Annotated in this window: 102 protein-coding genes, 1 tRNA gene and 1 pseudogene (1 of these 104 only partly in view); 79 read left to right on the top strand and 25 right to left on the bottom strand. The window is 45.8% G+C overall.

The window, feature by feature from the left end:
• The 9 genes and pseudogenes from M1K58_RS24900 to M1K58_RS24860 all read left to right on the top strand — a co-directional run.
• Window positions 1-235 (top strand): annotated as a pseudogene (locus tag M1K58_RS24900) (ankyrin repeat domain-containing protein); the annotation flags it as partial.
• Window positions 236-691: 456 nt separating this feature from the next.
• On the top strand, window positions 692-1,045 hold the full coding sequence (locus M1K58_RS24895; protein WP_256761588.1) for a beta/alpha barrel domain-containing protein: 354 nt from the start codon (window positions 692-694) through the stop codon (window positions 1,043-1,045).
• 201 nt (window positions 1,046-1,246) lie between these two features.
• On the top strand, window positions 1,247-1,798 hold the full coding sequence (locus tag M1K58_RS24890) for a hypothetical protein (RefSeq protein WP_256761587.1): 552 nt from the start codon (window positions 1,247-1,249) through the stop codon (window positions 1,796-1,798).
• Window positions 1,799-2,071: 273 nt separating this feature from the next.
• Window positions 2,072-2,683, top strand: a complete 612-nt coding sequence (locus M1K58_RS24885) for a DUF2239 family protein (protein ID WP_256761586.1) — start codon at window positions 2,072-2,074, stop codon at window positions 2,681-2,683.
• Window positions 2,684-2,983: 300 nt separating this feature from the next.
• Window positions 2,984-3,187 carry a DUF1330 domain-containing protein gene (locus tag M1K58_RS29760; protein ID WP_372339202.1) on the top strand — a complete coding sequence of 68 codons (204 nt, stop codon included), beginning with the start codon at window positions 2,984-2,986 and terminating at the stop codon, window positions 3,185-3,187.
• A gap of 18 nt (window positions 3,188-3,205) precedes the next feature.
• A complete protein-coding gene (locus tag M1K58_RS24875; RefSeq protein WP_256761585.1) occupies window positions 3,206-4,096 on the top strand; it encodes an alpha/beta fold hydrolase in 891 nt (296 codons plus the stop codon).
• A gap of 85 nt (window positions 4,097-4,181) precedes the next feature.
• On the top strand, window positions 4,182-4,694 hold the full coding sequence (locus M1K58_RS24870) for a hypothetical protein (protein ID WP_256761584.1): 513 nt from the start codon (window positions 4,182-4,184) through the stop codon (window positions 4,692-4,694).
• Between the two features lie 335 nt (window positions 4,695-5,029).
• Complete coding sequence (locus M1K58_RS24865; RefSeq protein ID WP_256761583.1) at window positions 5,030-5,908, top strand: PhzF family phenazine biosynthesis protein; 879 nt, start codon at window positions 5,030-5,032, stop codon at window positions 5,906-5,908.
• Window positions 5,909-6,107: 199 nt separating this feature from the next.
• Window positions 6,108-6,365, top strand: a complete 258-nt coding sequence (locus M1K58_RS24860) for an ArpU family phage packaging/lysis transcriptional regulator (RefSeq protein WP_256761582.1) — start codon at window positions 6,108-6,110, stop codon at window positions 6,363-6,365.
• Window positions 6,366-6,705: 340 nt separating this feature from the next.
• On the opposite strand, the gene M1K58_RS24855 is transcribed toward M1K58_RS24860, so the two are convergent.
• Both M1K58_RS24855 and M1K58_RS24850 read right to left on the bottom strand, forming a co-directional pair.
• Window positions 6,706-6,781: transfer RNA gene (locus M1K58_RS24855), tRNA-Val, on the bottom strand.
• A 282-nt stretch (window positions 6,782-7,063) separates the two neighbouring features.
• Window positions 7,064-7,819 carry an MBL fold metallo-hydrolase gene (locus M1K58_RS24850; protein WP_256761605.1) on the bottom strand — a complete coding sequence of 252 codons (756 nt, stop codon included), beginning with the start codon at window positions 7,817-7,819 and terminating at the stop codon, window positions 7,064-7,066.
• 186 nt (window positions 7,820-8,005) lie between these two features.
• On the opposite strand from M1K58_RS24850, the gene M1K58_RS24845 reads away from it, so the two are divergent.
• The 3 genes from M1K58_RS24845 (at window position 8,006) to M1K58_RS24835 (ending at window position 9,392) form a co-directional block, all read left to right on the top strand.
• The gene (locus M1K58_RS24845) at window positions 8,006-8,209 is read left to right on the top strand and encodes a hypothetical protein (protein WP_256761581.1); all 204 of its coding nucleotides are present in this window, start codon (window positions 8,006-8,008) and stop codon (window positions 8,207-8,209) included.
• A 193-nt stretch (window positions 8,210-8,402) separates the two neighbouring features.
• Window positions 8,403-8,975, top strand: a complete 573-nt coding sequence (locus M1K58_RS24840) for a copper amine oxidase (protein WP_256761580.1) — start codon at window positions 8,403-8,405, stop codon at window positions 8,973-8,975.
• A gap of 117 nt (window positions 8,976-9,092) precedes the next feature.
• Window positions 9,093-9,392, top strand: a complete 300-nt coding sequence (locus M1K58_RS24835) for a DUF1292 domain-containing protein (protein WP_256761579.1) — start codon at window positions 9,093-9,095, stop codon at window positions 9,390-9,392.
• A 128-nt stretch (window positions 9,393-9,520) separates the two neighbouring features.
• Here M1K58_RS24835 and M1K58_RS24830 read toward each other — a convergent pair whose 3' ends face one another.
• Both M1K58_RS24830 and M1K58_RS24825 read right to left on the bottom strand, forming a co-directional pair.
• On the bottom strand, window positions 9,521-9,940 hold the full coding sequence (locus tag M1K58_RS24830; RefSeq protein WP_256761578.1) for a DUF1885 family protein: 420 nt from the start codon (window positions 9,938-9,940) through the stop codon (window positions 9,521-9,523).
• 119 nt (window positions 9,941-10,059) lie between these two features.
• Window positions 10,060-11,532, bottom strand: a complete 1,473-nt coding sequence (locus tag M1K58_RS24825; protein WP_256761577.1) for an aminotransferase class I/II-fold pyridoxal phosphate-dependent enzyme — start codon at window positions 11,530-11,532, stop codon at window positions 10,060-10,062.
• Between the two features lie 238 nt (window positions 11,533-11,770).
• Between M1K58_RS24825 and M1K58_RS24820 the strand changes: the two genes are divergently transcribed.
• Window positions 11,771-12,943, top strand: coding sequence for an MFS transporter (locus M1K58_RS24820; RefSeq protein WP_256761576.1), 1,173 nt, complete (start codon window positions 11,771-11,773; stop codon window positions 12,941-12,943).
• Between the two features lie 344 nt (window positions 12,944-13,287).
• Entirely contained in the window at window positions 13,288-16,305 is a 3,018-nt protein-coding gene (locus tag M1K58_RS24815; RefSeq protein ID WP_256761575.1) for an efflux RND transporter permease subunit, read from the top strand.
• 186 nt (window positions 16,306-16,491) lie between these two features.
• On the opposite strand, the gene M1K58_RS24810 is transcribed toward M1K58_RS24815, so the two are convergent.
• Genes M1K58_RS24810 through M1K58_RS24800 form a run of 3 tightly spaced genes read right to left on the bottom strand, consistent with a single transcriptional unit; the run spans window position 16,492 to window position 18,992 of the window.
• Entirely contained in the window at window positions 16,492-17,136 is a 645-nt protein-coding gene (locus M1K58_RS24810; RefSeq protein ID WP_256761574.1) for a YktB family protein, read from the bottom strand.
• A 25-nt stretch (window positions 17,137-17,161) separates the two neighbouring features.
• Window positions 17,162-17,839 carry a response regulator gene (locus tag M1K58_RS24805; protein ID WP_256761573.1) on the bottom strand — a complete coding sequence of 226 codons (678 nt, stop codon included), beginning with the start codon at window positions 17,837-17,839 and terminating at the stop codon, window positions 17,162-17,164.
• A gap of 4 nt (window positions 17,840-17,843) precedes the next feature.
• Entirely contained in the window at window positions 17,844-18,992 is a 1,149-nt protein-coding gene (locus M1K58_RS24800) for a sensor histidine kinase (RefSeq protein ID WP_256761572.1), read from the bottom strand.
• A gap of 160 nt (window positions 18,993-19,152) precedes the next feature.
• On the opposite strand from M1K58_RS24800, the gene M1K58_RS24795 reads away from it, so the two are divergent.
• The 4 genes from M1K58_RS24795 (at window position 19,153) to M1K58_RS24780 (ending at window position 23,198) form a co-directional block, all read left to right on the top strand.
• Window positions 19,153-20,100, top strand: coding sequence for an ABC transporter ATP-binding protein (locus M1K58_RS24795; RefSeq protein WP_256761571.1), 948 nt, complete (start codon window positions 19,153-19,155; stop codon window positions 20,098-20,100).
• A 26-nt stretch (window positions 20,101-20,126) separates the two neighbouring features.
• Complete coding sequence (locus tag M1K58_RS24790) at window positions 20,127-21,254, top strand: ABC transporter permease (protein ID WP_256761570.1); 1,128 nt, start codon at window positions 20,127-20,129, stop codon at window positions 21,252-21,254.
• Complete coding sequence (locus tag M1K58_RS24785; protein WP_256761569.1) at window positions 21,251-22,411, top strand: ABC transporter permease; 1,161 nt, start codon at window positions 21,251-21,253, stop codon at window positions 22,409-22,411. The genes M1K58_RS24790 and M1K58_RS24785 overlap by 4 nt, the downstream gene beginning before the upstream one ends.
• Window positions 22,412-22,598: 187 nt before the next feature.
• Window positions 22,599-23,198, top strand: a complete 600-nt coding sequence (locus M1K58_RS24780; protein WP_256761568.1) for a hypothetical protein — start codon at window positions 22,599-22,601, stop codon at window positions 23,196-23,198.
• A gap of 75 nt (window positions 23,199-23,273) precedes the next feature.
• On the opposite strand, the gene M1K58_RS24775 is transcribed toward M1K58_RS24780, so the two are convergent.
• Window positions 23,274-23,804 (bottom strand): YceI family protein, encoded by a 531-nt coding sequence (locus M1K58_RS24775; RefSeq protein WP_256761567.1) that lies wholly within the window; start codon window positions 23,802-23,804, stop codon window positions 23,274-23,276.
• A 169-nt stretch (window positions 23,805-23,973) separates the two neighbouring features.
• Between M1K58_RS24775 and gndA the strand changes: the two genes are divergently transcribed.
• A complete protein-coding gene (gene gndA, locus M1K58_RS24770) occupies window positions 23,974-25,389 on the top strand; it encodes an NADP-dependent phosphogluconate dehydrogenase (RefSeq protein ID WP_256761566.1) in 1,416 nt (471 codons plus the stop codon).
• Here gndA and M1K58_RS24765 read toward each other — a convergent pair.
• A complete protein-coding gene (locus M1K58_RS24765) occupies window positions 25,379-25,675 on the bottom strand; it encodes a hypothetical protein (protein WP_256761565.1) in 297 nt (98 codons plus the stop codon). The genes gndA and M1K58_RS24765 overlap by 11 nt on opposite strands.
• A 126-nt stretch (window positions 25,676-25,801) precedes the next feature.
• Here M1K58_RS24765 and M1K58_RS24760 point away from each other — a divergent pair, with 126 nt between their 5' ends.
• Window positions 25,802-26,338, top strand: coding sequence for a shikimate kinase (locus M1K58_RS24760; RefSeq protein WP_256761564.1), 537 nt, complete (start codon window positions 25,802-25,804; stop codon window positions 26,336-26,338).
• Here M1K58_RS24760 and M1K58_RS24755 read toward each other — a convergent pair.
• On the bottom strand, window positions 26,335-26,640 hold the full coding sequence (locus M1K58_RS24755; RefSeq protein WP_256761563.1) for a rhodanese-like domain-containing protein: 306 nt from the start codon (window positions 26,638-26,640) through the stop codon (window positions 26,335-26,337). The two genes, M1K58_RS24760 and M1K58_RS24755, sit on opposite strands and share 4 nt — an antisense overlap.
• An 80-nt stretch (window positions 26,641-26,720) precedes the next feature.
• Between M1K58_RS24755 and M1K58_RS24750 the strand changes: the two genes are divergently transcribed.
• The 6 genes from M1K58_RS24750 to ptsP all read left to right on the top strand — a co-directional run bounded on the left by M1K58_RS24750 (window position 26,721) and on the right by ptsP (window position 33,160).
• Window positions 26,721-27,101, top strand: a complete 381-nt coding sequence (locus M1K58_RS24750) for a fluoride efflux transporter FluC (protein WP_256761562.1) — start codon at window positions 26,721-26,723, stop codon at window positions 27,099-27,101.
• Entirely contained in the window at window positions 27,098-27,478 is a 381-nt protein-coding gene (locus M1K58_RS24745; protein WP_256761561.1) for a fluoride efflux transporter FluC, read from the top strand. Before M1K58_RS24750 ends, M1K58_RS24745 begins: the two co-directional genes overlap by 4 nt.
• A 22-nt stretch (window positions 27,479-27,500) precedes the next feature.
• The gene (gene aroA / locus M1K58_RS24740) at window positions 27,501-28,793 is read left to right on the top strand and encodes a 3-phosphoshikimate 1-carboxyvinyltransferase (RefSeq protein WP_256761560.1); all 1,293 of its coding nucleotides are present in this window, start codon (window positions 27,501-27,503) and stop codon (window positions 28,791-28,793) included.
• A gap of 34 nt (window positions 28,794-28,827) precedes the next feature.
• Complete coding sequence (locus tag M1K58_RS24735; RefSeq protein WP_256761559.1) at window positions 28,828-29,256, top strand: CoA-binding protein; 429 nt, start codon at window positions 28,828-28,830, stop codon at window positions 29,254-29,256.
• Window positions 29,257-29,558: 302 nt separating this feature from the next.
• Window positions 29,559-31,409 (top strand): glucose PTS transporter subunit IIA, encoded by a 1,851-nt coding sequence (locus M1K58_RS24730; protein WP_372339206.1) that lies wholly within the window; start codon window positions 29,559-29,561, stop codon window positions 31,407-31,409.
• Window positions 31,406-33,160 (top strand): phosphoenolpyruvate--protein phosphotransferase, encoded by a 1,755-nt coding sequence (ptsP, locus tag M1K58_RS24725; protein WP_256761557.1) that lies wholly within the window; start codon window positions 31,406-31,408, stop codon window positions 33,158-33,160. Before M1K58_RS24730 ends, ptsP begins: the two co-directional genes overlap by 4 nt.
• A 66-nt stretch (window positions 33,161-33,226) precedes the next feature.
• Here the strand turns inward: ptsP and M1K58_RS24720 are convergent, their stop codons facing one another.
• Window positions 33,227-33,748: a type 1 glutamine amidotransferase domain-containing protein gene (locus tag M1K58_RS24720; RefSeq protein ID WP_256761556.1), complete on the bottom strand. Its 522-nt coding sequence runs from the start codon at window positions 33,746-33,748 to the stop codon at window positions 33,227-33,229.
• A gap of 108 nt (window positions 33,749-33,856) precedes the next feature.
• Here M1K58_RS24720 and M1K58_RS24715 point away from each other — a divergent pair, with 108 nt between their 5' ends.
• From M1K58_RS24715 to M1K58_RS24695, 5 genes are all read left to right on the top strand, one after another.
• Window positions 33,857-34,267, top strand: coding sequence for a VanZ family protein (locus tag M1K58_RS24715; protein ID WP_256761555.1), 411 nt, complete (start codon window positions 33,857-33,859; stop codon window positions 34,265-34,267).
• 73 nt (window positions 34,268-34,340) lie between these two features.
• The gene (locus M1K58_RS24710; protein WP_256761554.1) at window positions 34,341-34,751 is read left to right on the top strand and encodes a TraR/DksA C4-type zinc finger protein; all 411 of its coding nucleotides are present in this window, start codon (window positions 34,341-34,343) and stop codon (window positions 34,749-34,751) included.
• Window positions 34,752-34,840: 89 nt separating this feature from the next.
• Window positions 34,841-35,200: a bacillithiol system redox-active protein YtxJ gene (ytxJ, locus tag M1K58_RS24705; protein WP_256761553.1), complete on the top strand. Its 360-nt coding sequence runs from the start codon at window positions 34,841-34,843 to the stop codon at window positions 35,198-35,200.
• A 129-nt stretch (window positions 35,201-35,329) separates the two neighbouring features.
• Window positions 35,330-36,343 carry a catabolite control protein A gene (gene ccpA, locus M1K58_RS24700; RefSeq protein ID WP_256761552.1) on the top strand — a complete coding sequence of 338 codons (1,014 nt, stop codon included), beginning with the start codon at window positions 35,330-35,332 and terminating at the stop codon, window positions 36,341-36,343.
• 90 nt (window positions 36,344-36,433) lie between these two features.
• On the top strand, window positions 36,434-37,135 hold the full coding sequence (locus tag M1K58_RS24695; protein ID WP_256761604.1) for a 5'-methylthioadenosine/adenosylhomocysteine nucleosidase: 702 nt from the start codon (window positions 36,434-36,436) through the stop codon (window positions 37,133-37,135).
• 122 nt (window positions 37,136-37,257) lie between these two features.
• On the opposite strand, the gene M1K58_RS24690 is transcribed toward M1K58_RS24695, so the two are convergent.
• Both M1K58_RS24690 and M1K58_RS24685 read right to left on the bottom strand, forming a co-directional pair.
• Window positions 37,258-38,472, bottom strand: coding sequence for an acetoin utilization protein AcuC (locus tag M1K58_RS24690; protein WP_256761551.1), 1,215 nt, complete (start codon window positions 38,470-38,472; stop codon window positions 37,258-37,260).
• Between the two features lie 80 nt (window positions 38,473-38,552).
• Complete coding sequence (locus M1K58_RS24685; RefSeq protein ID WP_256761550.1) at window positions 38,553-39,185, bottom strand: GNAT family N-acetyltransferase; 633 nt, start codon at window positions 39,183-39,185, stop codon at window positions 38,553-38,555.
• A 295-nt stretch (window positions 39,186-39,480) separates the two neighbouring features.
• On the opposite strand from M1K58_RS24685, the gene acsA reads away from it, so the two are divergent.
• Window positions 39,481-41,154 carry an acetate--CoA ligase gene (acsA, locus tag M1K58_RS24680; RefSeq protein WP_372339205.1) on the top strand — a complete coding sequence of 558 codons (1,674 nt, stop codon included), beginning with the start codon at window positions 39,481-39,483 and terminating at the stop codon, window positions 41,152-41,154.
• Window positions 41,155-41,232: 78 nt separating this feature from the next.
• Here acsA and M1K58_RS24675 read toward each other — a convergent pair whose 3' ends face one another.
• Window positions 41,233-44,340 (bottom strand): penicillin-binding protein 1A, encoded by a 3,108-nt coding sequence (locus tag M1K58_RS24675; RefSeq protein ID WP_256761548.1) that lies wholly within the window; start codon window positions 44,338-44,340, stop codon window positions 41,233-41,235.
• Between the two features lie 324 nt (window positions 44,341-44,664).
• On the opposite strand from M1K58_RS24675, the gene M1K58_RS24670 reads away from it, so the two are divergent.
• The 4 genes from M1K58_RS24670 to M1K58_RS24655 all read left to right on the top strand — a co-directional run bounded on the left by M1K58_RS24670 (window position 44,665) and on the right by M1K58_RS24655 (window position 48,990).
• Window positions 44,665-46,095 carry an ABC transporter substrate-binding protein gene (locus tag M1K58_RS24670; RefSeq protein ID WP_256761547.1) on the top strand — a complete coding sequence of 477 codons (1,431 nt, stop codon included), beginning with the start codon at window positions 44,665-44,667 and terminating at the stop codon, window positions 46,093-46,095.
• Between the two features lie 129 nt (window positions 46,096-46,224).
• A complete protein-coding gene (locus M1K58_RS24665; RefSeq protein WP_256761546.1) occupies window positions 46,225-47,067 on the top strand; it encodes a carbohydrate ABC transporter permease in 843 nt (280 codons plus the stop codon).
• Window positions 47,067-47,906 carry a carbohydrate ABC transporter permease gene (locus tag M1K58_RS24660; RefSeq protein ID WP_256761545.1) on the top strand — a complete coding sequence of 280 codons (840 nt, stop codon included), beginning with the start codon at window positions 47,067-47,069 and terminating at the stop codon, window positions 47,904-47,906. Before M1K58_RS24665 ends, M1K58_RS24660 begins: the two co-directional genes overlap by 1 nt.
• Window positions 47,907-47,925: 19 nt before the next feature.
• Window positions 47,926-48,990 (top strand): LacI family DNA-binding transcriptional regulator, encoded by a 1,065-nt coding sequence (locus M1K58_RS24655; RefSeq protein WP_256761544.1) that lies wholly within the window; start codon window positions 47,926-47,928, stop codon window positions 48,988-48,990.
• 84 nt (window positions 48,991-49,074) lie between these two features.
• On the opposite strand, the gene M1K58_RS24650 is transcribed toward M1K58_RS24655, so the two are convergent.
• From M1K58_RS24650 to rpsD, 3 genes are all read right to left on the bottom strand, one after another.
• Window positions 49,075-49,581: a ferritin gene (locus M1K58_RS24650; protein WP_256761543.1), complete on the bottom strand. Its 507-nt coding sequence runs from the start codon at window positions 49,579-49,581 to the stop codon at window positions 49,075-49,077.
• Between the two features lie 62 nt (window positions 49,582-49,643).
• Entirely contained in the window at window positions 49,644-49,868 is a 225-nt protein-coding gene (locus M1K58_RS24645; protein ID WP_256761542.1) for a DUF1450 domain-containing protein, read from the bottom strand.
• A 135-nt stretch (window positions 49,869-50,003) separates the two neighbouring features.
• Window positions 50,004-50,603, bottom strand: coding sequence for a 30S ribosomal protein S4 (rpsD, locus tag M1K58_RS24640; RefSeq protein ID WP_256761541.1), 600 nt, complete (start codon window positions 50,601-50,603; stop codon window positions 50,004-50,006).
• Window positions 50,604-50,947: 344 nt separating this feature from the next.
• Between rpsD and M1K58_RS24635 the strand changes: the two genes are divergently transcribed.
• The 5 genes from M1K58_RS24635 to M1K58_RS24615 all read left to right on the top strand — a co-directional run bounded on the left by M1K58_RS24635 (window position 50,948) and on the right by M1K58_RS24615 (window position 55,757).
• Window positions 50,948-52,930 carry a diguanylate cyclase domain-containing protein gene (locus M1K58_RS24635; protein WP_256761540.1) on the top strand — a complete coding sequence of 661 codons (1,983 nt, stop codon included), beginning with the start codon at window positions 50,948-50,950 and terminating at the stop codon, window positions 52,928-52,930.
• 113 nt (window positions 52,931-53,043) lie between these two features.
• A complete protein-coding gene (locus tag M1K58_RS24630; RefSeq protein WP_256761539.1) occupies window positions 53,044-53,799 on the top strand; it encodes a hypothetical protein in 756 nt (251 codons plus the stop codon).
• Window positions 53,800-53,820: 21 nt separating this feature from the next.
• Window positions 53,821-54,936, top strand: coding sequence for an aminopeptidase (locus M1K58_RS24625; RefSeq protein WP_256761538.1), 1,116 nt, complete (start codon window positions 53,821-53,823; stop codon window positions 54,934-54,936).
• An 83-nt stretch (window positions 54,937-55,019) separates the two neighbouring features.
• The gene (locus M1K58_RS24620) at window positions 55,020-55,259 is read left to right on the top strand and encodes an HPr family phosphocarrier protein (RefSeq protein WP_256761537.1); all 240 of its coding nucleotides are present in this window, start codon (window positions 55,020-55,022) and stop codon (window positions 55,257-55,259) included.
• Window positions 55,260-55,466: 207 nt separating this feature from the next.
• Window positions 55,467-55,757, top strand: a complete 291-nt coding sequence (locus tag M1K58_RS24615; RefSeq protein WP_256761536.1) for an Fpa/YlaN family protein — start codon at window positions 55,467-55,469, stop codon at window positions 55,755-55,757.
• Window positions 55,758-55,799: 42 nt separating this feature from the next.
• Here the strand turns inward: M1K58_RS24615 and cax are convergent, their stop codons facing one another.
• A complete protein-coding gene (cax, locus tag M1K58_RS24610; RefSeq protein ID WP_256761535.1) occupies window positions 55,800-56,858 on the bottom strand; it encodes a calcium/proton exchanger in 1,059 nt (352 codons plus the stop codon).
• 190 nt (window positions 56,859-57,048) lie between these two features.
• On the opposite strand from cax, the gene M1K58_RS24605 reads away from it, so the two are divergent.
• Entirely contained in the window at window positions 57,049-57,426 is a 378-nt protein-coding gene (locus tag M1K58_RS24605; RefSeq protein ID WP_256761534.1) for an Asp23/Gls24 family envelope stress response protein, read from the top strand.
• Between the two features lie 82 nt (window positions 57,427-57,508).
• Here M1K58_RS24605 and ftsW read toward each other — a convergent pair whose 3' ends face one another.
• On the bottom strand, window positions 57,509-58,699 hold the full coding sequence (gene ftsW / locus M1K58_RS24600; protein ID WP_256761533.1) for a putative lipid II flippase FtsW: 1,191 nt from the start codon (window positions 58,697-58,699) through the stop codon (window positions 57,509-57,511).
• A gap of 19 nt (window positions 58,700-58,718) precedes the next feature.
• Window positions 58,719-59,063: a YugN family protein gene (locus M1K58_RS24595; protein WP_256761532.1), complete on the bottom strand. Its 345-nt coding sequence runs from the start codon at window positions 59,061-59,063 to the stop codon at window positions 58,719-58,721.
• Window positions 59,064-59,330: 267 nt separating this feature from the next.
• Here M1K58_RS24595 and M1K58_RS24590 point away from each other — a divergent pair, with 267 nt between their 5' ends.
• From M1K58_RS24590 to M1K58_RS24540, 11 genes are all read left to right on the top strand, one after another.
• Window positions 59,331-60,461, top strand: a complete 1,131-nt coding sequence (locus M1K58_RS24590; RefSeq protein WP_256761603.1) for a M20 metallopeptidase family protein — start codon at window positions 59,331-59,333, stop codon at window positions 60,459-60,461.
• A gap of 159 nt (window positions 60,462-60,620) precedes the next feature.
• Entirely contained in the window at window positions 60,621-62,294 is a 1,674-nt protein-coding gene (locus tag M1K58_RS24585; protein ID WP_256761531.1) for a DNA repair helicase XPB, read from the top strand.
• Window positions 62,295-62,323: 29 nt separating this feature from the next.
• A complete protein-coding gene (locus M1K58_RS24580) occupies window positions 62,324-64,315 on the top strand; it encodes a helicase-associated domain-containing protein (RefSeq protein ID WP_256761530.1) in 1,992 nt (663 codons plus the stop codon).
• 74 nt (window positions 64,316-64,389) lie between these two features.
• Complete coding sequence (locus M1K58_RS24575; RefSeq protein WP_256761602.1) at window positions 64,390-64,872, top strand: YlbF/YmcA family competence regulator; 483 nt, start codon at window positions 64,390-64,392, stop codon at window positions 64,870-64,872.
• A gap of 32 nt (window positions 64,873-64,904) precedes the next feature.
• Complete coding sequence (locus M1K58_RS24570; RefSeq protein ID WP_256761529.1) at window positions 64,905-65,168, top strand: YlbG family protein; 264 nt, start codon at window positions 64,905-64,907, stop codon at window positions 65,166-65,168.
• Between the two features lie 220 nt (window positions 65,169-65,388).
• Window positions 65,389-66,471, top strand: a complete 1,083-nt coding sequence (locus tag M1K58_RS24565) for an ABC transporter substrate-binding protein (protein ID WP_256761528.1) — start codon at window positions 65,389-65,391, stop codon at window positions 66,469-66,471.
• Window positions 66,472-66,532: 61 nt separating this feature from the next.
• Window positions 66,533-67,459, top strand: coding sequence for an ABC transporter permease (locus M1K58_RS24560; RefSeq protein WP_256761527.1), 927 nt, complete (start codon window positions 66,533-66,535; stop codon window positions 67,457-67,459).
• Complete coding sequence (locus M1K58_RS24555; protein WP_256761526.1) at window positions 67,459-68,253, top strand: ABC transporter ATP-binding protein; 795 nt, start codon at window positions 67,459-67,461, stop codon at window positions 68,251-68,253. Before M1K58_RS24560 ends, M1K58_RS24555 begins: the two co-directional genes overlap by 1 nt.
• Before the next feature lie 130 nt (window positions 68,254-68,383).
• Complete coding sequence (locus M1K58_RS24550) at window positions 68,384-68,821, top strand: hypothetical protein (protein ID WP_256761525.1); 438 nt, start codon at window positions 68,384-68,386, stop codon at window positions 68,819-68,821.
• A 134-nt stretch (window positions 68,822-68,955) separates the two neighbouring features.
• Complete coding sequence (locus tag M1K58_RS24545; protein ID WP_256761524.1) at window positions 68,956-69,861, top strand: LysR family transcriptional regulator; 906 nt, start codon at window positions 68,956-68,958, stop codon at window positions 69,859-69,861.
• The gene (locus M1K58_RS24540; protein ID WP_256761523.1) at window positions 69,851-70,690 is read left to right on the top strand and encodes a PHP domain-containing protein; all 840 of its coding nucleotides are present in this window, start codon (window positions 69,851-69,853) and stop codon (window positions 70,688-70,690) included. Before M1K58_RS24545 ends, M1K58_RS24540 begins: the two co-directional genes overlap by 11 nt.
• Before the next feature lie 49 nt (window positions 70,691-70,739).
• Here the strand turns inward: M1K58_RS24540 and M1K58_RS24535 are convergent, their stop codons facing one another.
• The gene (locus M1K58_RS24535) at window positions 70,740-72,494 is read right to left on the bottom strand and encodes an Rqc2 family fibronectin-binding protein (protein ID WP_256761522.1); all 1,755 of its coding nucleotides are present in this window, start codon (window positions 72,492-72,494) and stop codon (window positions 70,740-70,742) included.
• Window positions 72,495-72,672: 178 nt separating this feature from the next.
• Here M1K58_RS24535 and M1K58_RS24530 point away from each other — a divergent pair, with 178 nt between their 5' ends.
• From M1K58_RS24530 to spoVM, 21 genes are all read left to right on the top strand, one after another.
• Window positions 72,673-75,486 (top strand): calcium-translocating P-type ATPase, SERCA-type, encoded by a 2,814-nt coding sequence (locus M1K58_RS24530; protein WP_256761521.1) that lies wholly within the window; start codon window positions 72,673-72,675, stop codon window positions 75,484-75,486.
• Between the two features lie 130 nt (window positions 75,487-75,616).
• Entirely contained in the window at window positions 75,617-77,596 is a 1,980-nt protein-coding gene (locus M1K58_RS24525; RefSeq protein WP_256761520.1) for an outer membrane protein assembly factor BamB family protein, read from the top strand.
• A 64-nt stretch (window positions 77,597-77,660) separates the two neighbouring features.
• Complete coding sequence (gene purT / locus M1K58_RS24520) at window positions 77,661-78,821, top strand: phosphoribosylglycinamide formyltransferase 2 (RefSeq protein WP_256761519.1); 1,161 nt, start codon at window positions 77,661-77,663, stop codon at window positions 78,819-78,821.
• Between the two features lie 127 nt (window positions 78,822-78,948).
• Window positions 78,949-79,782, top strand: coding sequence for a diaminopimelate epimerase (gene dapF / locus M1K58_RS24515; protein ID WP_256761518.1), 834 nt, complete (start codon window positions 78,949-78,951; stop codon window positions 79,780-79,782).
• Between the two features lie 171 nt (window positions 79,783-79,953).
• A complete protein-coding gene (locus tag M1K58_RS24510) occupies window positions 79,954-80,238 on the top strand; it encodes an ArsR/SmtB family transcription factor (protein WP_256761517.1) in 285 nt (94 codons plus the stop codon).
• A gap of 71 nt (window positions 80,239-80,309) precedes the next feature.
• Window positions 80,310-81,521 (top strand): MFS transporter, encoded by a 1,212-nt coding sequence (locus M1K58_RS24505; RefSeq protein ID WP_256761516.1) that lies wholly within the window; start codon window positions 80,310-80,312, stop codon window positions 81,519-81,521.
• A gap of 113 nt (window positions 81,522-81,634) precedes the next feature.
• Window positions 81,635-83,524, top strand: coding sequence for a bifunctional homocysteine S-methyltransferase/methylenetetrahydrofolate reductase (locus M1K58_RS24500; protein WP_256761515.1), 1,890 nt, complete (start codon window positions 81,635-81,637; stop codon window positions 83,522-83,524).
• Window positions 83,525-83,710: 186 nt separating this feature from the next.
• Entirely contained in the window at window positions 83,711-83,971 is a 261-nt protein-coding gene (gene remA / locus M1K58_RS24495) for an extracellular matrix/biofilm regulator RemA (protein ID WP_169279764.1), read from the top strand.
• A gap of 9 nt (window positions 83,972-83,980) precedes the next feature.
• Window positions 83,981-84,607: a guanylate kinase gene (gmk, locus tag M1K58_RS24490; RefSeq protein WP_256761514.1), complete on the top strand. Its 627-nt coding sequence runs from the start codon at window positions 83,981-83,983 to the stop codon at window positions 84,605-84,607.
• A 13-nt stretch (window positions 84,608-84,620) separates the two neighbouring features.
• Window positions 84,621-84,839, top strand: a complete 219-nt coding sequence (rpoZ, locus tag M1K58_RS24485) for a DNA-directed RNA polymerase subunit omega (protein WP_256761513.1) — start codon at window positions 84,621-84,623, stop codon at window positions 84,837-84,839.
• Between the two features lie 93 nt (window positions 84,840-84,932).
• Window positions 84,933-86,192 carry a bifunctional phosphopantothenoylcysteine decarboxylase/phosphopantothenate--cysteine ligase CoaBC gene (gene coaBC, locus M1K58_RS24480; RefSeq protein WP_256761512.1) on the top strand — a complete coding sequence of 420 codons (1,260 nt, stop codon included), beginning with the start codon at window positions 84,933-84,935 and terminating at the stop codon, window positions 86,190-86,192.
• Window positions 86,189-88,684, top strand: coding sequence for a primosomal protein N' (priA, locus tag M1K58_RS24475; protein WP_256761511.1), 2,496 nt, complete (start codon window positions 86,189-86,191; stop codon window positions 88,682-88,684). Before coaBC ends, priA begins: the two co-directional genes overlap by 4 nt.
• A 219-nt stretch (window positions 88,685-88,903) precedes the next feature.
• The gene (gene def / locus M1K58_RS24470) at window positions 88,904-89,413 is read left to right on the top strand and encodes a peptide deformylase (RefSeq protein ID WP_256761510.1); all 510 of its coding nucleotides are present in this window, start codon (window positions 88,904-88,906) and stop codon (window positions 89,411-89,413) included.
• Between the two features lies 1 nt (window position 89,414).
• Window positions 89,415-90,368: a methionyl-tRNA formyltransferase gene (gene fmt / locus M1K58_RS24465; RefSeq protein ID WP_256761509.1), complete on the top strand. Its 954-nt coding sequence runs from the start codon at window positions 89,415-89,417 to the stop codon at window positions 90,366-90,368.
• Between the two features lie 201 nt (window positions 90,369-90,569).
• Entirely contained in the window at window positions 90,570-91,967 is a 1,398-nt protein-coding gene (gene rsmB / locus M1K58_RS24460) for a 16S rRNA (cytosine(967)-C(5))-methyltransferase RsmB (protein ID WP_256761508.1), read from the top strand.
• A gap of 35 nt (window positions 91,968-92,002) precedes the next feature.
• Window positions 92,003-93,064: a dual-specificity RNA methyltransferase RlmN gene (gene rlmN / locus M1K58_RS24455; RefSeq protein WP_256761507.1), complete on the top strand. Its 1,062-nt coding sequence runs from the start codon at window positions 92,003-92,005 to the stop codon at window positions 93,062-93,064.
• 5 nt (window positions 93,065-93,069) lie between these two features.
• A complete protein-coding gene (locus M1K58_RS24450) occupies window positions 93,070-93,837 on the top strand; it encodes a Stp1/IreP family PP2C-type Ser/Thr phosphatase (protein ID WP_256761601.1) in 768 nt (255 codons plus the stop codon).
• The gene (gene pknB, locus M1K58_RS24445; RefSeq protein WP_256761506.1) at window positions 93,834-95,921 is read left to right on the top strand and encodes a Stk1 family PASTA domain-containing Ser/Thr kinase; all 2,088 of its coding nucleotides are present in this window, start codon (window positions 93,834-93,836) and stop codon (window positions 95,919-95,921) included. The genes M1K58_RS24450 and pknB overlap by 4 nt, the downstream gene beginning before the upstream one ends.
• 59 nt (window positions 95,922-95,980) lie before the next feature.
• Window positions 95,981-96,889 (top strand): ribosome small subunit-dependent GTPase A, encoded by a 909-nt coding sequence (gene rsgA / locus M1K58_RS24440; protein WP_256761505.1) that lies wholly within the window; start codon window positions 95,981-95,983, stop codon window positions 96,887-96,889.
• 1 nt (window position 96,890) lies between these two features.
• Window positions 96,891-97,535, top strand: a complete 645-nt coding sequence (gene rpe / locus M1K58_RS24435; protein WP_256761504.1) for a ribulose-phosphate 3-epimerase — start codon at window positions 96,891-96,893, stop codon at window positions 97,533-97,535.
• A gap of 142 nt (window positions 97,536-97,677) precedes the next feature.
• The gene (gene spoVM, locus M1K58_RS24430; protein WP_041064529.1) at window positions 97,678-97,758 is read left to right on the top strand and encodes a stage V sporulation protein SpoVM; all 81 of its coding nucleotides are present in this window, start codon (window positions 97,678-97,680) and stop codon (window positions 97,756-97,758) included.
• A gap of 85 nt (window positions 97,759-97,843) precedes the next feature.
• On the opposite strand, the gene rpmB is transcribed toward spoVM, so the two are convergent.
• Entirely contained in the window at window positions 97,844-98,032 is a 189-nt protein-coding gene (gene rpmB, locus M1K58_RS24425) for a 50S ribosomal protein L28 (RefSeq protein ID WP_239617166.1), read from the bottom strand.
• Window positions 98,033-98,234: 202 nt separating this feature from the next.
• Here rpmB and M1K58_RS24420 point away from each other — a divergent pair, with 202 nt between their 5' ends.
• The 5 genes from M1K58_RS24420 to M1K58_RS24400 all read left to right on the top strand — a co-directional run bounded on the left by M1K58_RS24420 (window position 98,235) and on the right by M1K58_RS24400 (window position 103,842).
• Window positions 98,235-98,594: an Asp23/Gls24 family envelope stress response protein gene (locus tag M1K58_RS24420; RefSeq protein WP_256761503.1), complete on the top strand. Its 360-nt coding sequence runs from the start codon at window positions 98,235-98,237 to the stop codon at window positions 98,592-98,594.
• A gap of 24 nt (window positions 98,595-98,618) precedes the next feature.
• Window positions 98,619-100,478 carry a DAK2 domain-containing protein gene (locus M1K58_RS24415; RefSeq protein WP_256761502.1) on the top strand — a complete coding sequence of 620 codons (1,860 nt, stop codon included), beginning with the start codon at window positions 98,619-98,621 and terminating at the stop codon, window positions 100,476-100,478.
• 30 nt (window positions 100,479-100,508) lie between these two features.
• A complete protein-coding gene (locus tag M1K58_RS24410; RefSeq protein ID WP_256761501.1) occupies window positions 100,509-101,366 on the top strand; it encodes a DegV family protein in 858 nt (285 codons plus the stop codon).
• 42 nt (window positions 101,367-101,408) lie between these two features.
• Complete coding sequence (recG, locus tag M1K58_RS24405) at window positions 101,409-103,460, top strand: ATP-dependent DNA helicase RecG (RefSeq protein ID WP_256761500.1); 2,052 nt, start codon at window positions 101,409-101,411, stop codon at window positions 103,458-103,460.
• 88 nt (window positions 103,461-103,548) lie between these two features.
• A complete protein-coding gene (locus M1K58_RS24400) occupies window positions 103,549-103,842 on the top strand; it encodes a stage VI sporulation protein F (RefSeq protein ID WP_256761499.1) in 294 nt (97 codons plus the stop codon).
• A gap of 81 nt (window positions 103,843-103,923) precedes the next feature.
• Here M1K58_RS24400 and M1K58_RS24395 read toward each other — a convergent pair whose 3' ends face one another.
• The 3 genes in view from M1K58_RS24395 to M1K58_RS24385 are tightly spaced (at most 33 nt apart) and all read right to left on the bottom strand, a layout consistent with a single transcriptional unit that may run on beyond the window.
• A complete protein-coding gene (locus M1K58_RS24395; RefSeq protein ID WP_256761498.1) occupies window positions 103,924-104,256 on the bottom strand; it encodes an alpha-helical endospore appendage domain-containing protein in 333 nt (110 codons plus the stop codon).
• A 33-nt stretch (window positions 104,257-104,289) separates the two neighbouring features.
• Window positions 104,290-104,613 (bottom strand): hypothetical protein, encoded by a 324-nt coding sequence (locus tag M1K58_RS24390; protein ID WP_256761497.1) that lies wholly within the window; start codon window positions 104,611-104,613, stop codon window positions 104,290-104,292.
• Window positions 104,606-104,953 carry the 3' portion of an alpha-helical endospore appendage domain-containing protein gene (locus tag M1K58_RS24385; RefSeq protein ID WP_256761496.1) on the bottom strand. Its footprint extends 93 nt past the window's final position, so 348 of the gene's 441 nt are visible here — the last part of the coding sequence; its start codon lies beyond the right edge, outside the window; the stop codon is at window positions 104,606-104,608. The genes M1K58_RS24390 and M1K58_RS24385 overlap by 8 nt, the downstream gene beginning before the upstream one ends.

Here is a 104,953-nt window from a genome sequence, read left to right as displayed (position 1 = left end):
ACCGATACAATGGCAAGGTAGAGTTTTTCTGGACTTTACAAAAGAAGTCGAAGGTTATGGCGGTACCGGATTTATCATTTGGATCCCTGATCAGAAATGTTTAGGCAGCTTCGACGTCGAGCACGAAGAACTATTTATCTTTGAGGGCGTGAAATGGAACAAGTTCGTAAAGAGGCTTCCAATCGTTGTTAATCACGTGTTAAATGGTGTTTCGATCGATGAGCTTTATAAATAGTGTAATATTATTAAACTAACGGGAAACTATAGTTCAATTCATTAAGGCTGCCGCAGGGCAGCCTTTTCTCAACTAACTGGCAGAATAGCGTGGAAATAGCAGGCTAAGACAAAGCTCCCTTTGTCCCTTTTTTAGATAAATTTCTGATGTGATAATATATCTCTCTTTTAATAGCAGGATTAATACAGAATTTCTTACATTGCTTTATCAGCTGAATATGTTAATGCCAAAGAACCATCGAGTTAATGATTGAGAGCCACCGTGTTAATGAAATAGAGCCAAGTTGTTAACGGTGAGAGCCACTTTAGATTTAGGCTGTGAAAAACATTATAGAGAGTGGTCATTAAACTAAAGGGCAGAGCTTAGACTTTTATGAAGAAAAGAGGTTTTTGTCGTATTATATGTAATTATGGGTTGTGAAATAAATGGATTATTTGAAAATGGGGGATTCAAAATATGGAACGTAAAATTCAACTAATGGAGACCTACGTAAATATCGACCTTGGAAACTCACCCTTTTTAAAATTAGATAAAGGGTTGCAAATTCCATACTCTTCAATCAAGGGAATAACAACAGGTAGACCGATACCAAATGCTTTTAAACTATATGGTGCTTTATTAGGAGGAATGAGAAGTGGGTTATTTAGATCAAATGGTGGTTATCAACTGCACTTTTTTGAAAATGAGCTTGAAACTCTTCATTTAGATTTGAATAGCTTTCAAGTTGGTAAGTTCAAAATATCAAAGTTGATCATTGGTGTTGAAAATCCTGAAGAAATAAGTAAAAATATTTCCGAAAGAGTGAAGTGATAATTTGTTGATGAACTGTTCTTTGAACTAACGAGGAACTATAGCTCAATAAGTAACGAGAACGAGGCTGCCGGCATAGATCGACAGCCTCGTTGCGCTAACGGGTAGTTTACGCAACAAACTCAATGTAAACACAATCAACTTTATCGCTCTATACTATGGTAATATATGTGCAACTCATTAAGTTCGGAGTGATTTCTGATGTTTGAAATTAAATATGAAATCTTTGAAGATGATATCCTTGAGCTTCGCGCAATTGACCTTCAGACCTTTAACAAGGAATATAATCAGATTTACGGTTGTTTTACCATAATCGTAAATGGAATTGAATATCTATCTTATCCTTCACCTGAAATGAGATTAGAGACAAAGCGCATTTATTCTGAGCTAATATTGACTCACTTTGATTTTCTTATCGATGTGTATTACCAACTTCAAAAAAACAACTACGCCGCATTAAAGTATATTGAAAATCCTTGGACTTGGCTTGAGTTCATTCAAGAAGGAAATGAACTTGTCGTTAGTCAGTTAAATCTTGAAATTCATGAGGGTCCGTTAATTCGAACTGATAGAGAACTATTTATTAATGCAATAAAAGAAGAAATTATCAACGAGACAATACACTGGGGAGATTTTGAAAAAGAACTTATTTCAAATACCAAGGAATTTATAAAAACATTACAAGAGCTAAATAAAAATATCCTTACTTCAAATTGTTTTAACAAGATTAGATTATTTGCTCTAGAGCGTTAAACTAACGGGTAACGTTTGTTCAATAAACTCAAAGGGACGGCAGCCGGTGTTAATGGCTGTCGTTTTCTCAACTAACTGGCAGTTTTGCGACAAAACACAGCATGTACAACATTAAGCAAACACTAGCCCTCAACAGCGAGGTTTCTCTTAGGCCGCATCTTTTGCATTTAATCCCTCCATAACGAACGACAGAATATATTTTACCCGGGTAATATTGACCTTTTGTTTTTACCCGGGTAAAATTAGTGAAGTATTCAGAGGAGGATGTACAGAATGAGAGATGATCAAACGCGCTTTTACTGCACGGCATTTTTGGGTGTGGGAGTCGTCGCTAGTGGTTCGTTACAGCACGTTGTTTCTACAGTGAAGGATGCTCTGGATGACAGAGACCTCACTCGGCTGCTTATATTTGACGATACCATGGGGAAGCAAATAGATGTTGATTTTCGTGGGAATACAGATGACGTGCTCAAACGATTAGGAGAACAGTTTGGTGACTTGCCCTGTACGGAAATGAATCACCAGCCTACACGGCGGGTCGGTCGACCCAAGCTGGGGGTTGTATCCGGTGAGGTTACATTATTGCCACGAGATTGGGAATGGCTCAAGAGTCAACCTGGAGGGGCGTCGGTAACATTACGAAAACTCGTTGGTGATGCTCGCCGTACTGGAGGGAAACAAAGCAAGATACGAGAGTCACAAGAAGCAACATATCACTTTATGACAGCTATGGCCGGGAACTTCCAACAATACGAAGAAGCTCTGCGGGCACTGTATGCTGGTGATTTGGATCGTTTTTACCACTACATCGATGACTGGGCACCTGATATCAGAAACCATATAAAAAGATTAGCTGCTAATGCATTCCCTGAAGGGAACTTATGAAAGAAAGCATGTGTAGGTGTAAAGTATTTGGAATAAAAAAAGAAACTACGAAAGGAGCCACACTATGACGGAGTTTGAATCTATTCGTTACATCGAACCATCACAACGCGCTGGCATGAGGTTCATGCAGCGAGGCATTGAAGGCAGCGTCGTCATGTTGAACCGCTGCGTTTTCGTGATGTTGCCGATTACACAGCCAATCCTGAACTAACACCGGGGTTCCCAATCAGCGGTGCCGAAGCTTTCAACCGCTATATTGAGTATACCCTCCCATTTCTCCGTGAAAGCGGAGGTGAAGTCATGTTTCTTGGCGATGGCGGAGAGTTTCTTATCGGACTCGAAGACGAAAGATGGGATCCTGTCATGCTGATCCGCCAGAGCAGCGCGCAGTCGTTTCTTGCTTTTTCAAGTCATCAAGAATACCAGGCCGGTATCGGGCATCGGACTGCAGCGATCGAAGATTCACGCCTTCTGCCTATGGCAGAACTTACAATAACGAATTAATTGGAGGAGAACATAATCATGAACATCTTGAAAGTTAACGGCGTTGATTTGGTTTATAACAGTTTCGGTAACGAAAATGACGAGGCTATCATCCTAATCGCCGGGCTTGGAACCCAGATGATCCGATGGACGGTTCCGTTTTGTCGGATACTAGCAGCGCGGGGTTTTCGCGTGATCCGCTTTGACAATCGTGACGTAGGTTGCTCGACGCATTTTAGCCATTATCGGACGCTGGATTTTGACGCACTGGCGACTGCTCTCATGTCGGGAAAGCGACCGGACATCCCTTACACTCTCGATGACATGTCCAACGACGCTATCGGACTGCTCGATGCCCTTTCAATTGACCGGGCACATTTCGTTGGCAGGTCGATGGGCGGAATGATTGCCCAGATTGCTGCCAGTGAGTACCCTGAACGGGTTTTATCACTCACTTCCATTATGTCCAGTTCCGGTAATCCGGCACTTCCGCAAACTTCCCCGGATGTCATGGCGATGATGACTAAGCCGGCGCCGAACCCATTTGAGGATGAAGCAGGATTTTTGGCGAACAGCATCTCTTTTGCCAAACGCATCGCCGGCACCGGCTATCCGTTTGAGGAGGACGCTTATCGGGCGCTCATTCTGGAGGAAGTCCAGCGAGCCTACGATCCAGGCAGTGTCGGACGACAAATTGCTGCGATCGCTGTCTCCGGTGACCGTCGTCCGCGGCTGGCGACCATAAAAGTACCAGCACTTGTCATTCATGGGGTGGACGATCTCCTGTTTGTCCCGGCGTGTGGCGAGGACACGGCTTCTGCCATCCCGGGCGCCGAGCTAATGTTGGTCGACGGCATGGGACACGACTTGCCTCACCAACTGTACAAAGTAATCGCTGATGGCATAGAGCGAACGGCTCGTCGCAATTGACACGTGCTTCCTGAATAGCAACCAGCCGGAACGATAGCTCAAAAACAATTTCCAATGGCAGCTAGCCAAATGGTAAGGTGATTTTATGACTGATTACAGAAAAATTCAGTTAGAGAAGTTACTGAAAAAAAACAAAGTAAAAGAAGCAAGGATGCAACTTATAAATGATTTAAAGAAATACCACAACATAGATATTTCGAATCATGAATATGTCGACTATCAAGTATCTGAAGAAGTGCATAAAAAAGTATATGAGCAAATTAAAAGTGATGACATCAAGTCTTTAAAATTCCCTTTCAACGAAGAAACAGTCAAGTCGAAGATTGACTTTATTTTTGGTTATTTTAAAGATAACGAGAAAGAAACAGTTATGTTCTTCCCCTCTACATTTGGGTTTTACTTCAGAAATAGCAATCAGCTTTATTTGGATTATCCAATTGCAATAAGAATGTCGTTATTAGATTGCAAAAAAATCGTTTTGACATTGATGTTTGAAATGCACGATGATTTGGTTGTTGTTTCAGATAAATTCAAGTTTGGGTTTGTTCTAAGCGAGGACGAATATTCAACTGTAACAATCGAAGATTGGGAGAAATAAACTTAATTACAATAAACAATATGGAACTCTTCATAACTAACGAGGAACGATAGCTGATAAAACGCGAAGAAACGGCAGCCAGATCCATGGCTGCCGTTTTCTCAACTAACGGGCGGAATAGTTCCAATATGTGGTATTGTAATGTATCTAACAACGCTTATGAAATTTCTAATTGGAAGCTACATATTACAATTGCTGACTACTTAGATTTATCTGTATTATTAATGATACAATTTACTGTACTCAGAGATTTCCCAACTGGATCTCAAGTTAGCGAATGGGACGTGCTGTTGCGCACATCGTTTTTTTGAAGATAAGGAGAGGACGAGCGGAACATGAATGTGGAAGTGTATACATTAAATGCGTTTTCGAAAGGGGAGCGTGGCGGAAATCCAGCAGGTGTTGTCTTAGAGGATGGCCTTTCGCTGAAGGCTGCCGAAATGCAGCTCATAGCGAAGGAATTGGGCTTATCGGAGACGGCCTTTATGGAAAAATCCTTGCTTGCGGATTACAAAATCCGTTATTTCACCCCCGCCAGCGAAGTTGATCTGTGCGGACACGCCACGATTGCTGCATTTGGACTCATGCATTCGCTGGGTTTGGCAAAAGAAGGGACCTTCTATACGATAGAAACCAAGGCAGGGATTTTGGATGTCGGTATTAGCTCCGAGGGTCTTGTTTATTTGTCACAGGCTTTACCAAAATTTTTTGAAAGGATATCCTGTGAGGAAATAGCTCCATCCTTGGGAATGGATACCAAAGATCTGGAAACCGGGTTACCCATTCAAATTGTTTCGACGGGACTGCGGGACATTTTGATCCCGATCCGCAGCAGGAAGCTCTTGAATGAGGTTCAGCCCAATTTTGACGATATAACCGCCATCAGCGAAAAATATGATGTGGTTGGATATCATCTGTTCACGATGGATACTCCAGACGATGCTGCTGCGGAATGCCGGAATTTTGCGCCGCTGTACGATATTCCCGAGGAAAGCGCGACAGGAACATCCAACGGTGCCTTGCTCAGCTATTTGTACCAACATGGCCAACGATCTTTGCAGGAAGTGGAGCATGTCATGTTCAGACAAGGGTATTCGATGGATTGTCCTTCTGAAATCAAGGCAAGTTTGCGCCTGAGCGAGAGCGGTGAAATCAACCAAGTTCGAGTTGGCGGAGCAGTGGCTGGCATTGAACAAAGACATATCATGATATAAGCGGAATCAAATAGCCTGTTTGCAGCCACTATATTATTGGGGCGAGTTGGTTAATTCTGCTAATGGCAGGCGAGGATAGATAGCAGAGGAGGAGATCGAGGCGAAGATCACCGCCGGTTATGAGTCAAGAACCGGAGGTAGCTCAGGTATTAGTGACTCGACTGCTAACATTGCTGTTCGTAATGTGGATGAGCCTGAGATGAGGCGCAGGTTTATAGATAAGGTTGATCGCTGTGTTCAAAGGCTACCTGAAATAGAATGCAAGCTCATTAAATTGAGATACATGGATGATGACTATGTATTTGATTATAACGTCTACGAGGACGAGTTAGGCAGAGGTTACGAAGCGTATGCTAAGCGCAGGTGGAGGGCGTTCGAGAGATTGGCTGGGATGCTGAAGATTGGGATTTTGAAAGAGAAGGGGGATGATGGTGGCGGAAGCTCAGGTAGAGAATGAGATTAATTGGGGAAAATATCCGATGACGTTGCGACCAAAACACATAGAAGAAATATTAGGTCGTAGCCAACGAAAAACTACGAATTCTTGAACAAAGCCCCATTTCATGTTGCGGTCGACGGTCGTGAAAAGTTCATTAGTAAGGCAATATTCAGAAAGTGGCTAGAAGGGGATTCATCATACAATAATTCGAGTGAGTGCGTCTAACGCCTCGCTCTTTTTTTTGCTATTCGTATCAAATTCGTATCACGGCACCAAATGGCACCATTTTCTTTATGTTAAGGTGGTTAAGAAAAAAAGAAAGAACCCTTACTGTGTAAGGGTTCTGAGCGTTTAAGTATGGTGATCTGAACAGGGATCGAACCTGTGACCCCTACCCTGTCAAGATAGTGCTCTCCCAGCTGAGCTATCAGATCATGTTTTTAACGGCGACAAGTAATATAATAACAACTGAATAACGTGAAGTCAACCCATTTTTCACATTTTTTTATTTTTAACATTTTGAAATTGGAAAGAGGTGGCCCCAGTCACTTCGGACTTAAAGCCACCCCTTTATTCTCTACTTATTCATCGTCTTCCCATCTACGAGAATAGGCTTTCTTGGTGACCCAGAGAACTACCCAAATGAGCAATACGGCTATGATGCCGCTAAATATAAAAGTAGCAACCAAAACGGATAACTCCCTTTCGAGCGAAGATTACTCTATCATACCGGATTGTAAGTCCATTGTTAACAAGTCCAACTCGTACACCCGTTGCTGCTCGATAAATCTCATCTGACCGGTACGTCCGATAAAGTCGGGCTGATCATCACCATAGTGCATGAGATAAGTAAGTTCCTGAATAGACGTAGGTAAGGTGAGAAGCTCGGTTAAGCAGGCATGGACAACACCAGGTGCATGTAATTGACAGTCATGAAAAATAATCCGAACCCCCCGGCGATTCACTAAGGAATCGAGTAATGCGGCATCGAATACAGTATCCCCAGAATAGAAGAAGGATTCGTTAAACAGTAACGAATAACTATTCTTGTTCGGAATATGTTGCGTGGCGATTAACTCAACGCGCAGACCGGGCATAACCTCGTAAGTAAGGCCCTCTTTAAGAGGGTGAACGTCGAAGTAATCCTCCAACGTATCGGAGGGCTCTTGTTGAAGCCCACCCTTCAAGGAATGCTCCCATAAGGTATCGACTAGCGTGTCAGCGATATATAATATCGGCTTACGGCCGAATACAAATTTCATTTGAAAAGCAAGCTCTTCTAGTCCTCCGATATGATCGGCATGAATGTGCGTTAGTAACACCCCATGGAGGGCGTTGAAATTATATCCAAGCTCGTGAAGAGCCTTGGGTGCGGTTATTCCACAATCCACAAGCAGGTTGAGGCCGTCGATTGTAAATAAAGCATTGTTATTGTTGAATGCTTTGGCAAAGGCGCTGCCTGTACCTAACATTTGAACTTTCAAAATCGCTACCCCCTACATAGTTGCGGTTTCATTGTCACAATCTCTAATCAATGTACCATAATTCAAGAAGATTGTGGAAAAAAATCAGAGGGTAACCTGTGACGCTTTGGGCGGATTTCGCATAGTCTGAGGGGGAGTTGTTTTCTCCTATGCACTAGCGAAAGGAAGATTCCGATGTCGAAGGTAAATAAGAAGAAAAAGTCGGCCCCTGCATCAGATAACAAGAGGGCGCAAATGAAAATCGTGACATCCGATACTTGTGCCGTTTGTAAAACTCCTTGCAAGAGAGGTCTCGACTATTTGGAACGAATGAGCGCTACTGGCGCTGTAGGTTATGGTGTCCCATGCGTGTTAACATTGCCATCCCGTAAAAAATAATGCAAGAAAATTGTGGGGATGAGCGTGCTATTTCCCAGGCAAGCGCAAGCTTCGCCATGATGCGACATTCCCACTGGGGAGCATGATTAGAAAAACTTAATATATTTTTAACCTTCATGCGCAACTTTCCGCCCGACTGTCGGTATAACCAAATGCAGACAAGAAAGTGAGTCGGTATAGACGGAGGATGTTCATGATGAAATTCCGTAAGCTTATTCTATTAACTTTATCCTTATCATTAATTTTCGGCAGCGTTGCGTATGCAGATTCCGTATCTCAGAAATTGAAGGTATGGATCAATAAGAAGGAATCAGACAGCAGTATCACTGTTGATAACAAGACGTACATTTCGTCCCAAATCGTGTCTGATAAGCTTCAGGCTATTTTGTTGCAGGACGACAAGAAGATTTCGATTTTCAAGCCGAACGTACATATGGTTACGAGTTATGATACGACCATATTCGCGGACGTTAAGAAAAACGAAAAGGCCAAGTTTATGGCGTTTATCCAGGTTGACTCCTTGAAAGTGGATATTAACGCGTATAAGCTGACGATCGCGGATCCTTACGGAGATGAAACGCAGATCATTTCTGTCAAGTCAGGTGACAGTGAGTTTCCAGACGGGAAGTCCGACTTCTGGACGACGATCAAAGATATCTCATACAAATTCGATTCTGTAGGCACGTATACGCTACGCTTCTGGATGAAACCTGTCGGTGAATCAGATTTTCAAGTGGTTTCTGAGAAAACGATTGCTTCCAAATAATCATAGATAAACGCCTAGTCCTACATACGGATATAGGCGTTTTTCGTTTGACCCTTTGGACTGGAAGTGATACGATACGTGGGTAGGTAAAATCAACCGATTGAACGGAGGTTCGCCATGAGCGATCATGTCCACGACGAGAATTGCGAACATGACCACGATGAAGAAGCCGTATTCATTGTAACTGACGAAGACGGCAAGGAGCACGAAATGGTGCTCGTTTACACATTTGAATCCAATGATCGTGCGTACGCTGTTTTATTGGACCGGAATGATCCTGAGGATGATGGGGTTATTTTCCGTGTCGAAGAAGAAGGCGAAGACGAAGTGCTCGTTAACATCGAGGACGATCAAGAGTGGGAAACGGTCATGAAAGTATATGAAGAGCTTGCTGCCCTCGAGAACGAGAACGGGTAATAGCTACGATCATGTATGACAATGAATCTCGTAACAAAAAGCAGTAGCCAATTCCTAATGGAGATGGCTACTGCTTTTTTTATATGTACCTATCACTTAAATATTAAAGTCTCATTCTATCGACAATATTACTTACGGGGATTGAAATAAATAGTTCGACCGTTGAACATTTTAACTTCTGCTTGCAGTTGCTTCCCAATCCATTTACATAGCTCATTCGCTTTTGATTTGTCTCCATGGGTCGAGTCATCCGGTAATACAAGCTGAATAAAAGGTACAGCTGCACCCTCTTCCTCACGTTTACCTGTTCCGACCACGATATAACGATATTGGGGAGCCTTCCCCTTCAAATAAAACCATTGATCTTTGGCTTCGGGCTTGTTCTCAATACTGTAAGGAAAGGCAACTTCGGCGTAATCATAACCAAGCTGTTGTCCAGTTAACGACATCTGCTCCTGATAATGGTGCAGTTGTTCCTTAACGCCATTAAGATCAATTTCAGATAATGTAGAGCCTTGGACAAGAGAAATGTAAGCGCTTTGACTCATCAGTTCCACCCCCACGCCAATGATAGCATTTCCCAGAATTGTTGGCAACGGGTTCCAGTCAAAAGGGTCCTTCCTCAGAAAGCTGAGAAAGGACCCTTTTGTAGGCTCTATCTAGAGGGTTAAGAGATAGCTGTTTCTTCCATGATGACTTTAACGTTAGTAACAGATCGATCCTCTGGTCCTTTGACAGGAAGTCCAACCTCAAGATGATCGACGATATAATCGATATTTTCTTGTGAGATAATTTCACCTGGGAGGATGATCGGTATTCCCGGTGGGTAGACGTAAATAAACTCTGCAATGATTCTACCCGCAGATTCTTTAAAAGGCACAAGCTCTGTTTCCCCATAGAAGGCATCCCTTGGCGTCAGAGCAAGATGAGGGATTTCTGGGATTTTGACGATAACCTCAGGAATTTCCTTGGCATGCTCATAATAAGCTTCAGACATGCCCTTCAGTGCTTGAAGAAGAATACCGATAGACTCTTCATCGTCTCCCGGAGTAATGAGACAAAGTATGTTATACATATCGCTAAGCTCAACTTCTAACTTGTAATGCTCACGTAACCAATTTTCCGCATCATATCCCGTCATCGCCAAGTGGCGGACGTGAATGGTTAGCTTCGTGGGATCGTAATCGTAAGTTGCTTCCTCACCTAGTAGCTCCTCACCAAAGCTAAAGAGCCCGGGAATTTGGTTAACCGCATCGCGAGCCTTTTTGGCCAGCGTCACAGTTCTTTCAGCGAGAGCCTTGCCATGAATGGCTAGCTGACGTCGAGCTGTATCTAATGAAGCCAGCAGTGGATAGGAAGTCGACGTTGTCATGAGTAGGCTCAGGATCGTTTGCACACGAAACGGATTCACTAGACCTTTACGAACGTTAAGGATGGAGCTCTGAGTCATTGACCCACCGAGCTTATGAACGCTTGTCGCTGCCATATCAGCGCCTGCTTGCATAGCGGATAACGGTAACTCATCAGAGAAATGAATGAGAGAACCATGCGCCTCATCGACCAGCACCGGAATATCGTACTCATGCACAAGATCAACGATTTCCTTGAGGTGAGTACACACTCCATAATAGGTAGGATTAATAATGAGTACTGCAGAAGCATCTGGATGGCGCTCTAATGCCCTGCGTACAGATCGAGTCGTAACCCCATGATCAATACCTAAATTCGTATCACGGACAGGCGAGAGGAAGACTGGACGAGCTCCTGCAAAAATAATGGCAGATAGAATCGATTTATGAACGTTGCGAGGAACGATAATTTTGTCCCCATGTCCACATACAGACAAGATCATCGTCATGATGACTGTACTCGTTCCTTGAACGGAAAAGTAGGTGAAGTCTGCACCGAAAGCATCTGCGGCAAGCTTCTGCGCTTCAAGGATAACACCAACAGGCTGATGCAAGTCGTCGAGCGGCGCGATATTGATCAAGTCAATGTCGAGAATGTTTTGTCCAATAAAGTTACGATATTCGGGATCCATCCCCGCGCCTTTTTTGTGGCCTGGGATGTGGAATTGCACTGGATTTTGCTTCGCGTGGGAACGCAACGCGTCGAATAAAGGAGTCCGATTATGATCCATTTGAAGTTCCCTGCCTTTCTTTAACGAGCATCTGATAAGTTTTGAGTTCATTGTACAAACAAGCATGAGTATAACAAAAATAGGGGGGAAATCAACCACTGTCTATTCGATATGATATTTGTCACATAAACGTCAACAGATCTCATTTGGAACAAAGCGTTCAATATGCTACCATCAAGATTAGATTGTTGAAACGGAAATGCCTATTTTTGTTGTATTTAGAGGAGAGAAAGTTATCGTGAAAAGTAAATTAGCTATCGTTGGTCTCATGCTCTTTACGATTTTTATCGGCTTCGGCATTATTATTCCGATCCTTCCCCAATTGGTGACGGAAGCGAGTAAAGAATCGGCAAATTGGCACACAGGAGCAATGTTGGCGATCTATTCGTTGATGTCGTTCCTACTCAGCCCATTCTGGGGAGGGTTGTCCGAGCGTATTGGACGTCGTCCCGTTATTATGACAGGTGTGCTAGGGTTTGCAATAAGTTTCTTGATTTTCGGTTTATCCGGAGATAATCTCGTCATTATGTATATTTCGCGTATTCTGGGAGGCTTGTTCTCCGGAGCAGTCGTATCCTGTATTGTTGCTTATGTAGCGGATATTACGACAGAGGATGAAAGAACGAAAGGGATGGCTGTTGTTGGGATGAGCATCGGACTTGGGTTTACATTCGGTCCTGGTTTTGGTGGATTCCTAAGCGAAATTCAGCTTCATACTCCTTTTTATGCGGCAGCTGCCTTATCCTTTATCGTATTTGTCGCAGCATGGTTCAAGCTACCCGAGTCATTACCGCCGGAGAAGCGGGCTTCGAAAGAGAAGGGCAAACGGATATCTCGTTGGACTGCGTTCCAAGGACCGCTTAAGTACTTATATGTACTTGCTTTCTTTGTAACCTTCTCCTTAGCTATTCTAGAAGCAACATTACAATTGTTTGGAATTGAGAAGTTTGAAGTAACTCCATTACAGATAGGCATGATGTTCTTCTTCTGTGGATTAGCAGGTGCGCTAGTGCAGGGGGGAATCGTGCGTCGTCGGATTAAAAATGGGGAGGAAGGGAAATACATCGCTATCGGATTGCTCATCTCCGCTCTTGGCTTTTTCTTAATGTTAACAGCGGATAGCTGGGTGATGGCTACGGTTTACTTGTGTATTTTCGGAATTGGTAACTCTCTCATTAAACCTTGCGTTTCTTCTCTCATTACTAAGAAGACAACGGTTGGACAAGGTATTGCTTCTGGACTTAGCTCCTCTATGGATAGCTTGGGGCGCATTGTGGGCCCATTGCTCGGAGCGGCCCTACTGGGCGCTGCATCATGGCTGCCCTTCGTCGTCTCGGGTATACTCTCGGTAGCCGCGCTTGGATTATTGGCACAGTTCCGCATTAAGGATCGTCAGAAGCTACAAGCTTAATCTGGAAGTCATTCATCAACATACTCAATTTAATAATTGGATTCGAAGCTGAGGCTTATTGCCCTCAGCTTTTTTTGTTGCCTGTAATGGAGAACTCGAATCGAATAATTCTATGACTTTAGTCATTCGATAAGGCGATAGTTAATGACTTAACTCACATGTACAGATGTGAAGATGGAACTACAATTGGAATTGCAAGGAAAATGCATTGTAGAGACTCCAGTTGTATCCAAATTCAGACTTTAGTCTAGGTTCAAGTCCCGTCTTCAGTCGTTTCTCACCTGGATAGGTTTTCCGTTAAGCTTAAAAAAAGAAAATAATGGAGTGGAAGGGGAACAAACAAATTGAATCATTTTATTAGAGGGGCATTTCGCAACAAAGCAGCAATGATCATCATCGTTATCATGGTATTAGCAATGGGGATTCTAAGCTACACAAAGCTGCCTATGGAATTTTTGCCGGAGGCGGATAACCCTCAAGTCACCGTATCCGTCATCGGACCGGGTTATGATGCTTCATCGATGGACAGATCGGTAACGGGGCCGATAGAGAACTCGTTATCGGCAATTAAAGGAAAGACAAATATCTTCTCGACTTCTGGAGATGGCTTTGCTCAAGTTAACTTAAATTTTGATTCTAGCACGAATATGAAGGAAGCCAAGCTAGAGGTCGAGAAAGTGGTAAATTCAGTAAAGCTTCCCGCTAATGTATCACCTCCATATATTGTTCAGCTCAATACCTCGATGATTCCCATTTCATTCGTGACACTCACTTTCGCTGAAGGAGTAAGCGATGCTGAGAAGGAAATTCTGGAGCAGCAGGTGCTAGACGAATTCAAGGCGATTGACGGTGTGGGTGACGTGATGCTTTCCGGTAAATCACAACCCAAGGTAACCATTACTCCAGACGTTGTGAAATTGGCGGAGAAGGGTGTTCCGCTTCAATCGTTGTACGGTGTGCTACAAGGCCGTGATGCTTCCGCTTCGATAGGTGAGAGCACATTGGACGGTCAGATTGTGAACTTAAACGTATCTGCTAGTCTGCAAGATATTGAATCACTGAAGAAGCTTCCAATTGCTCAAGGCGTTAAGCTCGGAGATGTAACGACCGTAGCCTTCGACGATGAGAAGGAAAGCTTGTTCCGAATTGACGGCAAAGAGGCTCTGGAATACGTCATTTCCAAAGGAGCTAACTCCAACGCGGTCCATGTTGGCAATCAAGTAGACGATATTATTAAGAAGTTTAACGAGGAAAATAAATCTGTAACTCTAAATTTAATGCTTAGCACGTCCGAGCAAGTTGTACATTCCGTGAATAGCATGATGCGGGAAGTGCTTCTAGGCGCATTGTTTGCAACAATAGTCATCCTAATCTTTATGCGCAATGTTCGTGCGACGCTTGTTACTATCGTATCGATACCGTTATCGCTTGCGATGACACTGTATTTGCTTGATATGTCGGGAATTACATTGAATATTCTTACACTCGGTGGCGTCGCAGTTGCTGTTGGGCGGTTAGTGGATGACAGTATCGTTGTTATCGAGAATATTTTCCGAAGGCTGCAGAAGGAGAAGTTCTCAACAGAGCTCATCATTGATGCAACCAGGGAGGTTGCAAGGGCGATTACAGCATCGACACTGACCACGATTGCAGTATTTTTGCCGATGAGCTTATTAAGAGGGGGACTACAATCCTTCCTGCTTCCATTCGCTTTAACGATGACGTACTCTCTGTTATCTTCGTTGCTGGTTGCTCTGACAATCATTCCGTTAATGAGCGCAGGTGTACTTAGAAATTCGAGCATTAAAGAACATCAGCCATCCAAGCGGTTTGTTCGCTTACTGGAATGGAACTTACGTCACAAATGGTTGCCAATCATTGGAGCTATCGTGCTCTTAGTAGGCTCCATTGCAACTTATTTTTCTTTACCTAAAGGCGCGATCGATTCTTCAAGCGCGGAGAGCATTAATGTTAGCCTGGAATTCAAACCCGATACACCAGTAGCTCAAGTGCTGGAAAATGGCTATAAAATGGAAACCTTCTTGATGAATCGTGAAGATGTAGAACTGGTTGCCATGATGAACGGAAATAGTGCGGATGCAGCCAAATACGGTTCAGTTTCGTCTCCGACACTCGTATCTTATATGTTGAAAATGAAAGATGGTGCGGATGCGGAGAACGTTATTGAAGCCGTGAAATCCGAGCGGACTAACTTCCCTGGTGCTGAGTTGAATACGAGTACAGGAGATTTCATGTCCAGCGGAAGCTCAACTCAAGTCATCGTCGACATTACAGGAAATAATCTTGAAGAGATTGGCAAGACAGCAGATGAGGTCATCGCCAAGATCAAACCAATCAAGGATGTACTTAAAGTTGAAAGCAATCAGCAAGAGAAGAAAACGGTGTATACGTTAGAAGTTAACCCGACGGAAGCGAAAGCCGGAGATATCGCCATGCAGCTGCAAGGGATGTTAAATCCAGTTCCTGTAGGTGCGATTACCGTTGAGGGTCAGTCTATCCAGGTTATGCTGGAGCCAAGCTTAAAGCCGACGACTGAAAGCGATCTTTCCTCGCTAACGGTTATGACTGACGCTGGTCCAGCGCTTGTATCAAGCGTGGCGAAATGGGTGAAGTCAGAGCAATCGACGACGTTCTTCCATAAGGATGGCAAAAGCTATGTCCGTGTATCGGCTTCAGTTGAACCATCGCAATTATCTGTTGTTGGTGCAGAGATTAATAAACAGCTAAAAGATGTGAAGACTGTAGAGGGTGTTAAGCTGAACGTAGGCGGGGCTTCTGCTGATCAGTCGGCTGATATTATGAGTCTGTTCATGATGATGCTCGTATCTATCGGAATTGTTTACTTGATCATGGTATTTACCTTCAAAACATTAAAAGCACCACTCGCGATCATTAGCTCGATCTTCTTCGTACCTATTGGAGCTGTGCTAGGTTTAATTGTAACGGGAATAACACCTGACTTTACCGCCATCTTCGGGGTTGTCATGCTCATTGGTATCGTTGTTACGAATGCGATCGTGTTGATCGACAGAGTGAAGCACAACGAAGAGAACATGTCGATTCGCGATTCGTTGTTGGAAGCAGCCGGTACACGTATGCGTCCAATCCTAATGACCGCAATCGCTACAGTTGGTGCGATGATGCCACTTGTATTCGGATCAGCTGAGGGTGGCAGCATCGTCTCGCAAAGCCTTGCCATTGTTGTTATCGGCGGCTTAGTCGTTTCGACCTTGCTTACGTTAGTCATCGTTCCTTGCCTTTATGAGCTTCTCTATTTCCGCAAGTCTGCACGCCAGCGTAAAATGGCTTCAGCAGCCATTAGCGAAGCAGCGGCGCAATAACTCGCTTATTCGTGCTTAGGATTTCAAGCATAGAAGAAGCCTCCAACTCCACTTTAATCGTGGTGATGGAGGCTTTTTCATCTTATTTTTGTGGGGATGGATCATTTGGTGTCGCCTTAAGTAACAGTCAGCCCTTATGTCCATTATCCCCGTCGCTCAGTTCCAGCGTAAGTGTATTAAGCGTTATTATGCGAAAGCCATCCGGTACAGGGGAAGCAATGTGCGGAAAGTTTCTTCCACACATTTCACGAATTCTCCGCTATCGGCGAGTATGGGATTACCACGTTCGATGTGAATGCCGCAAGTCAGCTCAGAGGCTTTAACGTTCTTAAGACGATTAAATAGATCCGTCAGTTCACTATCCGTTAGCTTGCTATGCGTGAGTCCAGTTGGGACCATATGATCCTTAGACCAAACGAAGTGAGCGGGGACGGATTTGCGAATAGAATCAAGCTCAGTCAGAGCGCGTTCCGCGAATACATTCTTATTCGGGCACTCATATATGATGGCAAACTGAACGAATACATGTGTAGACCAAAGACCGATTTGGAAGTGGGGGTGAGCTTTGTACCCACGCTTATTATTCGCGAAGGCGACCCAAGAGTCGTTAGGTGGATTAACCGTTCTACGGGCATGCTTAGCAACATGGGTAAACATCTCTTCTCCGTTAAGCTGTCCGAGGAAAGGTGCGATGTGTTCGCCAAGCTGGTGAAATTTGGGTCTTACTCTTTCGATTAGTGCATCCATTCGTTGCTCTAGCCCTTCAATTTCGAATACTTCGAAATCACGTCGTTCAAACCCTGTGAAAACTTCAGTTGTATTTGTACTCAATTGTAATTCTCCTTGCTGGCTTAGATTAGGATTCATTTTTCAAGTAGAAAATTGCGATTTGTGTTCGATCTCGAAGAGATAACTTGCCCAGTATTTCGGAAATATAGTTTTTGACTGTACCCTCGCTTAAGAATAGAGCTCCAGCGATTTCCTTGTTTGATTTGCCATCCGCGATATGGCGTACGATATCTTGCTCCGCTGCAGTTAATCCCGTAGCTGTAAGATCTCTCCCCAATTTGGAAGAGCTTGAATTCGAAATCGAGGAGGGCGTGCGTTCTCCATGAAAGTTGAGAATTCCAGCAAGCTTACGCGCAATGTCTGGGTGAATAAGATGATTGCCTTCGAATACGGACTTAATTCCAGAAATAATTCTTGCAGGTGGCACGTTCTTGAGCAAATATCCATTAGCTCCGTTGCGGATCGCTTGTACGATATACTCATCGTCGTCGAAGGTAGTCAGAATAAGCACGGAAGGAGGATTGTCCAGCGTCTTAAGCTTACGGGTTCCCTCGACTCCATCACATACGGGCATTCGAATGTCCATGAGGACGATATTGGTTTCTGGATGAAGCTTGGCGAATTCATAGCCTTCCTCTCCGTTACTGCAAGTTCCAATAACCTGAAGTTCTGGGTCGAGATCAAGAATAAGCTTCAAGCTCTCGCGAATAAAGGGATCATCGTCTACGATGAGTACCTGAATCATAGTTTCATTCTCCTTCTGCTCTTTGACTCATCTGGTGGTTGGGGACGATCGTCGAAATGACAAATCCGCGCTCCAAGGACACGCGAAGTTGTCCACCTATCACGGTAAGCCTTTCCTGCATCCCCTTTAACCCCATACCATAGGAGACATCCTTGGGGAGCTTGCCGTTGTTGGTGATGTTCATTATGACCTTATCGGAGGCAAAATCGAGACCGATTTCAACCGCAGAAGCACCGCCATGCCTAACGGCATTGGTTATCGCTTCTTGGGCGTTCCTGTACAATACGAACTCAATACTCGGATATAGAGGAAAAGGTTTGCCTGTTAGCTCGAATGACACATCGATTTGTAAATCCCTTGCTGCGTCTTCGATCAGACGGTGTAGAGCATATCTCCTCACGTTAGGAGTTTCCACTGGTTGGAGCTTGCGAACCGTGTAGCGCATATTATTCATGCTTTCTTCGAGTTGACCCCGAACCTGCTCGACCATACGAACAGCCTGCTCAGGATTATGCTCCATGAGATGCAAAGCGGCCTCGGTCATCATTTTAACCCGAATAAGCCTGTGACCTAGATCATCGTGGAGCTCGGTAGCGATCCGTCCGCGCTCCTGAACCTGTGCGTAATCCTCGACTTGGCGAGCATACTCCATTGCTCTTGCACGTTCTTGCTCTAAGTGATCCTGACTATCGGATAAATTCTCTACTAACCGTTCCAACTTCACACGATTGCGATTATTTGCATAGTTGGCGGTAAGGAGAAAGGTACAGGCAATCCAGATGAGGATACTTGTCCATGCTGTTTCGGTGCTGATCCCCACTGTAACCACAAGCAGGACGGCTACAGATAATATCATCATTGCGGCGATCTCGACGAGTCTGGAGAAGTATAAAAAGATAGAAATTATCCCGGAAAATAGAAGGAAATAGAGTAAGCCTCCATAAGTATTGGACAGCCATCCAAATCCGATTAATTCAATAGGGACCAATAAATATGCGAATCTAGGAGCAAGCTCCGTTATTCTCACGCATAACAGTGCCAGAAGGATATAACCAACATAATTGGCTGCCGTAGGGATATTGACAACATATAGCGTGGCGACGGCAGGCAGCAGAATGAGTAAATGTTGTAGCCAGACAAGCAGCGGCCGCATGAAGGCGCTCCTTCCAAATTGTAAGGATAGAATGATTATAGCATTCACGAAATGACTTTTGTCACCTTATCTCATTCCAATGAAATGACTTAGGGTACCTGTGAAGGAGCACCTTTGTCGCTTACAATGAAATCAACAAGTTGGAGAGGGGATCATCATTATGACATTGGTACAATTCAAAGGGGTCGTCAAAAAGTACGACACCACTAAAATAAGTGTGAACCATCTGAATCTAGAAATCGCCGAAGGTGAAATTTTCGGATTACTGGGGCCTAATGGCGCAGGAAAGAGCACAACGATTCATTTGTTATCTGGACTTCTGGCCATGGATGCAGGAGAAATTACATTAGACGGCTACTCGACGACGAAGAACCCGCTTGAAGTGAAGCGCCGGATCGGATTAGTTCCACAGGAGCTGGCGATCTACGATATGCTATCCGCTCGGGAGAACGTTACTTTTTTCGGGAAGCTATTTGGACTAAGAGGCAGTCTTCTGAAGGAGCGGGTTGAGGAAGCCCTTGCATTCACCGGATTGGAGAAATACGCCAAAGATAAGCCAGGCACTTTTTCCGGGGGAATGAAAAGGAGATTGAATATCGCTTGTGCGATCATGCACCGACCAAAGCTAATTATTATGGACGAGCCGACAGTCGGAATTGACCCACAGTCTAGGAATCATATTCTAGAGTCCGTCAAAAAATTAAACCAAATGGGATCAACCATTATTTACACAAGTCATTACATGGAAGAGGTCGAAGCGATCAGCACTAGAATCGGGATTATGGATCAAGGTAAGCTTGTTGCTCATGGCACGAAGGAAGAACTCATTGAACAAGCTGGACTGAAGGAAAGATTAATGCTAGAGAGTAATCGGATGACAGAAGAAGCGGCGGAGGAAATTCGTACGCATCCAAGGATTACTTCCTTCCATCGGAGAGATGACACGCAACTGGAGCTTGTGTTACAAGATTCTCAAACTTATCTTCAGGACATTTTGTTTATTCTCACGAAGCATAGCTTGAAGCTACAGAAATTAACTCGGGTAGAGCCGGATCTGGAAAGCTTATTCCTGACACTTACTGGTCGCACTCTACGTGACGGTGTCTAAGATCAATAAGAAAGGAGAAGGTGATCATGAGATTAGCTTTATTAATGGCCTGGAACGAGGTCGTTCAACTGTCCAGAATTCGCACGGTTATCCTTATGCTACTGGGGCTTCCGTTATTGCTTATTTTCCTACTAGGTAATGCATTGGACAGTGATTATAAGCCCGTTCAGGTATCAGTCTATACAGGTAACGAAGGGCAGCTTAGTGAAGCTGCGAAGCAGTATTTTGCTTCACCTGAGCTTGCTTCTTATGTAGACCCTCTGATTCGCAATAGCGAGGATCAGGTTCTAGAAGACATAAAATCGGGCAAGTCAGATTACGGTCTCACGGTTGTAGATGGAACGCTTCACTATTATCCGGGTAAGTTCGCTGAACGTAATCTAATTACCGAGTCCGTCTTTAATCGATTCGTTGCGGATATTGATGTACGACAATCCGTAGCGATCGTTCTTCCCCAGCTTTCCCAGGATCAAATCGCCAATAGTGCTCAGAGTGCTACATCAAGTAAACTCGTTCAAATCGGAAACCTAGTGACGGGCGATAATGCTGATTTCAGCAACTTCTCAGCTTTGCAATATTATTCTGTAGCGTACTTAGTCATGTTTCTGCTCTATTCTGGTATGTCTGGCGCGATAAGCATAACGGAGGAACGAGAGAAGGGAACGTTACTCCGGCTTTATGCGATGCCGGTTTCATTGAACGCGATGCTTGCTGGAAAGCTGCTGGGTGTACTGTTCTTTGCTATCATTCAGTCCGCTATAATTGTGGCTTTTACGAAATGGATTTACGGCGTCGACTGGGGCAACAGTTATGGAGGTATAGCGTTGGTTTGCGTGCTCGTGTCCATGGCGACGGTGAGCTTCGCGCTCCTCTTAACGTCTATTATTCGAAGTAGAAGAGCAATAGAATCGATTTTCAGCCTACTCATTATGGTTATGACCTTCTTAAGTGGAGGGATGATCGCAGATTTAGGTCCGAGTCTAAATGAGATTGGCAAATTTACGATTAATCATTGGGCAAATGAAGCGCTTCGCAGGATGATGGCAGGGGGATCCCTTCTGGAAAGCTGGCAGTTTGTCGTTATTCTCGGATCCATCACATTTGTACTTCTAAGCTTATCTTTAGTCAGATTTAAGAAGGCGGTGGCTCTATGAGAACTAGTCTAATCATTGCAAATCTAAATATGCGTAAAGTGATCGGCAATCGTAAAGGATTATTTATTATCTTATTGCTGCCTATCTTAGTCATTTCGGGAATCGTCGGCCTATTTGGTAATTCGTCGGGCGAGAAGGTTAAAGTCGCGGTATTAAATGAAGATCAAGCTTGGCTAAGCAAACCTATCATTAGCTCCATACAATCAATCAATTCTTATAACGTCAGTGAGCAAGAAGTGAAGCAAGATAGCTTGGAGCGGTTAAAGCAAGAGGTTTATGACGGGGAATGGGGAGCATTGGTATACATCCCAGAAGGATTTACGAGCAAGCTGCTTCTAGGTGAGGAGACAAGTGTCAAGCTCTTTCGCAAAAATGAACAACAATGGAACGTGTCACTAGGTATAACGTTAACAGAAGCAACGGAGAGACTTGCCCGTAATGTTCAGCTTGTAGCCGCTACTGCGGAAAATCCAGAGCAAAGGGATCAGCTAGTCCTTCAATTACTAGAACAGCAGAAGGAGGGGAAGCTTGCTGTAATTAGTAAAGAGATCGTACAGAGGTACAACAATGCGAATGTCCTCGTGATTGGTCTAATGCTTATGTTTGTCATGAATCTCGTCAATCAATCAATACATGGCATTGTGGAGGATCGTACCAATCGGACGATGGCCCGCATATTCTCGGCTCCGGTGAGGGCTTGGGAAATCGCATTAGGCAACTTCCTCGGCTGCTTACTGCTAGGAACGTTGCAATTGGTATTAATTCTGACGGTGACTCGATACGTCATTGGATTTGACTTTGGAATTTCCTTCTCAAGTCTACTTGTTATTATGGAATTTTTTCTGTTGGCGGCGGTTGGCATATCTTCAGCGGCTGCGGGCATGGTGAAGAATGTCGCTCACTTAGGTAGCATTAACAATCTCATTGTTATTCCTTCCTGCATGCTCGCAGGCTGCTTCTGGCCAGTTACGATGATGCCTGACTATATGCAGAAGCTCTCCAGCTTCATGCCTCAAAGATGGGCGATTGTTGCCTTAGAGAAGGCTTCTTCGGGAGCAACTCTGCAGGATATTAGTTTGCAGCTTGGAATACTGGCCTTATTTGCTACTGTACTTCTGGCCTTCGGCTCTTACGTGCTGAAGCCAGCACAAGCCTGATTAAAGCATTAAGAAACTCGCTTCTGATTCTGGAGCGGGTTTTTTATTTGAAAAAAATAGGTAGGAAAATAGTCAAGAAACCAAGTTGCCATTACATAAGATGGAGTATAAGATATAAGTAAGCCACAATATTCAGACAATTCGGTCAATAACTCAAGCCAGCGAGTATGCAGGAGGGGGGATGGCCGTGAACCGCAGCCATGAAGTGGAGTATTGCAACTTAGAGCTTCGATTTGATCGTCGCCAGATTCAGAATCTGATCCGAGAGCTGATCCAGGAAGGCTATTCCTTGTACTGGAACGAAAGTGAGCACCAATTTATCGTATCCGTAAGAACGGGGCGGAAGTTGCTCAAGCTAAGGTTCCTCAGGGTGCTGGGTCGTTACAAAATGATAGGGGATTACCTGGTCAAGGATGAGAAGCTGGCGTTATGGATCGAGAAGCTCATCAATGATTCCCGCGGCCACGCCATTGTGAAGAGGTTCCACGACCGTCAAGTGCTTAGGATTGAGAATATCATGTTCGGTGAAATTATCCGTCTCGTGGAGGTGTCCGGCATGGAACATCGGATTATTTATCAAAAACGGCCGCAAGTTACAGTAGAAGACATGGTGCAGGCGTTCAAGTCTAAGCGAGCTGAGCAACAAGCCGGCGTTCTTCGTTTGGAAATCGATTACGAATTGGCCGTTCTTCACGAAGCGATTGTGAATGAATGGTCTGAACAAATCGAATCGAGTAAGGAAAAGCTAAAAGGAATGCGCACCGAGATGCTACTAGTAGAGCTGTAATGAGGCTGGAAACCTATATATAACAAAAGCGGAGCCCCCTTGTGTTAACAAGATGAGCTCCGCTTTTGTTATTAATTATGCTTGTGCAAATTCTAATTCGATGTGTACTTTAATTGCATCACCGACAAGAAGTCCACCTGTTTCCAGCGCAGCATTCCAAGAAAGACCAAATTCAGAGCGATTGATGACTCCGTCAGCGATAACACCGAATTTCGTATTGCCCCATGGATCTTTAGCAGGGCCTGCAATTTCAGTGTTCAGTGTGATGGATTTCGTTACGCCAGCAATCGTAATATCGCCAGTGAGCTCGTAATCTTCTCCACCTTTGGATACTAGAGCTGTTTTGGTGAAAACAATTTGCGGGAACTGCTCGGCGTTGAAGAAATCCGCAGATTTCAAGTGAGCATCGCGACCTTCGTCCTTCGTACTGATGCTGTTAACATCGATTGTAATGGCTGCAACTACTGCGGGAAGGTTGTCGGAGTCTGCAGTGACTACCGCTTCAAAATCATTAAAGCTTCCACGAACATTAGTAATCATCATGTGACGAACGCTGAATGTAATACCGCTATGAGATTTGTCTAAACTCCAAGTGCTTGCTGCCATAATGAACACATCCCTTTACTTTTTATATTTACTATTAAATAATAAGTATAGGCAAATAGCAAGAACTATTTTGCAGAACATGGAAATTTATTTGAAGGTTTTCATCTTTGTGCAAAAAGAGTACAATAGTCTTATTGTGAAAATTTTGTACTAAAGGATGAATATAATCATGTCGAATGCAAACATTGGTGTTGTCGGCTTAGCCGTCATGGGTCGTAACCTTGCTCTTAACATCGAGAGCCGCGGTTTTACTGTAGCGGTATACAATCGCTCCAAAGAGAAGACAGATGATTTGTTAAATACGGATGGAAAAGGCAAGAAGCTAGTCGCAACTTACTCGGTTGAAGAGTTCGTAAATTCACTTGAGAAGCCTCGCAAAATCCTGATCATGGTTCAAGCAGGAGCAGGTACGGATGCAACAATTGAGTCCCTCATTCCTTATTTGGATAAGGGTGATATCATCATCGATGGAGGTAACGCATACTTCCCAGATACACAACGTCGTAGCAAGGATTTGACAGCTCAAGGCTTCAATTTCATCGGCACAGGTGTATCCGGTGGTGAAGAAGGCGCACTTAAAGGCCCATCGATTATGCCAGGCGGACCTGAAGAAGCTTATCGTCTTGTTGAGCCGATTCTTACAGGTATTTCCGCTAAAGTAAATGGCGACCCTTGTTGTACATATATTGGACCAGATGGTGCTGGACACTACGTTAAAATGGTGCACAATGGTATTGAATATGGTGACATGCAGCTGATTTGCGAAGCGTACCAATTGCTGAAGGACGTTATTGGTGTTTCGACGGATGAGCTCCATAGCATCTTCGCAGAATGGAATAAAGGCGAGCTGGATAGCTACCTCATCGAAATCACAACGGATATTTTCGCAACGAAGGATCCGGAAACTGGCAAGCCTATGGTTGATGTTATTCTGGATTCCGCTGGACAAAAGGGAACTGGAAAATGGACAAGCCAAAGCGCACTTGACTTAGGCGTGCCTCTTTCCATCATCACAGAATCGGTATTCTCCCGTTTCCTGTCCGCAATGAAGGAAGAGCGCGTTGCTGCAAGCAAAGTGCTTAAAGGACCAAAAACAAGCGCATTCCAAGGCGACAAAGCCGCGTTCATCGAGAGCATACGCAAAGCCTTGTTCGCAAGTAAAATATGTTCATACGCTCAAGGATTTGCTCAAATGCGCGCAGCTTCAGACGAGTATGGCTGGGATCTACGCTACGGCGATATCGCAATGATTTTCCGCGGTGGCTGCATTATCCGTGCCCGCTTCCTACAGAACATCAAAGATGCATATGACCGTGAACCACAGCTTCGCAACCTGCTGCTGGATGAGTACTTCCAAGGTGTAGTAGAGTCTTATCAAGATGCATGGCGTGAAGTGGTATCCACAGCTATCAAATATGGTGTGCCAGTTCCTTCGTTCGCGAGCGCTATCGCTTACTATGATAGCTACCGTTCAGAGCGTCTGCCTGCTAACCTGCTTCAAGCACAACGTGATTACTTCGGTGCCCATACGTTCAAACGTCTGGACAAAGAAGGCTCGTTCCATCATAACTGGATTAATTCTTAATCCAGTCAGGCGATAGAAGCTCGTTGAGCATCTTGCGAAAGCAAGCTGTTTCCTGAATACTGGGGCTACGTCGATGCAGAAGCAGCAAGGCCATATCCGCGAAACAGGTAAAATGAGCAAGCAACTGTGACTGATCGAGCCCCGACCATTCGGGAGCTCTTTCGGTCACTTTTTTCTTAATAAATCCTAACGCCCAGAGAACATCTTCCCGGCACAAAGGGTGAGAGGGATCGAGAATACGGCGGAGTGGTTGCTCTATCGGTGAAATCACTCTATTATTTTTCAATTGCACCATCACCTTTGACGATGTGTTTGTACACTATCAAAGTTACGATAAAACTCGTCGTTTTATACCATTGGATGGATATGATATGATATAAAAAGTGTAAATTCAAGGAATGGGGAACTTGTTGTGAGCGGAAATCACTCAAGCCGCAACATTATTATTGTCGGCTTTATGGGAACGGGGAAATCGACGGTTAGCCGTCTTATGTCCGAGCGTCTTGGTTGGGAGAGTAAGGATACAGATGAAGAGATCGAGAGATTAGCAGGTCGATCGATTAAAGAGATGTTCGCCGAGGATGGGGAACAAGTATTCCGTGATTGGGAAAGCCGTGTGCTATCGGATGTGCTAAGTGAAGGAAGACAAGTGGTGGCGACGGGTGGCGGAGCAGTTCTACGTGAGAGTAATCGTCGAACGATGCTGTCTGGGGGTTGGGTTGTAGCGCTTACTGCAGATAAGGCAAGCCTGATCCGTCGCGTGACCAGCATGTCAGCAGTTGGGACGAGGCCGCTTCTTGCAGGCGATGCGGAGGAACGTGTTAGCACACTGCTGGAGACAAGGCGTAATGCCTACGATTTTGCACATGTGATGGTAGATACGTCCAATCGATCGCCTTCAGAAGTTGCTGACTTACTTCTTCGCTGGCTGCCTAAATCACAGGCTTAAGGAAGCTGGTTCCAGGCAAGCATGCCGCCAATCAAGTTAGTTGTTCCTTTATAGCCGAGTGAGGATAAGTATTGACAAGCTTGGTCGCTACGATAGCCACTGCGGCATATGAAGATAACCTCATCTTCTTTGGGAATCGCGTTAAGTTGTTGAGCTATCTGGCCTAGTGGCAGATGTATAGCTCCCGGAATCATTCCTTGTGCGACTTCCTCATCTTCGCGTACGTCAATGAGATGAATTTGTTGTCCGGCATCCAGCCGTGCTTTAAGTTCTTCGACGGTAATTGTCGTATAGGAGCTCATATGTGGCCAACCTTTCCTCTGGGTATAGGTTAATCATAAGAAACTGTGCATGCTGCTGTCAATGTAGGAGCGGAGAAGACATGAAGATCGTAATCGGCATAGCCATTGCCGGATTTCTTGGAGCAGTAGCCCGATATGAGATCGGATTTTTATTCCCGCATCAGATGGGCTCTAATCCATTTCCGTGGGCAACGTTAATAATCAACCTATTGGGTTCGTTATTGCTTGGCCTTCTAACCGGATTATTATCCCGTAAGATCACCCCTCCATGGTTCGGGGATGTAGTGGGTACCGGATTTCTAGGTTCATTTACAACCTTCAGCGCATTTAACGGTCAGTTATGGGGTCTTTGGCAAAATGATGCCTATGTTGCAGCCGCGGCGTACGTGCTATTAAGCGCTCTTGGTGGGTGGGGGCTAGCAGCAACTGGGTTGGCTTGGGGAAGGGGCAAACCCTCTTGAACAGCTTATGGATTGCCTGCTTGGTTGGCATTGGAGGAGCTATAGGTTCGCTAATCCGATATGAGGTCGGTCGTTGGGTTGTTCGCAAGATGAAGATGAGCTACATCGGAACACTGCTTGTTAATCTCGTAGGATCATTTGCGATGGGTTTGCTAATTGGCATTAACTTAGAGCAGGAGCATTTTGCAGTTTATGCATGTTGCGGGATTGGCATACTGGGAGGGTTAACAACCTATTCCACATTAAATGTGCAAAAGGCTTTGATGAACGAGAGTAATTCTAGACACACATTAGCTTATTATTTGCTCGCTACCTATGTGGGTGGATTTAGTTTAACTGCAGCAGGTGTCGGATTCGGATATCTTATACATACATAGTTTCTAAGGAGCGTGTTTATTAATGGATATGATCGTAACCCCTACAGGAAGTCTTAAAGGCGAAATTCAAGCATTATCCTCCAAAAACTATACAACCCGTTATTTGCTTGTGTCTGCACTTGCAGAAGGGACTAGCACGATTCTATTTCCTGCCCACAGTGAGGATGGAGAAGCCATGCGTCGCTGTATCCGTGATCTAGGAGCAATCGTAGAAGAGGATGACGAGAAAATCGTCATTACTGGATTCGGTCGTCATCCACGTATGACTAAGGAATTAAATGTAGGAAATGCGGGAGCCGTGCTTCGCTTCATTATGTCGGTTGCGGCATTGTTACCAGAAGTTCATTTCGTCAATGCGTACCCTGAGTCCCTTGGCAAAAGACCGCATGACGATTTGATCGTCGCGTTGGAAAGTATGGGCGTAACGATTGATCACCAAAATGGAAGATTGCCAATGACGATCAAAGGCGGAAACCCACGTGGTGGCAAAATCCAAGTTTCGGGTAATGTAAGCTCTCAATTCCTAAGCTCGTTATTGTTCGTGACTCCTCTTCTTGATGAGGATAGCGAAATTGAAGTGTTGCACGACCTGAAATCCAAAGTCGTCATCGGGCAAACGCTAGAGGTTCTTGCGCAAGCGGGAATTATCGTCGAGGCTTCCGAGGACCTTATGCACTACCGCATTCCAGGGAAGCAGAAGTACAAAGCGCAAACCTACACGGTTCAAGGAGACTATCCTGGCTCCGCAGCCATTCTGGCTGCAGCATCGGTAACGGAATCCGATGTGATCGTTCATCGCCTTATGGAAGACAGCAAGCAGGGCGAGCGGGCTGTAGTGGATGTGTTACGAGCGATGAATGTTCCGCTTACTCACGAGAACGGTATCGTTCATGTGAAAGGTAACGGACGTCTTACTGCAGGTGAATTCGATGGAGATGAGTTTACCGATGGTGTGTTAGCTATGGTTGCTGCAGCTGTGTTCGCAGAGGGAACCTCCCGTTTCTATAATGTTGAAAATTTGCGATACAAAGAGTGTGATCGGATTACGGATTACTTAGCAGAATTGCGCAAAGCGGGTGCCCGTGTAGAAGAGAAGCAGGACGAAATCATTGTTCACGGTCGTCCAGAAGGTGTAGAAGGCGGCGTTGAAATCGATGCACACTACGATCATCGGGTTATCATGGCGCTAACAATTGTTGGCCTACGTTCCGCTCAGCCGATCCGCATCAGAGACGCGCATCATGTTGCGAAATCTTACCCGATCTATTTCGATCACCTGAAATCGCTTGGAGCTAAAGTCGAGTGGGTAAACTAAAATAAACGATATTCGATAAGAGGAGGCTGTTACTATGTCGTACGTTCATCCGTCCCGTGAAGAGATCAAACAAATTTTGGTGGATTCACAAACAATCGCTGTAGTGGGACTATCAGACGATCCATCCAAGGTTTCTTACATGGTTTCTGAAGCTATGCAGCATAAGGGCTACAAGATCATTCCGGTCAACCCGAACGCAACTTCTATTCTAGGAGAGACTAGCTACGCCTCCTTAAAGGATGTACCAGTTCCAATAGATATCGTCAACGTCTTCCGTCGTCCTGAGCATACCCCGCCAATTGCAACAGACGCTGTTGCAGTCGGAGCCAAAGTACTCTGGCTTCAGCTAGGCATCTCTAACGAAGAAGCCGCTACGATTGCTACCGAAGGTGGTCTTCGTATCATTATGGACCGCTGCATCAAAGTGGAGGACTCCATCCTCCTCCCTAACGGGAAATCTTAAATCTTTTATTTAAAAAATCGGCAATGGGAAAAGATTTGGTTTAAAAGTCTATATAGATAATCATAAAAAAGGGACAGAGATATATCTCCTGTAAGAGTTTACGTCCGCCTCTTGGAGCCCATTGCCACCACTTAATTTCATCGAGGCAATGGGTGGAGAGCAAGCGGCTGGAAGGAGGTATATCGTCGTCCTCTATATGTGATTATCTATATCTTTTTGTTTAAACCAAGTAATTTACCCATCGGAAAGGAGGGGGACACCACTTGTATGGAATAGGCTATCTCCAAAGACTAGGTCGCGCCATGATGCTGCCCATGACAGTGCTTCCGGCTGCTGCTATATTCCTAATGCTAGCACGAATACCTTGGGATTCGTTTGGTGTGTCTGAGCAAGTTCCGGAAATGTTACATGCTGCGGGTATGGCAATATTTCAGTACATTCCGTACATATTCGCAATTGGGATAGCGCTTGGAATGTCTAATCAAACCGCTACAGCCGGTATGGCCGCGCTAACGGGGATGTTTATTTTCCATATCGTTACCCATACCTACGATCCTAATGGTGTACAACCATCGATGTTCGCAGGTGCCGTCATCGGTATTATTTCTGGATGGGCGCATGATCGATTCAAATCGTTTCAGCTCCCTGAATTTTTGCAGTTTTTCGGGGGCGCCCGGTTTGTTCCACTGTTCATGAGCGTCGTTTCGCTTGCCTTTGCATGGATCATGATTGGGACGGGTGAAGGTTTGAAAAGCTGGGCTGAATCTGCGGGAACTCTTGTAGATACAGCGGGTGGCTTTGGCGTATTCCTATATGGGTTTTTACACCGTATATTGGTGGCTTTTGGCCTCCACCACTTGTTAAATCACATCTTTTGGTTCCAGGTTGGCGAATACGATGGTGTAGATGGGACCGTATTTTTTGGAGATTTACCACGATTCTTTGCGGGAGACCCTACCGCAGGTATTTTTATGGCTGGATTGTATCCAACGATGATGTTCGCGTTGCCAGCGATCGCCTTTGCAATCATTCATGAGGCGCGAGAGGACTTGAAACCGAAGACAAGCAAGCAATTTCGGGTTGCCGCGCTTGGCTCCTTTCTTACAGGCGTAACGGAGCCCGTAGAATTTGCTTTCTTGTTCGTTGCTCCTTATTTATTTCTCGTGCATGCTCTCTTGTCTGGAGGTATCATGTGGCTCGTATATGAGCTAGATATTCATCACGGCTTTACATTCTCGGCAGGCGCTTTGGAATACTTAGTTAATATGCCATTGGCTCATAGAGGCTGGCTGCTCATTCCGATTGGGATCGCCGTCGGACTGCTGTATTACGTACTGTTCCGATGGAGCATTCGTCGCTTCCAATTGGCAACGCCTGGTCGTGAAGACGCTACGAGGCTAGACGATTGGGCAGGAGACATTCCTTACCGGTCACCTCTCATCTTGCAGGCTTTAGGAGGCAAAGAGAACATTGTCCGACTTGAAGCTTGCATAACTCGGCTTCGGCTTACACTGGAGGATGATCGTAAAGTCGATTCGCAATCCTTGCGCCACCTTGGAGCTGCTGGGGTCATAAGGCTTGGAGGAGGACATGTGCAAGTCGTGTTCGGGACCTTCTCGGAGCTTATCCGTGAAGAGATTCACAAACACATGCAGATGGACGTACAACAAATTCAATTCCATTCCCCCGTACAAGGTAGGATGATCCCTCTGGAGGAAGTTGACGATCCGATATTCGCTCAACGGCTCGTTGGAAGAGGCGTGGCGTTTATACCAGACAAAGGAGAACTGGTTGCACCAATCCAAGGAAAAATCATACATATCCATCCTTCCTTGCATGCGATTGGGATATTAACGAAGGATGGCCTGGAAGTTCTGCTACATGTCGGCATTAACACCTCGCAACTTGAAGGGAAAGGATTTACGATACTCGTCAAGATGGGGGATGAAGTATCGCCGGGCCAGCCTCTGCTGAAATTCCATCTTCCAACCTTAAAGCAGCACGCGAAGTCACTAGCTACACCAATGGTCATTACGAACAGCGATATCGTAAAATCTTGGCGCTTTGCTCCGTTTAAGGTGGTCAAGAAGGGTCAAGCTGCAGTGATGTCGGTTGTCGTACACGAGAGAGAGAAAAAGGGGGCGGGGAAATGATTCAAGCGTTAGGGGCCTCGCAAGGAATTGCCATAGGAAAAGCGTTTGTATTACCGCACTGGGAATGGGAGCTACCGGATCAGAAAATAGATGTGGCAGACCTGGCTAAAGAGTTCGATCGTTTGTATGAGGGGATCGACCGTTCCAAAACAGAGATCAACCAAATGAGAACAGAACTGGACGAGGTTGTAGGCTCCGAGGAAGCGAGCATATTCGACGCGCATCTGGCTATTCTCGAAGATCCGGTATTCATGAACGAAATTCAAGGCATCATTCAAAGACAATATAAAGTTGCCGAGGTAGCTGTTAAGGAAGCAATTGATCACTTTGTCACTATGTTTGATCTCTTAGACGACGAGTATATGAAAGAGCGCGCAATAGATATTAAAGACGTTGGAAATCGACTGCTTAAGCACTTGTTGGGTGTACCTGATATTTCATTGCCAGAAGATACTCAGCCTTTCGTTCTCGTCGTGCGAGAGCTCTCTCCCTCACAGCTAGTACACTTAAAGCCGGAGCTTGTTCTAGGAATCGTTACAATGGTGGGGAGTCCTACCTCGCATGCCGCGATTATGGCAAGAGCTTTTGGCATTCCGATGGTGATGGGTGTGGAGGGAAAGCTAGAGCAGCCAATTGGAACTGGTGACCTCCTGATCATTGACGGAGTAACCGGGCTGCTTCAAGTCGAGCCAAGCTCGGAAATGGTTTCCCGTTATACAGAGATGAGGAAGCGTCAGAACGTCGCACGTGAGCAGTTACTAACCATTGCTGAAGTTCCTTCCGTTACTCAGGATGGTGTCAGCTTGACACTAGCCGCGAATATTAGTTCTTTGAAGGAACTGGAGGCAGCGTTAAGCAATGGTGCTGAGGGTGTGGGGTTATTTCGAACTGAATTTCTCTATATGGATCGCGGTCGTTTCCCTTCTGAGGAAGAACAATTCGAGGTCTACCGGGCTGTAGCACAGAAGCTTAAGGGAGAAACGGTCATTATTCGTACTTTGGATATTGGCGGGGATAAGCAGCTTGATTATTACGAATTACCAGAAGAGGAAAATCCCTTCCTCGGATTCCGGGCGATTCGCTTCAGTCTTGAGCGTAAGGATTTGTTTAAGACTCAACTGCGTGCTATTCTTCGCGCTTCTGAATATGGGGATGTACAGATCATGTACCCGCTCATCACGTCCCTAGATGAGGTGCGCGAAGCCAATGAAGTACTTGCCGAGGCAAAGCGAGAGTTATCCGTTGAAGGAAAGCCCTATCGATTGGATACGAAGGCAGGTATCATGATTGAAGTTCCTGCTGCTGTAATGATTGCGGATTTGCTGGCTGAAGAAGTATCTTTTTTCAGTATCGGCACGAACGACTTGATTCAATTTACGTTGGCAGTTGATCGGATGAATGAGAAAATTAGCCATATGTATGAACCGTTTCACCCGACTATCTTACGTATGATTCGTACAGTTACGAATGCAGCTAAGGCGCAAGGAATACCGGTTAGCATTTGTGGAGAGCTAGCGGGGGATGTAAACGCGCTTCCGATATGGTTAGGTCTAGGTATTGAGGAGTTAAGCTTGTCGGCACAGGCGATATTGCCAGTTAAAGAGAGTATGCTCAGAACAAAGGCAGCAGATTGCCGCATATTGCTTGAGGAATTGTTCCGGTGTAAAACGGCTGTTGAAATCCGCGCTCTCACTCATCAATTCCATGCCGAAGCGGCTCTCGCACCAAATCATATGCACCCGCTCTTATAAGATTAATAAAAGCCTCCATACGAATAGATCCATTGGATGCTATTGCGGTATGGAGGCTCATCTTGATTAACGACCGAACAGCAAGTCGCAGAATGCTTTCGCGTATGGCGGAAGATCAGGGGGTCTCCGAGCCGATACGATGTTCCGGTCGATAACGACGGCTTCGTCGAGCCAAATCGATCCGGCGTTCTCCATATCATCGCGAATTCCAGGAGTAGAGGTAACGGTTCTGCCCTCCAATATTTTTGCGGAGATGAGTACCCATCCTGCATGGCAGATTTGTCCGATGGGTTTGTTGGATTCATTCATCTTGCGTACGAAATTAAGCACTCTCTCATCTCTACGGATTTTGTCCGGAGCCCAGCCTCCTGGCACAAGAAGTCCATCGAATTGATCTGCATTCAGCTCGTCATATGAAATATCCGCCACAGCAGGCACACCATATTTACCGATGTGCTTGCGACCTTTTTCCGGACCCGCGTAGAGCACTTCGGCGCCTTCTTCGCGCAAGCGATACACCGGATACCATAGCTCCAAATCTTCAAACTCGTCATCTAGTAAGCACACGACTCTTTTAACTTCAGTCATTAATCGAATCCTCCATTCATGATCTCATAGTTAGATCAATAATCTATTGTACCAAATCATCAGCATTCCTTCACGTTTATAACATGTAATAATAAGGAGTTGATCACTTTGTCGAAAATATGGAGGTACATTCCGGCTATCCTCTGCATGTTAGCTATATTTATCTCCTCATCGCGGAGCGGTGATCAATTAGACAGCGTACTGCCATGGGTTCAGAAATGGCTGCCTGGTTTAGCTGATTTCAATCCCATGCATTATGTCGCTTATTTTATTCTCGGCTTAACGATTGCTTTTGCGATGGGTAAACGGGCAGCGACATGGACAGGCTGTTTGTTGAATATCGTCATTTGTGTTGTGTATGGGCTCACGGATGAATGGCATCAATCCTTTGTTCCTATGCGGACGCCTGATCCACTTGATCTGCTACACGATGGGATCGGAGCGGGTGTTGCTAGCTTACTAGTTCTGCTTATTTACACCCTATTAATTAGGCGAAATCCCAGAAAATACACCTCTTAATTTTGCAGGATTAATGAATCAACGGCACGAATATGTATCGAATAGGCTCTTTGATTATAAGGAGTGGGTCCCGTTGCTGAAATCATGCTCCTGCGGAGGACAAATGAATCTCATGCTCCGCACCGTTATTTTCGCTAGAAAAGTTAATATTAACAATGTCCCCGTTTACAATTGCTCGGCGTGTGGCCGAAATGATGTGTTTCCTGCTGTGAAGGAGGACGTTGGGCGACTGGTCGGACAATTAGGAGCTAGACCTGCTCCCCATAGTATCCCTTTCGATCAAGTTCATGAATGGGCTGGTGTTCTTTCAGAAGCCTTGAACTTGTCTAAGACACTGCAAGCGGCAGTTATTGCGAAAGCAACTGAGGAGCGAGTTAATCAATTGTTAGATTTATGGTTAATTGCATCTTCACTAGAGGACGAGGCCTGGAAGAAAGAATTACATATCCGGTTATCGCAGCTAAGTACCAAATACATATCATAGTGAAAAAACGGGGGATTTCCCCTGTTTTTTTTGCGAAAGAAACTTTTTTCTGATACGATGATAATATTGATCTTCAAGGAGGCTGCATAATGGCGAACATTCAACAATTTACATCTTTAGAACAATGGGAACAAGCGCTGAAGGGTACTTCCACTAAGCCGTTGCTTGTTTTCAAACATAGTACGAGTTGCTCGGTTAGTGCAGGTGCTCACGAAGAATTGATGCATTTTATCGAAGATGACAAAACAAATCCTGTCGATTATGCAATCGTTCATGTCATTGAGGACCGTCCGGTTAGCAATGCAATTGCAGAGCAATTAGGAATTAAGCATGCGTCTCCTCAAGCCATTCTAGTCAAAGATGGTCAACCCGTTTGGGACACTTCTCATTGGAAAATTACTTATCCATTTCTGTCAGAGAAGCTAGGATCCGCTGCAAGCGATACCTAATCTCGACTTTATACACGCAATAACCCCATGTCAGATTGCTAAACATGTGGTTTTGTCGTATGATTACCTTAATAATCCATGAATGGACTAGTTCTTATATTCCAGTCATGAACATTGGAGCGAATTATTGTGACGGTAACCATTTACGACGTGGCACGTGAAGCTGGTGTATCAATGGCGACAGTATCTCGTGTCGTGAACAACAATCCAAATGTTAAACCGCAAACTCGTAAGAAGGTATTCGAGGCTATTGAGCGTCTCGGCTACCGTCCTAATGCGGTTGCAAGAGGACTAGCCAGCAAGAAAACGACAACTGTAGGTGTCGTTATCCCCGATATAGCGAATGCTTTATTTGCTGAGGTAGCACGGGGAATTGAAGATATTGCTAATATGTATCATTACAATATTATTCTTTGTAATGCGGACAAACGCAAAGACAAAGAGATTCGTGTCGTCAATACGCTGTTGGAGAAGCAAGTCGATGGCTTGCTATTCATGGGGGGCGCTGTGACGGACGAGCATATTCAAGCTTTCAAAACTTCTCACGTTCCTGTCGTATTATGTGCGACAACCGACGAGAAGGGAACAATTCCGTCCGTGGATATTGACCATGAAGCCGCAGCATTCGATGCGGTTACTAAGCTTATTACGGAAGGGCATAAATCGATAGCCATGATCAGTGGTACGTTACAGGATCCAGCGAACGGTTATGCTCGTTACCAAGGATACAAACGTGCGCTAGAGCAAGCTGGATTACCTTATCGTGAGGATTTCGTGCGAGTAGGCAATTACAAATACGAGTCAGGCATAGATGCTATGCAGTATTTCCTTGATCTGCCTGAGCGTCCGACAGCTGTATTCGCTGCTACGGATGAGATGGCGATTGGAGCTGTTCATTGCATTCAGGATGCTGGATTAATCGTTCCAGAAGATATGTCGGTTATTAGTGTTGATAATAGCCGGATCTCGTCAATGGTTCGTCCTCTTCTTACAACAGTCGCTCAACCGATGTACGATATCGGTGCCGTTTCCATGAGACTTCTTACGAAGTTGATGAAAAAGGAAACTGTGGAGAATGCTAAGGTAACTTTGCCGCACGAATTAATTGTACGTCGTTCGGTAACTGGACCGCGAGCTAATTAATTCATTTACGAATAGAACGCCCTGCATCGGTGCGAAAGGTAGCCGTTGCGGGGCTTCTTTATGACCAAATCATTGGAAAGGAAGTTGGTTATGACATACGGAACGCTTGGAATTATCGGAGCTATGCAAGAGGAGATTGAGCTGCTATTAGCTAAATTGGACAATAGACAAACCGAACAACATGCGGGAATAACCTATTATCGTGGACTCTTTCTAGGCAAGAAAGTCGTATTAACCCGTTCGGGAGTTGGTAAAGTCAATGCGGCGGTTTGTACCCAAGTTCTCATTGATCGGTACGGCGTCGATGCGATTATCTTTACGGGTGTGGCTGGTGCGGTTGATCCTGTGTTAAACATAGGAGATATCGTCATTTCAACTAGCAGCATGCAGCATGATATCGATGTGACAGCTCTTGGCTTCCCACGTGGGATAATTCCCTACCAGGAAGTATCGGAGTATCCAGCAGATAGTCATTTGATTGCTATAGCGGAGGAAGCGGGTCGTAAAGTATATCCAGGACGTTGTCATGTCGGTAAAATATTATCCGGCGATCAATTTATCGCGGATCGGGTTATGGTCAAGAGCTTATACGATGATTTGAACGGCGCATGTACGGAAATGGAAGGCGCCTCAGTTGCTCAAGTATGCTACATGAACAATATCCCACACGTCATTATACGATCAATGTCGGATAAAGCGGACGGTTCAGCTCACGTTAACTTTGCGGAGTTTACGATTGAGGCGGCTAATCGCTCTTATGCGATCGTTGAAGAGATGGTTAAGACGATTTAATAATAATCTATTAACTGAGCCGATGGGATAATGGTACAGACACAGCAACAGAAGAGAAGACCGTCATTATGGCATAAGCCGATGACGATCTTCTCTTCTGTTTATCTGTATGGACATGACTGTTATCCAATATGCTGAAGAGCGAGCTCTAAATTCAATTTGTTTTTTCTCGTGATTTCCTCTCTTCGAGGCATTGGAGTCCAGGAGGCAACATCATCCAACCACGTTGAAGGAAGTGGGAATTCCGGTTTAAGCTTGGTTGTGATGTTGGGCCATTGTGCTGGGAGAAGCCCTCCTTGGGGCTCAGCGTCAATATGAGCGAGTAGGGGATGCTGACTCATCTCCATCCACAGCAAGCTCCACGCCCGTGGTACCACACGCCAATGGTCGTATCCTCCTCCACCTAGCGCGACCCATTTGCCTTGCGTATATCGGTCGGCAAGCTGGTGGATAATTCGTGGCATTTCACGGTAGATCTGCATGCTGCACTGAATATGCGCAAGCGGATCGAAGGCATGGGCATCGCAGCCATGCTGACTAATAATAAGATCTGGTTTGAAGGCGCGTGCTGCATGCTCCACTGCCTGCTCGAAACAGTCGAGCCAAGATTCGTCCTCGGTATAAGGCTCTACGGAAATATTAAGACAAGTGCCGTACCCGGATGAATCGCCTCTCTCATGAGGAAAACCGCTGCCGGGAAAAAGAAATTTACCGGTTTCATGAATGGAAAGAGTGAATACATCGGGATCTGTATAGAAAAACCACTGTACCCCATCACCATGATGAACGTCAGTATCTATGTATAGGACACGTGCGTTATATTTTTCGCGAATGTAGGAAATGGCCGCTGCAGCATCATTGTATACGCAGAAACCGGAGGCGTGATCAGGGAAGGCATGATGTAGCCCACCCGCAAGATGAAGCGCATGATCCGCTTGTCCAGACATGACCGCATCAGCAGCAGCGATAGAGCCTGCGGATACAGCTACGGCAGCTTCATGCATACCTAAGAAATAGGGAGTATCTCCATCGTCTTCAAGACCGAAACGCGAGGCTTGATTGATAGCTTCTAAGCTCGGTTGATTAGTGCTTAAAGCAGTTACGATATCGATATAATCGGCACGATGGGTATTTCGAATAATCCTTTCCGCCTCTATTAGGGAGAAGGGAGGGATAAGGGTTCCACTGTCCAATGCCCCGCAGCACCGCAGTAGATTTTCTGTTAAATCTAAGCGAACAGGGTGGAAAGGATGCTCATCTGAAAAGTGATAGCGCTCGGAAGCGGTATTGTTGATCCATAACGATCTTGAAGCCAGGGGAGGTCGCCTACCTTTCATCTAAAGGCTACGCCCGCTTACACGAGCGCTAAGCGCCGTTATCGGGGCAAGCATAATGTGACGAGTGTGATCCCACTACACTAATACATGAAGCGTTGTCTAAATCTAACACGGTCAAATTGTTCTACGGAAGATAGGGGTACGTCTTTGCCAATTCGGACCATGAGGCAATTTGCGGGGTGCGCACATATTTCTGGATCGTCCGTAGCAAACCAGACCATGTCGACTGATTTCATCAGCTTCTCCATCATCTGTCTGTATTCCCACACATTTAGTCCACTAGAATCAAGGTCCCAGTGCCAATAATATTCCGTTGTGAACACGATCATATTATCTAGCTGGTTATTCTCGAAAGACGCGGAGATGAGAGACTTTCCTAGTCCAAGATTACGATAATCATCCGCGACTTCAATGGCGCCTAACTCAACCAAGTCTTCCATACCGCCCTCTGACCACCGCTCCATCTCATCTGGATAATGGAAGGTCACATAACCGACGATGACTTCCTCTTCGCGGGCGACAATGATTCTACCTTCTGGTAGCTCGGAAATTTCGACCAAAGCTTCATGCTGCTCTTTAGGTCTGCGGAAGGCGTCTAATTTAGGGTGAAGCGTCAGACCGCGTAATGTTTCCGGAGAAACAGGGCCTTCGACGATAAGGGATCTACTATCTCGATTGATAGGATACCGAACGTAACATTTAAAGTGTTCCATACCGTTCTCCCTTCAGCCGTTTTAGAGCTTTAATGCTATTATAACATCAAAGCGGGTTGTGCAGGAACCGCTTACAACTAGGTTAGCTAATATTGTCCCTAGCAAAGTGGAAATTTACCCCGTCTCAGATTCCGAGTTCGTTCACTCTGTGTTATAATGACAATGGCTGAGGAGAACATTTCCTCAAGAAGATGTAAGCGTATTCGTAACGGGTGACCGTATTCCAATGGGATGGTGATGGATCGTGACATTTCAATCTGATGAGAAATTGGCCGTCACAGCGACGGTGTCTAACATGGCGTCATACGATGAGGCAGTAAAAGACTTAAACTGGGCCGACATTGAAAGTCAATTTTCCTGGGCTTCGACAGGCAAGGTTAATATGGCCTATGAAGCGATTGATCGCCATGTTGACAATGGGCGAGGCGACAAAATCGCGCTTCATTACAGCGATACTCAGCGTGAAGAAAGCTATACTTTCGCTGATCTATCGAGGCAATCTAATAGATTTGCCAATGTGCTACGTGATTTAGGTGTGGTTAAAGGTGACAGAGTGTTTATTTTTATGCCGCGTACACCCGAGCTTTATTTTAGCCTCTTTGGTGCGCTTAAAGTAGGTTCGGTTGTCGGACCTTTGTTCGAGGCATTCATGGAAACAGCTGTGAGAGATCGCTTGAAGGATAGTGGGGCGGTAGCTATCATTACGACTACAGCGTTACTGTCTCGGGTTCCACGGGCTGATTTACCGGATCTGAAGCATGTCATCGTATTCGGAGATTCCGTCGAAGAAGGCAACGGCATCATCGATTTTTCATCCGCAATGGAAACAGCATCCGATGAAACGGAATTGACATTCCTTGATCGGGAAGATGGTCTTATTCTACATTACACATCGGGCTCTACAGGAAAACCTAAAGGGGTATTTCATGTTCAGAACGCGATGCTTCAGCACTATCATACAGGACGAGTTGTGCTAGATTTAAGAGAAGATGATGTGTACTGGTGTACTGCTGATCCAGGATGGGTTACGGGAACTTCATATGGGATATTCGCACCATGGTTAAATGGGGTGACCAACGTTGTGCGTGGGGGCAGATTCAGCCCGCAGGATTGGTACTCAACGATTCAGAAGTATAAAGTTACCGTATGGTATAGTGCCCCGACGGCATTCCGTATGTTGATGGGAGCAGGAGACGATGTCGTTAAATCGTTCGATCTATCCAGCTTGCGTCATGTGCTAAGTGTTGGCGAACCACTTAATCCTGAGGTCGTCCGTTGGGGTAATAAAATCTACGGACAACGCATTCATGACACTTGGTGGATGACTGAAACCGGTGGACAGTTAATCTGCAACTACCCGAGTATGGACATTAAACCAGGATCGATGGGTAAACCTGTTCCTGGTATTCAAGCAGCAATTATCGATGATCAAGGAAAAGAGCTACCTCCATTCCAGATGGGGAACCTGGCGATTAAGACGCCTTGGCCGTCCATGATGCGTACGATCTGGAACAATCCGACGAAGTATGAGGAATACTTCCATATCCCTGGGTGGTATGTATCAGGTGATTCGGCGTATATGGATGATGAAGGTTACTTCTGGTTCCAAGGAAGAATCGACGATGTCATCAATACTGCGGGCGAACGTGTTGGACCTTTCGAGGTAGAGAGTAAGCTTGTTGAGCATCCGGCAGTTGCAGAAGCCGGAGTTATTGGTAAGCCTGATCCAATACGCGGAGAAATCATCAAAGCTTTCATATCGCTTCGTGAAGGTTTTACACCATCCGATGAGCTGAAAGCGGATATCGCCAAGTTCGTGAAGGAAGGTCTTTCCGCTCATGCTTCCCCTCGTGAGATCGAATTCAAAGACAAGCTTCCAAAAACTCGCAGCGGAAAGATCATGCGCCGGGTATTAAAAGCTTGGGAGCTTAATTTGCCGACGGGTGATTTGTCTACAATCGAGGACTAGTCCTCGACTCCATACGCATATAAATAAGCCCCCGCCTTCGTCCATGGACGAAGGCGGGGGCTTTCAATTTATTATGGTCTAGCCACCGGATTTCACTTCAACAGAGGCAGAAGGAGGGGACTCCCCAGACGCGTTGATCGCCATTATGCGATACCAACCTGATGACAGCGGTGCAATATACTCGAAAGTAGTAGACTCCGTCGTGCCAAGTAATTTGTATTTCCCTTGTGCAGCATCGCTAAACCAAATCTGATACTGCGTTACACCTTCACTACTTGCATTTGAATTCCATGAGAGTGTAACCCCAATATCTGTTCCTTGTGCAGTTAATCCGCTTGGTGATGATGGAATTTTACCCGTATTCCCTTGATCCGGATTATTTGGGAAGTTAGGATCAGTGCCATCACCAGGGAGACTAGGATTAGGAAGGTTTGGATCTTCATTGCCTTTTCCTCCGTCACTCAATAACTTTTCGCTAGGAGCCGATTCATTTCCGGCAACGTCGACGGCAGTTACATAATAACTATAGGATTGGCCTGGACTAATGTAGTTGACGAATTTCGCATCCGCTCCTGCAGGTACGGAAGCTTCGACCTTCTGGAAAACACCACCATTAATTGAACGATACAGTCGGTAACCGGCTACGTCGGCTTCAGGTGAAGGAGAGAAGGTGATTCGTGCTAAGTTATTTAAGGTTTCCACAGAAATGTGTTTTGGAGGTGCTGGGACAGCTCCATCTTCTACACGTGGATCGATTTTGGAAGGTGCGCTTTGGTCGGCGTCCTTAGGCAAATAGTACGAGAGCGCCTTGCGAGACTGAACGGCTACCTTACCAAGTTTCGCCTGTAATTCCTCCATTAGCGTATCCAGCGGTGTCTCTCTAACAACCATGACGGATTCCCGCAGCAGATCTTCAGGTGTTTCCGCTTGTGGTAAATAGTTTACACCGTTGTAAGAAATATACTTCACTTTAACGAGAGCATCGTCTTCTTCTGTAGGGATGAACTTACGGTTGAAGATGTCGGTTACCAGCTTTCCGGCTGACCGCGTCAACTCCGTTGGGAGCTTACCACTGACACTAGAGACGGTTTTGGACACGATCCCATCAGGTTTCTCGAATGTCTTAGTTGGGAACAGCTCTGGCTTAGCCTCGGTTACTTCATTCATAATTTTAGCCCAGATGGAACGAGCTCGTCCGTGACCATCCGAGGACAAGGTATGAATGACTTTCTCATAACCAGCCCATACGCCCAGTGTAATATCAGGGGTGTAACCTTCGAACCAAACGTCGCTATAGTTTTGCGTCGTTCCGGTTTTACCAACGACCGGAATATTTTTATAGTTTTTAAATTGGGTCATAATGGATGTCGCTGTACCGTTCGTTACAACTGTACGAAGCATATCGGTCATCAAATACGCGGATTGCTCGGATACGATTTGTTTCGGATTAGGCTCATGCTTATAAACAGGCTTGTTATTAGCATCGAGAATTTCTTCAATGAGATAACCGTCATTGAATACACCCTTGTTACCAATTGCGGCATAGGCATTCGTTAATTCCTCAACAGAGGTTCCGTATTTAAGACCGCCGATAACTCCGGTTTGGGCTTCGTCGTCTTCCTTCACCAAGGTCGTAATGCCGAGAGAACGGGCAAACGCCCAAGATTCTTTGATGGTGACTTTATCAAGGAAGATTTTCAGAGCAGGGATATTGTAAGAGCTGTTCAGTGCTTGACGAGCGGTTACGAGACCTGAGTAACGGTTATTGGAGTTTTTCGGGATATGGTATCCACCGCCACCGTTCTTCAGAATAACAGGGGCATCATCAAGAATGCTACCAGGTTGGATAAGACCTTTGTCAAGTGCAGGTAAATAAGCTGCGATTGGCTTCATGGCTGAACCCGGCTGCCGAACCATCTGTGTAGCAAAGTTCATCTGCTCGATGTGGAAGTCGCGTCCTTCAATCATCCCTAGGATGGCACCTGTCTTCTGGTCCATCATGACGGCAGCAATTTGCTCTACGCCTTTAACGGGGTGATCCGGTGCGAAATTAGCTGGATCCTCGGCGATCTTATGCATAAGGTTGTACACCTTTTTGTCAATCGTCGTGGTGACCTTGTATCCACTCCGTAGAAGCAGACCACGTGCCTCTTCGATTAGGGGAGCATTTTCTTTTTTCTTCAAGTCTTCGCGAGTGAGTGTAGGATTCTCCTTGAGAACGAGAATCTCAGCAGCCTGGCGCTCAACTTCGAGCATGAGATACGGATAGGTGTTATATGCTTTTTCACTAGGCTTAGCAAGGGAGCTGTATAAATCGAACGCTAATGCCTCGTTATATTGGGCTTGATTGATTTTGTTCTCCTCAAGCATACGGCTGAGAACAAGCTTTTGTCTCGTTACAGCACGTTTGAAGTTTTTCTCGTTGAAATCCCCTTTACCGTTAAATGCAGAGTAAAGAGAAGGCAATTGAGGTACACCGGCTAAATAAGCGGCTTGGGCGATGTTCAATTGTTCTAAATCCTTGATACCGAATATCCCATTGGCTGCAGCTTTAATTCCGAATACTTGATACCCGGAGGAGCCGTTGCCGTAAGGAACCTTATTTAAGTAGGCCGTTATGATTTCTTTCTTGTCTAGGACCTTTTCCAGACGAAGGGATAGGAAAATTTCCTTGGCTTTACGGCTCGAAGTTTGATCTAGGTTGAGAAATACTCGGCGTGCTAATTGTTGGGTGATCGTACTGCCGCCAGTTTGTACGCTTTCGTTCAGTAATTGCTGCTTGACCGCACGTAACAATCCGTTGGCATCGATACCTGGGTGTGTGAAGAAGTTTTTGTCTTCTATAGCGATGACCGCGTCGATAATCGTTTGTGGGATTTGGTCGTACGTGATCGGGCGACGATCTTCCTCGGAACGTAATTGTCCAATAGGTGTTTTGTCATTGAAATAAACAAACCCGGTTATCGCATTTTCATTAATTTTTTCCTTGATTAAGCTTTGATTACGGATTGGATCATCGTGCACCAATGATGCAATATAACCAGTTACAGCACCAGCTCCTACAAGTCCGGCAAGCAGTCCGAACAAGACAAGCCATAATACTGTGAAACCTGCGATTTTCCCCGCTGTCTTAAAGCCTTCACCTTTACGCTTGGGCTCGGAAGGGGGTTGCTTAGTATTCGTCATTAATAAAGCCTCCTTCAACAAACAGAACTATTATAGCATATTTACCCATGGTTTGACTTCCTTGGAATGCGAGTGGCACAAATAAGTAAATTCGTAGCGCTTACATTATATTACGAAAAAAATGAGAACACCTAAAAAAAGTAAATTTAAATTTGAAGAAAACTGTTGTGATTCACTAAATTATATGATAAAACTAAGTCATTGGAAACGTTACCGATAAGGATACCAATCGATTTATAGATAGCGCTATCATAATCGATTAGATATCCAACGTGAATAAATTCCAATGTTTGAAGCAAGATTACAAATGAGGGGGAATTACAATTGAAAAAAGTTAAAAAGTTTTTAGGACTCCTGCTTGTATTGACTATGGTTTCAGCATTAGTAGCTGCTTGTGGCAAAAACAACAATGAAGAGACGAGCTCACCATCAGCATCTAACAGCACTTCCCCAGAAGCTTCCAAAGCTGCGGAAAAACCTGCTGCTGGCAAAGGTTCCGTGTACTTCTTAAACTTCAAACCAGAAATTGCAGAAGTATATGAGAAAATTGCTAAAGATTACGAAGCAGAAACAGGCGTTAAAGTTAAAGTGGTAACGGCTGCTAGTGGTACTTACGAAACAACGTTGAAGTCTGAAATTGCTAAATCCGATGCTCCTACGATTTTCCAAATCAACGGACCAGTTGGTTATGGTAATTGGAAAGACTATACTGCAGACTTGAAGGGCACAAAGCTTTATGAATACTTGTCCGACAAGAGCTTAGCTGTAACTAGTGGTGAAGGCGTGTACGGTATCCCTTACGTAGTAGAGGGCTATGGCATTATTTACAACGATGCAGTTATGAAGAAATATTTTTCCTTAGCTGATAAAGCGGTTTCAATTTCCGCTGCTACTGAAATTAATAACTTCGCTACATTAAAAGCAGTAGTTGAAGATATGACGGCTAAGAAAGATCAACTGGGCATTAAAGGCGTATTCTCTTCCACATCTTTGAACGCTGGCGAACAGTGGAGATGGCAGTCACATTTAGCTAACTTGCCACTATACTACGAGTTCAAGGATCAGCCAGGATTTGACAGCACAGTTCTTGCAGGATTAGCTTCTAATGAAATTTCATTCAAATACGGTGCAAACTTCAAAAACACGTTTGATCTTTACATCAATAATTCCGTTACAAAGCCAGGACTTCTAGGTAGTAAATCGGTTGACGATTCGATGGCTGAATTTGCTCTGGGTCAGTCAGCTATGGTTCAAAATGGTAACTGGGCTTGGGGACAAATTAACGGTGTTGAAGGAAACGTTGTGAAATCCGAAGACATCAAATTCTTACCTATCTATACAGGTGTTGCTGGAGAAGAAACTCAAGGGCTTGCAATTGGAACAGAAAATTATCTTTCCATTAATAGCAAAGCTTCCGCGGACAATCAAGCAGCCTCTATTGCATTCCTTGAATGGTTGTTCTCAAGCGACAAAGGTAAAAGCTATGTTTCTAAAGACTTAGGTTTTATAGCACCGTTCAATACATTTAGCGACAGCGAAAAACCTGCTGATCCATTAGCGAAAGAAGTTTCCAACTGGATGGGTAAAGGTCTTACATCCGTAGCTTGGACATTCGCAGCATTCCCAAGTGAAGATTTCAAAAATTACTTCGGTGATGCATTGTTGGAATATGCTCAAGGCAACAAAACGTGGGACGAAGTTACAACAATCGTGAAAGATAGCTGGAAATCAGAAAAAGAGAAAACGAAAAAATAAAGGTCTCGAATGTTAAACACAATTGAACAAGTGGCATTGCTAAACCTTCAATTGTCATGAATCCTTAGTCTATGCCACTGTGTGCCCTTGGTGCTCAGTGGCATAACTACTTTGTTAGGAGAAGACGAGATGGAAAAATCAATTAAGAAGTACTTCGCATTTTTTGCATTACCTACGATCGTTGCTTTTACAATTGCATTTTTAATCCCCTTTGTCTTAGGCATATACTTGTCTTTCACAGAGTTTACTACCGTCAATGATGCCAGCTGGGTAGGTTTGGATAACTACACCAAGGCTTTTTCTAATCAGGAGTTTGTGAATGCATTGTGGTTTACGGTTAAATTTACTATCGTTTCAGTCATTTCAATAAATGTACTGGCGTTCTTCCTGGCGATGTTGTTGACTAAAGGCCGTAGAGGGACGAATATTTTTAGAACAGCTTTCTTTATGCCAAACTTAATCGGGGGTATCGTACTAGGCTATATTTGGCAATTGATTCTAAACGGGATCCTGTATAAATATGAAGTTACATTAACGTATAGTGCGAAATATGGCTTCTGGGGACTAGTCATCCTCATGTGCTGGCAAATGATTGGTTATATGATGATTATCTACATCGCAGGTATTCAGAATGTACCAAAGGACCTTATTGAGGCAGCTAAGATTGACGGTTCATCAAGCTTTGGAATTTTACGAAATGTAACCATTCCTTTAGTAATGCCAGCCATTACAATTTGCTTATTTCTGACATTGTCTAATTCGTTTAAGCTGTTTGATCAGAACTTGGCTTTGACGAATGGAGCGCCATCTAAACAGACAGCGATGTTAGCATTAGATATCTTTAACACTTTCTATGGTAAAACAGGCTACGAAGGTGTCGGTCAGGCCAAAGCGGTTATGTTCTTCCTGTTGGTCGCCATCATCGCGATAGTTCAGCTTGTTATTACCAGAAGAAAGGAGATTGAGAATTAATGCAGCGGTCTTCGACTACAAACAAGGATCGGTTAGTAACTCTGTTTTTACTAGTGCTGACGGTATCGTTCTTATCCCCCATTTTTATCGTGTTAATGAACTCGTTCAAAGGTAAGTTTTTTATCAGTGATACTCCGTTTGTATTTCCTACGGATAAAACGTATGTTGGCTTAGACAACTATGTCGCAGGGATCGCAAAAATTAAATTCTTTAATGCATTTGGAATGTCTCTGTTTATCACGGTATGCTCTGTGTTGGTTATTGTTTTATTTACGTCAATGACGGCATGGTATATCATAAGGGTAAAGACAAAATTTACCAAAACAATGTATTATGTATTTGTATCCTCTATGATAGTACCTTTCCAAATGGTTATGTTCACAATGACAAAGGTAGCCAATGTGTTACATTTAGATAACCCAGTCGGGCTAGTGTTCATCTATTTGGGCTTTGGAGCAGGTTTATCCGTATTTTTGTTTGCTGGATTTGTAAAGTCAATTCCAATCGAGATTGAAGAGGCGGTAATGATTGATGGATGTAATCCCATTCAGTCATTCTTTAAGGTAGTATTTCCGATTCTTAAGCCAGTAGCGATTACGGTAGCGATTCTAAATGTGATGTGGGTATGGAATGACTACTTGTTACCTCTCTTAATTATTGGTTCCGACTATAAAACAATTCCACTAGCGATTCAGTATCTAAAGGGTGGTTATGGATCCATAGATATGGGTGCTATGATGGCTATGCTCGTACTTGCGATATTGCCGATTGTCATTTTCTATTTGATCTGTCAGAAGTACATCATTGAAGGCGTTGTAGCAGGCGCGGTTAAGGGTTAAGTAAACTTCAAGGGGCTGGATGGATAAATCTAAGGTAAAGGAAAGAACGATTGTGGAGAGACTAACGATTATCGATATTGCCAAGCTGAGTGGGGTAGGCGTTACCACTGTTTCAAGAGCCATTAATAATCATCCAGATATTAACGAAGAGACCAAAGCGATGGTTATGCGGGTTATTAAAGAAAACCATTATGTTCCAAACAACAGTGCAAGAAACTTGAAACGATCTGCTTCAAGAACGATTGCCATACTGATACGAGGGATAACGAACCCGTTTTTTAATCCCATGATTAACGTATTTGAAAAGGAAATTCAAAATAAAAAGTATTCTTTTATTTTGCATCGAGTAGACGAAAATCAAAATGAAGTCGAAGTTGCGATTGAACTCGTGAAAGAAAAGCGATTACGAGGGATTGTTTTTCTTGGAGGAACGTTCTCACATTCGAGGGAGAAGCTTAAGCAGTTAACTGTCCCATTTGTACTTAGCACAATCGGGATGACAGAACTGTCTGAGCTTAAAGAACATTCCTATGTTACCGTGGATGACTACATGGAAAGTTATAAAATGGTAGATTACTTATGTGGCCTAGGGCATAAGAGAATTGCGATTATTACTGATCCAAGAGCAGATGTAAATATCGGGAAATTAAGATATGAAGGCTATAAAAAAGCATTAGAGGATCATGGAATAGAGTTCGATGAGCAATTGGTACGGTGGATGAAAGAAGATGTCGAAAGCTATAGCATGATAAATGGATACAAGGTGACCAAAGAATTGTTAGATTCTCAATTGGAATTCACTGCTGTATATGCCATTGCTGATAGCCTGGCCATCGGTGCCTGCAAAGCAATTTTTGAAGCAGGTAAAAGAGTTCCGGAGGATTACTCTGTAGCGGGGTACGATGGCTTAGATATGTCATTCTACTATAACCCTTCGATTACGACGATCAAACAACCGGTTGAAGAAATGGCTGAAGAAACGATCAAAATTTTATTTGACTTAATTCATAAGAAAATCAAACACGAGCACAAAATATTTCCAGCAGAATTATTAGTCAGAGAATCTACTAAATCGTTAAGCTAATGCTATTATTCTACTAAAAAAAAGCTGGGCAGACTCGCGTCTGCACCAGCTTTTTATATTTTCGTACGGCTTCAATTTGTTGTTTTACAGAGCAGGCGGAGTAAAGGATCGCAAGGCGTACTCCGCATCCATCATGAAGAAGGCATTGCTGTCCTTGTCGATCCGCTTGAGCTTGTTAATGATGCTGTCGAACATCGATTCTTCTTCAACTTGCTCGTCGATAAACCATTTCAAGAATTGAATTGTTGCATGCTCACGATCGTTCATCGCAAGATCGGAAAGGTGATAAATACGTTTGGTTACTTCTTGCTCATGCTCATAAGCATGCTCGAAAGCTTCTAGTGTCGAACCGTATTCGTTGTTCGGAGTTTCCATACCGGCCATCGTGACTCTCTTGCCGCGGTCGTTCAAATACTTGTAAATTTTCATCGCATGGAATTTTTCTTCTTCTGCTTGAACGATAAAGAAATTTGCGAATCCATCCAGGCTCTCACCCGAACAATACGCAGCAATGGCCAAGTAGACATGAGCGGAATAGAGCTCGAAATTGAGTTGATCGTTTAATGCTTTGGTTAAAGATTCGTTTAACATAGTATCAGTCACTCCCTTTGAAGGCTGTAGGATCTACCCGAATTGTACCATAAAATAGCGGATCATCCTATTCGATGCTTCAGCTTCTCGTACAACACCTCAGGGGAGGGAGCAACGATGATCTCCGCTTTGCCGATCAAGACCATACACTGCTTGGTGCAGAGCTTGCAGACGCCAAGACAATCTTTTTTCTTTTGCTTCATATTAGGAAACTCGGTCTTTAGCGTCTTATAGACGGCTTTGGAGCCGTGCTTGAAGTTTCTACAGCAGTACTTGATTTTCTTCATTCTGGAACCGGCTCTCTTAGGAAAATTCATGATCACCTTAAATGATATTAATTCTCATTATCAATGTCAATACAATAAAGAGAAAATAAAAAAAACACTTCAGATGTAACTGAAGTGTTTTTTTGGAAATTACGATTAACGGCTGTAGAACTCAACGATTTGTTTCTCATCGATTTCTTGGGACAGCTCTCCACGGTCTGGAAGACGGATAAACTTACCTTCCATTGCGTTTGCATCGAATTCCACGTAGCCTGGTAGGTGATGACGACCTTCGGAAGCTTCTTTGATCGATTTCAGGGAGCGGGAACGCTCACGTAGACCGATTTTGTCGCCGATTTGAACGGTGTAAGAAGCGATATCGACTTTCTTGCCATTGACTGTCACGTGACCGTGAGAAACCAATTGACGGGAGCCGTAACGAGTGTTAGCCCAGCCTAGACGATACACGAGGTTATCAAGACGGCTTTCGAGCAAGAACATGAAGTTCTCACCGGCGATACCTTGTTGCTTAGATGCACGATCGAACAAGTTGCGGAATTGCTTCTCGTTCAAGCCATACATATGACGAAGTTTTTGTTTTTCAAGTAATTGCTTACCGTATTCGCTAACTTTACGACGTTGGTTAGCACCGTGTTGTCCTGGTGGGAAAGCACGTTTAAGATCTTTACCGTTTCCGCTCAGGGAAATTCCAAGGCGGCGACTTAGTTTGAACTTAGGACCTGTATATCTTGACATAATTTAGAAAGCTCCTTTTTCAAAAGAAAATTATTTTTTTGAAAATGGGTTTCGTTGCGCGGAGTTCTCCATAACCGATAAAGTCGGTTCCAACAGGGATGTTCAGCCGCAGCCCGATGGCGGATATTCCGAGAGGGTGTCACAAGAGCTAAGCCCAGTATTCATCAAGTTATATTATAAGAAAATGTACACAATTGTCAAGGGATAAGTTTTTTCGTTAACTTTTGTGTCATTATAAAATATAATTTGATATAGGACTAAAGACTTCCATGAACATAGTGCAAAATTCACTGTTTCATTGTATAGTAAAAAGAAAGTGGACATCGGGACCGGAGGTGTCGGGTATGGTTGATAAAAGAAAAACACAGCAGCATCACGAAGCGTTAGAGGATATGCAGAATCCATCCCGCGCCCGTCAAAAGCTGCCTATTTGGTTACAGAAGCAGGATCTGACAGAAGCAGATCTTCCATACACTCATTCGTTGCTAATGAGCAGCTTCACGGATTGGCTGGATGAGGTTGAAGGGTTCCCATGGCTTGGCGGAGTGATGATAATGCTCCATCCAGACGGAACGTGTGTATCCATTGGCGGCCAGATGGAAGATACTGAGCTTGATCTCGCTTCATGGAACGTAGAAGTAATAGGTCCGACTGCGGCAAGCACGGCACTTGATACATGCCGACCAACGTTAATGCGCGCTGAAGAGCATCTAATGTCACGACTTAAAAAATTCGATTCCATCGCTGTTCCAATCTTCACTCGTACAACAGGATTTCCTTGTGCGATTGTTGCTTGTCTTTTACCAGCAGGTTCGGCTCAGGCTGGCGATTTAAAGCTACTACAAGCGGCAGCTCTACATATTCGTAGTTGTATTTATCGTCATTTCGAAAATCTCTTCGTCAGCGGTCTTTTAAGAGAGCGGAAGCTCTCAATGAAAGAAGAAAGCCGTAGAGAGATTTTGTTTGATGTGATGCGTCGATTGAACGATCATATTGATGTAGAAAATGTTCTGTCCGAGGTGCTGGATAGTCTCGAGCAGTTATATCCGATATGCAAGGTAGATTTATTCTTATCTCAGGATTATAGTAGCCCGAATGAGAAGGTTAAGCCTTTAGCCTTCCACCTTAATGACATGGATTTGTGCAAATCAGCTTTCGTGGACGGTAAAATCCGGGTGGAGCGTTCAAATGGTCGGCATCAGCTTGCCTTACCCTTATCGGGTAAGCAGGGGGTATATGGGGTTCTGAGGCTTAATACGCCTCAGGAGGACGAATTCGATGAAGCGGATATTAGCTTCCTAGCGATGCTTGCTGCTGCAGCGGGAGCGGCATTCGAGAAAGCTAAGCTTCATGAACAAGCTAACATCCTTGTCGGGGAATTACGTCTAATTAATGAACTGACTCAACGACTTAATAGTAGCTTAAAGCTTTCGGATACGATGCAATTCGCCTCTGTTGAGTTGTTATCGATATTTAATTCAGACTTTTGCTGTGTTTTACAATTCGATCCGGTTAACCAGGAGTTTGTTGTCTTATCTGCTAATGTCGCGGAGATGATTGGAGAAACGTACTCGAAAGAATACGGCTTCTGCGGGATTATGTGGTCGACGAAGGAACCGATCATTTTGTCGGACTACTGCTCGGCGTCACCTGTAGCTTCCCAATTGATGGATGTAACGAAATCCAAATCACTATTAGCTGCGCCATTGCTGCTTAATGGTGATGTAATAGGTGCCGTGTTAATAACGAAACGTGAACCGAATCATTTCTCCTACGATAATTATAAGCTATTGCAGGTCCTGTCAGCTCATCTAGGGCTTGCGATGTCCAATGCGACCTTACATGCTGAAGTCCGCAGGATGGTCATTACCGATAATTTGACCGGATTGTATGCGCGTCATTACTTAAACGAAAGAATTGGTCGCAAACAGCTCAGAGATAGCTCAGGCACGCTTATCGTCGTCGACATTGATCATTTCAAAAAAATTAACGATACTTACGGTCATCAAATCGGTGATGACATCTTGATCCAAGTGAGCGGGATTATCCGAACTTCGATTCGCGATAGTGATATTGCTGCACGCTGGGGTGGGGAAGAGCTAGCTATTTATTTGCCCTTGCTTGTGTTGGAACAAACCGAACGAGTTGCTGAAAGAATTCGTCAACGGGTCGAGACCGAGACGAACCCACAGGTTACAGTATCTTGTGGCATCTCGGAATGGCGGGTAGCAGATGAAAAAGTAAGTGTAGAATCCTTGTTTTTCAAGGCTGACATGGCCTTGTATGAAGCAAAACATCATGGTCGCAATTGCGTCGTGGTTGGCTAAATTTTCTTGTTACGAAGCTTGCTAGAAGTCACATGACTTCAAGTAAGCTTCTTTTGTTTGTATATACGGGGCAAAAGGGGAGACGATACGGAGTAAAGTAAGGAGGGATTGTCTTGAAGGATAGGAAATGGAGGTTTGTCGTGATAGGTGGCGCAGCGCTACTATTGCTTAACGTTCAGGGTTGCATGAATAGTCCGTCCCAATTGTCTGCGAATGAAGCCTTTGCCTTATCTGCATCTGCACTGTCAGGGAGTGAGAGCTACGAATTCACTGGGGAAGTATCTATGTTCGACCCGAGCGGCACTGTCCGCAGGAAGGATGCTTATGAGGGGGAGGTGACCTCGCATGGGAATCTAAAGCTGCAATGGAAAAACTCAGATACGTTATCTACCTCAACCTCTGCCAATTCTCAACAGAAGACAGCTTATCGACCGTTGCAATTATTGGAATCCATAAAAGGTAAATCTGCGGTTATCTCTTATTCGGAGAATCCTGTAAGCTCACAACCCGTTCAATTTGAAATCAAGTTAGAGGATGCTACGGCTAAAGAACGAGTCGTTCAAGGGCTAAGAGATGAGCTTGCGCTCCTAGGAGCTGATAAAGACCTTCTGCGGGGTGATCCAGTGAAGGCTGACCAAATATTGCACGAGGCAAATATGAGGCTGGAGGCGACGTTGTCCACGCTACAGGTGACGACAGTGTGTCACTGGACTGCGGATGCGAGAAGCTGGTTTCCATCTCAGTTGAAAGAAGAAACTGTACTCTCTTATACATGGGATAACAAGTCATACAAAGAGAAGAGAATATCGGAAACGAATTTCACCAATAAGGCTCAAGGTGGTACAATGAGTAAGTCTAATATCGAATAGGGTAAAGGAGATTTTCCGATTATGCGAGATTCACGATTACAAAAACTAGCTGCCAATCTGGCGGGATATTCTGTAAAGGTACAGCCTGGTGATAATGTACTTATTGAAATGATTGGTTCCGAGCGCGAGCTACTGAAATGCTTAATTGAAGAAGTTGCCCGGTTAGGTGGGAACCCATTTGTTGAAATAGAGGACCGTTCTGTATTGAGGACGCTGCTTAACAATGCTAATGAAGAGCAACTGGCAACATGGGCTACCTATGACCTCGAGCGAATGAAGCAAATGCAGGGCTACATTGGCATCCGTGCCGGAGAGAATGTGAACGAGTTGGCTGATGTTCCTGCAGACAAGATGAAGCTGTTTGATCGGATTCATCGGCATCCTGTACATATGGAACAACGGGTGAAGAAAACCAAGTGGGTGGTGCTGCGCTACCCGAACAGTTCGATGGCTCAATTGGCTAATATGAGCACGGAAGCGTTCGAAGATTTTTATTTTGATGTATGCAATCTTGATTATGCTAAGATGGACCGCGCCATGGATCCTCTACAGCAATTGATGAGCAAGACGGATAAAGTTAGGATAGTTGCTCCTGAAACGGATCTGACCTTTTCTATTAAGGGGATCGGGGCTCAGAAGTGCTCAGGGGAGCGAAATATTCCGGATGGTGAAGTGTATTCTTGCCCGATTCGTGATTCCGTCAACGGAACGATCGCTTATAACACACCGAGTGTATATAACGGGTTTACTTACGAGAACATTAAGTTCACTTTCGAGAACGGTAAAATCATTAAAGCTACCGCTAATGATACTGATCGTATAAACGAGCTGCTAGATAGTGACGATGGAGCACGCCATATTGGAGAATTTAGTTTGGGATTCAACCCGTATATTTTGCATCCAATGAAAGACACCTTGTTCGATGAGAAGATCGCCGGAAGCCTCCATTTCACGCCAGGTCAAGCGTATGATGTTACGGACAATGGCAACAGATCCTCTATCCATTGGGATTTGGTACTTATTCAAAGACCAGAATATGGCGGAGGAGAAGTGTATTTCGACGATGTGCTAATACGTAAAGACGGAATTTTCGTTATTCCAGAATTAGAAGGGCTTAACCCAGAATCGCTAAAATAATACATTCCCCCTCTTGCGTGACTTTGGGGGAACAAGGTATGATGTGGAAGAGATTGCATGCCTAATATTTAGGAGGAGATACCATGTCTAACAACGCAGCTATTGTAGAATTGTCCCAAGTTGCTAACAAGTTTCGTTCTTCAATCGTTCTTCAAGCAGAGAACAAGTATATTGATGTCAAAAGTATTCTTGGATTGTTTACTACGTTAGTTGGTAATCTGTCCTATGAACTTCACGTTCATGGACCGGATGCCGAAGAAGCAAAGAAGGAATTAGGAGCGATTTTCGCGAAACATAGCTTGAATGTTAAAGTTGTGGAATAGTCAAAAATCAGCAACCAAATCGTATTATGCATGACATCTCGTCCTCTAGGACGAGATGTTTTTATATAAAGGGCAACCCTCGTCTTGTACTTCTGCGCGATATCGTCTAATATTAAACTGATAGCTAGAGATGGTTTACTTGCAACGTTTGATGATGACCAAAGCAGGTAGCTCTTTATTGGGAGTTTGGGCACAGGGGGAATGGGAATGGCAGCATCAGATACAATCATTGATCTGAATGAAAAGGCATCACGTCTACTTCAGGAAGATGCCGACAAAATCGAGAAATTGATCGCCATCCAGATGGAAAATCTGACAACCCGTAAATGCCCGCTATATGAGGAAGTGCTGGACACCCAAATGTACGGCTTCTCGAGAGCGGTTGATTTCGCGGTTCGGACGGGATTAGTAGAGGAAGAAGCGGGCAAATTGCTAATTAGCCAGCTGGAACGCAATCTGGCGATTTTATACGAAGCGTTGGAAACAAAAATAGAGTAGCACCCCACCAGGTGCTACTCTTCTTTTTTGTACCGAGGTTGTTCAGACGAAATAAAAAGATACGCCAAGTATAATATATACAATGAGAAGCAGCTTACCCTCGAACCAAGTCGTCGATCCATCCCTAGAAATAGAGGTCGCGATCAATACTGAGACTGCAATTGCGGCAAGCTCAATTGTAGTGAAGATGAGATTCATTTCTTTGCCGAAGAGTAAGCTAATAAAAACAAGTACGGGTGCGACGAATAAGGCGATTTGCAGGCTGCTTCCAATCGCGATCTCGATAGCTGCTCCCATTTTGTTTTTCAAGGCTAGCATAACGGCTGCACTGTGTTCTGCGGCGTTACCTACGATGGCGACTACAAACGCACCTACGAACAATTCAGACAAGCCAAAGCGCGAGGAGAAGGTGTCAAGCGTATGTACTAGCCATTCGCTAATGAAAGCGACCATGACGGTTGCGACGACGAGGAAAATAATCGATTTATTACGTGACCAGGCAGGCTCTTCGCCATGAGCGGCTTGGGTATCCACATGATCCTCCAGCATATCCTTGTGTGTCACCATGGAATAGATGAGCCATCCAACGTAAGCAATGATAAGTAAGGCAGCAACGATTATGCTTATATTCATTGTGTTGTGCTCGGAGATATGCTCTGTTTTAACGAAGATTGCCGGAATGAACAGAGCAATGATGCCGAGAAGCATCAGAGAGGCATTCTGACCAGCGAGATGGACGTTAAACTTCTGTTCCTTAAATTTTAAACCACCTACTAAAGCACTTACCCCCAGGACTAATAAGAGGTTACCGATAATGGCTCCTGTTAAGCTTGCTTTAACGATATCAAATAACCCTTCCTTGATAAGAAATATAGCGATAATAAGCTCTGCAGCGTTACCAAATGTAGCGTTAAGAAAGCCGCCCAATCGTTGACCAGCATAATGAGCGACGGATTCTGTGGCTTTGCCGAGAAGACCTGCGGCAAACAAAATCGCCAGCCCTGCGAACGAGAATTCGAGTACGGCTCCCCATTTCATGTAATGGGATACTGCACTGATGATAAAGGTTACGATAAGTAAAGGAAAAAACAGCTTTTTCATCCTATAAACACCAACTTCCATTTCGGTTTTTGTATTAATATTTACATTTATTACTATACCCAATTCATATAATGAAGTAAACGAAGGGATGAACATAATTGTTATGGGTTATGTTGGTTCGCTTACGGTTGATTCTGACCTAGTCTTCCATTACAATGGAAGCATACTAGGTTCGGGAGAGTGAGCCGCCATGACGGAAGAATTGCAACAAGGAATGATTAGAATTTCTGATGATGTCGTCGCAACAATAGCCGGATTAGCTGCATTGGAGACACCTGGAGTTGCCGCTATGTCGGGCGGGATCTCGGAAGGCTTAGCCAAACGGTTAAGTGGACGCAATGCGCAAAAGGGTGTATCCGTCGAAGTAGGGCAAGTCGAGGCGGCTATTGATTTAAGAATCGTTGTCCAATACGGTATTCCCATTCAAGAAGTCAGCCGTAGGCTGCAAGACAATGTTCGGGAAGCTGTGGAGAATATGACTGGACTGAATGTTGTGGAAGTAAACGTTAAGGTTGAGGGCGTAGCCTTCAAGGATGAGGAGCAAGAAGATCCGCATCGCGTGAAGTAAAAGCAAATAAGCATAAATTAAAACGTGATTAAGCAGCTGGAATCGGCGCTTAATCACGTTTTTTAATTTAGAAAATAGGAGGTTAGGCTTGGTGCCTTCTAGAATTGGTCGTAGGGGTTGCTTTCCCCACTCGATTATACTCTCTAGATATACTGAGGAGAACACCCATGCCAATAAGCAAGGTAAGCATAGAGGAACCCCCATAACTTATGAAAGGCAAAGTGACTCCAGTGATCGGAATAGCCCCACTAACTCCACCCATGTTAATAAGTGCTTGAATGGCAATTAGGGACACAAGACCGATCCCGACTAATGTACCGTAGATATCCGGACATCTCAGCGATACGATAAGGGCTCTCCATAGAAAAACGATATAAAACAAAATGAAAATCGTTGTTCCAACAAAACCAAGCTCTTCACCGATTACTGCAAAAATAAAATCATTGTATGCATAAGGCAGGTAGAACAATTTCTGAACACTATTGCCTAGCCCTGTACCCATTAATCCACCATGTCCGAAAGCCTCAAGAGAACGTAGCATATGATAGCCGCTCCCATCCGGATCTGATAAAGGATCTATGAAGGCTGTGAAACGGTCACCACGAAAGCCGAAATCGGCATCCGGGTTTATCAGGAAGTATAAGCTTGTCCCTAGTGCAGCCAGGCCAAGAAGAACACCAAATGACAGCATGATGTGCTTCAAGTTGGATCCGCCAGCAATGACGATAGCAGATGCACATAGCACGAGAATAACACAAGAGCCGAAATCCGGCTGTAACATTATGACGAAGGCGAAAAATCCGACAACGAGCATAACGGGGAGAAGCCCCTTCTTAAAGTCACGGAATTTCTCGTCTTTCTTCGCAATGATAGCAGCTAAATATAGGATGATGGCAAGCTTGGCAAATTCCGTCGGCTGAACACCGAAGGTGCCAACTCCAATCCAACTTGTAGCCCCGTTTCTTGTCTCCCCGATAATCGGAACGAGGATAAGTAGAACAAGGGTCCCAATAAAGAACAAAACGAATAGCTTCTTGTACTTCTGAAAATGAATGTTCATCATCACAAGCATGATAAAACCACCTAGCCCGACCCACATCAACTGGCGCTTCACGAAGTAAAGGGCGTCATTGTTGTAGGCGGGCTTGGAGACTGCCATGCTGGAGCTAGCACTGAACACCATGATAAGACCAAATCCCACGAGCAGAAGCGTCAGAATAAGCAACAGAAAATCTGGCGTGCCCCGCTGGCCACTCTCCGGAGAAGTCTTCATCGCTGATTCCTCCGTGCCACTAGGACAGTAGCTTTACTAATTCCTGCGTACGCTGTGTTGCAGCATTCAAGATTGTTGATGGTATCGGAGATTCATAATCGAGACCATGCGGGAATGTTGCTCGTCCAATATAGACAGCTTCAACTTCGAGAATAGCATGGGGATTTTCGAGCTTGCCTTCAACGGCTCTTGTCGTAATGCGTAAGAAATAATCTTCATTGTTCGTGCGATCGTGCAGCTTAAGGTCATATGTAGCACGACGATATTCCCACTGCCAGCGTACAAAGCCCAATTTATCACCGGATTCGTCCAGGTGTCCGAGGTCGCTGCGTAATCCGATTAATCCAGAATTGTCAAGTAACATGGAAAATCCTCCTTTGGAAGGTCGAAAAGCGTTATCCTTTTCCATGATAGTCGGTTTATGAGCCTTCTGCAAGCCTGCCGTCGATCACAAGTTCGAACGTTCATTGACAATTTCCAGCTTCCTTCCCTAGGGAGCGGTTACGGAGGCGATAGCTTTCTGATACAATGGTAACAATAGTGCGAGTATTCTCTCGTATTAATGGATCATAGGAAAGGGGGCGCCACCTTGACAGTTAATGAAAAAACACTACAGTCTCTATTTGAAGATATGGTGAAATGGCGCCGGCATTTGCATCAACACCCAGAGCTTTCTTTCCAAGAATATAAAACATCTCTAATGATAGCCGACCTGTTGGAGGGTTGGGGTCTTGAAGTACGTAGGGGTGTTGCTGGAACCGGCATTGTGGCTAAGCTGAGAGGCGATTTGCCTGGACGCACAATAGCCCTACGCGCAGATATTGATGCACTTGCGATTCAGGATGCAAAGGAATGTGCGTATCGATCTACGGTTACCGGAGTGATGCACGCATGTGGACATGACGGACATACGGCACAGTTGCTTGGAGTGGCTCGTTATTATAGCCTTCATAAGGAAGAGACAGCGGGGACTCGGGTATTCTTGTTCCAACCAGGTGAAGAAGTATTGCCTGGGGGCGCGATTCGCATGATTGAAGATGGAGCACTTGAAGGCGTTGATGCGATCTATGGCATCCATTTATGGTCGCCGCTAGCCTATGGAACTGCAACAACAAGGCCAGGACCCTTCATGGCAACGCCTGATGAATTTGAGATCGAAATTATAGGGCGAGGCGGACATGGCGGTTTGCCTCATGAAAGCAAAGATGCTCTGGTTGTGGGTGCATCGCTGGTTATGGCGCTTCAGACAATCGTCGCTCGCAATGTCAATCCGCTTGAATCGGCGGTACTGTCAATTGGTCGATTTACAGCAGGCTCAGCAAATAATGTAATTGCTTCAAGTTGTAAGCTAAGTGGAACGATTCGTTCCTTTAATAAGGAAACCCGATCTGTAGTTCGTAAACGATTGGAAAAGATCGTTAAGAATTGCTGTGAGATGTATGATTGCGAATACAAGCTACGCTATTTCGAAGGTTATCCGCCGGTCGTTAATGATGCGAAAGAAGCGGTGAGAGTTCTGCGCATCATCTCTGAGGTGCTACCGGAGACGGCTACAGGACCCTGCGAACCAGTCATGGCGGGTGAGGATTTCTCATACTATCTGGAACAGAAGCCCGGTTGCTTCTTCTTCGTAGGCGCTGGGGTTGAGGATGGGAGCTCCGCACCACACCATCACCCCCTTTTCGATATCGAGGAGAGAGCGATGCTCCATGCTGCTCAGCTGCTCATCTCGGTTGCGGACGACTCAGCTCAGGATGTGTAGTCGGATCGTTCGATGGGGCTAAAGGAAAATCATATTGAAGATGGAGGTCTATTTTCCGGTGATCGGGAAGTAGGCCTCTTTGCTATAGCTACCGGTTTTCAAGAAAATGCATTAACGATTCTAGAAAGGGAACGATGTAGAGGCAAGGAGGGATGCTGATTGAATACAACCCGCCCGTTATGGGTGCAATCGGATGGAATGCTGCTGCTCGATGAACGACACCCCGAATACGAGGTAACCCGAGAATTTCTTAAGGAAATTGCTGAACTACATAAGCGACCTGGCATATGGCACACTTATCATCTCACACAAGTTACATTATGGAATGCCGCAGCATTAGGTTGGAGCGCTCAGCTTGTGTTAGAGAGATTAGCTGAATTATCCCGTTACACAATTCCTCATACCGTGGAAGATGATATTCGCACACATATGGGGCGATACGGGAAATTTCGCTTAGTTAGCTCAGAGAACGGATTAACGCTGACAGCGGAAACCGAGGAATTGCTGGACATGTTATATGGTTGGGAAGATGTTGCATCGGTTTTCAGTGGCGTCGCCACCGGACTGGATATTGTCATTCCGACTTCTGCGCGAGGCTGGATTAAGCGTGAGCTAGCGGCGCGAGGGTTTCCAGTCAAGGATGAGGCTGGTTTTCACATTGGAGAGGCACTAGAGGTTTCATTGTGCAACGAAACAGCATCAGGTAATCCTATAGTGCTAAGAGACTATCAGAATGATGCGGTCCAAGCTTTACTCGGAAAAGGCGAATCGACCCATGAAGGCGGGAGTGGTATCGTAGTTCTTCCGTGTGGAGCAGGTAAAACGTGGGTCGGGATGGCTGCGATAGCCAGCCTAAAGTGTGCAACGCTTATTTTAACACCGAATAGAGTGTCCGTTACCCAATGGATCGCGGAGCTGCTTAAGAATACAACCCTTTCGGAGCAAGAGATTGGAGAATATACGGGACAGATGAAGAACGTGAAGCCGGTGACGGTTGCGACTTATCAAGTACTTACACATCGACGTTCCAAAGACGAAGAATATCCTCACCTACAGCTGTTCGTCAATCGAGATTGGGGACTCATTATTTACGACGAGGTTCATTTACTTCCGGCCCCCGTGTTTCGGATAACAGCAGACATACAAGCGACCAGAAGGCTGGGGTTGACGGCTACACTCGTGCGTGAGGATGGACGAGAAGGGGATGCGTTCGCCTTGATCGGTCCGAAACGCTATGAAGTACCGTGGAAAACAATGGAGAGAAAAGGTTGGATCGCGCACGCAACTTGTACAGAAGTAAGAGTACCGTTAGACGCAGAGACGGCGATATCTTATTCTACTGCATCTAAACGGAGTCGTCATCGGATCGCTGGAGAAAATCCACGTAAGACGGAAGTGGTTAAAAGCTTGCTACAGCGCCATAGTGGGAAGCCTACACTTGTTATTGGACAATATCTGGACCAGTTGCACAAGCTATCGAGTGAATTGTCCCTTCCCTTGATTACTGGCGAGATGCCCCATCTAAGTCGTAAGCTGTTGTTCGACCGATTCAATGAAGGTGATATCGATGTTCTCCTCGTGTCTAAGGTTGCAAACTTTGCAGTGGATCTACCGGATGCCACGATTGCGATTCAAGTGTCAGGTAGCTTTGGTTCGAGACAAGAGGAAGCGCAGCGGTTAGGTCGGATATTACGGCCAAAAAAGTCAGGTGCAGAAGCGACTTTCTATTCGTTGGTGAGCGATGGGACGGATGAGGTGGAGTTTTCGCGGAATCGAGGGCGATTTTTGTTGGAGCAAGGCTACCCTTATCACGTAGACCAGTGGGTCCACTGAGTGGTATCAACAGAGGGAGGAGTATACCGATGAATTTAACAATGTCTATAAAACGGCTTCCGGATGCGATTAAGCTGCTGATTGTTAGTGAACCGACGATCAAGAGTAGATCAGATCAAGGGCTGAAGCTCGAGGAAATATTGAGCAGCCACGAGTGGGCAACGACATGGGTACAACGATATGGGAAATCCTCTTGTTATCACGTTCTTAGAGGGATTCTCATTCGATTCGCTGCTCACCCTTTTGAGATTAAAGATCTAATCAACTCGTTGGAGCAGACGACGGCTATGACAGGAGCTGAAATTCGCATTTCCGTGGCACAGCTACGTAGAAGTGGTATCTTGTTTGCGGTTCGCAAAGCATGGGGAGATCAACTGCTCTATATCCCAACAGATAATGTTCCTCTTTGGCAGCACTTGCTGGTTCCCGTAAAGGGTGATGCTTTAACGGATTTGGTTTCACGTGAGATCACGTTTAAGCCCACACCTTATCGTCTTCCGTTGTCACTGGAATTGTTATCCGCTTGGCAGGCCATTCATCGTCAGCCGTTCTCCTGGACAACCAAGGGAAAGGGAGCTATTCCTCGTTCTTCCATTACTCGAATAGCGGAGGAGATGCGATTGACTTCAGAGGAATTGTCATGCTTATCCCTGGATTATCCGTTCCATGAACAATTACCTTCTCCCGTCGCATTGGCAATTGATGTTGGCTTGTGCTGCAAAGTACTACAGAAGGTGGGTAATGAAATCCGCATATCTGATTCTGAGCTGAACAACTGGATATCGCAGTCTCCTATGGAAGCGGATATTAGATTACATGAACTCGTCATGGACAGATACGGAGCCATTCAACCGGTATTGCATTTGACAGCATCGGTAATATTCTCGTTGAGAACGATGGAGTGGTACGAAGAGGATCAACTGCAAATTACAAGCAATCAAGAAGAATCGATAAATAAGTGGCTCGGACTTCTGGAAGCGTTCGGATGGGTGGAACGAGGCATTTGTCGTAATAAAGCTGTATTCAGGAAAAAGATTGGCCTTATCGGAGCGCAAGATGTCTTGCTTAACCTCTCCGACACCATAGGACTTCCGGCTATATTCGTACAGCCAGATGGTGAAATTCTCGTTCCGCCTGAAACAGGGCTAAGACAACGCTGGGTGCTAAATGAAATAGCGGATAGGGTGACTGCGGATGCTATATTTATTTATCGAATGTCCCCAAATGCTTGTAGCAGAGCCTTTAACAGGGGGTACACAAATAGCTTTGTTGTTGATTTTTTGCAGGTGGAAAGCCAATATACATTGCCGGGGCAGGTTGTCCAGGCACTAGAGGATTGGTTTAAGCCGCTTGGTAAAATATACTTTGCTGAAGTCATGCTACTTCGTACAGATAATAAGGATGTTGCGGAAATACTTAAACAAGATTCAGAGATGGCGGAGAAGCTAATCGAGCAAGTTGGGGATCGGGACTTTATCATCGACGCTGCCTCTTATCCGAAATTACGCACAAGACTACAGAAAATAGGTTTACCACCACTAGATAGAACGCAAGAGGGTTCCATTAATGACGATAATGTTGAAGCAAGTCATGATGAGGATGGAGAGGAGGAGTCGGGCTGGGTGTATAGACGTCATACGCTGTCCATGTTTGAATCAGATCGGACTTTACCGGACGCAAATGAACTGTTTCCAGGAGTATCGGATATTCCTGCAACGTGGATTACGACTCCTAGAACGTATCATTCATCCACTCGTAAGGAGTTGATCTTACGAGCAATTGCTTGGCAAGCATCCATTCGTATGGATCATAATGGAAGTGCTCAAGCGTTCGTACCCAAGGTAGTAAAGGACAATGGAGCAAGCTGGTCGGTCATGGGCCAATGGCAAATAAAGCTTAGTAACCAGGACGGAGAGAATGGGAACCCTAGCTCTAGGTCAGATTCGGTTATCCTAGAAGCGGATGAAATTAATGAAGTGATGATATTTATTCCTCCGCTGGAAGAGCTTGAAACCGTTTGACCGAAAAGGATCAATTTATGTTATTATAGTGGGGTATGGCAAAGCCGAAAGGTGAGGTGAGGCCGGTGGCCAGCATGATTCAAACCCTCCCTGCGGCAGAACAAGGTATTATGGAGAGCGTGAACGCGGATATGGCGTTACTCGTTTCCCATGCCTTCGAGCTGGGGGATTCGCTTAAAAAGTCCGCTTTTGCTGCGGAATATGTGTATTGGAAAGAACAACTGAGTCAAGACATCGAGGTGCAGAACCTAACGAAGCAATTCGCCAAGGCGAAAGAGAAGTTCGCTGAATGTGAACGGTTTGGAAGGTTTCATCCGGATTATAATGCCGCTCTGGACGAAGTGTATGCGGCGGAAAGCCGACTTGACCAGGTGGAATCCGTGCGAAAGTATAAAGCAGCGGAAAATTCTTTGGATGAATTGCTTAATGATATATCCCGTACGTTGGCACATGCCGTGTCGCAAACCATTAAGGTTCCTGACAATAATCCGAACCCCAAAGCATCAGGCTGCGGGAATGGCGGCAGCTGCTCATGCGGAAGCGGAGGCTGTGGTTAACTTAAGATCTGAGTTGAAGCAGGAGGTTAGATATGTTCGCCGAACGGACAGGTTATATCGTATGGTTTAGCGATTCGAAAGCAGCCAGAGGGCTGGATAAATACGGAACTTTGCATTACATGTCTCGGAAAATGCAGTATGCTGTCATGTACATGAATGCAGATGTGGCGGAGGATGCCGTTCGTAACTTGCAGCGGTTACCCTTCGTGCGTAAGATTGAACGCTCTTATCGTAATGAAATAAAAACAGAGTACGAGAAAAATGTACCTGACAAAACCCGGTTTTACGGATTGTAAAATCATCATATGGAATATGCGATACAGCGGGAAAGTTCTCTATTATGTAGAGAACTTTTCTGTTTTTTAAATTAGCCGATCAAATAAAAAAGATTAGAATTGACTAATAGTGAAATAGACTATTAAACTAGTAACAATTCATTGTATTACTGTACCTAGAGGAAGCGTTACAGCTTTAAGCTGATTAAGAAAAAAATAAAAATTGAAGAGGGGTCATGAAATGAAGAAGAAATTATTATCTACAGTCATGCTATCCGCTGCAGCACTACTCGTTGTAGCAGGATGCGGAAGCAAAAATGAAAACGCAAAAGAATCTGGAGCGGCATCACCGTCCGCGACTGCGTCAGCAACGACATCAGCTGCGCCTTCTGAATCGAACGCTACTGCGACCAAGTACAAGATCGCGATTTCTCAATATGTAGAGCATCCCTCGCTGGACGCTACTCGTGAAGGAATTATGGCAGCGCTTAAAGATGCAGGTATCGTCGAAGGGGATAACCTTACTGTAGACCTCAATATCGCACAAGCGGATTCCACGAACAATTTATCGATTGCTCAGAAAATTGCCGCAGAGAAAAATGACCTCATTATCGGTATCGCAACTCCATCCGCTTTATCCGTAGCACAAAGTGTAAAGGATACACCGATATTGTTCGCAGCAGTAACGGATCCACTTGCAGCAAACATCGTAACAAACCTTGACCAACCAGGTGGTAATGTTTCCGGAGCTTCTGACACAAATCCGCAAGCGATCAAGGATCTTATGGACTTCATCGCAAGTGATTTCCCGAATGTTAAGAACGTAGGTATTGTTATTAACGAAGGTGAAGAGAATGCGGTCATTATGGCGAAGATTGCTGAAGAAGCGTTAGCTGCCCATGATATTAAGCTTGTGAGAGCGGCAGCAGCTAATACTTCCGAGGTTAAGCAAGCAGCAGAATCGTTAATCGGTCGCGCCGATGCTATCTACATTACGCTAGATAATAGCGTCGTTAGCGCAGTGGAATCCATCATTCAAGTTGCCAATGATAAGAAAATTCCTTTCTTCTCAAGCGATAGAGATACTGTGGAGAAGGGTGCTTTCGCAACAGTTGGCTTCAAATATTATGACCACGGTTACCAAGTCGGTCAAATGGCTGTAGATGTTCTTAAGAATGGTAAGAAGCCTGCAGATATGAAAGTTACAATTCCAGATAAGCTTGATTTGATTCTTAATCTGAAAGCTGCAGAAGCACAAGGTATAACAGTTACGGATGCTATGAAGGATAAAGTTAAAGACAAAGAAACGAATATTATCCAGTAACAGAAATTGGGGTGGACGACTCCCGTCGTTCACCCCATTTCTCTCTTTAGGAGGCTAAACTATGCTTGATTCGATTTACGGTGCCACAGCGTCGGGTCTTCTCTACGCTTTAATGGCTCTAGGGGTTTATATCACATTCCGCATCCTAGATTTCCCTGATTTAACCGTGGACGGAAGCTACGCAACGGGAGGGGCGATCACAGCGGTTATGATCACGCAAGGCTATAATCCTATCTTTGCTACCTTGGCTGCATTTGCTGGGGGACTAGTGGCTGGTGCCTGTACGGGACTTCTACATACTAAGGGGAAAGTTAACGGACTATTGGCGGGTATCCTCATGATGATTGCCCTTTACTCCATCAACATTCGGATTATGGGGAAACCAAATACATCAATGGTTAACATGGACACTTTGTTGTCGCCGATCATGAAGCCGATAGGTTTGTTTATTCTTGTTGCTGGAATCTCCGTCATTATCGTGAAGCTATTGTTGGATGCATTCCTGCATACGGACATTGGTCTTGCACTAAGAGCGACGGGAGACAATGATAAAATGATTCGCAGCCTTGGCGCGAACACTGACCGCACTAAGATTCTTGGGATTAGCTTATCCAATGGATTGGTAGCGGTTTCTGGTTCGTTAATAGCACAGCAATCCGGCTTTGCGGATACTTCAATGGGTGTTGGGATTATCGTCATTGGTTTGGCTTCGGTCATTATCGGCGAAGCCATCTTAGGAGCAAGGACGGTATTCATCGCGACGCTAGCTGTTGTACTCGGTTCAATTGTTTATCGAATTGTTGTCGCTTTGGCACTGAGGAACAAGTTATTTCCTGCCTCAGATTTGAGGTTGGTTACTGCCCTTATCGTTATTGTTGCACTTGTCGTCCCTTATGTTCGTCGTGTCATGAGGCAGAAAAAGGTTGCGCGTAAACGAACTATGGAGCTTATGGCTTCGGTCTTACCTGGTAAAGGAGGTAATGCCTGATGCTGGACTTGATAAACGTAACTAAATTATTCAACCCGGGAACACCGGATGAGAAAATAGCTTTAATGAATGCAAACCTGAAATTTAAGCCTGCAGATTTCGTTACTGTCATTGGTAGTAATGGTGCCGGAAAGTCGACCTTAATGAATCTCATTTCTGGTGTAATGAAGCCCGATATCGGTGAAGTGAAAATCGATGGGAATGCGATTCAGCAAGTTCCCGAGTACAAGAGAAGCCGTTGGATCGGACGGGTATTCCAAGATCCGATGGCCGGTACTGCGCCTCGTATGACGATCGAAGAAAATTTGACGATGGCTTATAAACGGGGGCTAAGACGAGGACTGGGCTGGGGAGCGACATCGGCGAAACGGAAATTATTCCGCGAACAGCTCTCACGCTTAGGAATCGGTCTGGAGAATCGTATGAGTGCCAAGGTAGGATTATTATCAGGAGGTGAACGTCAAGCGCTTAGCTTGCTAATGGCGACGTTCACGAAGCCACAAATCCTCCTTCTGGATGAGCATACAGCAGCTTTGGATCCTGCAAGGGCAGAATTGATTACACGTCTTACAGAAGAGATTGTCCGCGATATGAAGCTAACGACACTCATGGTAACGCACAATATGGAGCAAGCGATCCGACTTGGTAACCGCTTAATTATGATGGATAAAGGCCGTATTATTTTGGATATTCCTGAAGAAAGGAAAACGAACTTAACCGTCGCACAGCTTCTAGGAGAATTTGAACGAATTAGTGGACATCAATTGTCAGATGATCGGATCGTTCTTGGGTAGCTAGTGAATAAGGAACATTTTATTTTATTGTTGAATCCTCGGGAATAGATGCGGTAAAATAGACTTAAGTTCCTAGGTGTTCATGGGTAGATTAAGTAAATATACCTAGAATCGGGAAGGGGATAGCCCGGTGAAGGATAAAAATACGGAGCGTTGGAATACTTATGAGCCATTCCATGTCGTTCTAGGGGATAAGAAAGTTGTCGATATCGTCATAACCAATCACGCTCGTACTCGTTGGACTGATCGGGTCGAAAGTGAGAAAACTGGTTACTCTGACATTGCCGAGTATTTGTGGGAATGTCTGAAGGAAGATCGTATCGTCTCTTATTATCGGAATGAGCAGGATGTGTATACGATCGATGAAGATCTCGTATTTGTTGCTGAGTTCGCTATAAGTGAGACCGAAACCGATTTACTGGGCAATCCACTGCATAAGATGATTATCGTAACCTTCCTAGGTAGAATGTCCGAAACAATGGAGCTCCGAGATTTGAAAACGTATTATTCTTGGTTGCGGCACTCTCGGCGTATGACACTAATTAAAAATAACCGTAAACGCCGTTAAGGCATTTATCATTTTCAAGACAGCCGGGTCGGAGGGGTAACCTCCCCCGGCTATTTATATCTAAGCTTCTGAAATGCTTCTGAAATTAATGTGATATCCTATATATAAAATAGCGAGTGGAAGGCGGAACTGGCATGGCTCTGAACGTACATCAACTTCATATCTTTTACACAGTGGCAGAGCGGGGGAGCTTCTCAGCAGCCGCTCAGACTCTACACATGACCCAACCGGCTGTTACGATGCAGGTGCAGGCCTTAGAGGAACGATTCGGGACCAAACTGCTGAATCGGACGACTAAGAAGCTGGGGCTGACGGAAGCTGGGCAGAGGCTGCTGCCGCAAGCTCGTAAAGCGGTAGAGCTGATGCGGGATACTGATGTGATGATGATTAAATATATAGAGGAATTAAAGGGGCGACTACAATTCGCCGCCAGCTTGACGATAGGTGAATATGTATTACCTAGAATGCTTGGACCGTTCTTGAAGCGATTCCCAGATGTATCTGTAGACATGAAGGTCATGAATACGACCGAAATTATTGACGCCGTCGCTCATCAAGGCCTGGATTTCGGTATTATTGAAGCTCCTTGTGATGTTCCTGGCTTCGACGTCGAGCCTGTTATGGATGACGAGTTGTTGTTAATTGTGCCGGCCGACCATCCTTATGCAACGAGGGAAAATGTAACGCTTGAAGAGGTCATCCGTGAGCCGATGGTACTTAGGGAGAAAGGCTCGGGAACCCGGCAGATTATGGAGGAAGAGCTACTTCGTCATGGCGTTACCGAAGCACAATTACATGTGATAAGCGAATTTGGAAGCACTGGAGCGATTAAGTCGGCGGTTGAGGCAGGATTAGGGTTATCGCTCTTGTCGGTATGGACCATTAAGCATGAAATTGCGCTTGGTTTGCTTAGACCTGTGAGAATAGCGGGAATTAGCTTTAGGCGGCAGTTTTACGCGGTTCGATTGCAATCTTCCTTGCTTTCCATGCCTGCCGCTGCTTTGTTGGATAATTTGAGGGAGCTGTCTCATGAACAATAGAGCCGATTTGCATTCTCATACGATAGCTTCAGATGGGATGTTCACACCTGCCGTCAACGTTCAAATGGCGAAGGAAGCGGGCTTGGCTGCTCTTGCGATCACTGACCATGATACAGTAGCTGGGATTAAGGAAGCTTTGGAAGCGGGGCAAGCTTATGGAATCACCATCGTTCCAGGTGTAGAGATGAGCACTGCTTTTGAAGGCAAAGATATTCATATTCTCGGTTATGGCATCGCAGTGGATGACCCTGTATTGCTTCAAAGGCTGCAGTCCCTTCGGAATGTGAGGAATAATAGGAACGAGGAGATATTAGCTAGATTAGGACAATTGGGGATGTCTGTCTCTCTTGATGAGCTTGAAATAGTTGCAGGCAAGTCTCAACAAAGGGACAGATCCATAGGTAGGCCTCATATTGCTCAAGTTCTACTCGATAAAGGCTACGTTCAAGATATTAGAGATGCATTTGATCGTTTTCTAGCTGAAGGAATGCCGGGCTATGTGAGTCAGACACGTATAGCTCCAATGGAGGCAATCCGCTGGATTCATGAAGCGGGTGGCAAAGCTGTTATTGCACATCCAGGAATATATTCCGATGATGATTTAGTTTTGTCTATCCTCGATGCAGGTGCGGATGGATTAGAAGCCTTCCACTCCGATCACGATGCTCAAATGGAACAGCGATATGTTAGCTGGGCGGAAAACAGGGGCAAGCTCGTGACCGGCGGCTCAGATTTTCATGGCGTTAGGGATGGAGTCGCATTTCATGGCGCAATCGGCAGTCGTACGGTAGATGCTGCTGTTGTTCATCGGCTCCTCGCAACGCAATAAACCCCTCTCCAAGCCATGGAGAGGGGCGGCGAATAGGAACCAATCGGGGTTATGCTTTTACAGTTGAAGGCATTTGTTGAATTAGGCTCTCATCCGGTGTGACAAACAATGTTTTTTGTCCATCATAGATGACGAACCCCGGTTTTGCCCCGTTCGGCTTACGCACATTACGAATTCGGGTATAATCGACCGGAACGCTGCTTGAAGCCTTCGCTTTGCTATAATAGGCAGCGAGTACAGCTGCTTCATGCAAAGTTGCTTCTCCGAATTCCACACTGCGGATAAGAACATGGGAGCCGGGAATGTCTTTTGTATGTAACCAGGTGTCAGAAGACATCGCCAATCGGTTGGTGACATAGTCGTTCTGAGTATTATTTTTACCGACATAGATCGGAATTCCTTCACTTGATGTATAACAAAGAATAGAGGGGGTATTTTTCTTTTTCTTCTTCATTCCACGCTTTAGACCCCGTTCGCGAATATAACCTTGCTCGATAAGCTCTTCCCGAATTTCTCCAATATCGTTCGGAGTTGCGGATTCCAGACCTTGTAGCACGGATGCTAAGTATTCCATTTCCGTCATGGTCGATTGGATTTGCTCCGTAACAATCGTTCGACTGTTTTTCAGCTTATTATACTTACGGAAATAACGCTGCGCATTTTCATTAGGTGTTAACAGATGATCCAAGGCAATGGACCTCGTTGGCTGGTCTTCCTCGTAATAATCGATGACGTCAACGGACTTATCGCCACGTTTGAAGGCATGCAGATGAGCGGTAAGCAATTCACCCAACCGGCGAACGAGATCTGCCTCGTTGGCTTCTTTGAGCGTATCCTTCAGCTTGAGCAGCTTTTTCTCATTTTTGGCCATTTCATTCAGTAGGAAGCGATTCAAATCTGTCGTACGTTGCCGTACTAAGTCCCGAGAAGCTTTTTCACGGTAGAATACATCTAAGCATTCATGCATCGACGCGAAGGTTTGGATTTCTCCTTGAGCCTGCGTTAATGCGATTGCTGAGAATAGGGCTTTGCCTTCATCCGTGACGACAATGTTCGGCTCGTATTCATGCAGAGAAACCTGCTTCATTACTTTTTCGAAAATCGACCAGTCACTCTGTTGTTGTTCCGTTGCCCGATAGGCAATCTCACGGGTAAGAAGTGGACTTAGTCCTGTATAGGCATTGAGCAGTGCAGATGAGATGCTATTCAGACGATCCTGTTGATCCGCGTTATGAAATTGAGTAAATTGAGCGAGCATAGCTTCATAGCTAGCTTGGGATTCGTCCAGCGGATTTACTTTATCTTGTGATGGCGGGGACACATAAAGGCTGCCAGGCAATACGACACGATGACTGCTGATGGCAGGAGTAACATGTCGAATCCCATCATGAATGATGCCAGTAACCGGGTCGAGTAAAATTAAGTTACTATGACGCCCCATAATTTCAAGTACGATTGTTTTGAAGGAGGAGTCCCCTAATTCATCACGATGGCGAATATCAATTTCTACGATTCTCTCTAATCCAACCTGCCGAATTGCCTCGATTACGCCACCTTCACAATATTTGCGCAGCAGCATACAGAACATAGGCGGCTCTTGTGGATTCGCCCAGGTTTGCTCGGTCCAGTGTATACGCGGCATCGAAGGATGCGCTGACAGTAGCAGCTTCCCATTTATACCTTGCCCTCTAATATGCAGAAGGAGTTCATTATCTGTTGGCTGATAAATTTTATGAATACGAGCTTTGACGCAAGTTTGCAGCTCGTGTACTAGCGCTCGGGTGACGATTCCATCCAATGACATAGCGATTGCTCCTAATACATCCCTGTGGATGTGTGATTTTCTGTATTCCTATGATGCCATACATCCATACAAAGGGAAAGCTTTCATGAGTAATGTAGACAACCTTAGGGGATATTTCCCGGCTTGTCTGAATACATATAGGTCATAAATGCGGATAAGACGGAAGGGGATGACCATTGTGGAAGGAAAGGCATGGCATCAGCTTAGTGAGGAGCAACTGTTCGAGGTGCTGGATTCCGATCACAAGAAAGGTTTAACGCAGGATGAAGCAGCTAAGCGCATGGAGGCCAAGGGCCCAAATGAGCTTGCAGAAAAGCAAGGTGAATCACCACTCAAGCTTTTGTTAAATCAGTTTAAGGATTTTATGGTACTTGTCCTGTTAGGGGCTACTGTGGTCTCTGGATTGCTCGGAGAGATGCTGGATGCCCTTACTATTGTTGCGATCATTTTGATTAATGGTGTTCTAGGCTTCTATCAAGAGTATCGAGCAGAGCGTTCACTTCGTGCACTTAAAGAGCTGTCCGCCCCATCGGCTAAAGTTATCCGGGGAGGTGAGTATCAGCAAATCGCTGCCCGTGAGCTTGTCCCTGGTGATTTGGTGCTTCTGGAGAGTGGGGACCGGGTTCCTGCTGATCTTCGATTTATCGAATGTAATGAGTGCTCCATTGATGAGGCAGCTTTAACGGGAGAGTCCGTTCCGGTCGTTAAGGAAGCAGGAAGTATTGCAGCATCTGAGCTTCCTCTTGGGGATCGCAGAAACAGTGGGTATTTGGGCACGATGGTAACCCGAGGAACCGCTAAGGGTGTTGTAACCGTAACAGGCATGAATACGGAGATGGGGAAAATTGCCGATCTCATTCAACAGACGGATGAGGCGGATACGCCGCTACAGCATCGCTTGGAGCAGCTTGGTAAAATTCTGATCATTGTGGCGCTTATTCTTACCGTCGTTGTTGTTCTTGCAGGTATTTTGCACGGACAGCCTATGTACGAAATGTTCTTAGCGGGGGTTAGCTTGGCTGTAGCGGCAATTCCGGAGGGGCTACCTGCGATCGTAACGATCGCTCTTGCTCTGGGTGTGCAGAGAATGATCAAGCGAAGGGCTATCGTTCGCAAGCTTCCTTCTGTTGAGACGCTCGGCTGTGCTTCGGTAATTTGCTCAGACAAAACGGGAACGTTAACGCAAAATAAAATGACGACGACTCAGGTCTGGCTCGGAGGAAGAACGATTGAGGTCACGGGGGAAGGCTACGAACCGGTTGGAGTGCTACGGGAAGCCGGTAAAGGAATCGATGTCAAGGGCGATCCTTCTCTGCGGAGGCTGACCCAGATTGCAGCGCTATGTAATAACTCAGATTTGTCCCAGCAAGAGAAAGGCGATGATCAGAAGAAACGTAAATCCGGTAAAGGGGAGCAATCGACCGGAGATTCACTGGAATGGAGAATTAAAGGGGATCCGACTGAAGGTGCCTTGCTCGTGCTCGCAGCCAAAACAGGGCTCGCAAAATCCACACTCCAAACCTTGTACACACGCATTAAGGAATTCCCCTTTGATGCAGAGCGCAAACGGATGTCTGTCCTTGTATCCCATCAAGGAGGTAAGCTCATCTGTACGAAGGGAGCTCCTGATCTGTTAGTCGGACAATGCTCTTATGTATTGTGGGGAGATCAGGTTGTTCCGTTTACAGGGACGCTGAAAACGAAGGTACTGCAGGCCAATGAAGCGATGGCCAGAGATTCACTGCGAGTACTTGGCTTAGCTTATCGTGAAGTGAAGTCCTATGACGAATGTGATAGTAGTGAGCAAGCGGAAACCGGGCTTATTTTCGTAGGCTTGACAGGGATGATGGACCCACCGCGTAGAGAGGTTAAGGAAGCGATCAATAAATGCCGCCAAGCAGGTATTAAGACCGTGATGATTACGGGCGATCACGGGACAACCGCGGAAGCGATCGCGAAGACGTTAGGCATTATGGAGCGCGGCAGCCGTGTCGTAACGGGATCTGAGCTGTCACACATGAATGATGATGATCTGGAGAAAATCGTGGATGACGTTCAAGTGTATGCCCGTGTATCGCCGGAGCATAAGCTGAGAATCGTACAAGCGCTGCAACGGCGTGGACACGTGGTGGCAATGACGGGGGATGGCGTTAATGACGCGCCTGCTGTTAAAGCAGCTGATATCGGCATCGCGATGGGGATATCTGGGACGGATGTGACCAAGGAAGCGTCCGCGCTTGTGCTCGCTGACGACAATTTTTCGAGCATTGTCGCCGCTGTTGAGGAAGGGCGAGGGATTTACGAGAATATCCGTAAATTCATTAGGTATCTACTCGCGTCCAACGTTGGAGAAATTATGACGATGTTCATGGCGATGATGGCGGGGTTACCGTTGCCACTCGTTCCGATTCAGATCTTATGGGTGAATTTGGTCACTGACGGATTGCCAGCTATGGCACTCGGCGTAGACCAAGCTGAGAGCGATCTTATGCAGCATAAGCCACGCTCAGCCAAGGAAAATATATTTGCTCGTCGTCTAGGCTGGAAAATCATAAGCCGTGGTATTCTCATTGGTGTCTGTACTCTAGGGGCATTTGTGCTTGCGTTGAATGCAGGAGCGGGGCATCCAGAGCAGCTCATTCATGCACAAACAGTTGCTTTCGCTACATTGGTCATGGCACAGCTGATTCACGTGTTTGATTGCCGTAGCTCCCGATCGATTTTCCACCGCAGGTTATTGGAAAATAAGTTTCTTGTACTAGCCGTATTGTCATCTCTTGTCCTCATGCTTGCCGTACTCTATATCGAGCCATTACAGCCCGTATTCAAAACCGTTCCGTTAGACTTGCGCGATTGGGCGCTTGTCCTGGTCGCAGCTGGCATCCCTACATTCGCGATGGGGATCGGAAGCGTCATGGGGACTTCGAAGCAAAAGAAAGGTCGCAAGATCACCTACGGTGGAAGCTCAGCGCCACCTACAGTCGTGAGATAATGTATCCATATTATTCATCCAGCCTGTGTATCTGTCTGTTCCAATTGGAGCTGCAGGTCACAGGTTTTTCTAATATTTGGGATTTATTATGCTATAATGTCTTATTAAATAAACTGGGGGTTATACAAAATTGAATGCTTCCTCATTCCTTTCCATCGTTGTTTGTTTGAGCTTGCTCATCCTAAGTGGTTGCAGTAGTGACACACCCGCTTCTAATCCATCCTCCTTGATCCAGCCTACAGCTTCCATAATCCAATCTATTAATGCCTCGGATAGCTCTCAGATTGTTCAAGCTAACGTTTACAGCACTGCCTTAGATCGTGAGATGGATCTGTCTATTTATCTTCCACCAGGCTATAGCCCGGATACTCATTACCCAGTACTTTATTTGCTATATGGCTATGGAGGCACCCCTGATTCATGGTTTAGTTATTTGAAAATTAACCAAGTTGCTGATCGGCTTCTTCAAGAAAACAAAATTGATCCTTTAATTATCGTAGCTCCAGATTACAGGAATAGCTTTGGTGTTAACTCCAAAGTGGGTGAAGGTAAAGATCCCGGTAGCGTTGATATAGGGAGCTATGAAGACTACCTCGTTCAAGATGTCATTTCTTATGTTGATGGTCATTATAGTACCCAGGCATCCAAGGAGGGGCGGTACATCGGGGGCATATCTATGGGAGGCTATGCTGCGTTATTCCTCGGATTCTCACACACCGAGCTTTTCAGTAAGGTCGGCGCGCATAGCGCTGCGATCTGGAACTATACGCCATCGGACATGTATACGGATCAGCGGGATTGGCTATATGCGAATGAGACTTTACGTCAAGCAAGAGATCCATTTAAGCTGGCTGAGCATAAGAAGCTAGACGCAACCCAAGTTTACTTAGATGCTGGCAATAGTGATGGGTTAGCGGAGAAAGATTACGATTTGTATGAGCTGCTCCGTGCGAAGAATATCGATGCGCAGTGGGTTCCGAATCCAGGGGGGCATGATTCAGCGTATTGGTCGGGACAAATGGAAAATTACTTTCTCTTTTACGCTGGAAAGCAACCTACCACCTCTCAATCGTCCCCTCAAGAAATTTGGAAAGTCCAAACCGGAGGTCGGATCACTTCTTCACCGCTGTTAGTCGAAGGAAATATATACTTCGGTAGTGATGATCATAAGCTGTATGCTGTCGATTCCGAAACGGGTCAGGTGGCTTGGAGCTTTACTGCAGATAGTCAAATTCGATCAAGTCCGAAGTCCAATGGATCATCAATCCTATTCCAAAGCCACAAAGGCACCCTCTATAAATTAAATGCTTCATCTGGAGTACAGGAATGGACCGTAGCTTTTGATGCTCCAGTTCCTCAAGCTGAGCAAGACGAATGGGACTATTATGATTCCTCAGCATCCATGGATGAGGAGGTTCTGTATGTAGGCAGAGCCGACTCTCGTCTCTACGCATTAAACACAGCTACTGGAAAGCAGCTATGGAGCTACGAAGCGGCTGGACCTATTAAGAGCTCACCGATTTATGATGATGCTTCCGTATATTTCGGAGACTGGGAAGGTTATTTATACGCTGTCGACAAGAAGACCGGGAACTTGCTGTGGTCTTACCATACGGAGCCTAATAACCATCATAAATCAATACAATCAACTCCAGTTATTCATAAGGATGTGATCTACTGGGGCTGTCGTAATTTCGAGCTGTATGCTTTAGATGTTAAGACCGGTAAGCCACTCTGGGAACAATCTGCTCCAGCTTGGGTTGCCTCCCCCATTTATCAGAATGATACCCTCTATGTAGGGAATTCAAACGGTGATTTCATGTCCGCAGTTGATCCGAAGACAGGAAAGGAAATATGGCGCTTTGATACAAGCAGTAATGTGCTATCTGCTCCTGCCTTCGAGAACGGTCTGCTGATTTTCGGATCCGGTTATGCTTATTCTAATATGGAGAAGGAAGAGTATTTGTACGCTGTGGACGCAAGCTCAGGTCAATTAGTGTGGAAACTAGCTACGGATAAAATCCAATCGACCCCTGTCGTAGCCAATGGTGTCGTGTACTATACCGGATTTGACGGGGCGTTGCACGCTATTCTATTGAGCCTTAGCTAAAAAATATCGCGCTCCATCGTGTATAATGGACGTTATTGAATATCCATAATGGGGGAATTGGTTCATGCTTAAAGGCAAAAAGTTGTTGTTGCTCGGGTCTGGAGAGCTAGGCAAAGAAGTGATCATCGAGGCACAGCGTCTCGGAATTGATACTGTCGCGGTCGACCGATATGATCAAGCACCAGCGATGCAGGTTGCACACCGCAGCTATGTTATCGACATGCTTGATCGCCAAGCCCTTCGTGATGTCGTTGAGCGGGAAAAGCCGGACTTGATCGTTCCGGAAATCGAAGCCATCGCGACTGCAGAGCTTGTGAAGCTTGAAGACGAAGGCTATCGTGTTATTCCCACCGCTCGCGCTGCACAATTGACGATGGACCGTGAAGGGATCAGGAGATTAGCCTCAGAGACTCTTGGAGTACCCACAGCAGGTTATCAATTTGCCGACACCTATGAGCAATTTGTACTAGCCGCACGAGAGATGGGCTTTCCTTGTGTGGTTAAGCCGCTCATGAGCTCTTCCGGCAAAGGCCAGAGCGTTTGCCGTTCAGAGGAAGATTTGGATCGCTGCTGGACGATCGCCATGGAAGGCGGTAGAGTTCAACAGATGAGGGTTATTGTTGAAGAGTTTATTACCTTCGAGTCGGAAATCACGTTATTAACGGTTCGCACGGTAAACGGCACGATGTTCTGCGCGCCTATCGGCCATATCCAGAAGGATGGAGATTACATCGAATCCTGGCAGCCACATGAGATGACTGATGCACAGATCGAAGAAGCGAAGAGAATCGCAAACACCGTCACAGATGCTTTGGGCGGGTATGGGGTTTTCGGAGTGGAGCTGTTTCTATCCCAGGATAAAGTGTATTTCAGCGAGGTTTCTCCACGTCCTCATGATACCGGATTAGTGACATTAGTGAGTCAGAACCTATCTGAATTCGCGCTTCACGTGCGAGCCATATTGGGATATCCGATTCCGGAAATTTACGTTACGACACCTGGAGCAAGTCGGCCACTTAAAGCGGAAGCTGAGCTAGCTGAATACCGAGTTGAGGGTGTTGAGGAAGCGTTGTCCATTCCAAACACTCAGGTTCGTGTATTCGGGAAACCCGTTACGAAGGCTGGTCGTCGCATGGCAGTTACTCTTTCTACTGGTAGCTCCGTCAGTGAGGCACGAGAAAGAGCAAAGCAGGCGCTGGACAAACTCCACATTATCGGAGAATAAACATTACGGATAGTCGGAAAAGTGCAAACAAACAGAGGATTGTTGTATGCTCATCCCGCGCGATGCCCGTTATGATTAATGTAGGTTATTAATCATAGTGAGCTTGTATTCGCGGGGGAGATGTCAAATGGAATTTACGAAAATGAACGGACTAGGAAATGATTTTATTATCGTTGCTGGAGAGAATGACCTTCCAAGCAACGTTGCGGATTTGGCGATAGAGCTATGCAATCGTTACTTCGGCATCGGAGCCGATGGCTTGGTTTATATTTTACCTTCGGATAAAGCTGATTTCAGAATGAGAATTATTAATTCAGACGGATCGGAAGCAGAGCAATGCGGTAATGCAATCCGTTGTGTAGCGAAATATGTGTATGATAATGGACTGACAAGTCAAACAGAGCTAACCATTGAGACATTAGGTGCTGGCGTTCAACCTGTACAATTAAAAACAGAGGCTGGCAAAGTGGCGCTAGTTACCGTTGATATGGGACAACCGATTTTGAATGGGCTGGATATCCCTACGACGATTGATGCGAATCCGGTCATGAGCCACTCCGTTACGGTTGAAGGTCGAGAGTTCGCTTTCACGGCAGTATCCATGGGTAATCCTCACTGCGTGATTTACGTCGATGATGCGGTTAATTTCGATTTGGCGACTTGGGGACCGAAGCTGGAGAAGCATCCCTTGTTCCCTCGTAAAATCAATGTCGAGTTCGCTAAAGTAAACTCCCGCAGCCAAGTGGAGATGCGTGTGTGGGAACGTGGAGCGGGCCCAACACTCGCATGTGGTACAGGTGCCTGCGCGACATTGGTTTCCTCCGTGTTAAACGGCTTGACTGACCGCCAAGCAACCATCTCTCTCGCCGGCGGCGATCTAAATATTCATTGGAACGAGGATAATAACCGTATTTATATGACGGGTCCAGCAGCTTTTGTTTTCACGGGAAAGGTCCTGTAAGTAAAGCGATATCGGATTTACAAACTGTCTCTATGAAGAAGCATAAGCTTCTGTGAGGCAGTTTTTTTCGCCCTTTTTTTCGAGTTTGAGTTTACTTCTGCAGGGGTCTATGTTATTGTTTGTTTCGATACATATAGAAATAAACTTTTCCGACAATGAGGTGAGAAGAAGATGAGTGAGGACAACGTGGATATTCAGCAAGCTGTTAAAGTGTACAAAGCGCTCGGGGAACCCACACGCCTCAAGATTGCACTTATGCTTGCAGAGGGCGAAGTGAATTTGTGCTGCTCTGCTATCATGGAGAAGCTGGAGTCTGTAGCTGGTTCAACTTTGTCGCACCATCTGAAGCAGCTTACGGATTGCGGGGTGCTTAATCTTCGCAAGGACGGAACATTTATTTATTATCATGTCAATCGCGATATCGTGCAGAAATACGCACCCTATTTATTAGTGTAATTTTTTTCGTTTATATTTCTATATATTTAGAAATATAAAAACAATGGAGTGGAGAGAGGAGATAAATAGCTATGCGAGATTCTTGGAAAATTTACATGCTAGCACTCGTTAGCTTCCTGGTTGGAACGTCGGAAAATATTATCGCAGGCATCTTGGATAGGGTAGCTGGAGATGTGGGGGTATCGGTGGCCGCGGCGGGGCAGCTTATTACCGTATTCTCACTGGCTTATGCATTTGGAACACCGGTTCTAATGGCTATCACCGCTAGGATAGAGCGAAGGAAGCTTATGATAGGAGCACTAGGGGTATTCTTCGTCGGAAATGTGATCACGGTAATGGCTTCGGGATATATTCCGTTAATGGGCTCACGGGTGATATTGGCGCTTAGCACGGGGGTGTTCGTCGTGGTCGCGTTGACTGTAGCCGCGAAGCTGGCGAAGCCCGGTAAGCAAGGTAGTGCTATCGCGACGCTGGTTATGGGTTTCAGCACTTCATTGATTGTAGGTGTACCTCTAGGAAGGGTTATTGCGACTATATACGATTGGAAGCTCATATTTGCAGGCATCGCAGTGCTTAGTCTGCTTGCAATGGTAGCTATTTTGCGCACAATTCCGAAGTCGGAGGGGGAGGCACCAGTTCCGATCCGCGCACAGTTTGCACTCCTGAGGAATCCTCAAATCTCCATCGCCTTATCCGTAACCTTCTTCTGGATATTCGGTTACTCCATCGTTTATACCTATATCTCTCCATTCCTTCTATCGATCACCGGGATGGGCGAACGCACAGTAAGTATTGGACTGTTCGCTTTTGGTGTCGCAAGTCTGATTGGTTCCAAGCTTGGGGGCTACAGTACTGATAAATGGGGAGCGTCACGTACATTGATCGCAGGTATGCTTCTTCACTCAGGCGTTCTGTTCCTGTTATCTGCATTCTCACAATCGGTGGTATTCGTGTTCCCACTGCTCATGCTGTGGGCGTTCTCAGCATGGTCCTCTGGACCGACGCAGCAATACTATCTCATGACTTTGGCACCGGAAGCTTCTGGTATCATGCTTAGCTTGAATTCATCCGTGCTGCAGCTGGCGATGGCGGCAGGAGCAGGAATCGGAGGCGTTATCATACAAAGCGTGTCGCTGTCTGCGATAAGCTGGCTTGGTGCGGTTGGCGTTGCTATCGCAGCGTTGATGGCGGCAGCATCCTTCGGATTATCGCGCAATAAATCCAAGAATGCCGGACAAAAGCTTCGTTTAGCTGAAGCAGAGCCGGGAGCTACATGTTCTTAATAAGTGGATATCCGTACAACCCGATCGAATAAGATCGGGTTTTGCCATTTTCCCGAAGACGAAATTGTGCTACAGTTAGGATAATTTATCAAAAGAATGGATGGGGAAGCTTCATGAGACCGGATTTGCGCTCGGCGCTAGCTCTTAAACCCCGGGTTGGCGATGGTGCAATGGCTACTTACTTGTATCAGCTTGGCTTGCCTGTTGGTGTATCATTTGAAGAATTCAACCTGCTTAAACCCGATGTGATTGCAGATGTACATCGCCGTTACGCGGAAGCAGGGGCAGAAATTATTGAGACCAATACTTATTCCGCTCAACATAATAAATTATCCAGATATGGCTTAGAGAAGAAAACGGAAGAAATTAACGCCGCAGGTGTTGCTATTGCTCGTAAAGCAGTAGGTCATGATGCGTATGTCGTCGGATCTATAGGAGCCGTTCGAGGTGGCGCTGGTAAAAATGTAAGAACTGCAATCGTTAAGCGGGATTTCGAGGAGCAAATTGGTGTGTTGCTCGCATCTGGCGTAGACGGTTTAATATTGGAAACCTTTTTCGACCTTGAAGAGCTTTCCTTGGCGTTATCGATAATTCGTAAGAAAAGCGACATCAGTGTGATTTGCCAGTTCGCTGTTGAAGATGCACAAAGGACTCACGATGGCATTCCGTTGCTAGAAGCCTTTCGCAGGCTGAAGGGCGAAGGCGCTGATGTTATCGGCTTTAACTGCCGCAGCGGTCCGAATGGTATTCTACGCGCACTGGAAACAATCCCAAGTGACTTTGACTTGCCATTAAGCGTGTTTCCTAACGCAGGCATACCGGATTATGTGGATGGCCAAGTCATCTACTCGGCTACGCCAGAGTATTTCGCTGCGTCAGCTATCAAATTTGCAAATGCGGGAGCACGATTAATCGGAGGCTGCTGCGGGACGACGCCAGAGCATATTGCGGCAATTGCCAAAGCACTACATGACTATACACCGATTGTACAAGGTGCTGCTTCTGCGGAAGCTCCACAGGCGAAAGCGACAGAGGCTAAAGAAGTTATTTCTCCCAAATTAGCCTATGAAAACAATATAACGCCACCTCATGCTGAGCCAAGCATTGTCGATCTTGTGCGGGAACGACATACGGTTATCGTTGAGTTGGATCCGCCACGTGATCTTGACATCACCAAGTTTATGGCTGGCGCTCAAGCCTTGAAGGATGCGAAGGCGGATGCGTTAACGATGGCGGATAATTCACTTGCTGTCACGAGAATGAGTAATATGGCGCTCGCTGCACTCCTTAAAGAACAAGTAGGTATCCGCCCGCTAGCTCATATTGCATGCCGTGATCGTAATTTGATCGGTACACAATCCCATATGATGGGCTTCGACGCTCTTGGTATCGACCACGTATTGGCGGTAACGGGTGATCCTGCCAAGTTTGGTGATTTGCCAGGCTCAAGCTCTGTCTACGATTTAACTTCATTTGAAATCATACGTATGATTAAACAATTAAATGAGGGTATTGCCTTTTCTGGCCGTCCGCTTAAGCAGAAGGCTAAGTTTCTTATCGGCGCTGCCTTCAATCCGAACGTGAAGCATTTGGACAAAGCGGTTCAGCGGCTAGAGCGCAAAATATCGGCTGGTGCAGACTACATCATGACTCAGCCTGTATATGATCCAGCATTGATCGAACGTATTGCCGAGATGACGAAGCACTTGAGTATTCCGATATTTTTAGGTATTTTCCCGCTTGCCAGCGGTCGTAATGCGGAATACCTCCATAATGAGGTTCCTGGCATTCAGCTATCGGATTCCGTTCGCGAGCGAATGAACGGGTTGGAGGGTCCAGCAGGACGCGCGGAAGGTGTTAAAATTGCAGAAGAGTTGTTAGATGTGGCGATGGCCCATTTTAACGGAATCTATTTAATGACGCCGTTTCTGGCGTATGAGATGACCGTTTCATTGACGGAATATGTAAGAAAGAAAAGTAATAATTTGACTTTCGGTAAGTAACCTGCTTCATCCTCTTGTCCCACATTGGGATTTGAAGTACAATAAAGCAATCAATAGATAGATAAAAAGATTAGGCATTTTCAAGCCTACAGTATGCGGTGAATCGCTTTCGGTAACAATGGAAGCAAGTTCGGTTACCCGCTTTAATGCTGTTTGGTAGGAATGACCGGGGGGAAAGTGCTAACCATGGCGATCAAGCTGATTAATATCGGATTTGGCAATATCGTTTCAGCGAATCGGATTATATCCATTGTCAGTCCAGAATCGGCGCCGATTAAACGTATTATCCAAGAAGCGCGGGATCGACATATGCTAATCGACGCGACCTATGGTCGTCGTACCCGTGCTGTTATAATTACGGATAGCGATCACGTTATTTTGTCGGCAGTTCAGCCGGAAACAGTAGCGCACCGGTTGTCTACTAAAGATGATGAAAACGATGAATAGGGGAACAGCATGAGCAGAGGTATTTTATTCGTACTTTCCGGTCCTTCCGGGGTTGGCAAAGGCACAGTATGCTCCTCGTTACGTCATAAGCTTCCTGAATTAATTTATTCCGTTTCCGCGACTACTCGGTCACCCCGGGAAGGCGAACAGGACGGAGTTAACTATTTTTTCAAATCACGTGAGCAGTTTCTGCATATGATAGAAAATGACGCACTTCTCGAGCATGCGGAGTACGTCGGTAACTATTATGGGACACCTCGGGATTTTGTGGAGAAGACGCTATCGGAAGGCAAAGATATTATTCTCGAGATCGAAGTTCAAGGAGCGTTGAAAGTTAGGGAAAAGTTCGCCGAAGGCGTATTTATTTTCCTGATGCCTCCTTCTCTTAATGAACTAAAGCAAAGGATCGTAGGAAGAGGGACGGAGACACAGGCAACGATCGACCATCGGCTTTCAGTAGCTGTGGAAGAGATGAACCTGTTGCACCACTACGATTATGCAGTTGTTAATGATGAGATTAATCATGCTTGCGACAGAATCTGCGCTATCATTACGGCGGAGCATTGTAAACGTGAGAGATTTCTAGGTGAGCTGTTCCAACAGCTGGAAGTCGTTAATACTGCAGATAAAGTCTGAAAGAGGTGATATCATGTTATATCCATCCATCGATGAATTGGTCAAGAAAGTCGACAGCAAATACACGCTTGTCGTAGCTGCTTCGAAGAGAGCTCGCGGATTGCGCGAGGGCGTTATGTGCAACTTAGGTGCACCTAAATCCCACAAGTATGTTGGCGTTGCACTCGAAGAAATTTACCACGAAGCGATCAAAGTCGAGCATCTGAAGACGAACACTTTGAATAGAGATTAAGATAAGGTGTTGTAATTGGATAAGGTTAGAAGGAAGGACAACCCATGCGGTTGTTTTTTTTCTAGACAATCCTTTTTGCTATAGGGGGAAGCTATGAATAAGACACTATCGGGAAAAACGATCCTACTTGGCGTAACGGGTGGGATAGCTGCGTACAAATCTGCTACTTTGTGTAGCAGGTTAGTTAATCTCGGCGCAAATGTAAGAGTCATGATGACGAAAGGCGCTACGCAATTCATAACTCCTCTGACTCTACAGACGTTGACACGCCATCCCGTTGCAACAGACGTCTTTGATGAACGCGACGCTTCTATCGTGCAGCACATCGATTGGGCGGATTCCGCAGATCTGGCCGTTATCGCTCCGGCTACCGCGAACATGTTGTCCAAGCTCGCAAATGGTTTAGCTGACGATATGATTAGTACAACGCTGCTAGCAACGACAGCTCCGTTATTAATTGCTCCAGCAATGAACGTACATATGTGGGAACATCCTGCTGTGATTGATAATGTCAATAAGCTAGCTTCTCGAGGAGCAACCTTCGTGGAGCCTGGAACAGGCCAGTTGGCATGTGGCTATGTGGGCAAGGGACGTCTTGCTGAGCCGGACGAGATCGTTGAAGCTATTGTTAAGATGCTAGTTGGGCCAAAGCCTTTGACGGGTCAACGCGTGCTGGTGACTGCAGGTGGTACAGTGGAGAGAATTGATCCCGTCCGCTATATTACAAATGATTCTTCAGGGAAAATGGGCTTTGCACTAGCGGAGGCAGCACGAGATCGTGGCGCTGAGGTCACGCTCGTATGTGGGAAGACCGAAGCGGCACCACCTAACGGGGTGCAAATCGTCAAAATCGATTCGGCTAAGGAAATGTACGATGCCGTGATGGCACGTCTTCCGGGCACGAATATCGTCTTCAAGGCGGCTGCGGTTGCAGATTATCGTCCCTTGCATCAAGAGGAGCACAAAATCAAAAAAAGCGCTGAAGCACTTACGTTGGAGCTTGTTCGCAACCCCGATATTTTGCAAGGAATAGGGGATTGGAAGACGAACCAAACAATTAAGAATGATCTATTCCTTATTGGATTCGCTGCGGAGACGACGGATGTTGAGAAGCACGCGATAGATAAATTGAAACGTAAAAAATGCGATTTAATCGTGGCGAATGACGTGACGGCATCAGGTGCGGGATTCGGGACGGAAACGAATATCGTTAGCGTATATGGACCTCAAGGACTTATAGAGCATATTCCACAAATGACCAAGCGAGATGTCGCTGAACGATTGTTGGATATCGTACAAGCTAATCGGAATGGTTTGGAAGCACATAGTGCCGGGAAAGGAACGAATCGATGACAGTTGCCCGGGTGATCGTAGATGTTCCGAGCAAAGAAACAGATCGCACCTTCGACTATTTGATTCCGGAGCGGTTGAATGGCTGGGTGGAAATCGGCAGTCGGGTAGCGGTGCCCTTCGGGCCGCGCAAGCTCCAGGGTATTGTGACAGGGCTTGCGGAAGATGCGGAAGTAGCATATACGAAGCTGAAGCCAATTGAAGATTTGCTCGACGCGATTCCTCCACTTTCTCCTGAACTGGTTGAGCTTGGACAATGGATGAGCAGAAGATGGCTATGCCCACTGACCGTAGCTCTCCAAGCGATGCTGCCTGCAGCGCTTAAAGGACGTTCCGAGAAATACGTATATCCAGCCGCTGGAGCTGAGTGGTCTGTAGAAGAGACCGCCCAAAGTGGCGGTCTCTTGCTTGCGCTTAAGAAGGGTAAACCCTTAAAGCTGACAAGCTTACTTCTACAATATCCTGAACATGGGGATCTGCTTAAGCGCTGGATGCGCCAAGGAAAACTTGAAGAACGTCAGCGGGTTGAGGATCAATTGTCTGTTAAGACAGTCCAAACCGTGTTTCCGGAGCAACCTTCAACTTTGCTGCAAGCCATAGAAAGTATACCCACCAGGGCGAATAAGCAAAGGGAAGTGCTTCGCTACTTAGCTGAAAATAATGCTCCAATTGCAGTGTTGAAGCTAACGGAAGCTGCAGCGACAACCTCGTTTACAATCCGTGCTCTTGCGGAACGGGGCTTAGTCGAGATTCGATCTGTGACAGAGGATCGCGACCCCTATGCCCATAGGGACTTTCCTGCATCCACACCAATGAAGCTTACTCCTAAGCAAGCGGTTGCGTTATTACCGATTCAAACGGCAATAGAAGAGCAGAAATGTGAGACGTTCCTCCTTCATGGCGTGACGGGTAGCGGGAAAACAGAAATTTATTTGCAAGGGATCCAAAGGTGTTTGGAATTAGGGCGAGAAGCCATTGTCCTCGTTCCGGAAATTGCTTTGACCCCACAAATGGTAGAACGTTTCAAAAGCCGGTTCGGAGCAAGGGTCGCTGTTCTACACAGCAGATTATCTAACGGTGAGCGTTACGATGAGTGGCGCAAGATCAGAGAAGGTCGGGCGCAGGTTGCAGTTGGGGCACGTTCTGCTATTTTCGCACCATTCGCAAGTATTGGACTTATCGTTATTGATGAAGAACACGAGACGTCCTATAAGCAAGAAGAAAGTCCCAAATATCACGCGCGAGATGTTGCCATTGAACGTGCGCGTTTGCATAATGCAGTTGTTGTGCTTGGTTCGGCGACTCCAGCATTGGAAACGTATGAGGCTGCTGTCTATACTGGACAGGGAACTGGGCTTAAGAACATGCAATATATTTCCTTGCCTGAGAGAGTAGCCAATCGTCCCCTGCCCGGTGTAAGTATTGTAGATATGCGTGAAGAGCTTAAGCTGGGCAATCGCGCGATGTTTAGTAGGCCTTTGGCTGAGGCGATTAGAGATCGACTTGTCAAAAAAGAACAGATCGTGCTACTCCTTAATCGTCGTGGCTATGCCACTTTTGTAATGTGTCGTTCTTGTGGGTATACAGCCGCGTGTCCCCATTGTGAGATCTCTCTTACGTATCACCGAGGTTCGCAAAATCTCCGTTGTCATTATTGTGGGTATTCGGAAGCAGAACCGAAAACATGTCCGAGCTGTGAAAGCCCGCATATCCGATTTTTCGGGACGGGAACTCAGAAGGTGGAAGAATCGCTGGCAGAGACTTTCCCAGGTATTCGAGTGATTCGAATGGATGTGGATACGACGTCTGAGAAGGGCTCCCATGAGAAATGGCTGACAGAATTTCGTGAACGTCGCGCGGATGTGTTACTCGGAACCCAGATGGTCGCCAAAGGCTTGGACTTCCCATATGTCACATTAGTAGGTGTGCTGGCAGCGGACGCTGCATTAAGACTGCCGGACTTTCGAGCCGCAGAGCGCACGTTTCAATTGCTGACCCAGGTGGCGGGAAGGGCTGGACGTCATGAGTTGCCTGGAGAGGTCATCATTCAGACTTACGACAATGAGCATGAATCTATTACATCTGTCCAAGGTCACGACTACAAGGGATTCGTGGAGAGGGCGCTTATGCTGCGGAAGCAGCTTGGGTATCCACCTTATGGTCGACTAATCTCCGTAACCTTTTCGCATGAATCGGTGCCGATGCTGCTTTCCACTGGGGGGAGATTTGCGTCCGAGATGCGGGAGAGAGCGGTAGCGTTGGGCATTCGCAAAGATTTTGATAGAGGGGGAAACGCGGCTCTGGAAGTACTGGGACCCGTTTCTTCGCCAATCGCTCGATTGAAAGATCGCTACCGTTTTCAATGTATGGTAAAATATCGAGGAGACGTCGATGCAAGTCTATTGACTTCTCAAGTGCTTCAAGAGATGGGAGATGCGGTTAAACGTGGGGGCGTGCAGGTAAGCGTCGACGTAGACCCGCAAATGATGCTTTAAGAGGAAGTTCAAAAAGTCAGCTTTTGATCACGAAGTTATACAAGGAGCTAATTCGACATCGAATCTTGAATGCAGCCGGACCTTCCGGTGCTCACGTAGGTTTTCCTACGCTCCGCTCCTCAGTTCCTAGCTTCATTCAACCTTATCGGTGCTGAAAAGCTGTCTTTTTGAATAAATATATCTAGTTAAACTTTTAGAGTGAAAAGGAAGGATGCCGTTATGTCAATTCGATTGATCGTGAAACACCCTGATGCTGTGCTTCGGGAAAGAGCGCAGGAAGTGACGAAGTTCAATGCCAACCTGCACAAATTGCTAAACGACATGGCCGATACAATGTATGAAGCCGATGGAGTTGGGTTAGCTGCACCTCAGGTCGGAATATTGAAGCGGGTAATCGTCGTTGATGTGGGGGATGAACATGAGCTCATCGAGTTGATCAATCCAGAGATCGTCTCCGCAGAAGGTGAGCAACTTGGACCAGAGGGCTGCCTTAGCATTCCTGGACTTCAAGGAGATGTTCGTCGTGCCAATCGGATCGTTATCCGGGGTCAGGACCGCTACGGTAAACCGATACAATATGAGAGTACGGAATTTCTATCAAGAGCGTTTCAACACGAGGTAGATCACCTGAACGGAGTATTGTTCATCGATACGGCGGAATCCGTATACGAAGCTCGCAAATTGAGTGAACAAGAATCTGAGCAAGAGCAGGAGCAGGATGGAGAATAGCATGAAAATATTATTTATGGGAACACCACAATTCGCTGTTTCCTCGTTAGCCTTGTTATTGGAGCAGGGCTATGAGATCGCAGCGGTCGTAACACAACCCGATCGACCGAAGGGTCGCAAACGGGAACTGACTCCGTCGCCGGTGAAAGTTTTTGCTCTTGAGCAAGGACTTACCGTGCTGCAGCCGGAGAAGCTGCGATCTCCTGAAGGGGTAGCCGAGGTTACGGCTATTGCACCTGACATCATTATTACTGCAGCATATGGGCAAATTTTACCGAAATCCGTGTTGGATTTGCCGCGCTTAGGATGTATAAATGTGCATGGCTCGTTGCTTCCTCGTTATCGAGGTGGAGCGCCAATCCAACGTTCGATCATAAATGGGGAGTCCGTCACGGGCGTCACGTTGATGTATATGGCGGAAGGCTTGGACACCGGTGATATGATCGCCAAGGTTGAAGTGCCGATTACCGACGAGGATACGGCGGGATCGATATTCGAAAAGCTAAGCGAATCAGGAGCTCAGCTTCTGTTGGAATGGCTGCCTCGTATCGCTGAAGGCTCTGTCATTCGGACGCCACAGATAGACAGTGATGCAACCTATGCTCCAAATCTGACACGTGAGGATGAAAAGCTGGATTGGCAGCAGTCTTCTCGTCAGGTGTTTAATCGGGTGAGAGGGCTCAATCCGATGGCGGGAGGCTTCACTTATTTGGATGGTGAGGTATTTAAGGTATGGGGTTGCCGTATTCCTGAACAAGCTGATTCAAAATTGGGGTCAGAGTGGATCTCATTTGCACCTGGGTCGGTGTTAGAAACAGGTACTTTCGGTATTCGAATCCGAACAGGTGATGGCAGCATTGTGTTGACAGAGGTTCAGCCAGCAGGAAAGAAGGCTCTAGCAGCAGCGGAATATGCCAAAGGCGCGCGGCTTGCCCCCGGTAAGGTGCTCGGGTAACCCCGGGCTTTTTTACTTGAGAGAAAGATTGTTCTGGGTGAGATCGGCACGAAGTAAGATAGATGGCTGGCGGCGGCTTAAATGCGGTGTTGAAGTTGGAACAGCGTGATAGACCGCTGGCAGCGGCTTAGATGCAGAGTAGATGCTGCAATTACGGAACAATAATTGGATAACAACGATAGCGAGATAAGGATGCGAATAATGAAGAAACCAAATCGATTGCCCGGCGGTAAGCCGCAAGGGGCTCGAGAAGTTGCGATGATCGTGTTGCATAATATTGAGATGCAAGGCGCTTATAGCGGGCTGGAGCTTAACCAAGCGCTGCAATCGTCCGAGCTGTCACGCCCCGATGCGGGACTGGCAACCGAGCTTGTATATGGTACGATACAGCGACTCAATACGATAGATCATGACTTGAAGAGCAGGGTGAAAGGCTGGCCTAACAAAGTCGAGCCATGGGTACGAAGCTTGCTGCGGATGAGTTATTATCAGTTGCGCTGGCTGACTCGGGTGCCGGCTCATGCGGCCGTGGATGAAGCGGTTCGTATCGCTAAGAAGCGGGGACATGCGGGAATCGGAGGGCTTGTTAATGGTGTCTTACGCGGACTTTTGCGGGAGGGCTTCGAATCCCCATTGCCGGATACCCTGTCTACGTCTGAACGGATTTCGCTTGAGCAAAGCCACCCATTGTGGCTTGTGGAGCGGTGGATTGAAGAGCATGGAGCAAAGCTAACTGAAGAAATCTGTACTGCGAATAATGAGCATCCCCATGCTTCAGCACGGGTCAATCGTCTACGTTTTTCCCGCGATCAGGTGATGTCCGGAATGACGGATGCAGGTATGGAAGTGTCAGCGTCTCCTCTAGCTAATGCTGGCATTATTGTGATGAAAGCCGGCAATCTTGTCCATTCGGATTGGTTTCAACAAGGTTTTATTTCCATACAGGATGAAAGCTCGATGCTCGTTGCTGCGGTAGCTGATCCCAAACCTGGCATGATCGTGTTAGATTGCTGTGCTGCTCCGGGTGGGAAAACAGCTCATCTTGCGGAAATCATGAATAATGAAGGCAAAGTCATTGCCAATGATGTGCATCCACATAAAGAGGCATTAATTAAACAGCAAGCGGAACGTCTTGAACTAACTAGCGTACAGACGATGACTGGAGACGCTCTTGAGCTACCAGAGCGAATTGCACCACAGTCTTGCGATGTCGTGCTTCTTGATGCTCCTTGCTCTGGACTTGGGGTAATTCGCCGTAAGCCAGAAATTAAATGGAACAAATCTGCAGAAGATATAACAAGCTTATCTATTTTGCAAACTCAATTACTCAGAAAAGTACAATCCCTCGTTAAGCCAGGTGGCGTGCTCGTGTACAGTACCTGCACGATAGCTTCTGAGGAGAATGAAAATACGATCCGGCAATTTATTAAAGAGTATCCGGAGTTTACTCTGGATGCACAGTGGCCTGATGAGGTGCTAGCCCCGATACGCGAAAGTGGATATTTACCCGACAACTTCGCTGGGATGCTACAACTACTTCCCCATATGTTCGGCAGTGATGGGTTCTTTATCGCTCGCTTACGGAAGCAGAGCCTATAATTTTATGGTAAAATAATTAAATGGTGGTGACGAAATTGGATATTGAGCAAAACAATCCTTTTATTTATGATTTGACTCTAGAAGACATTCAAGATTGGATTAAGGAGCAGGGCGAGCCTGCTTTTCGTGCGGGACAAATATTTGATTGGATTTACGTGAAGCGAGTGGGCTCCTTTGAGGAAATGTCGAATTTGCCAAAGCCCCTCAGGGATAAGCTGACGACTAGCTTCCGATTCATAACGTTAACGGAAATCGCAAAGTTCGAGTCCAAGGACGGAACGATGAAGTTCCTGTTCGGATTACACGATGATCATGCGATCGAGACCGTTATTATGAAGCATAATTATGGCAATAGCGTCTGTGTAACGACCCAGGTTGGTTGCCGGATCGGTTGTACGTTCTGCGCTTCCACTTTAGGGGGACTCAAACGAAGCTTAACGGCTGGAGAAATTATTGCACAGGTCGTTCAAGCGCAAAGGATTCTCGATCCGGAAAATGAACGTGTATCGAGCATTGTCATCATGGGTATCGGTGAACCTTTCGAGAACTATGATGCCACAATGCAGTTTTTACGCACGATGATCCATCCTAAGGGCTTGAATATCGGAGCGAGACACATCACTGTCTCGACGAGCGGAATCGTGCCTAGTATGATCAAGTTTGCAGATGAGAACACACAGATCAATCTGGCCATCTCCATTCATGCACCTAATGACGCGCTCCGTTCGAAGCTGATGCCGGTCAATAGACGGTTTCCCTTTGTGGACGTGATAAATGCATGTAAGTATTACATCGAGAAAACGGGTCGGCGCATTACGTTCGAATATGCGTTAATCGGTAGTGTGAACGATCGTCCAGAACATGCGGAAGAGCTAGCGATGGTACTCAAGGACATGATGTGCCATGTAAACCTTATTCCTGTCAACTACGTTCCTGAACGAAATTACGTAAGAACACCACGAGACGATATTTTTGAGTTCCAGCGCATTTTGCAGAAGCATAACGTTAATGTAACGATTCGTAGGGAGCAAGGCCATGATATTGCAGCAGCTTGTGGTCAACTGCGAGCGAAGCACATGGAGACGACGACGGGGTGATTGATGTGAAGACGGTATTGCAAAGTCATGTCGGCAAAGTCAGGCAGGTCAATGAAGACCAAGCTTGGAGTGGTATTCTATCCAGCGGCTTGACGGTTGCCATCGTTGCAGATGGAATGGGTGGTCATCGTGCGGGTGATGTAGCAAGTGCACTCGCGGTAGATAGCTTAGTGCAATCCTTACAGGTTTGGGGAGAAGCTTCATCCTTGACGGATGGAGCCACTTCACTTAGGGATATGATTCGCACTGCCAATAAAGTCGTATACGAAACAGCATCTCTTAACGAGCAGTATCACAATATGGGGACAACGGTCGTAACGGCTTTACTAGACGGTAGCACCGGATTAATCGGTCATATCGGTGACAGTAGAGCGTATCGATTACGAAATGGACAGCTGGAGCAGTTAACGGAAGATCACACTCTCGTTAACGAACTGACGAAATCGGGCCAACTCAGTCCTGAAGAAGCAGCCCACCACCCCCGTCGGAATGTATTGACTAGAGCTCTAGGTACTGATCGTGAAGTCGAAGTAGATGTTCGGGCTATCGATTGGCAAGCTGGGGATATGCTATTGCTTTGTAGCGATGGGTTAAGCGGGTTAGTAGAGCCTGCCCTAGTTCAAGCCACATTGGACAATCCGAGCACGAACATGGAGCAACAAGCTCAAACACTTATCGATCTTGCGTTAGCAGCTGGTGGAGACGATAATATTACCGTTGTTCTGGTGTCAGACGATGGAAGGGCTTATGCCGCAGGAGGGGATACAGCGTGATCGGACAAACGCTTAGCAACCGTTACGAACTGCTGGCTCGTGTTGGCGGAGGCGGGATGGCGCTAGTATACAAAGCACGGGACTTATTACTTAATCGTTTTGTAGCTGTAAAAGTATTACGCCAGCAATTTACTCACGATGAGGATTTCGTGAGACGTTTCCGTCGCGAGGCACAAGCCGCAGCGTCTTTGTCTCATTCGAACATTGTGAGCATCTATGATGTTGGACAAGTGGAAGATACGCATTATATCGTCATGGAATTTATTGACGGTGCAAATTTAAACGAAATCATTCGCGATCGGGCACCTTTGCAGGCAGAAGAAGCCGTGAGAATTACGGCTCAAATTTGTGATGCATTGGAACATGCCCATCATAATCAAATTATTCATCGCGATATTAAACCGCATAACATTCTGATTGGCAATAACGGACGTGTAAAGGTGACGGACTTCGGTATCGCTCGTGCCGTTACTTCATCAACGATCACGCAAACGGGCTCTGTCATTGGTTCAGTGCACTATTTTTCTCCAGAACACGCTAAAGGTGTGGCAACGGGCGAGAAATCGGATTTGTATTCCTTGGGAATTGTGCTCTATCAGATGATGACGGGGAGATTGCCATTTTTAGGCGAGAGTCCGATTAGCGTAGCACTTAAGCATTTGCAGGAGCCATTCGAGCAGCCGCGCAAGGTGAATCCTTACATCCCACAAAGCGTGGAAAATATTATTTTGCGGGCAATGCGTAAAAATCCTCAAGAACGTTATGACTCTGCGAAGGAAATGCTGTTGGATCTAGAAACCTGCTTGCGACCACAACGGTTAAACGAGCCTGCAGTGAAGTACTTGAGCGATGAGGAAGACGAGAACAGAACGAGAGTGATCCCTGCCATCCGTCCAGACATGGTCAATACGATGGAGGCTCCAGCTGTTAAAGTGGCGAGTTCGAATAACTCGGATCAATGGAATTCGGAAGGTTCAGATGAGCGTAAGCGCAAATGGGTCATGCCGACGGTTCTAGGGGGATTCGCGATCATCTTGATCGGGATTCTCATCTGGGCAGTTTCAGCCTTAAAAGGCCAGATGCCTGATGATGTTCTAGTACCCGATGTGGTTGGGCAATTAGAACAAGAAGCGAAGAACATGTTGACTACTGCCGGGTTTACGATAGCGGATCCGATTATTTACGAAGAGACAGAGGATAAGGACGCAGATGGAAAGGTTATTGCCCAGGACAAAGCGAATATGGAAGCCAAAGAAGGCTCTGAGATTCAATTGACAGTCGGCAGGAAGAAGGATCTCCCGTTGATGCCGGACCTGCGGGGCAAAACCTTTGAGGATGCTCGCGATTATTTGAAAGAGACTTTAGGTGTTGACAAGGATAACATATTACCTAGTCCGATATTCGATAAGAGCGAGCCGGGAACCGTGCTTGATCAGTTTCCTAAGAAGGATTCTCCATTTGACCCAAGTGTCCCAGATATGAAGATTACTCTCACGATCAGTAAAGGAGAGGAAGCTTTCCCGATGCCGAATCTGATCGGCGACTCGTTGGATGTGGCCAAAGCGAAGATTGAGAAAGCTAATCTCAAGCTGCCAGCTGCCAATATCCACATGGAGACCAGCTACACACCTAAAGGTGAAGTGTTTAAACAATTCCCCTTGGATGAGAACGAGATGGTAACGGCACAGATGGAGGTTTCCATTTGGATTAGCAGTGGGTATCCGAAGGATTCCAAAACTCAGCCATTAGATGTCACTGTGTCCCCTGCAGTAGAGGGGGAATCGAGTAAAATTATGATCAAGTACTCGGATGCCAGAGGCGACAATATCGAAGCGGTTACGAAAAAAATTAGCGCTACGACTTCGATACCCATTACATTGATTCTGTCGCCAACCAAGGATGGTATCATTTACATTTTCCGTGATGGGCAGCTGATACAAACGGAGCATGTGCCATATCTTGCTATTCCGGTTACCGTTGAGCCTGATGTTCCTGTTGATAGCGGAGGCGGTACAAATACAGGAGAAGTTCCACCAAGCAATGAGGGAATAGATCCTGTTGATTTAGGAACGACAAACGAGTAATGACCAATCGAAGAATGACAACTAGAGCCAATTCGGGCTAGGAGAAGGAGTGTTATCCCATGCCCGAGGGCTTGATCGTTAAGGCTTTAAGTGGTTATTATTACGTGCATAATTTTGAAGGTGGACCGCTCGTTCAGTGCCGGGGTCGAGGAATATTCAAAAAACGTGGGGAATCCCCGCTTGTTGGTGATCGCGTCGTCTATAGCGAGACAGAAAACGGGGAAGGTACTGTCGAAGAAATTTTACCGCGACAATCCGAGCTCATTCGTCCGCAAATTGCGAACGCCGACTTGGCCGTTCTTGTTTTCTCCGTCATACGTCCAGAGCTCAATTTTATTTTATTGGATAAATTTCTAGTGCATACGGAGCATGCCCTTATGGATGCTGTGATCGTACTAACGAAGATGGACCGAATCCCAGATGGGGAAGAAGGAGAAGCTATTCGTCGAACGGTCGAGGAAGCCAGAAACCTATACTCCTCCATCGGATACCAGGTTATTCTCACAAGTGCTCATGACGGCGAAGGCTTGGATGAGCTACGCACAGCACTTGCAGGGCATATTAATATGCTCGCGGGGCAGTCGGGCGTCGGTAAGTCTTCGCTTGTGAATGCTCTCGTGCCAGGACTGAAGCTAGAGACGAATGAAATCAGTGTCAAGCTTGGCAGAGGTAAGCATACAACACGTCATGTAGAGCTCGTCTCGATTCCTGGGGGCGGGGGATATATGGCGGATACTCCAGGGTTTAGTCAGCTAGATTTTGGAGAGCTTGGAATCGATGAAATTGCTTCCTGTTTCCGTGAGTTCAGGGAGCTTCCTTCCTCTTGTAAGTTTCGGGGGTGCTCGCATACCCATGAGCCGCATTGTGCGGTTTTGCAAGCGAAGGAGCAAGGATTAATAGCGGAGAGCCGCTACAATAATTACGTCAGTTTTATGACAGAATGGAAAGAAATCAAGCGGAGGTACTAACATGACTATAATTGCACCCTCTATTCTAGCTTCGAATTTTGCTTCACTTGGAGATGAAGTCCGTAGCATTGAAGCCGCTGGGGCGGATTGGGTACATATCGATATTATGGATGGACATTTCGTACCTAACCTTACGTTCGGCCCCCCAATCGTAGGTATGATTCGTCCGGTAACAAAGCTGCTGTTCGATGCCCATCTCATGGTCGAGAACCCACAGCTGCTGTTTCCGGCACTTGCCGCAGCAGGGGTGGATCGGATTACGGTTCATGCGGAAGCTTGCGTTCATCTTGAGCGGACGATTTCTGAAATTCGGGGCTTAGGAATGAAGGCAGGGGTCGCGTTAAACCCTCATACACCGTTATCCGTACTCGAATATATATTAGAAGAGATCGATCTTGTTCTTATTATGACGATCAATCCTGGGTTTGGTGGTCAATCCTTTTTGCCTTCTATGCTACCGAAGCTTCGCCAGCTTCGTGAAATGCTCGAGCAACATGGACGTAGCGACATCTACATTCAGGTCGACGGAGGCATTAATGCTGAAACTGCTGCATTAGTTAAAGAAGCGGGAGCAAACTCACTCGTTGCGGGCACTTATATATTCAGTCATACAGATCGGGCAGCCGCAATAGCCTCCTTACGCTAATTCTTGACCTCATTGTAATTTGGGCAGTTCCATCCAATTTGTCTGGTATAGGACAAATTCTAAGCCGCATATATTGGAATCAATAGCGCGCTTCGAACGTAGAAGCCGGCAAGGGTTCAGCCTGCGGAGGAGGGATGGGACGATGAAGTTTTACACCATCAAGCTGCCGAAATTTTTAGGTGGCTTCGTCAAAGCGATTCTCAACACGTTTCACAAAAATTGACGCCTTGAGGGCAGATCAATACAAAAAGAACCGTCAGGTTTACCTGACGGTTTTTCTTCATTCCAGTTGAAGCCGAAATCGTGAATTATACGCGTGTTACTGCTCCGGATTTCAAAGCACGTGCGCTAACAAAAACACGTTTAGGTTTACCGTTCACCAAAATGCGCACTTTTTGTACGTTAACCCCCCAAGAACGGCGGGTAGTGTTATTCGCGTGAGATTTGTTGTTACCGGAACCTGGCTTTTTCCCTGTGATATAACATTTACGAGCCACTAAAAATACACCTCCCTACCACGTCCATACAAATACTTCACTATATTAGCACAGCATGTTGTTTGTTGCAACGAAAAAGCGGATATTAAAAGCCATAATCACTCTAATCGTGACATTTACCTAGAAAACGGCTTCATTCTCGGGTTTTTTTATAGTACAATGAAGTATGGTCCATAATAAAGACATAAAGGAGTGAATTTCCATGCCTCTACAGCTTGTCTCGGAGAGCGGAAAGATAGAAGTAGCAGATCAAGTCATTGCTGTGATTGCGGGTTCGGCGGCATTGGATTGTTATGGACTTGTTGGTATGGCTTCCCGTAAAGGTTTAAAGGATGGCATAGCGGAGCTGCTAGGTCGCGAGAATTTATCTCGTGGAGTGGAAGTCCGCCATGAAGGTGAGCTTGTTCATCTTGATCTTTATGTCATCGTCAGCTATGGAACTAAAATTTCCGAAGTAGCCCATAACATCCAATCTAAAGTAAAATACGTATTAGAAGAAGTTGTAGGTCTAAAGGTCGATCTTGTGCATGTAAATGTTCAGGGAGTGCGAGTATTGAAGTAGCTTATAAGGAAGGGGAATACAGCATTGAATAAGCGCTTCTTGAACGGAAGTGAGTGGGCGGCTATGATTTTACTCGGCGCTGCGCGGTTAACCCGCAACGTCGATCGGATAAACGCCCTGAACGTGTTTCCCGTGCCAGATGGTGATACGGGAACTAATATGAATTTAACGATGTCGGCCGGTGTGGCCGAATTAAAAAATAAGCCATCAGAGGAAGTTGGACGTGCGGCGGAAGTGCTCTCCAAAGGCCTTCTGATGGGTGCAAGAGGCAATTCGGGCGTAATTCTGTCCCAATTGTTCCGCGGCTTTGCTCGGGCGATAGCAGGACAGCGTGAGCTTACGGTGCCTTTGTTCGCAAATGCTCTCCAACAAGGTGTTGATACCGCTTACAAAGCGGTTGTTAAGCCTGTCGAAGGTACAATTCTGACCGTTGCTAGAGAAACGGCTCGTCATGGACTTACGGTAGCTCGTCGTTCAAATGATTTAACGGAATGGATGCTAGAGGTTCTTGCGAAGTCACAAGAGACACTTGCTCGCACGCAGGAGATGCTTCCGATACTAAAGCAGGTCGGTGTCGTCGATTCCGGTGGGCAAGGACTAGTCTGTTTGTACGAAGGCTTCGTTGAGTACTTAACAGAGGGGAATTACGATGTTGAAGCCCCGCTGCAAGCCCTGTCGAAACCAGAGGCTCACAACCCAGCGCCTTTGCCATTGCCAGCAACACAATCGAATTTGAGCGTTCCTACTCCGCGTATAACTGGAGCAGTTAGTTCAATGAATACAGCAGCACAATCCAAAATTAAGACGGAAAGCATTGCTTTTCCGTATGATATGGAGTTTTTCATCCAACGTGTGACTGCTAGCTCACCTTTTCCTGAGCGGACTTTCAGACAAGCATTGGAACGAGACGGGGATTCGATTATTCTCATAGAGGATGAGGGGATCGTTAAGGTCCATGTTCACTCTCGTCGACCAGGAGATGTTATGAATCTCGCCCTGGCGTATGGCGAAATTACGCACATCCATATCTTAAATATGCAGGAGCAGCACCGCGAGCTACTGGCACAGCAATCCGATTCACATGAAGGCTTACCGCCTTTGGCTAAGTCTGTTGAGCCTGCTTCTGGAGCGCCAACCGTGGATTATTCGCTGCCGGGTGTGGTTGATCTACCGACCATTACAGCATCACCTGAAAGTGAGCCGAATCCGGATGTGTATGAATTGGCCTCATATGGTGTTGTAGCGGTAAGTGTCGGCGAAGGAAATGTGGAGCTATTCAAGAGCCTAGGCGTAGATATCGTTCTCTCTGGTGGACAGAGCATGAATCCGAGCACGGAGGATTTGCTAGGGGCTATTACGTCATTATCCGCGCATCACATTATTCTATTGCCGAATAATCCTAATATCATCATGGCTGCCAAGCAAGCGGCAGAGCTGGCAGAACGTCCCGTGACGGTACTTCAGACTCGAACAATCCCTCAAGGGATGGCAGCAATGCTTGCCTTCCAGGAAATGGACACAGAGTCATCGAACATCGACCGAATGACGAAAGCTTATGAAAGAGTCATAACGGGTCAAGTGACTCAAGCAGTCAGGGACACGGAAATGGATGGCTTACAAATTAAAGAAGGTCATTATATCGGAATTAAGGATAAGACGATTGTAGTTTCAGAGTCAACCGAGCAGGATGCTTGTAGGTCGCTCTTAACTGCATTACTCGTATCAGGTAATGAAATCTTAACGATACTGACTGGGGATAGTGCCGACCCGGAGCAAACGGAATCGTTAGAGCAATGGGTCGTAAAGCAATTCCCTGATGTTGAGATCGAGGTGCATGAAGGTGGTCAACCGCTGTATCCTTATTTATTCGCAGTTGAGCCATAGTAATCCAAATTAGGAGATGGAGGGACAAGCATGCCGTCAGTTGTTCTGGTTACGGATAGCACAGCGGATATTCCATTAGAGGTTAGAGAAAAGCTTAGTATTTCAATGGTACCTCTTAAGGTTAATTTCGGGAATGAAAGCTACCTAGATAACATTACGCTGCAACCAGCACAATTTTATGAGAAGCTCATTGCCTTCGATGGTCTCGCGACAACCTCACAGCCTTCTCCAGCCGATTTTTATGAGGTGTATAAGAAATTAATAGATGAAGGTCATTCTGTTATTTCTATTCAATTATCCGCAGCTTTAAGTGGCACTTATCAGTCAGCTACAATTGCAAAATCAATGCTAGATGAGGATGCAGATGTCACAATTATTGATTCGAAATCGGCTTCTTACGGGTACGGATTGTTAGTTGTTAGGGCCGCTGAGATGGCTCAAGCGGGAGCTTCGAAGGATGAGATTATTGCTGAAGTACAGCGTCTACGTTCGGAAATGCGGCTGTATTTTCTCGTAGATACATTGGAGTACTTGAAGAAGGGCGGTCGTATCGGTAAGGCTTCCGCTGTATTAGGTTCACTACTTAATATCAAACCGATATTATCCATTGATAACGAAGGTATCGTATTCCCGTTTGATAAAGTCAGAGGGCAGAAACGAGCAATGTCAACGATTGCCGATCTTCTCAGTACTGACTTTAAAGATCAGCCGGTGAATTTAACACTTGCTAGTACTCCAGGCCATACTGCGGGAGTCCTCGAAATGTCAGAGCTAATACGTGGGCGATTGAATGTGCAAGAGTATAAAGAAACGGAAATTGGGCCGGTTGTCGGTACACATGCGGGACCAGGTACGATTGGTTTGTTCGTATTTCCATTGCGTAAATAAGAGTTACAGACTCTGTAACCGTAACATAAAGAGGTTGGTCTAATGTCTAATCATTTGTTCCAAATTCCTCTGACGAAACTTCAAGGCGTGGGCCCTCAGAAAGCGGAGGAGCTTCACGCCTTGGGTATTTCTACAGTCGGAGATTTGCTCGAATATTATCCGTTTCGTTATGAGGATTATCGAGTACGTGAGTTAAGTGAAGTGAAGGACGGAGAAAGAATTACGATTCAGGGTGCGATCGCTTCGATGCCTACCATGCAACGTTACGGGGGAAAGTCTCGATTGATTTGCCGGGTGACGGTTGATTCCACGCTGGTGACCGCGGTGTGGTTCAACAGAGCCTTCTTGAAGGAGCAATTGACGCCGGGCAGAGAAATCACTTTAACTGGAAAATGGGATCAGCGGAGACGGCATTTAACCGTTGCGGATTCTGAATTTCCTGATCGCAGCATGGCCAAGGCCGGGACACTTCAGCCTGTATATTCCGTAGGGGGAAGTATTACGCAAGCTGCGATGCGGAAGTTAATCGACCGTGCATTGAATCAATTCGGCGCATTGATTCCAGAGATATTACCTACCGAGCTTTTGGACAAGCATTCACTTATCGCTCGAAGAGAAGCGATTACGTGCATTCACCGTCCTGAGAACACGAATGAAGGGCAAGAGGCGAGACGTCGGATGGTTTATGAAGAGCTTTTCCTGTTCCAACTAAAGCTTCAAGCTTATCGAGCAACTCACCTCAAGAAGGCGGATGGGCTCATCCATCCTGTGGATAATGATGATATTCGTCAGTTTGTAAGTGTTCTGCCATTTACGTTAACAGATTCGCAGAAGCAAGTGATTAACGAGATTCTTCATGACATGAAGCAGCCCTATGTGATGAATAGATTGCTTCAAGGTGATGTTGGGTCAGGGAAAACCGTAGTCGCTGCTGTTGGTTTATATGCGACGGTTAAAGCAGGTCATCAAGGTGCGTTAATGGTTCCTACCGAAATATTAGCTGAGCAGCATACTCGCTCGCTCGGCAAGATGTTCGAGCCATATGGTATTCAGGTTGGCCTGTTGACGGGTAGTCTTACGGAACGCAAGCGACGTGATATCCTTGCATCCCTGCAAATGGGACTGCTGGATATCGTCGTTGGCACTCACGCGCTTATTCAAGAGGATGTTTTCTTCCGCAGTCTTGGCTTAGTCGTAACGGATGAGCAGCATCGTTTCGGTGTTAACCAACGTAGTATTTTGCGACGTAAGGGAATGAACCCTGATGTGTTAACGATGACGGCGACTCCGATTCCGAGAACGTTGGCAATAACGGTGTTCGGAGATATGGATGTTTCTACACTAAGAGAGCGTCCTAAAGGCCGACTACCCATCAAAACGTATTCGGTAAAGCATAGTATGATGGATCGTGTGCTCGGATTTATTCGCAAGGAAGCGGAGCAGGGGCGGCAATCGTTTTTCATTTGTCCGCTGATCGAAGAATCTGAGAAGCTTGATGTTCAAAATGCGATCGATTTACATATGCAATTAACGCAAGCCTTGCCGGAATTAAAGGTGGGTCTGTTACATGGGCGAATGACAGCGGCGGAGAAAGAGGCAACAATGGCCATTTACGCTTCTGGAGACACAAATGTACTCGTATCTACAACAGTAATTGAGGTTGGAGTTGACGTTCCGAATGCAACGCTCATGATTGTGATGGATGCAGACCGCTTCGGTTTGTCTCAGCTTCATCAGCTAAGAGGAAGAGTTGGACGGGGAGAACACCAATCATTTTGCATTCTCATCGCGGATCCGAAATCGGAAAACGGGCAGGAAAGAATGAAGGCTATGACGGAAACGGATGATGGGTTTGAAATATCGCGACGTGATCTGGAAATCAGGGGTCCTGGTGAGTTTTTTGGAACGAAGCAGAGCGGTATGCCTGAATTCAGATTGGCCAATCTGTTAAACGACTTTGAAGTGCTTGAGCTAGCAAGAGACGATGCCGCACAATTGACCTCTCAAGAACAGTTCTGGTCCTCTCCTGCTTACGGAGAGTTAAGGGATAATCTAGCCCGAGACGCTAAGCTGCATGGGGAGCCTTTGGATTAATCAGGTTGGCTGAGTACGTAACTTAGTCATTGTGCGTCTTCCGGTTGCATATGATGTACCGAATATGCCGGAAGGAGCGTGATCCTCTTTGAGCACAAGCTGGCAAAAGTTCGGCATCAAGGCGGAGTTTGTGGAACGTGTTAAAGTGAAGATGAAAAATCCGGCGACCAAGGAGCGAATTAAAGGTCTGCTTGAGGGTGTCACCAAATATGATTTGCAGGATCGTGCCAAGGTTCGAAGGTGGGTTAAACAGTTTTCGAAAATATTAAATGAGTCCTTAACCGACACGCAGGAGGATCAAATGGTCAATTTCGTCATCGCACAAAAAATTGACCCCAGTAACATGCTGCATTTACTCAAGCTGTATACGATGTTTCGGTAGTTTTGGTTTTTTTAGGTTGCGGAACATCATAACGGGATCGAAATGGGCCGCCGGCTTCTAAGCCGGCGGCCCATTTCGCGATTATTTGCCACTTTGCAATAGTGGTGTTGGTAGAAGGGGGGCAAAAGTCTCTAGAATTGTATCTAATTTCATCTGAATTAAGATTTCTTTGCGGATTATAGTATTCAAGGTCATGCGGACGTCCTTGTTTACAGCCATAATTTCGTTGAATGAGCCAGTTTGTGGCTGGCCAGGAAGAGTACCAAGAATGAATTGAATTTTCTCGGCTTCAGCATTCATGATGTGACTGAGGCTGAGCTCCTCCAAAGCGATGGAGGCGAGGAGTAGATTGAACGCTTGTTCCGTATTTAGTGTAATCGTCGGTGTTATGTTCGGAACGGTCGGCATTGACATGAGGTTTCACTCCCTTCCGTTGAAGTAGGGAAGTCAATTGGTGTGCGGGAAAAAGACTCCCTTATTCGAGGAAGCGAAAGCGGTAGGCTTGTGCTTGTTCCGAGTCTCCGCGACGTTCCATGTTCTGTACATTGTCCAATTATAGGAGGGAACTTTTAATTCCATTGCATTCCGGCCGGTGGAATGCAATAGCAGCCGGTAGCTTTCCTCAATGAGCTTGTCAGCCTGCTTGAGGAACTCTGGCGGCCAGTTGCTACAAGCGAGCTGAAGATAACGAACGCTCTGCACAGTATCCATAACGGCAATTGAGAGCGCTGTTTTCCATTGGTTATCGTCATCGGAAGTGTAATTACTCATAGGATGTGCAACCCTCTTGATCTAGTAGTTTTTTGCTCATCTCGATCAAACGGATTAGCATTTTCTGTTTCTCGACTAAAGCTTCCACGACACGAGATACGCCATTTTGAAATTCATTAACTTGATGAGGTGTTGGTGAGCTGGGAAAGGAACCGTTATTGCCGGTGAACGCCCGAATCTTATCTGCTTCAGCATATATGAGATGCGCAATAGCATTTTCCTCCTTCGCTACCGCGAGAAGGAGTTCATTGAAAATTTCGCGGCTCGTATGGTTAGGGAAAGGAAGAGGAGCATGGTCTTCCAACGAAGGGGCGGAGAATGTGCTTTTCCGTCGATGGGA

This window comes from Cohnella sp. WQ 127256 (assembly GCF_024519285.1).
Lineage (GTDB): Bacteria > Bacillota > Bacilli > Paenibacillales > Paenibacillaceae > Cohnella.
The sequence above is the reverse complement of the archived record's forward strand: the minus strand, read 5'-3'. Positions and strand labels throughout refer to the sequence as shown.

Bases quoted from the DNA above. Each gene is read 5' to 3' on its own strand.
- M1K58_RS24895 (WP_256761588.1), top strand. From the start codon at position 692: ATGGAACGTAAAATTCAACTAATGGAGACCTACGTAAATATCGACCTT.
- M1K58_RS24890 (WP_256761587.1), top strand. From the start codon at position 1,247: ATGTTTGAAATTAAATATGAAATCTTTGAAGATGATATCCTTGAGCTT.
- M1K58_RS24885 (WP_256761586.1), top strand. From the start codon at position 2,072: ATGAGAGATGATCAAACGCGCTTTTACTGCACGGCATTTTTGGGTGTG.
- M1K58_RS29760 (WP_372339202.1), top strand. From the start codon at position 2,984: ATGTTTCTTGGCGATGGCGGAGAGTTTCTTATCGGACTCGAAGACGAA.
- M1K58_RS24875 (WP_256761585.1), top strand. From the start codon at position 3,206: ATGAACATCTTGAAAGTTAACGGCGTTGATTTGGTTTATAACAGTTTC.
- M1K58_RS24870 (WP_256761584.1), top strand. From the start codon at position 4,182: ATGACTGATTACAGAAAAATTCAGTTAGAGAAGTTACTGAAAAAAAAC.
- M1K58_RS24865 (WP_256761583.1), top strand. From the start codon at position 5,030: ATGAATGTGGAAGTGTATACATTAAATGCGTTTTCGAAAGGGGAGCGT.
- M1K58_RS24860 (WP_256761582.1), top strand. From the start codon at position 6,108: ATGAGGCGCAGGTTTATAGATAAGGTTGATCGCTGTGTTCAAAGGCTA.
- M1K58_RS24850 (WP_256761605.1), bottom strand. From the start codon at position 7,819: ATGTTAGGTACAGGCAGCGCCTTTGCCAAAGCATTCAACAATAACAAT.
- M1K58_RS24845 (WP_256761581.1), top strand. From the start codon at position 8,006: ATGTCGAAGGTAAATAAGAAGAAAAAGTCGGCCCCTGCATCAGATAAC.
- M1K58_RS24840 (WP_256761580.1), top strand. From the start codon at position 8,403: ATGATGAAATTCCGTAAGCTTATTCTATTAACTTTATCCTTATCATTA.
- M1K58_RS24835 (WP_256761579.1), top strand. From the start codon at position 9,093: ATGAGCGATCATGTCCACGACGAGAATTGCGAACATGACCACGATGAA.
- M1K58_RS24830 (WP_256761578.1), bottom strand. From the start codon at position 9,940: ATGAGTCAAAGCGCTTACATTTCTCTTGTCCAAGGCTCTACATTATCT.
- M1K58_RS24825 (WP_256761577.1), bottom strand. From the start codon at position 11,532: ATGGATCATAATCGGACTCCTTTATTCGACGCGTTGCGTTCCCACGCG.
- M1K58_RS24805 (WP_256761573.1), bottom strand. From the start codon at position 17,839: ATGATTCAGGTACTCATCGTAGACGATGATCCCTTTATTCGCGAGAGC.
- M1K58_RS24800 (WP_256761572.1), bottom strand. From the start codon at position 18,992: ATGCGGCCGCTGCTTGTCTGGCTACAACATTTACTCATTCTGCTGCCT.
- M1K58_RS24795 (WP_256761571.1), top strand. From the start codon at position 19,153: ATGACATTGGTACAATTCAAAGGGGTCGTCAAAAAGTACGACACCACT.
- M1K58_RS24790 (WP_256761570.1), top strand. From the start codon at position 20,127: ATGAGATTAGCTTTATTAATGGCCTGGAACGAGGTCGTTCAACTGTCC.
- M1K58_RS24785 (WP_256761569.1), top strand. From the start codon at position 21,251: ATGAGAACTAGTCTAATCATTGCAAATCTAAATATGCGTAAAGTGATC.
- M1K58_RS24775 (WP_256761567.1), bottom strand. From the start codon at position 23,804: ATGGCAGCAAGCACTTGGAGTTTAGACAAATCTCATAGCGGTATTACA.
- gndA (WP_256761566.1), top strand. From the start codon at position 23,974: ATGTCGAATGCAAACATTGGTGTTGTCGGCTTAGCCGTCATGGGTCGT.
- M1K58_RS24755 (WP_256761563.1), bottom strand. From the start codon at position 26,640: ATGAGCTCCTATACGACAATTACCGTCGAAGAACTTAAAGCACGGCTG.
- M1K58_RS24750 (WP_256761562.1), top strand. From the start codon at position 26,721: ATGAAGATCGTAATCGGCATAGCCATTGCCGGATTTCTTGGAGCAGTA.
- aroA (WP_256761560.1), top strand. From the start codon at position 27,501: ATGGATATGATCGTAACCCCTACAGGAAGTCTTAAAGGCGAAATTCAA.
- M1K58_RS24735 (WP_256761559.1), top strand. From the start codon at position 28,828: ATGTCGTACGTTCATCCGTCCCGTGAAGAGATCAAACAAATTTTGGTG.
- M1K58_RS24730 (WP_372339206.1), top strand. From the start codon at position 29,559: ATGATGCTGCCCATGACAGTGCTTCCGGCTGCTGCTATATTCCTAATG.
- ptsP (WP_256761557.1), top strand. From the start codon at position 31,406: ATGATTCAAGCGTTAGGGGCCTCGCAAGGAATTGCCATAGGAAAAGCG.
- M1K58_RS24720 (WP_256761556.1), bottom strand. From the start codon at position 33,748: ATGACTGAAGTTAAAAGAGTCGTGTGCTTACTAGATGACGAGTTTGAA.
- ytxJ (WP_256761553.1), top strand. From the start codon at position 34,841: ATGGCGAACATTCAACAATTTACATCTTTAGAACAATGGGAACAAGCG.
- M1K58_RS24695 (WP_256761604.1), top strand. From the start codon at position 36,434: ATGACATACGGAACGCTTGGAATTATCGGAGCTATGCAAGAGGAGATT.
- M1K58_RS24690 (WP_256761551.1), bottom strand. From the start codon at position 38,472: ATGAAAGGTAGGCGACCTCCCCTGGCTTCAAGATCGTTATGGATCAAC.
- M1K58_RS24685 (WP_256761550.1), bottom strand. From the start codon at position 39,185: ATGGAACACTTTAAATGTTACGTTCGGTATCCTATCAATCGAGATAGT.
- acsA (WP_372339205.1), top strand. From the start codon at position 39,481: ATGGCGTCATACGATGAGGCAGTAAAAGACTTAAACTGGGCCGACATT.
- M1K58_RS24675 (WP_256761548.1), bottom strand. From the start codon at position 44,340: ATGACGAATACTAAGCAACCCCCTTCCGAGCCCAAGCGTAAAGGTGAA.
- M1K58_RS24665 (WP_256761546.1), top strand. From the start codon at position 46,225: ATGGAAAAATCAATTAAGAAGTACTTCGCATTTTTTGCATTACCTACG.
- M1K58_RS24660 (WP_256761545.1), top strand. From the start codon at position 47,067: ATGCAGCGGTCTTCGACTACAAACAAGGATCGGTTAGTAACTCTGTTT.
- M1K58_RS24655 (WP_256761544.1), top strand. From the start codon at position 47,926: ATGGATAAATCTAAGGTAAAGGAAAGAACGATTGTGGAGAGACTAACG.
- M1K58_RS24650 (WP_256761543.1), bottom strand. From the start codon at position 49,581: ATGTTAAACGAATCTTTAACCAAAGCATTAAACGATCAACTCAATTTC.
- M1K58_RS24645 (WP_256761542.1), bottom strand. From the start codon at position 49,868: ATGAAGAAAATCAAGTACTGCTGTAGAAACTTCAAGCACGGCTCCAAA.
- rpsD (WP_256761541.1), bottom strand. From the start codon at position 50,603: ATGTCAAGATATACAGGTCCTAAGTTCAAACTAAGTCGCCGCCTTGGA.
- M1K58_RS24635 (WP_256761540.1), top strand. From the start codon at position 50,948: ATGGTTGATAAAAGAAAAACACAGCAGCATCACGAAGCGTTAGAGGAT.
- M1K58_RS24625 (WP_256761538.1), top strand. From the start codon at position 53,821: ATGCGAGATTCACGATTACAAAAACTAGCTGCCAATCTGGCGGGATAT.
- M1K58_RS24620 (WP_256761537.1), top strand. From the start codon at position 55,020: ATGTCTAACAACGCAGCTATTGTAGAATTGTCCCAAGTTGCTAACAAG.
- M1K58_RS24615 (WP_256761536.1), top strand. From the start codon at position 55,467: ATGGCAGCATCAGATACAATCATTGATCTGAATGAAAAGGCATCACGT.
- cax (WP_256761535.1), bottom strand. From the start codon at position 56,858: ATGAAAAAGCTGTTTTTTCCTTTACTTATCGTAACCTTTATCATCAGT.
- M1K58_RS24605 (WP_256761534.1), top strand. From the start codon at position 57,049: ATGACGGAAGAATTGCAACAAGGAATGATTAGAATTTCTGATGATGTC.
- ftsW (WP_256761533.1), bottom strand. From the start codon at position 58,699: ATGAAGACTTCTCCGGAGAGTGGCCAGCGGGGCACGCCAGATTTTCTG.
- M1K58_RS24595 (WP_256761532.1), bottom strand. From the start codon at position 59,063: ATGTTACTTGACAATTCTGGATTAATCGGATTACGCAGCGACCTCGGA.
- M1K58_RS24590 (WP_256761603.1), top strand. From the start codon at position 59,331: ATGGTGAAATGGCGCCGGCATTTGCATCAACACCCAGAGCTTTCTTTC.
- M1K58_RS24580 (WP_256761530.1), top strand. From the start codon at position 62,324: ATGAATTTAACAATGTCTATAAAACGGCTTCCGGATGCGATTAAGCTG.
- M1K58_RS24575 (WP_256761602.1), top strand. From the start codon at position 64,390: ATGATTCAAACCCTCCCTGCGGCAGAACAAGGTATTATGGAGAGCGTG.
- M1K58_RS24570 (WP_256761529.1), top strand. From the start codon at position 64,905: ATGTTCGCCGAACGGACAGGTTATATCGTATGGTTTAGCGATTCGAAA.
- M1K58_RS24565 (WP_256761528.1), top strand. From the start codon at position 65,389: ATGAAGAAGAAATTATTATCTACAGTCATGCTATCCGCTGCAGCACTA.
- M1K58_RS24560 (WP_256761527.1), top strand. From the start codon at position 66,533: ATGCTTGATTCGATTTACGGTGCCACAGCGTCGGGTCTTCTCTACGCT.
- M1K58_RS24555 (WP_256761526.1), top strand. From the start codon at position 67,459: ATGCTGGACTTGATAAACGTAACTAAATTATTCAACCCGGGAACACCG.
- M1K58_RS24545 (WP_256761524.1), top strand. From the start codon at position 68,956: ATGGCTCTGAACGTACATCAACTTCATATCTTTTACACAGTGGCAGAG.
- M1K58_RS24540 (WP_256761523.1), top strand. From the start codon at position 69,851: ATGAACAATAGAGCCGATTTGCATTCTCATACGATAGCTTCAGATGGG.
- M1K58_RS24535 (WP_256761522.1), bottom strand. From the start codon at position 72,494: ATGTCATTGGATGGAATCGTCACCCGAGCGCTAGTACACGAGCTGCAA.
- purT (WP_256761519.1), top strand. From the start codon at position 77,661: ATGCTTAAAGGCAAAAAGTTGTTGTTGCTCGGGTCTGGAGAGCTAGGC.
- dapF (WP_256761518.1), top strand. From the start codon at position 78,949: ATGGAATTTACGAAAATGAACGGACTAGGAAATGATTTTATTATCGTT.
- M1K58_RS24510 (WP_256761517.1), top strand. From the start codon at position 79,954: ATGAGTGAGGACAACGTGGATATTCAGCAAGCTGTTAAAGTGTACAAA.
- M1K58_RS24505 (WP_256761516.1), top strand. From the start codon at position 80,310: ATGCGAGATTCTTGGAAAATTTACATGCTAGCACTCGTTAGCTTCCTG.
- M1K58_RS24500 (WP_256761515.1), top strand. From the start codon at position 81,635: ATGAGACCGGATTTGCGCTCGGCGCTAGCTCTTAAACCCCGGGTTGGC.
- remA (WP_169279764.1), top strand. From the start codon at position 83,711: ATGGCGATCAAGCTGATTAATATCGGATTTGGCAATATCGTTTCAGCG.
- gmk (WP_256761514.1), top strand. From the start codon at position 83,981: ATGAGCAGAGGTATTTTATTCGTACTTTCCGGTCCTTCCGGGGTTGGC.
- rpoZ (WP_256761513.1), top strand. From the start codon at position 84,621: ATGTTATATCCATCCATCGATGAATTGGTCAAGAAAGTCGACAGCAAA.
- coaBC (WP_256761512.1), top strand. From the start codon at position 84,933: ATGAATAAGACACTATCGGGAAAAACGATCCTACTTGGCGTAACGGGT.
- priA (WP_256761511.1), top strand. From the start codon at position 86,189: ATGACAGTTGCCCGGGTGATCGTAGATGTTCCGAGCAAAGAAACAGAT.
- def (WP_256761510.1), top strand. From the start codon at position 88,904: ATGTCAATTCGATTGATCGTGAAACACCCTGATGCTGTGCTTCGGGAA.
- fmt (WP_256761509.1), top strand. From the start codon at position 89,415: ATGAAAATATTATTTATGGGAACACCACAATTCGCTGTTTCCTCGTTA.
- rsmB (WP_256761508.1), top strand. From the start codon at position 90,570: ATGAAGAAACCAAATCGATTGCCCGGCGGTAAGCCGCAAGGGGCTCGA.
- rsgA (WP_256761505.1), top strand. From the start codon at position 95,981: ATGCCCGAGGGCTTGATCGTTAAGGCTTTAAGTGGTTATTATTACGTG.
- rpe (WP_256761504.1), top strand. From the start codon at position 96,891: ATGACTATAATTGCACCCTCTATTCTAGCTTCGAATTTTGCTTCACTT.
- spoVM (WP_041064529.1), top strand. From the start codon at position 97,678: ATGAAGTTTTACACCATCAAGCTGCCGAAATTTTTAGGTGGCTTCGTC.
- M1K58_RS24420 (WP_256761503.1), top strand. From the start codon at position 98,235: ATGCCTCTACAGCTTGTCTCGGAGAGCGGAAAGATAGAAGTAGCAGAT.
- M1K58_RS24410 (WP_256761501.1), top strand. From the start codon at position 100,509: ATGCCGTCAGTTGTTCTGGTTACGGATAGCACAGCGGATATTCCATTA.
- recG (WP_256761500.1), top strand. From the start codon at position 101,409: ATGTCTAATCATTTGTTCCAAATTCCTCTGACGAAACTTCAAGGCGTG.
- M1K58_RS24395 (WP_256761498.1), bottom strand. From the start codon at position 104,256: ATGTCAATGCCGACCGTTCCGAACATAACACCGACGATTACACTAAAT.
- M1K58_RS24390 (WP_256761497.1), bottom strand. From the start codon at position 104,613: ATGAGTAATTACACTTCCGATGACGATAACCAATGGAAAACAGCGCTC.